Origin of the sequence: Polaribacter sp. IC073, assembly GCF_007997075.1 — a bacterium.
Classification (GTDB): Bacteria; Bacteroidota; Bacteroidia; order Flavobacteriales; family Flavobacteriaceae; genus Polaribacter.
The window spans coordinates 1-84,809 of the sequence record NZ_VORS01000011.1 but is presented as its reverse complement, the minus strand read 5'-3'; the positions used below and the strand labels follow the sequence as shown (position 1 = coordinate 84,809).

General features: G+C 32.4%; 51 protein-coding genes and 1 pseudogene. 17 read left to right on the top strand and 35 right to left on the bottom strand.

Going from position 1 to position 84,809, the window contains the following annotated elements; all coding sequences use genetic code 11:
- Nucleotides 1-179 precede the first annotated feature (179 nt).
- Both ES045_RS14985 and ES045_RS14980 read left to right on the top strand, forming a co-directional pair.
- A complete protein-coding gene (locus tag ES045_RS14985; RefSeq protein ID WP_147117092.1) occupies nucleotides 180-638 on the top strand; it encodes a helix-turn-helix domain-containing protein in 459 nt (152 codons plus the stop codon).
- A 142-nt stretch (nucleotides 639-780) separates the two neighbouring features.
- Nucleotides 781-1,431: pseudogene (locus ES045_RS14980) on the top strand (IS3 family transposase); the annotation flags it as partial.
- Nucleotides 1,432-1,689: 258 nt separating this feature from the next.
- Here the strand turns inward: ES045_RS14980 and truB are convergent.
- The 7 genes from truB to ES045_RS14945 form a co-directional block, all read right to left on the bottom strand.
- On the bottom strand, nucleotides 1,690-2,385 hold the full coding sequence (gene truB / locus ES045_RS14975; protein WP_147117090.1) for a tRNA pseudouridine(55) synthase TruB: 696 nt from the start codon (nucleotides 2,383-2,385) through the stop codon (nucleotides 1,690-1,692).
- A gap of 22 nt (nucleotides 2,386-2,407) precedes the next feature.
- Entirely contained in the window at nucleotides 2,408-3,202 is a 795-nt protein-coding gene (locus tag ES045_RS14970) for an undecaprenyl-diphosphate phosphatase (protein ID WP_147117089.1), read from the bottom strand.
- A 2-nt stretch (nucleotides 3,203-3,204) separates the two neighbouring features.
- A complete protein-coding gene (locus tag ES045_RS14965; RefSeq protein WP_147117088.1) occupies nucleotides 3,205-3,447 on the bottom strand; it encodes a DUF3098 domain-containing protein in 243 nt (80 codons plus the stop codon).
- Nucleotides 3,448-3,450: 3 nt separating this feature from the next.
- Nucleotides 3,451-4,329: a cell division protein FtsX gene (locus ES045_RS14960; RefSeq protein WP_147117087.1), complete on the bottom strand. Its 879-nt coding sequence runs from the start codon at nucleotides 4,327-4,329 to the stop codon at nucleotides 3,451-3,453.
- Between the two features lie 73 nt (nucleotides 4,330-4,402).
- Nucleotides 4,403-4,804: a methylmalonyl-CoA epimerase gene (mce, locus tag ES045_RS14955; protein WP_147117086.1), complete on the bottom strand. Its 402-nt coding sequence runs from the start codon at nucleotides 4,802-4,804 to the stop codon at nucleotides 4,403-4,405.
- Nucleotides 4,805-4,817: 13 nt separating this feature from the next.
- Entirely contained in the window at nucleotides 4,818-6,239 is a 1,422-nt protein-coding gene (locus ES045_RS14950; RefSeq protein ID WP_147117085.1) for a DUF5689 domain-containing protein, read from the bottom strand.
- Nucleotides 6,240-6,251: 12 nt separating this feature from the next.
- The gene (locus ES045_RS14945; protein WP_147117084.1) at nucleotides 6,252-9,002 is read right to left on the bottom strand and encodes a TonB-dependent receptor; all 2,751 of its coding nucleotides are present in this window, start codon (nucleotides 9,000-9,002) and stop codon (nucleotides 6,252-6,254) included.
- A gap of 131 nt (nucleotides 9,003-9,133) precedes the next feature.
- Between ES045_RS14945 and ES045_RS14940 the strand changes: the two genes are divergently transcribed.
- Nucleotides 9,134-10,195: an endonuclease/exonuclease/phosphatase family protein gene (locus ES045_RS14940; protein ID WP_147117083.1), complete on the top strand. Its 1,062-nt coding sequence runs from the start codon at nucleotides 9,134-9,136 to the stop codon at nucleotides 10,193-10,195.
- Nucleotides 10,196-10,465: 270 nt separating this feature from the next.
- On the opposite strand, the gene ES045_RS14935 is transcribed toward ES045_RS14940, so the two are convergent.
- Together ES045_RS14935 and ES045_RS14930 are read right to left on the bottom strand one after the other, a co-directional pair.
- Nucleotides 10,466-11,995 (bottom strand): Rne/Rng family ribonuclease, encoded by a 1,530-nt coding sequence (locus tag ES045_RS14935; RefSeq protein WP_147117082.1) that lies wholly within the window; start codon nucleotides 11,993-11,995, stop codon nucleotides 10,466-10,468.
- 329 nt (nucleotides 11,996-12,324) lie between these two features.
- On the bottom strand, nucleotides 12,325-12,615 hold the full coding sequence (locus ES045_RS14930) for an HU family DNA-binding protein (RefSeq protein ID WP_100946965.1): 291 nt from the start codon (nucleotides 12,613-12,615) through the stop codon (nucleotides 12,325-12,327).
- Nucleotides 12,616-12,756: 141 nt separating this feature from the next.
- Here ES045_RS14930 and mutY point away from each other — a divergent pair, with 141 nt between their 5' ends.
- The 4 genes from mutY to gldD are packed head-to-tail and all read left to right on the top strand — an operon-like array spanning nucleotide 12,757 to nucleotide 16,176.
- The gene (gene mutY / locus ES045_RS14925; RefSeq protein WP_147117081.1) at nucleotides 12,757-13,800 is read left to right on the top strand and encodes an A/G-specific adenine glycosylase; all 1,044 of its coding nucleotides are present in this window, start codon (nucleotides 12,757-12,759) and stop codon (nucleotides 13,798-13,800) included.
- Between the two features lie 42 nt (nucleotides 13,801-13,842).
- A complete protein-coding gene (locus ES045_RS14920; protein ID WP_147117080.1) occupies nucleotides 13,843-14,283 on the top strand; it encodes a single-stranded DNA-binding protein in 441 nt (146 codons plus the stop codon).
- 20 nt (nucleotides 14,284-14,303) lie between these two features.
- Entirely contained in the window at nucleotides 14,304-15,632 is a 1,329-nt protein-coding gene (locus ES045_RS14915) for a gliding motility-associated protein GldE (protein WP_147117079.1), read from the top strand.
- Nucleotides 15,625-16,176, top strand: coding sequence for a gliding motility lipoprotein GldD (gldD, locus tag ES045_RS14910; RefSeq protein ID WP_147117078.1), 552 nt, complete (start codon nucleotides 15,625-15,627; stop codon nucleotides 16,174-16,176). The genes ES045_RS14915 and gldD overlap by 8 nt, the downstream gene beginning before the upstream one ends.
- Nucleotides 16,177-16,269: 93 nt before the next feature.
- Here the strand turns inward: gldD and ES045_RS14905 are convergent, their stop codons facing one another.
- From ES045_RS14905 to rplU, 13 genes are all read right to left on the bottom strand, one after another.
- A complete protein-coding gene (locus tag ES045_RS14905) occupies nucleotides 16,270-18,039 on the bottom strand; it encodes a MutS-related protein (RefSeq protein ID WP_147117077.1) in 1,770 nt (589 codons plus the stop codon).
- On the bottom strand, nucleotides 18,040-19,131 hold the full coding sequence (locus ES045_RS14900; RefSeq protein WP_147117076.1) for a HesA/MoeB/ThiF family protein: 1,092 nt from the start codon (nucleotides 19,129-19,131) through the stop codon (nucleotides 18,040-18,042). It abuts the gene before it with no gap.
- A 64-nt stretch (nucleotides 19,132-19,195) separates the two neighbouring features.
- Nucleotides 19,196-20,329, bottom strand: a complete 1,134-nt coding sequence (locus ES045_RS14895; RefSeq protein ID WP_147117075.1) for an NTP transferase domain-containing protein — start codon at nucleotides 20,327-20,329, stop codon at nucleotides 19,196-19,198.
- Nucleotides 20,322-20,795, bottom strand: coding sequence for a cyclic pyranopterin monophosphate synthase MoaC (gene moaC / locus ES045_RS14890; protein ID WP_147117074.1), 474 nt, complete (start codon nucleotides 20,793-20,795; stop codon nucleotides 20,322-20,324). The genes ES045_RS14895 and moaC overlap by 8 nt, the downstream gene beginning before the upstream one ends.
- 25 nt (nucleotides 20,796-20,820) lie before the next feature.
- On the bottom strand, nucleotides 20,821-21,177 hold the full coding sequence (locus ES045_RS14885) for a four helix bundle protein (RefSeq protein WP_147117073.1): 357 nt from the start codon (nucleotides 21,175-21,177) through the stop codon (nucleotides 20,821-20,823).
- Between the two features lie 48 nt (nucleotides 21,178-21,225).
- On the bottom strand, nucleotides 21,226-22,464 hold the full coding sequence (locus ES045_RS14880; RefSeq protein ID WP_147117072.1) for a molybdopterin molybdotransferase MoeA: 1,239 nt from the start codon (nucleotides 22,462-22,464) through the stop codon (nucleotides 21,226-21,228).
- Entirely contained in the window at nucleotides 22,461-23,000 is a 540-nt protein-coding gene (locus tag ES045_RS14875) for a GRAM domain-containing protein (protein WP_223267272.1), read from the bottom strand. Before ES045_RS14875 ends, ES045_RS14880 begins: the two co-directional genes overlap by 4 nt.
- Before the next feature lie 74 nt (nucleotides 23,001-23,074).
- Nucleotides 23,075-24,067 carry a GTP 3',8-cyclase MoaA gene (gene moaA / locus ES045_RS14870; protein WP_147117071.1) on the bottom strand — a complete coding sequence of 331 codons (993 nt, stop codon included), beginning with the start codon at nucleotides 24,065-24,067 and terminating at the stop codon, nucleotides 23,075-23,077.
- A complete protein-coding gene (locus tag ES045_RS14865; protein ID WP_147117070.1) occupies nucleotides 24,068-24,481 on the bottom strand; it encodes a YeeE/YedE thiosulfate transporter family protein in 414 nt (137 codons plus the stop codon). It lies immediately after the preceding gene.
- Between the two features lie 68 nt (nucleotides 24,482-24,549).
- A complete protein-coding gene (locus ES045_RS14860; protein ID WP_147117069.1) occupies nucleotides 24,550-25,107 on the bottom strand; it encodes a YeeE/YedE family protein in 558 nt (185 codons plus the stop codon).
- Between the two features lie 65 nt (nucleotides 25,108-25,172).
- The gene (locus ES045_RS14855) at nucleotides 25,173-26,405 is read right to left on the bottom strand and encodes a 3-deoxy-D-manno-octulosonic acid transferase (RefSeq protein ID WP_147117068.1); all 1,233 of its coding nucleotides are present in this window, start codon (nucleotides 26,403-26,405) and stop codon (nucleotides 25,173-25,175) included.
- A gap of 96 nt (nucleotides 26,406-26,501) precedes the next feature.
- Complete coding sequence (gene rpmA, locus ES045_RS14850; protein ID WP_036782547.1) at nucleotides 26,502-26,762, bottom strand: 50S ribosomal protein L27; 261 nt, start codon at nucleotides 26,760-26,762, stop codon at nucleotides 26,502-26,504.
- A 29-nt stretch (nucleotides 26,763-26,791) separates the two neighbouring features.
- A complete protein-coding gene (gene rplU / locus ES045_RS14845; RefSeq protein WP_147117067.1) occupies nucleotides 26,792-27,274 on the bottom strand; it encodes a 50S ribosomal protein L21 in 483 nt (160 codons plus the stop codon).
- Nucleotides 27,275-27,543: 269 nt separating this feature from the next.
- Here rplU and ES045_RS14840 point away from each other — a divergent pair, with 269 nt between their 5' ends.
- Both ES045_RS14840 and ES045_RS14835 read left to right on the top strand, forming a co-directional pair.
- Complete coding sequence (locus tag ES045_RS14840) at nucleotides 27,544-28,851, top strand: M16 family metallopeptidase (RefSeq protein ID WP_147117066.1); 1,308 nt, start codon at nucleotides 27,544-27,546, stop codon at nucleotides 28,849-28,851.
- Between the two features lie 8 nt (nucleotides 28,852-28,859).
- Nucleotides 28,860-30,914: a M16 family metallopeptidase gene (locus ES045_RS14835; RefSeq protein WP_147117065.1), complete on the top strand. Its 2,055-nt coding sequence runs from the start codon at nucleotides 28,860-28,862 to the stop codon at nucleotides 30,912-30,914.
- Between the two features lie 299 nt (nucleotides 30,915-31,213).
- On the opposite strand, the gene ES045_RS14830 is transcribed toward ES045_RS14835, so the two are convergent.
- Entirely contained in the window at nucleotides 31,214-32,089 is an 876-nt protein-coding gene (locus ES045_RS14830; RefSeq protein WP_147117064.1) for a DMT family transporter, read from the bottom strand.
- Between the two features lie 90 nt (nucleotides 32,090-32,179).
- Here ES045_RS14830 and ES045_RS14825 point away from each other — a divergent pair, with 90 nt between their 5' ends.
- A complete protein-coding gene (locus tag ES045_RS14825) occupies nucleotides 32,180-32,650 on the top strand; it encodes a cation transporter (RefSeq protein ID WP_223267271.1) in 471 nt (156 codons plus the stop codon).
- A 73-nt stretch (nucleotides 32,651-32,723) separates the two neighbouring features.
- On the opposite strand, the gene ES045_RS14820 is transcribed toward ES045_RS14825, so the two are convergent.
- Nucleotides 32,724-34,736: a hypothetical protein gene (locus ES045_RS14820; RefSeq protein WP_147117063.1), complete on the bottom strand. Its 2,013-nt coding sequence runs from the start codon at nucleotides 34,734-34,736 to the stop codon at nucleotides 32,724-32,726.
- Between the two features lie 127 nt (nucleotides 34,737-34,863).
- Nucleotides 34,864-37,608, bottom strand: coding sequence for a TonB-dependent receptor (locus ES045_RS14815; RefSeq protein WP_147117062.1), 2,745 nt, complete (start codon nucleotides 37,606-37,608; stop codon nucleotides 34,864-34,866).
- A gap of 334 nt (nucleotides 37,609-37,942) precedes the next feature.
- On the opposite strand from ES045_RS14815, the gene ES045_RS14810 reads away from it, so the two are divergent.
- Complete coding sequence (locus ES045_RS14810; RefSeq protein ID WP_147117061.1) at nucleotides 37,943-39,151, top strand: porin; 1,209 nt, start codon at nucleotides 37,943-37,945, stop codon at nucleotides 39,149-39,151.
- An 80-nt stretch (nucleotides 39,152-39,231) separates the two neighbouring features.
- Nucleotides 39,232-41,484, top strand: a complete 2,253-nt coding sequence (locus ES045_RS14805) for an inorganic phosphate transporter (protein WP_147117060.1) — start codon at nucleotides 39,232-39,234, stop codon at nucleotides 41,482-41,484.
- A gap of 65 nt (nucleotides 41,485-41,549) precedes the next feature.
- Here ES045_RS14805 and ES045_RS14800 read toward each other — a convergent pair whose 3' ends face one another.
- A complete protein-coding gene (locus tag ES045_RS14800; RefSeq protein WP_147117059.1) occupies nucleotides 41,550-43,748 on the bottom strand; it encodes a patatin-like phospholipase family protein in 2,199 nt (732 codons plus the stop codon).
- A complete protein-coding gene (gene uvrC / locus ES045_RS14795; protein ID WP_147117058.1) occupies nucleotides 43,745-45,541 on the bottom strand; it encodes an excinuclease ABC subunit UvrC in 1,797 nt (598 codons plus the stop codon). Before uvrC ends, ES045_RS14800 begins: the two co-directional genes overlap by 4 nt.
- A 183-nt stretch (nucleotides 45,542-45,724) precedes the next feature.
- On the opposite strand from uvrC, the gene ES045_RS14790 reads away from it, so the two are divergent.
- The 5 genes from ES045_RS14790 (at nucleotide 45,725) to ES045_RS16470 (ending at nucleotide 52,106) form a co-directional block, all read left to right on the top strand.
- Nucleotides 45,725-46,126, top strand: a complete 402-nt coding sequence (locus tag ES045_RS14790) for a hypothetical protein (RefSeq protein ID WP_147117057.1) — start codon at nucleotides 45,725-45,727, stop codon at nucleotides 46,124-46,126.
- Nucleotides 46,127-47,572: 1,446 nt separating this feature from the next.
- Nucleotides 47,573-48,364 (top strand): sensor histidine kinase, encoded by a 792-nt coding sequence (locus ES045_RS14785; protein WP_147117056.1) that lies wholly within the window; start codon nucleotides 47,573-47,575, stop codon nucleotides 48,362-48,364.
- 13 nt (nucleotides 48,365-48,377) lie between these two features.
- Nucleotides 48,378-49,058 (top strand): response regulator transcription factor, encoded by a 681-nt coding sequence (locus tag ES045_RS14780; RefSeq protein WP_147117055.1) that lies wholly within the window; start codon nucleotides 48,378-48,380, stop codon nucleotides 49,056-49,058.
- Nucleotides 49,059-49,562: 504 nt separating this feature from the next.
- The gene (locus ES045_RS14775; protein ID WP_147117054.1) at nucleotides 49,563-51,902 is read left to right on the top strand and encodes a T9SS type A sorting domain-containing protein; all 2,340 of its coding nucleotides are present in this window, start codon (nucleotides 49,563-49,565) and stop codon (nucleotides 51,900-51,902) included.
- Between the two features lie 27 nt (nucleotides 51,903-51,929).
- Nucleotides 51,930-52,106, top strand: coding sequence for a hypothetical protein (locus tag ES045_RS16470; protein ID WP_189663119.1), 177 nt, complete (start codon nucleotides 51,930-51,932; stop codon nucleotides 52,104-52,106).
- A gap of 68 nt (nucleotides 52,107-52,174) precedes the next feature.
- Here ES045_RS16470 and ES045_RS14770 read toward each other — a convergent pair whose 3' ends face one another.
- From ES045_RS14770 to ES045_RS14735, 8 genes are all read right to left on the bottom strand, one after another.
- The gene (locus tag ES045_RS14770; protein WP_147117053.1) at nucleotides 52,175-52,786 is read right to left on the bottom strand and encodes a DUF4230 domain-containing protein; all 612 of its coding nucleotides are present in this window, start codon (nucleotides 52,784-52,786) and stop codon (nucleotides 52,175-52,177) included.
- Between the two features lie 156 nt (nucleotides 52,787-52,942).
- Nucleotides 52,943-53,560, bottom strand: a complete 618-nt coding sequence (locus ES045_RS14765; protein WP_147117052.1) for a lipoprotein signal peptidase — start codon at nucleotides 53,558-53,560, stop codon at nucleotides 52,943-52,945.
- A 43-nt stretch (nucleotides 53,561-53,603) separates the two neighbouring features.
- Nucleotides 53,604-54,251: a hypothetical protein gene (locus ES045_RS14760; protein WP_147117051.1), complete on the bottom strand. Its 648-nt coding sequence runs from the start codon at nucleotides 54,249-54,251 to the stop codon at nucleotides 53,604-53,606.
- A gap of 128 nt (nucleotides 54,252-54,379) precedes the next feature.
- A complete protein-coding gene (locus tag ES045_RS14755; RefSeq protein ID WP_147117050.1) occupies nucleotides 54,380-54,757 on the bottom strand; it encodes a TraR/DksA family transcriptional regulator in 378 nt (125 codons plus the stop codon).
- Between the two features lie 4 nt (nucleotides 54,758-54,761).
- Complete coding sequence (ileS, locus tag ES045_RS14750; protein WP_147117049.1) at nucleotides 54,762-58,169, bottom strand: isoleucine--tRNA ligase; 3,408 nt, start codon at nucleotides 58,167-58,169, stop codon at nucleotides 54,762-54,764.
- A 116-nt stretch (nucleotides 58,170-58,285) separates the two neighbouring features.
- Nucleotides 58,286-60,256 carry an OmpA family protein gene (locus ES045_RS14745; protein ID WP_223267270.1) on the bottom strand — a complete coding sequence of 657 codons (1,971 nt, stop codon included), beginning with the start codon at nucleotides 60,254-60,256 and terminating at the stop codon, nucleotides 58,286-58,288.
- Nucleotides 60,257-60,272: 16 nt separating this feature from the next.
- On the bottom strand, nucleotides 60,273-61,190 hold the full coding sequence (locus ES045_RS14740; protein WP_147117048.1) for a type IX secretion system membrane protein PorP/SprF: 918 nt from the start codon (nucleotides 61,188-61,190) through the stop codon (nucleotides 60,273-60,275).
- A gap of 17 nt (nucleotides 61,191-61,207) precedes the next feature.
- The coding region (locus tag ES045_RS14735; RefSeq protein WP_147117047.1) for a tandem-95 repeat protein at nucleotides 61,208-84,809 on the bottom strand (23,602 nt) is incomplete at its 5' end.

Genomic DNA, 84,809 nt, shown 5'->3' with positions numbered 1-84,809 from the left:
ACAATAGACCTCGAAAAGTAATAGGTTATAAAACACCAAAAGAAATGATGGATAATGAACTTAAATTTGTAGCTTAGTATCATCAAAAAATAAAAACGCTTTGTTGCGTTAGAACATTGAATCCAAGTACTTTCCTGAAATAGGTTGACTAAAAATTAAACACTTAATTATAGTCACTTATGAAAACACAAAAACAACCCTGGCGAAAAAAAACGTACGAAAAAGCAACTTTAGAACTCAAATTATTCGTCGTTGACCAAATTCAGAATGGTCAGATTTCTACAAACTTTGCTTCCAAAAAATATGATGTTCCTAGAACAACCATTTCTTATTGGATTAGAAAATATAGTACCTTAGTACAACAAAATACGGGTATGGGTAAAAACGATGAAATAAAAAAACTAAAGGAACGTATTGAAGAACTAGAGTTTGTAAAAGACTTTCAGCAAGATATCATTGCGGATATGGAAATCATTACTGGAGTCGATTTATCAAAAAAGTCGTTACCCAAAACATTAGCGAAAGAGATAGAACTAAAAAAGAAAAACCGTTTAAAAGAAAATGGTTTTATCAGTGTTTTGGGATTAGTAAACAAGCCTTCTACAAAAGATGTAAAACACAAGAAGTCAAACAAATAAATCACGAAAAACTTATAGTAATGGTACAAACTTACCGCAAACAAGTAAGCATGAGAACTGGCGGAATTAAGCTTTATGCTGAACTAAAACCAGATTTCATAAAACAGGACATTAAGATCGGTAGAGACAATTTTACGACTTTTTAAGGCTTCATAACTTGCTCGTTCCGAAGCTTAAAAACTACGTAACAACAACAAATTCTAAGCATCAATTTAGAAAATATAAAAACCTAATTAAAGACCAAGTTCCTACTCGACCAGAACAACTCTGGGTAAGCGATATCATCTACATTAAAACCGACAATGGGCACAATTATCTAGCAATCGTTACAGATGCCTATTCGAAGCAAATTATGGGCTATAAACTAGATAATAACATGAAGACATCACTTTGCACAGAAGCGCTGGAAATGGCTATTAAAAATAGAAAATACCCTGACAAAAAATTAATTCATCATTCAGACAGAGGTTTTCAATACTGTAATCCTAAATATACAGCGTTTGCAGAAGAAAATGGCATAATAATGAGTATGACAGAACAATATGATCCGTATGAAAATGCAATTGCAGAGCGAATTAATAGAACTTTAAAATATGAATACGGACTTAGAAACTGTATTAAAAATACTGCCATTGCTCAAGAAGTTACAAAACAAGCAGTATCTATTTACAACAATTTAAGAACCCATTTTAGTCTCAATTTAAGAAAACCAGCGGAGGTACGTTTAAATCCAAACATCAAATACAAATCATATCGAAGAAATAATGTAAATTTGACTGAACTAACAATTTAGAACAAAACTAGTTCAAATTATTTTTTGCCTTTTAAACGGCTAAAAAAAATCTTTTGAACGGTATAAATTATCCTAAAAAAAGGTCAACCTATATCAGTATAATACAGTCCTGGAGAAACAATAATAACACCACCTTTAATTGCATTTTTTGAGCGATGCTTCAAATAAATAATAACTTAAGTAACGATTCTAAAATTATAGATTTGTAAAATGGACTAAAAATTAAATACTTTTAGAAATTAAAATTTGACATATATTCTACTGGTCTTCTTTTAAACTCTCGACAAAACCTTCAACAGAAAGTGCATCATCCACAGAAAAATCGCCAATTTTAGTTCTTCTTAAAGCCGATAAATGTGCACCAGATTTTAACGCATTTCCATAATCAAAAGCAATAGAACGAATATACGTTCCTTTACTACAAATAATTTTAAATACTACTTCTGGTAAGTTTATCTTTGTTATTTCGAAAGTAGCAACAGTAACTGTTCTTGCTTTTATCTCTGTAGTTTCACCTTTTCTTGCCAATTCATATAAACGCTTTCCGTCTTTTTTAATTGCAGAAAAAATAGGTGGTTTTTGCTGAATTTCACCTGTAAACTGTTTGGTCGTTTCGTGCAATAATTCTTCTGTAATGTGTGCTGTTGGAAACGTTTTATCTACCTCAGTTTCTAAGTCGTAACTTGGTGTTGTAGCACCAACAGTAAAAGTACCTGTATATTCTTTAATCTGACCTTGATATGTATCTATTTGTTTTGTCTGTTTACCAGTACAAATAATTAACAAACCGGTTGCTAAAGGATCTAAAGTACCTGCGTGACCCACCTTAATTTTCTTAATATTAAAACGTTGTTTTATCTCCCAACGCAATTTATTTACTACTTGAAAAGAAGTCCAAGTTAGTGGTTTATCAATCAATAAAACTTGACCGTTTTTATAATCTTCTTCAGTCATTTGTACTGATTTTATTCTAAAATTAATTTAAAAGAGCATATCCAATTGCAATACTTCCTACAACTGCACAATATATAGAAAAGTAAGAAAGTTTGCTTTTCTTCACTAAAGAAATCATCCACTTACAGGCTAATAAACCCGCTAAAAATGCCGCAATAAAACCTGCAGCAATAGGAATCATTTCAGATGATTGAAAACTTAAATCTCCGCCTAAAACATCTTTCCCTATTTTTCCGAAAATTAATGGAACCACCATTAGAAAAGAGAATTTTGCTGCTCTTGTTCTATCAATTCCTAGTAAAACTGAAGTAGAAATTGTTGCCCCAGATCTAGAAATACCTGGCAACATTGCAATTGCTTGAGAAACACCAATTAAGACAGCGTTAGAAAAAGAAACTTCTTTGTTTGTACTTTTTGCTCTGTCTGCTAACAATAATAATACAGCCGTAAGTATTAACATACAACCCACTAATAATATTTTTCCTCCGAAAAAAGATTCTAATTCTTTTTCAAAAACCAGACCTACAACCACTGCAGGGATCATAGAAATAATGATTTTTAATGAGAACTTAAATTCATCATTCCATTTAAACTGAAACAATCCTTTAAAAATTTCTATAATTTCTTTTCTAAAAATAACAATTGTACTTAATGCAGTTGCAAAATGTAAAACTACTGTAAAAGTTAAACTTTCTTCTGGCACTGAAGTATCTCCTAAAATTGCTTTTGCTAATTCTAAATGACCACTAGAAGAAACCGGTAAAAACTCTGTTAATCCTTGAATTATTCCAAGAATTATCGCTTCTAAAATATCCATCTTTATTTTTTAGGATTTAATAAAATTGCATAAATTTCAATTGCTAGACCAATAATTACTAAAGTTGGCGCTAAACGAATTCTTTGCCAATTGTAAATTTCTTCATTAAAAACTTCTGGATCGTCGCTTCCACCACCAGACATAAAGATAAATCCTAAAGCTATCACAACAATTCCTATCACCATAAAAGTGTAGTTCTTCTTTCCAAAAATAAATGCTGGTTTTTGAATATTTTCGTCTTTCATATTTTAATAATAAAGTTCATCTGTTTGTAAGTTTAAGAAACGTTGTGTTGCAAAAAATGTACTTAACCAAGTAATTATAAAAGCAGCTGCTAAAACACCACCAACTAAATAACTTAAAGAAACATAATCTTTTAACAACCCTAAACTTGGTGCAAAATTATCTAAATAATAAATAACAACCCCCAAACCTATTAATGCCACAAGTGCACCAACAAGGCCTAATTTTATGCTTTGCCAAATAAAAGGTCTTCTTATAAAACTTTTTGTAGCACCTACCATTTGCATGGTTTTTATGTTAAATCTTTTAGAGTAAATAGACAATCTTATAGAACTATTAATTAAAATAATTGCTACTAAACCAAAAAAACCACTAAACACCAAAAGCCAAAAGCTTATTCTTTTAATGTTTTTTGATATCAAATCTATTAACAGTTTATCATAAGAAACATCTGCAACAAATGCATTCTTAAGAAAACGAGTTTCTAATTCTTGCATTTTTTCTGGAGTTACATATGCTGCTTTTAGAAAAATATCTATTGAATTTTTAAGAGGATTTTCTCCTAGAAACTTCATAAAATCTTCACCAATTTCTTTACTATATTGCTTTGCAGCTTGGTTCTTAGAAGTGTAAACAATTCTTTTGGTAAATGCCTCTTCTACAATAGAAGCCTTAAAACCATCTATTTGTTTTTTACTCACTTTGTCTTTTAAAAATAAAGTAATAGACACTTTTTCTTTTACTCTATTAGAAACCAAAGTAGATTTTAAAAGTACCAAACCTAAAATACCAACCATAAAGAGTACCAAAGCAATACTAATTACAACAGATATGTAAGAAGAGGCTAAGCGTCTTTTTTGATAAGATTCGAATTTTGAAGGCATTTATAATGGGTTTAAAACGGTGGCAAGATAATAATTAGTACGCAGTTGACAGTAACTGTTAGCAGTAATTTAACTATTCTATTTCTTGACACAGTTCTATTAAAACCCCATTTGTAGTTTTAGGATGTAAAAAAGCCACTAATTTATTATCTGCACCTTTTTTAGGTACTTCATTTAAAACCACAAAACCCTCTTTTTTAAGCCTTTCGATTTCTGCTTTAATATCTGAAACCGCAAAGGCAATATGATGAATTCCTTCTCCTTTTTTATCAATGAATCTTGCAATCGGACTTTCTGGATTTGTAGCTTGTAGTAATTCGATTTTATTTGGTCCACTTTTAAAGAAAGAGGTTTTTACACCTTCAGAAGCCACTTCTTCTTCTTTATAATGTTCTTGCCCAAATAAGGAAGCATACAATTTGTTAGAAACTTCAAGGTCTTTTACAGCAATACCAATGTGTTCTATTTTTTTCATAAAATACAGTTAATTATTTTGCAATAATAGCAATATTATCTAACTCATACGTTCCATCAAAATTAATATTACCGGTTCCTGTGTATTTAAAAGCAATAAAGGCGGTACCAGAATAATTTGATAAATTAACATACGTAGAATGTACCCAATTTTTAAAACCCTCTCCATCTGAAACTATTTTGGCCGGTAGAACAGCCCAGGTTGCTAAAGCTATGTTTGCTGCTGTTCCATCCCAATCTGTCGAAATTAATACTTCTAAATTACTTCCGTTTCCAAAACTGTTAGAAGTCTCAAATGATAAAAATTCTTCTAACGTTGTGTCTAAATCGATTCCCTTTGTAATTAACCAAGCAACTGTGTTTGCGTCTCCAGAATTTTTAGAGCCAATTCTTGCTGCTTTACTTTGCGAATAGGTATCTGTATAAGATCTCCATGATTTTGTACCTTCTTGTCTATAATTTAGCCAATCTGTAATTGCAATTTCTCCGGAGGATGTTTCAAAATTCTCGTCTAATAAAATCGTAGAAAAATCATCTTCAGAACGTGTAGTACATCGATCACCAGACATGGTAACATCTTCTGTTGTATTTAAAACCAACACTAGAGAATTACCGCCGTAATCTTTAGAAACCACTGCACTAATAGTTCCACCACCGGTGGGTAAAGCTTCATTCCCAAAACTTGCAAACGAGCTCGTTTCAATTAATAAATTTGCATAACCCAATGTTTGGCAGGTTTGTATTTTGCGTTGTGTATCAAAATCTTCTGTAGGATCTACATAGGATTTTCCAGATAAATTAGACGGAAAGATAACATCATTTACCGTTACAAAAGTTCCGATATCTAAAGCGTTTAAACCTGCTAAAGAAACAGATTTCGGTATAATTGTTTCGTTTTTTTCAGAGCGAAAAAAGTGATTGTCAATTTGCTTTAATGAGACACTTTGTATTTCTGTTACGTCTGTTGCATTTATTTTACCTCCAATTGTAATAACACCATCACTAGAATTAACTTCTCCAATATAGAGGCCTTTTAAGCGAATGTAAACTTCTCTTCCAAAGTTAAATTTATTGTAACTATTATTTAAATTAAGAGTAATTTTAATTCCTGCCGTGGGGTTTTCTGGAGCATCTTGCATGTAAAATTCTCTAAAATAATTCCCTTTTGCATCCGAAGAAATAACATATCCTTTTACAATAATATCAGACACTATTTTGGTAGGATCATTTCCAGAAATATATAAACTTTTGAGATCTTTTATCGATTTTAACTCCAATTGATTGTTCTGAATACTATCTAATATTGCTGCTAATTTTAGACTTTCTTCAACACCTAAGTTTTCTGGAACAGTAAAATCGTTATCTTCTATACAGGCCGTAAAAAACATACTTGTTATAAAAGCTAGTATTAAGATGTTTGTTTTGTTTCTTTTCATTTCAATTTATTTTTAAAAACTTATACTCAAATTCATAAAGTAGGTTGCTCCTCTACCGTACCAATATTTGTTTCCAAACACAGGTTTATTCAAAGATTTATCTGCTTTAAGTTCATTATAATTTGCATTTCTACCTTGCTCAAATCCGCCAGATTTATACTTTGTATTTAGCAAATTATTTATGGTAGCAAATGCACTAATATAATAACCATCTATTTTCCATGATTTGCCACCAACTAGATTTACAACTTTATAATTATCAAATTTTTCTTGCTGTACTAATTTTCTAGCAATTTCCACATCGTAATTCGAAAACGTTAGCCCATCTGAATCTGTATAAAAATTGCTCGATCTTGTTAAAGGAGCAATATCTACATACGTATTTCTAAAGAAATTAGTTGTTGCACCAACCCACCAATAATCCGGATCTCTATATTCGAAACCAACGGAATATGCTTGATGTGGTCCTGCGGATATTTTATAATTTTTTAAGTTTGATGTATAATTTCCTGAACGACCATTTTCATCAAAAATGCCTTCATTTGTAACATCTGAGGTTAGATACAAATCCGGATTATTAGCATACGTAAAACGACCAATAGCAGCTGCTCCTTTTAGTTTTATTGTTGATGTAACTTGTGCTTCCAGCCCTAATTCTAAACCCAATTGTTTCTTCTCTATTCCTGATAAAATTTCTTGTACAAAAGCGGTATTATCACCTCCAATTCCATCACCAAAATAGAAAGAAATCTCTGTTGCATCTTTTATAGAAGTATAATACGCGGTTGCTCTAGCAGTAATAATGGGGCTTCTTCGAATGTAACTTAGAGCTGCAGAAAACATTTTTTCACGCTGTAAATCATCAACAATATTATTATTTTCTCTTGAGTTAGAGAAAGAGTTTCTAAGGGTTGGCGCTTGCGTTAAATAACCAACATTTGCGTCTATTAAATTCCGGCCATTAATTTTATAGGTACCACCTGCTTTTACGCCGTAATTTGTAAAACTAATTTCTTCTGATGTACCGAAAGAGGTGTTTTCAAAACGACCATTTTTATACAATCCTTCTCTTTTATTTATGATTTGAGATACGTTTGCAGCCAGAAAAAAATCAACTTTATTGTATTTGAATTGCACTTGTGCAAAAGCCTTCATTAAGTCTGAACTCAAGTTGAAATTATACTTAAATCGATCGCCAACACCAACAATTCTATTCGGATTTAGTACATCGTTTTGCTTTTCTGCTTCGGTATCTGCAAAATTATTAATATCTAAATACCCGTTTCCTCCTAACAAATCGATCACTTGTGCAAAATTTTCAGACCGAAAACGTTTATACTCTAATTTTCCGTTTACAGCAATATGATTGTTTATTTCTGAATTGTAAATGGTATTTACAGTAATTTGTTTGTCGTCATTTCTATCTTCATACAAAATATACGCGTTATTTAAATCTGCATTTGCTGTTGTATTGTTTGCATCAAAAATCTGGTTCCAATCTATTTGTCCATTATTTACAAAGTTTTCTTGAGAAGTGTAAGCGCCAGATAAATCATTATTTCTTAAAAAATAACTTGGTAATTTTTGGTAGTAAGTAGGACTTGGGTTTGAGCCTCCGTTGAAATCTAACCGACTATTTCCTATTTTACCAAACTGATAAGAGATGTTCGTCTGTAACGTAGCATTTTCTGAAACAGCCCAATAATGATTCAACATTAAAATAGGTTCTGCCACTTCTTTTATTCGAGAATTTATTTTTTTATCATTTAATACTCCCCAATATTCATTGTATTCAATTCCTTTTAAATCAAAAACTTCTTGGGTATTTGGTGAAGATTTTCCTCTTCTATTTGGTGTAAAAATTCCTGTAAAATTAATACTATGGCTCTCATTAAATTTCTTTTCTATGGATGTAAACAGCGCATAAGAATTGTAAGAAGTTCCTTCATTAAAGCCCTCTTTCCCTACTCTTCTACTTCCAGAAAAAGTCATTGCCCATCCTTTTTTAGAAAGCCCCATGGTATGTGTTGCCATAGCTCTGTGCACATAACTTCGGTTAGAAGAAGAATAAGAAATTCTTGTACCTGGTCTTTGTTGTGAAGCTCTCGTGTTCATGTTCGTAGACCCTAAAATACCACCAAAAGTAAAATTAGAAGGTGCCAAACCATTGCTAAATTCCTGATTTCTTAACACATCATTTAAACCACCCCAATTACTCCATTGTGCCCTACCATCGTAGATTTTATTCATTTCAATTCCGTTCATAAGAACTTTACCATTTCCAGAGTCTAAACCTTTAATTCTAAAAAAGGAAGAACTAAACTCGAAAGCAGCAGATCTTAGAAAAATGTCTTTTGATGCTTGTAAGAGACCAGAAATATTATCTGCAGCACTTGCATCATTGCTTAATTCATCATCTGTAATTGTAATAACACTTAAATCTTGTTGCTCTGTGTAGTCTTTATAAAAAAGAATGATTCCTAGATCTATTGGTTGCCCATTTAATTCTATAGGAAAATTTTGAGTTTCATAACCACGAAATTTAACCTCTAAAATAAAGTTTCCGTCGGTAAGGTTTTTAATTTCGAAGACACCATTAAGAGTTGTTTTAGAGGTAATAATTGTATTTTTAATACGGACAGAAACATTCGGTAAAGCGTTCTCAGAATTACTATCTACTACAGTTCCTTTTATTAAATTTTGGGAGTAATTTATTGTATAACACAACAGAAACAGAACTATGAACACAACAGTTTTCTTCATAACTTTTTCATTTTCAATTTTATAGCGTAGTAAAGCTACTATTTTTTTATCAGAAAAACACTGTCTATTTTAACTTTTATTTTTAAGGCTGCTTTTTCTTATGTAAGTTTGTAATTAAAAAAAAATAAAAAATGAAGAAGAAAACCCACTTATTAATCCTCTTATTGTTTAGCGTCACTATTTCTTTTTCCCAGAAAGATGAAAAGAAATACACCATAAGAACCGTTGCTTTTTACAATTTAGAAAATTTGTTTGATACTATAAATGATACTTCTATAAACGATGAAGCAAGCCCAATGATGGAGTTAAAAGCGAACAGATCTAAGGTTTATTGGGATAAGATTGATAAACTAGCAAGTACAATTGCACAAATTGGTTTAGAGAAAGCTAAAACGAGTCCTGCAATTATTGGTGTTTCTGAAGTTGAAAATCTTAATGTTTTAGAAGACTTAGTAAAATCAAAACATTTAATAAAAAATAATTACGGAATTGTGCATTACGACTCTCCTGATAAACGAGGAATTGACGTTGCTTTGTTATATCAAAAAAGATATTTTAAACCAGTATATCACGAAGCTTTCAATCCGAATATTTATAGAAACAATAGAAAGGTATTTACTAGAGATCAATTATTAGTTTCTGGTTATTTAGATGATGAGTTAATTCATCTTATTGTAAATCATTGGCCTTCTAGAAGTGGCGGCGAAGCAAAAAGCAGGCCTTTACGCGAAAAAGCAGCATACCAAAATTTAAAAATAATTCAAAAGATTAGAGACAAAAATGAGCATGCTAAAATATTAACGATGGGAGATTTTAATGACGACCCGATAAATTCTAGCTTTAAGAAAATTTTAAAAACGAAGCGAAAAAAGAAAAATGTTGAAGAAAACGATATTTACAATCCGTATGAAGATTTACACAGAAGAGGGTTTAATACTTTAGCTTACAGAGATAATTTGAATCTTTTTGACATGATTTTAATCTCGTCTCCTCTTTTAGATAAAGGAAAAAAAGACTATTCTACCTATAAAATGTACAAAGCTATGATTTTTAACAAGCGTTTTTTAAGTGATAAGAAAGGCAAATTCAAAGGCTATCCATTTAGAAGTTTTTCTAACGGAGGTTATACTGGTGGTTACTCAGATCATTACCCTGTTTATATGTATTTAATTAAGGAGAAAAAAGAACGCTAGTAAAGTTATGAAAAACATCTCGATACAATTTTGCAAAAAAGCAGCATTGCTCGATGTGAGATTGCGTAAATACTAAAAAAGAGGCGGACAGATCGAGTAAAATTTCTTTTTTCAGAAATTTTCTATCAAAACTATAAAGATGATTTTTTTTTACTTTTTTAATTTAGCATTACAAGCAAAACATTAAAAATATATGAAATAGAAAAACCCGAAACTTTAATAGTTTCGGGTTTTTTGATAATAAATTATTGCCTTTTACAAGTATAAAAATTAATCTTTTGGAGATTTAAATCTATAATGTAAGTATGTGTAAGCATCTCTAGGTATAATAGTAATCCACTTTTTGTGTTTTAAATACCATTTAAAACGAATAGAATTTACGCCTTTTAATAAATAGGCAGCAATAAAAGGATGCAAGTGTAATTGTATCTTTTTATTCTTTGGATTAGAGATAAATTTCTCTAAATCTGCTTCAATTTTGTCTAATAAGACAATTGGCGCTTCTACATCTCCACTTTTATTTGGGTTGGCTTCGGTAGTTTTTATACTTAACTCTGGTCTAACCCTTTGTCTTGTAATTTGTACCAAACCAAACTTACTTGGAGGTAATATTTTGTGTTTTGTTCTGTCAAAAGCCATTTGCTCTTTCAGGTGTTGAAACAATTTATTTCTGTTTTCAACTTTGTGCATGTCAATAAAATCTACAACTATAATTCCTCCCATATCACGCAATTGTAATTGACGTGCTACTTCAGTCGCTGAAATTAGATTTACTTCTAATGCAGTATCTTCTTGTGAGCCTGCTTTGTTAGAACGGTTTCCGCTATTTACATCTATAACGTGCAAAGCTTCTGTGTGCTCTATAACTAGATACGCACCTTTGCTCATAGAAACTGTTTTACCAAATGATGTTTTAATTTGTCTTTCTATTCCGTATTTTTCAAAAATAGGAGTTTCAGATCTATGCAATTTTACTATTTTTTCCTTTTCAGGATAAATTTCTTGCAAGTACTCTTTAATTTCTTCTTGAAGAGTTTCATCATTGGTTACAATACTTGTAAACGATTCATTCATAACATCTCTTAAAATAGAAGATGCTCTGTTTAATTCACTCAAAATTTTTGTTGGGGTATTTGTATTCGCGATACTTTTACACATCTTTTTCCAACGCTCTAATGAGTTTTGCAAATCTTTATCTAGTTCTGCTACCTTTTTTCCTTCGGCAACAGTTCTTAGAATAACGCCAAAACCTTTTGGCTTTATGCTTTTTGCTAATCTTTTTAATCGTTCTTTTTCTTTTGGATCTTCAATTTTTTGAGAAACTGAAACTCTGTTAGAAAAAGGAACTAATACCAAAAATCTACCTGCTATAGATAACTCGGAACTTAACCTTGGTCCTTTTGTAGATATTGGTTCTTTTACAATTTGTACTAATAGGTTTTGCCCTGATTTTAGCACATCATTTACACTACCGTCTTTGTTAATGTCTTCCTCAAATCGGAAGTTTTTCAAAGTGAATTCTTTATAATTACCTGTGCTTACTTTCTTAATGAATGCATTTAATGAGTTTACCTGCGCACCTAAATCATGATAATGTAAAAACCCGTCTTTTGGGTATCCTACATTTACAAAGGCTGCATTTAAACCTGTTAACACCTTTCCTATTTTGGCTAAAAAAATATCGCCAACAGAAAATTTATTACCAGTTGTTTCATTATTTAATTCAATAAGTTTTCCATCTCTTAATAAGGCAAAATCAATATCAGATGAATTTGAACGAATTATTAATTCTGTTTTCATGCTGAATTTGGTTTTAACACTGCACTTTATTGTGCAAATGGATTAATACTGTCAGGTATTTTGTAATACCGTGAGAAGATTTACTGCCTTACACTACGAGTAAATCTTCCAATGTCAATGAACTTGTTTTGTTTGATTGATTCTTTTTCGCTAAATAATAAACGAAAAAGTAAGCGTAAGCTTACTTTTTCTTCTTGTGTCTATTTGCTCTTGCTCTTTTCTTTCTTTTGTGTGTAGAGATTTTTGCTCTCTTTCTTTTTTTACCGCTTGGCATAATGTTTCGATTTTTTTTTAAATCCGTTAAGATTTAGATTAGTATTGTATTAATGTTATTTTACAGCAACTTTACTTTTTACTCCTTCAGTAAAAGTTTTTGCTGGTTTAAAAGCTGGAATATTATGAGAAGGAATCTTAATAGTTGTATTTTTTGAAATATTTCTACCAGTTTTTTCTGCTCTTGTTTTGATAATAAAACTACCAAAACCTCTTAAATAAACGTTATCCCCATTTTCTAAGGCATCTTTAACTTCAGTCATAAATGCTTCCACTGTTGCTAAAACATCTGTTTTTTCAATCCCCGATTTATCTGAAATTTTAGATACGATATCTGCTTTCGTCATGTCTCTATTTTTACTATATTTTTATTAATTTACTTCCAAAAATGCGGATGCAAATATATGATAATTAATCAATTCCGAAAAGATAAAGACTTAATTTTATCTTAATTTTAAAATGTAATATTGCAATTCTATATTTTATTGATGAAATTTTCTAACACATTAGTTTACTGGTACTTACAAAATAACCGAGAACTCCCTTGGCGTAAAAGTAAGAACCCATATTTTATTTGGCTAAGCGAAATCATGTTGCAACAAACAAGAGTTGCCCAAGGTTTGTCTTATTATCTGAAATTTACAGCCACTTTTCCAACAGTTTTCGAGCTTGCAAAAGCAGATGAAAGTACTGTTTTAAAAATGTGGCAAGGGCTCGGTTATTATTCGCGCGCAAGAAACCTACATTTTTCTGCAAAACAGATCGCAGAAGAGTTAAATGGCGAGTTTCCATCCACTTATAAAGAAATTATAAAATTAAAAGGAATTGGAGATTACACCGCATCTGCAATTGCCTCCATTTGTTTTAACGAACCAACAGCTGTTGTAGATGGAAACGTTTACAGGGTACTTTCCCGGTACTTCGGCATTCATACGGCAATCAACTCGACATCCGGAATTAAGGAGTTTAAAGCATTAGCGCAATCTCTAATAGACGAAACACAACCCGGAAACTTTAATCAGGCAATTATGGATTTTGGTGCATTGCACTGCAAACCACAAAATCCGTTATGTGACACCTGTCCGTTTGCTGATAGCTGCGTCGCTTTAGAAAAAAACCTCACAAAAGAATTGCCCGTAAAAGAGAAGAAAATAAAAGTTAGAAAACGTTATTTTAATTTTTTGGTGATACAAACAGAAGACAACAAAACAATTCTATCAGAAAGAAAGGGAAAAGGCATTTGGCGAGGTTTGTACCAATTTCCATTAATTGAAAGCGAGAAGAGCATCAATCAAAAAGAAATTATTTCTTCGGATGCATTTATCGAACTATTTCCAGAAGAAACTACTATTTCACTTTTTAATGAAAAAGAAATTGTTCATAAGTTATCTCATCAACATATATATACACATTTTTGGGTTGTAGAAACAAAAAGACTTAAAAATGCTAATATTCTTTGGAAAGACATTCAAGATTTTCCTGTACCTGTTTTAATCGCAAATTTTTTAGAAGCTTTTCAATCGAAAAAGTAATTGATAATTTTGTACATTTGATTTGTTTAAAAAATTGAAATTATGGCAGCAGGAACAATAAACAAAGTAATACTTATTGGTAATTTAGGTGATGACGTAAAAATGCATTATTTTGATGATAAAAATAGTGTTGGGCGTTTTCCTATTGCAACTTCAGAAAGTTACACAAGCAAACAAACAGGAGAAAAAGTAACCAATACAGATTGGCATAATATTGTTGTGAGAAACAAATTGGCAGAAATTTGCGAGAAATATTTATCGAAAGGAGATAAAATATATGTAGAGGGAAAATTAAAAAACAGGCAATGGGAACAAGATGGCGTGAAACGCTATTCTACAGAAGTTATTGTTACAGAAATGACAATGCTAAGTACTGCTAAAAAGAACTCGGAAAACAGTGCTCCTGCTCCACAACAAAATACACCAATTACTAGTGAACCAAAAACGGTTGCACCAGAAAAAAACGACGATTTACCTTTTTAACAATTATAAACTATTAACCTTTGGACCCAGATCCCGAAAATTTATTTATTCTATTAGCTTCCTTCGATTTTATTACAGTTTTAAACGGAATTGTTTTAATTGCACTACTTGTTAGTTCTGCGTTAATTTCTGGTTCTGAAATTGCTTTCTTCTCTTTAAATCAAACAGATATAAACGAACTTTCTAACAATGGTAAAGAAGAGAATATTGTAGTAAACTTACTAGACAGACCCAGAAGACTGCTAGCCACCATTTTAATTACCAACAATTTTATAAACATTTTAATTGTACTTTTATTTGCTTCTTTAGCAGAAACTTTATTTGGCAATTTTAACCTTACTTTAGACCTACATTTCTTTGCACTTCCTGTTCGATTTGTCTTAGAAATAATTTTAGTAACCTTTTTAATTCTATTATTTGGCGAAGTTTTACCAAAAGTATATGCATCTAGAAATGCACTGCCATTTGCTAAGAAAATGTCTAAATTTATTCATGCTGTTAATATTTTATTAACGCCTTTTAGCATGCCGTTAATTTCGATTACGAAATGGATTGAGAAAAAATTCGGAAATAAAGCAAGGAATTTTTCCGTAGAAACCCTGTCTCAAGCCTTAGAATTAACATCTCAAGGTGCAACTAGTAAAGATGAGCAAAAGATTTTACAAGGAATTGTAAACTTCGGAAACACAGAAACGGTGCAAATAATGAAACCAAGAATAGATATTTTTGCAATTTCTGATGATGAATCTTATGAAGAAGTTTTAAATAAAATTTTAATAAAAGGCTATTCTAGAAATCCTGTTTATAAAGAAAATATAGATAATATTACAGGTGTTTTGTACGCAAAAGATTTGTTAGCACATCTAGACAAGAAATCTTTTAAATGGCAAACGCTGCTTAGAGAACCCTTTTTTGTACCAGAAAATAAAAAATTAGACGATTTATTGGTTGATTTTAGAGCAAAGAAAAATCATTTAGCTATCGTTGTAGACGAATACGGAGGAACTAGCGGATTAGTTACCTTAGAAGACGTTATAGAAGAGATTGTAGGAGACATAAACGACGAATTTGACGATGAAGATTTGTCTTATTCTAGAATAGACCACAACAATTATATTTTTGAAGGCAAGACTTCTATAAAAGATTTCTGTAGAGTTTTAGATGATGAAGATGAAGATATCTTTGAGGAAGAGAAAGGCGAAAGTGAAACCTTAGCTGGCTTTATTTTAGAGATTTCTGGGAAGTTCCCTAAAAGAGGCGAGAAAATAATCTTTAAGAATTATACGTTTACTATTGAAGCGCTAGATAAAAAGCGTATTAAACAAGTAAAAGCTACTAGAAATGCGTAACCTCTTTTTATTCCTTTTTTTATCCTTTTTTCTTTCTTGTAAGGAGGCTGTTTTTCCGAAACCCAAAGCATATTTAAGCTTAGAATATCCAGAAAAAACATACCAAAAATTAAAACTAAAAAGACCGTATACTTTTGACATTTCAAAAAATACAACCATTGTTGACGACAAGAACAATTGGCTCACAATTAAATATCCAAAATTAAAAGCATCTATAGATATTACCTACAGACCTGTAGAAAATAATATAAAAGAATTACTTACCGAAGCAGAAAAACTTGTTTTTAAACACACTGCAAAGGCAGAACAAATTATACCGAAAGACTTTGTAAATCCTAAAAAAAGAGTTTTTGGCAGTATCTATGAAATTACAGGAAATGCAGCTTCTCACATTCAGTTTCATGTTACAGACAGCACAAAAAACTTTATAAAGGGTTCTTTATATTTCTATGCAAAACCAAATTACGATTCCATTTTGCCTGCTGTAGATTATATAAAAGAAGATATTTTACGTTTGATAGAAACCTTAGAATGGAAAGAATAAATTATTTTTCATGCTTCGTTCTAAGCTTAAAAATCTTATTTTATGATACATCTCTACTAAATCACGCACCTCTCCTCTATTCTCTCTAAAACACTAAATAATTTCCATTTTATGCAACAAGAAAGACGCATTCATGTTTTTACAAATTCCGTTTTTTAGCGTGTAGTCGAAATGCAATTCATTTGCTATAATTTCAGCATCAAAATAGTAATTTTTAACTGTAGGAAACTCATTTTCTAATTCACACAAACTCACATCATGCGTTGCAATAATTCCTGTAGATTTCGATTTTGTTAGTTTTTCTACAAACTTTTTAGAACCAATTGCCTTGTCTTTACTATTGGTTCCTTTTAGAATTTCATCTAAAATTATAAAGTAATCTTCGTCTTTAATTTCATCAACAATAAATTTTAATCGTTTTAATTCTGAATAAAAATAAGACTCATCTTCCGTTAAAGAATCTGTAGTTCTCATACTTGTAATCAGTTTTATTGGCGAATATTTAAAAGACGTTGCACAAACGGGCAAACCACAATTTGCCATTACAATAGACAAGGAAATAGTTCTTAAGAATGTGCTTTTTCCTGCCATATTTGCTCCTGTAACAATAAAAAATTCTTCTTTTTTAATATTGAAATCATTGTCTATTCTTTTATCCGTTTTTAATAAAGGATGCCCTAAATTAGTTCCCTCAATCACTTCTTTTTCTGAAGTTATTTCTGGGAAAATAAATTTCGGATGATTAAAGTGAAAATTTGCTAACGAGTTTTCTGCATCAAAAAAAGCAACTACTTCAAACCATTTATCAACCGTGTGTTTATAACTAGAAATCCATTTTTCTACCTTGCAAGCACTTTTTATGTCCCAAAGCAAGAATGCATTTCCAAAAACAGCAATCACTAAATTATTTCTTTGATCGAAACCGTCTAAAACTTTAGAAAACTCTTTAAAAATTAAAGAAGCTTTTTTATTTTCTGACTTGATAATTTCTTGCTTTTTTGTTAATATTTCTGAAGTGAAAGATTCATTTTCTATCTCATCTAATAAAACATGATATTGTTTAAACGTTTCTCTAACCTTATCCGTTTCTGCATAAAGATTGTTCGTTTTTTTTAAAAACCTTCCCGTAATAAAAAGCCCGAAGAAAAACCAAATTATTAAGTATGAGAACGGAACGATACCAAAGGAAACCAAAACAATTAAAACCAAAGAAAGTACAGAAAAGCCTATTTGAATTTTCGCTAAATATTTAGGAAAAACTGAAGCATAATTAGAGACCCAATCTACAATGGACTTCGAAGTATTCTTCACAGAAACCAAACTTGCCAAAGCCCCAAAATGTTGTCTCCAAAGAACTTTCTTAGAAAGCTCTTTCAACGCATTTTGTTTCTCTAAAATAGTAGTTATTTTATTTTCTATTAACAAATTTGCTAAAACTTCTTTACCATCATTTGTTTTCGTTCTATTCATATATTGAAAGAAAGAACCTTTGCCAAATAAATCGATATCATTGCTATAAAAATGTGCAGGATTTATAAATTCTTCACCCGTTTCTAAATGATGAAAATCGCGATTTAAAACACCTATTTCTGTCTTATTAATTTGAACTTTCTCATTAACAATATTTCTTTTTCTTTTAAGATTGATGTGTTTTGAAACCAAAAACCCAAACAATAAAAGCCCTAAAGAAGCGATGATAAAAACCGTTGGATATTCGCCAAAAGTTGTATAAATTAAAAAACAAACGCCTAAGAAAACAGTAAATCTAAAGATACTTAAATTAACAGATGTGCGTTTTAAAATGGCTGCTTCTTTTTCTAAGTCAGCTTTTGTACTTGTATAAAAATTTATGGGGTTTTCCATTTATTTATGTGCTATTTTGTATTTAGAAATTCCGCCAACCAAACTAAAGACGTTTAATTCCGGGTATTTATTTTTCATCATTTTTGTTGCAATGTAGCTATTCATACCTCTTTGGCAAACCATAACATAAGTTTTATCAAAATCTACAATAATATTTTCTGCCTTAAAATTTTGAATAGGAATTACCTGATGCACTTCAAAAGGTAATTTTAAATTTGGTAAAACGGCAATTAACTCTAAATTTTTATCTTCAAGTTTACTTTTTAAGTCTGCAGCAGTAATTAAAAAATCGTTATTTTGAGTTGCACAAACAGCATCAAAATAGGTTTGAACCTTAAATATTTTTGCTATTTTCTCTTTTAAAACAGTCGGTTTTAACTTCATTTTTAACTGTGTATTTTGAAGTGAATTGTAAATTAATAATTGATTTATTAACGGTTTTCCTATTCCTGTAATCAATTTTAAAACTTCATTTACTTGTTGTGTGGCAATTATACCAACAATAGAATTTAACGTTCCCGCTTCCTCACAATTAGGAATATCTGTTGCCATTTCGGGGAAAGCATCTCTTAAATTTGCTGAATAACTGCCTTCTTTTTGCAAGACATTAAAAGTAGCAACATAGCCATCAAATTTATACAAAGAACCATAAACCATTGGTTTATTTTGAAGGACGCAAGCATCGTTTAAAAGATATTTTGTGGGTAGCGAATCTGTTCCATCAACCACAACATCAACGTCTTCTAACAACTCAAAAACATTTTCTTTTGTAATTGGTTTGTTCGAAAAGCTAACTTCTGTAAAAGGGGCTCTTTTTTTTATAAATGTTGATATCACTTCAGCCTTAAACTTACCAACATCCTCTAAAGAAAAGAAAACTTGTCTGTGTAAATTAGTGATATCAATCGTATCAAAATCTACCAAATGAATTTCCCCAATTCCGCTAGAAGCTAAATACACCGCAATCGGACTTCCTAAACCGCCACAACCAACTACCAAAACAGAAGCGTTTTGTAATTTTTGTTGTCCGACTTCTCCAATTTCCTGTAAAGTAATCTGACGTTTAAAAAATTGACTTTTTGTTGGTTTCATTTTTTTATCATTGCGAGGAACAAAGCAATCTCTTCATTCAATATTCGCTCTTTTAATTAACAGATTACTTCGTCATTTTTCCTCCCAAAAACGAATTCGAGAGTTCGTTTTTAGCTATTTCAAATTCTTCTGGCGTATTTATATTTCTAATAAAAGAATCGTCAATTTCTACAATTTCAACATCAGAATTAATTAACATTTTACGCGGACAAGAATATCCTTGTGCTAAATATTGTAATAAAACCGGATATGCTTTTGGTTCGTAAATAGTAATTAAAGGCTCTGGAAACTCCTTGCCTTTTCCTTTAATTGCTGTGGCAACTTTACTCGGATTTCTGTGTTGTAATAAAGTCTGAATTATTTCTTCATTTATAAAAGGAACATCTGTTGCTAGTACAAACCAAGCAGTATTTGGATCTTTTTGAAATGCAGAACAAATGCCACCAAAAGGACCTAGATTGATGAATTTATCTGAAATCTCATTTTCTTTATTTAATGAATTTTGAACCGAATAAAAGGTTTCTAAATTATTATTTTCTAATAATTCTTTAGCAACTTCTTTTTGAGGTTTTCCAAAATAATTTAAATCCGATTTATCTTGCCCCATTCTAGTGCTTTTTCCACCAACTAAAACCAACCCTTTTACCGGTACTATTTTTTCTTGAATCAGATTATTAATATGATTTGAAATTTTATCAACTTCATCGATTGTATAGCAAATGATGTTTTTTATATTCGGAAATTTCTCTTCAAGAAAAGAAAAATACGCTGTGTCTTTCGTTAACTTTATGACAAACTGAATGCGGTCTAGTTGTGCTAATCTTTTCAAAACAGAAGCTTCTTTTGCTTCATCTAAAACTAAAATTTGTTTTGCGCCTTGATAATGATTTCCGTTGATAAAAACACAATCGAATTGAGCAAAATCTAAGCGTTGCTGAAACTTGTTTACATTCCCAGAAGTGGTTATTTGTAGATTTCCTTCGTGGTGAAATACATATTCCGACAACTTGTTCTTTTCGACATCTTTTGCATGAGAAGCATCAAAATAAGCTAATTTATATTTAGATAATTTCTGTGATACTTTATGAACTAAATCTGAAATAGTATTACAATTTGTACCTAAAATTGAAATTTCATTTGGTGCAAAAGTCTCGTTATCTCGTCTTTCTAAATTTGTATGTTTTTGGTGTTTATCCATTTTTTATATCAGATTTTCCTCCAGTTTTTTCTACTAATTTTACTTCTTTAATCACCATTTTCTGACTGATACTTTTACACATATCATAAATAGTTAAGCACGTAATATTTGCGCCTGTTAAAGCTTCCATTTCTACTCCGGTTTTCCCTTCGATAGTTACTTCGCAAAAAATTTCTATGTTTTCTGAATCTATAATATTAATATCAATATCTACGCCATTAATTAATAACGGATGACACATTGGTATTAATTCTGATGTTTTTTTTACACCTTGAATTCCGGCAATAATTGCTGTTTGAAAAACAGGTCCTTTTTTGGTAATTAACTCATCATTTGTAAAATGAGCAATTACTTCTTTTCCTAAAAACATGGTTGCTTTTGCAATGGCTGTTCTTTTGGTAATTTTCTTATCAGAAACATTTACCATTTTAGGATTGTTTTTAGAATTTAAATGTGTAAAAGTCATTTAAATAGTTTTTAGTTTTAAATGTTTAGTTTTTAGTTAGATTGCTTTGAGAAGTTTTAACAATAGAAGTTAAAATTCTAATTAATTCATGAATATCTAAAATTAAAGAATCTACTTCTAAATTTGTTAACTCACTTTCTTTTAGTAAACGTAACCAATATTTAGTTTCTCTTGCTTCTTTTGAAGAAATAGACATTTTTGCAGTAAAATTTCTCTTACTTTGTCCTGCTAAAGCTTCCTCTATGTTTGCACCAATTGAAGTCCCACTTCTCAAAGTTTGATTTGAAATTACAAATTCTTTTTCTCGTTGTAATTTTTTATAAAGAGAAATGATTTTTAATGAAAATTTAAAACTCTTTTTCTGAACAATACTTTCTTTCATAGCTGTATTTTAAACTTAAAACTCAAACCTAAACATTTATAACTATAATTAGCGATAGCGAATTATAGTAAAAATCTCTCCACTTTTAAACTCTATTTTATCATTTGGTAATTGAATAAACGCATCTGCATTTACCAAACTTGCTAAATCTCCAGATCCATTTCCTGTAATTGGAGTTGCTATTAATTTTCCGTTTTTATTTTCTAATTTTACCTGTAAAAAATATTCTAAATTCGGTTTAAAAGATACATCTGCATTTAAAATTGCAGTTTCTTCTTCAGTTTCTAATCCAACTGATTTGTAATACCAAGGATAAAAATACACCAAACAATTTACAAAAGTAGAAATTGGGTTTCCTGGAAACCCGAACACAATTGTCTTTTTTTGAGGTTTATCAACTGTCTCTGAATTCGTATCGCCTGTACTTATAAAGGTTTTTTGCCCAAACCAAAAAGGTTTCCCTGGTCTTTGTGCAACTTTATGAAATAATTTTTCCACCCCTAATTCATCAAAAATTTCTGGTAAGAAATCGTATTTTCCTTTGCTAACTGCTCCACTAAAAAGCAATACATCGTACTCTTGTAGATACACTTTAATTTTAGCTTTTAATACTGATTTATCATCTGTAATATGAGCTGTTTCAGAAGGAATGTTTAATCTTTCTAATAACGAAACCAACGTAAAAACATTGCTTCTTCTTATCTGATGGTATAAAGGGATTTCATGAACCCCAACCAATTCATCACCAGTAGAAACAATCATTACTTTGGGTTGTTTTACTACTTTTACAAACGTTTTTCCTACAGTTGCCAAAACCCCTATTTCTGCTGCTGAAATTCGTGTGTTTTCTTCAATTAATAAATCACCACTTCTTCCGTCTTTTCCTTTAGAATGAATATTTTGGGCCTCGAAAATACCTTCAGTTATTATTTTTGCATAACCATTGTTCGTTTCTACATCTTCATAACGAATAACTGTATTCGCTTTGTTTGGCAAAACAGCTCCTGTCATTACTTCAATACAATTTTTAGGGTTTTTAAGCGTCAATTGCTCACTTCCTGCTGCCTGAATTCCTTCAATTTTAAAAGCTCTTTGTCCGCTTTCAAATAAAGTGTAGTCAATTGCAATCCCGTCCATAGAAACCCTATTAAATGGCGGGAAATCTCTATCTGCTCTAATTTCTTCTTTTAAAATTCTACCTACAGATTTCATAAACGGAATTTCTTCAATTCCAAAATTTTGAATTGAGTTTAAAACTATTTGCAAAGCTTCTTTTACTGAAATCATACAGTTAGTTTATCCTTTATTTTTTGAATTTGAACTTCTCTATTATTTACTACAAAACAATACTCTTCACCTTCTTTTGTCGTTATTTTTATTCCATTGTTAACAATCTTCATTGTTTTTCTTTTTTCAACGCTCTCTATTTCTGAATAGTTAATATTTGTTTGACCTTTCTTAATATTTAAAGAATGACTTTGAAAAATTATTTGATAATTTGTTAAAAACACCTTACCTCCAACAGCTTCTAAACCTCTAAATAAACTACCAGAAAACTCTTCTAAAATTTGCTCTCCTGACAGAATTTTAGGCACAATCGTATTTAGACGTTTACCTATTAACTTATTCATTGTCCAAGGAAATATTAAAATAAATAAAACTCCGTAAAGAGCACCTTGGATAATAATTATTTTCACACTTTGATTCGTTCCTGCGAGATATAAAACTGCTGAGTAGAAAAATGCCAAAACAAACATAGCAACAAGGCTTTGCTTACAAGTTAATTTAATTTTAAAGTTTTCTTTCATTTCTATCTTTTTCATTTTTAAATTCCTGCCCACGCAAGAATAACAAGACTGAACAACAATCTAGTTGAACTGTACAAGTATACACTCTTTTACCCTCCAATTGTACTCATACTTTCTGAAGCACCACCATCTTTTCGATTAGCTTCTGCTATAAAACCATTTTCTGGCTTGTCTTTTACCAAACCTAAAAAGAGTTCTTTTAAATCGTCATTAGATGCTCCTTCTCTTATAAAATCTCGTAAATTAAAAACACCATCATCAAACAAACAGTTTTTAAAAGTTCCTGTTGATGTAATTCTAATTCTATTACAATCGTTACAGATCGTTCTTGTAAAAGCAGGAATTATCCCAAAGGTTCCTAAATGATTGTCAATTGCATAGTTTCTAGAAGTTGATGATTTTTCAGATTGAATTTCTTTGACATCAAACTCAGTTTTCACTTCATTTAAAATCTTCTTAAACGTCCAGTTTTCTTCCATTTCACGCTGTCCTTTTCCGTTAAAAGGCATTTCTTCAATAAAACGAACCGCAACATTTTTATCTTTTGTCAACCTTACAAAATCGACAATCTCATCGGTATTAAAACCAGATTGTACTACAACATTCAATTTTAAATTTAAAGTACTTTTCTCTAACAATTCAAACGTTTCATAAACCTCCGGAAAAACGTCTCTTCTTGTAATTTTAGCAAATTTTTCTCGTTGTAAACTATCGATACTTAAATTGATATGTTTTACTTTTTCTAATTGTTCTATTCTAGAAATATGCTTAGAAATCATTGCACCGTTTGTGGTAATATTAATGGCTTCTAATAAATCATTATAAGATAACATTTCTAAAAAACCAACAAAATCTTTTCGCACAAAAGGTTCGCCACCAGTTAAACGAACTTTAGTAACGCCCAATTCTGTTAATACACGAATTAGACGGTACATTTCTTTAAAGGTGAGTAATTCTTGTCTCGGAACAATTTCTATTCCTTGAGCAGGCATACAATATTGGCAACGCAAGTTACAACGGTCGGTAACTGCCAATCGTACATATTCCATTTGTCGTCCAAAATTGTCTTTTAATTTGCTCATTTAATTTGGTAATTTTTTACTTAATAGTCCGTAAATAAATGCGCCTAAAAGTGCGCCAAACAATAAAATTAAAGCAGGAATTAATTTAAACCCAAGAATTACAAAAATGGGTGCCGCACAAGCGCCAGAAATTCCCCAACCTAAACCAAAAAAAGTACCTCCTAAAAGGGTACTTATAAAACCTTTTTTCTTTGGCGTTGGCGCAATTTTATTTCCATTGATATCTTTTATTTTCCCACTTTTAAACAATTGCATAAATACTGCAGAAATTACAACTGCACCTCCAATAATTCCGAACATATGAAAAGACTGAAACTTAAACATCTCATAAAAGCGATACCAAGAAATGGCTTGCGTTTTACTTAATACAATTGCGAAAAAAATTCCTAATATTAAAAATCTAATGTTTTTCATTTATATATTTTATTTACACTTCGACAAGCTTAGTGTGACATTTTTTTTATCAATTATTTATCGTTGACTTAAAACAGCATTGGAATTATAAACCAAGTAGCAATTATTCCTCCAATAAAAAAACCAATTACCGCCAATAAAGAAGGGAATTGTAAACTACTTAAACCTGTAATTGCGTGTCCGGAAGTACAACCACCGGCATAACGCGTTCCAAAACCTATTAAAATTCCTGATACTATTAAAATTAAAAATCCTTTGATTGAAGAAAATGCTTCTTCTCCAAAAATTTCGTCAGGGAAATATTGATTTCCAACATTTAAAAAGCCTAAATCTGTTAATTCTTTAACCGTTGTTGGATTCAAATCGATGGCCGGATTCGGAATTAAATACCACGCAGAAATAAAACCGCCAATAATTAACCCAACTACAAATAGCAAAGCAAAATCACGTTCTTTCCAATCTTTCTTAAAATAATCTGACACTTTTCCTGCGCCAGCCATTGTACACAACGTATCGAAGTTTGTAGATGCTCCAAAATTCTTTCCGAAGTAAAAATACAATAACAACGAAATTGCTATTAATGGGCCGCCAATGTACCACGGCCAAGGTTGTAATATAAAATCCATACTTTCTTTAATTTGTTCTCGATACAATTTTGAAGAAAATCAAAATCACACCAACTGACATTAATTTAAATTTTATCTTTTAAATAATTCATTATTAAATTTGTTGCTCCTAAATGATCTTCAATGTATTTTTTATTGATGATTCCGGTTAAGTTTCTAAAACTTACATCTTCTTTTAAACTAATAAAACTGTCGTTAAATTCCTCTTGGTTTCTTATTGAAATACAACCACCTATTTTAACGAGATCTACAGCTTCTTTAAATTTGTCGTATGTATGCCCAATAACTACCGGAATTCCGAAAGTTGCTGGTTCTAAAATATTATGCAAACCGGTTTTTAAACCTCCACCAACATAAGCAATATCTGCTACCGCGTAAATTTTAGTAAGAATACCAATGGTATCAATAATAAAAACTTGCTTTTCTGATAATTGTTTACCTTCTTTTTCTGAAAATAAAACTGTTTTTTTATTGATGGTTTTTTGCAACTCTAAAATCGCATCCTTTTTAATATTGTGCGGTGCAATAATAAATTTCTCATCTTCTGTTGCCTTATTATTGATATACTGAACTAATAATTCTTCATCTTCTTTCCAAGTACTTCCTGCAACAATAGTGTATCTATTATCTTTAAATTCATTAATAAAATCTAGCGAATTGTCTTGTTCTAAAATTTCTAAAACTCTATCGAATCTAGTATCTCCTGCAACTGTTACATTTTTAAAACTGATAGAATCTAACAACTCTTTAGAGGTATTATCTTGCACAAAAAAGTGATGAAAAGCCTCTAAAGACTTTCTCATAAAGCCGCCATAACTTTTAAAGAACAACTGCTCTTTTCTTAAAATTCCTGAAACTAAGATGGTTTTAATTTCGTTCTTTTTAAGCTCGTTTAGAAGATTTGGCCAAAATTCATATTTTACAAAAATAGCAAATTCTGGATTTACAATTTCCACAAACTTTCTTGCATTCGATTTAGAATCTAAAGGCAAATAGCAAACCACATCTGCTAAATTATAGTTCTTTCTAACTTCATAACCAGAAGGAGAAAAAAAAGTTACTAAAATTCTATGCTGTTTATACTTGCTTTTTAATTCCTCTATAATTGGTCTTGCTTGCTCAAATTCACCTAAAGAGGCAGCATGAAACCAAATTACCTTTTCGTTTTTTAAAGAGGATATTTTAGAGAAAGTTTCATTTCTTCCTGCAATAAAAAGTTTTATTTTTTTACTGAACAAAGCTACTATTGGCAATAACAAATCAGCTAAAAACACTACAAAATTGTACACTAATTTCATGGGAGTAAAAGTACAAAATGGAAAGTTCTAAAACGCGAAAAAGCACTAACAAATAAATGTTAGTGCTTTTTTATAGTGTTATTTGATACTTATTTACTAAGCTTCAAATGGAGTTATAGAAACATAAGACCTATTGTCTTTTTTCTTTCTAAATTCCACTACTCCATCAACCTTTGCATGTAAAGTATGATCTTTACCCATGTAAACGTTTTCTCCTGGATTGTGAGTTGTACCTCTTTGACGAACAATAATGTTTCCTGCAATTGCAGCTTGTCCTCCAAATATTTTTACTCCTAGACGTTTCGATTCTGATTCTCTACCATTCTTCGAACTACCTACTCCTTTTTTATGTGCCATGATGTTATGGTTTTAAAATTTGTAAATTCTTATTTAGTTAAAGCTTCTATTAATTCAGCTTTCTTTAAAGAAGTATATCCAGAGATATCTTGTTCTTTAGCTAAAGCTTTTAATTCAGCAACAGTCATAGAACTTAAATCGTTAGATGCTGTTTCTGCCTTTGGAGCTTCTGCTTTTTTAGAAGCAGTTTTATCAGCACCTGTAGCAGCGATAGATTCAATTTGAATCTCACTAAGAGCTTGTCTGTGTCCATTTTTCTTTTGGTAACCTTTTCTTCTTTTTTTCTTGAAAACGATTACTTTATCACCTTTTAAGTGACCTAAAATTGTTGCCGTTACTGCGGCTCCTTTTATAGCTGGGGCGCCAATAGATACACTTCCATTGTCATCAAGTAAAAGAACGTTATCAAAAGTTACTTTTGATCCTTCCTCTCCTTGTAAACGGTGAACGTATACTTTTTGGTCTTTTGCTACTTTAAACTGCTGCCCTGCTATCTCTACGATTGCGTACATACTATTTGTTTTGCGTATTAATACTGGTTAACGCACCTTCTCTCTTGAAAATACGGATGCAAATATACATCTTTTTTAGAAAGCTACAACATTGCTTCAAAAAAAAATAAAAGCATTAGAATCAAGTGAATAAATAATTTTTTAAGTTTCTTTTTTCAACAGATTCTTACTATTTTTGGTGAAACCTTATAAAAAATGCTAATTTATTGTAACAAAGAGAATTTCTCGGCGTCAAACAAAGCATCTATTATTAATTAAATAAAAAATCAATGAAAAAAAGTATTTTATCTCTTGCTTCAGCTATGTTGGTTGCGTTTTCTGTAAATGCACAAAAAGTTGAATTTGAAGAGTACAAGTTAGACAACGGAATGCAAGTAATTTTGCATCAAGACAATTCTGCGCCCGTAGTAATTACTTCTGTAATGTATGGTGTTGGTGGTAAAGATGGTAGTAGAGAAAGAACTGGTTTTGCACACTTCTTCGAACACTTATTATTTGAAGGAACCGAAAATATTGGAAGAGGTGAATGGATGAATATTGTGGCTTCTAATGGAGGTAGAGTAAATGCAAATACCTCTCAAGATAGAACTTATTATTATGAGATTTTTCCTTCGAACAAATTAGAGTTAGGTTTATGGCTTGAGTCTGAGCGTTTATTACACCCAATTATTAAACAAGAAGGTGTAGACACACAAAATGATGTTGTAAAAGAAGAAAAAAGAGAGCGTACAAGAGCGTATTCTAATTTATTACCTGAAATATCTAAGAACCTATTTAAAGTGCACCCATACAAAGACCCAAATGTAGGGTACATGAAACATTTAGATGCAGCTACCTTAGAAGAGTTCTTAGCGTTCAACAAAAAATATTATGTACCAAATAATGCAACGTTAGTTGTTGCTGGTGATATTGATTTTGCGTCTGCTAAAAAAATGATAAAAGCTTATTTTGGGCCGATACCTAGAGGAGCAGATGTTGTAAGAAACTTCCCGAAAGAAGCTCCTATTACTGAAGAATATAGAGCAACGGCTTATGATGACAATATTCAAATACCAGCTATTGTAGCTGCTTACAGAACGCCCTCTTTTAAAACTAGAGATTCTAAAATTTTAGATATGATTTCTACTTATTTAAGTGGTGGAAAGAGCTCTGTTTTGTATAAAAAAATGGTAGATGAGAAGAAAATGGCACTAGCTGTTCAGGCTGCAAACGTTTCACAACAAGATTATGGTGTGTATGCATTATTTGCGATTCCACTTGGGGAAGTTGCCTTAGATGACTTGATAAAGGAAATGGATGAAGAAATTGTAAAAATTCAAACAGACTTAATTTCTGAAAGAGCGTTTCAAAAAATTCAAAATCAGTTTGAAAACAATTATGTAAACGCCAACGCTAGTGTTGTTGGAATTGCAAATTCTTTGGCTAGATATAATGTAATGTATGGAGATACTAATTTAATTAATTCGGAGATTGACATCTACAGATCTGTTACTCGTGAAGAAATTAGAGCAGTTGCGAATAAATACTTAAATAAAAACCAGAGATTAATCTTAGAATATTTACCTAAGAAAAAATAAGAAATAAGATGAAGACAAAAATTTTATCAACGATAGCAATTATAACATTGTCTTTTGCCACAAACGCGCAAATAGACAGAAGTAAAATGCCTACTCCAGGACCAGATCCTGTTGTAAAATTAGGAACCGCAGAGAAATTTTCTTTAGACAACGGTATGACCGTAATTATGGTAGAAAACCATAAATTGCCAAGAGTTGCTGCTACTTTAAGAATAGACAATCAACCTTATTTTGAGGGTGAAATAGCTGGTGTTTCTAGCATGATGGGTAGTTTATTAGGTAGAGGAACTACAAAAATTAGTAAAGACAACTTTAACGAAAAGGTAGATTTCTTAGGAGCAAATGTTAGCTTTAATAGTACTAGTGCTTCTGCAAGATCTTTAAAAAAATACTTCCCAGAAGTATTAAGTTTAATGGCAGATGGTGTAAAAAACTCTCAATTTACGCAAGAAGAATTTGATAAAGAAAAAGAGGTTACTTTAGAGAATTTAAAGTCTTTAGAAAAAAACATCCCTGTAATTGCTAGTAGAGTAGAAAGTATTTTGGTGTACGGTAAAAATCATCCCTACGGAGAATTTACAAGTAAAACTTCTGTAAACAAGATTACTTTAGCAGATGTAAAAAACAACTTTAACACGTACTACAGACCTAACAATGCCTATTTAATTATTGTAGGAGATATCAACCCAAAAGAGACTAAAAAATTAGTAACGAAGTTATTTGCTGATTGGAAAAAAGGACAAATAGCTGCTGCTGCCTTTTCTGCACCAGAAAATCTTTCTACTACACAAATTAGTTTTGTTAATATGCCAAATGCAAATCAGTCTGAAATTGCGGTTGTAAACACCATTGACCTAACTTTAGGAGACAAAGATTATTATGCAGCTTTATTGGCAAATAAAATTCTTGGTGGCGGTGGTGGTGCTAGACTTTTTAAAAACTTAAGAGAAGATAAAGCATATACATATGGTTCTTATTCTAGAGTTGGTCAAAGCAGACAAACAAATACAGCTACTTTTAGAGCTACTGCAAGTGTAAGAAATATGGTAACAGATAGTTCTGTTGTAGAAATACAAAAAGAAATAAATAAAATTCGTTACCAACAAGTAACAGAGAAAGAATTAAAAGATGCCAAAGAAGAATATATTGGTGGTTTTGTAATGGACGTTCAGAAACCTGCAACTGCTGCAAACTACGCACTTAATATTGCACTTTACAACTTGCCAGAAGATTTTTATGCGAACTATATTAAAAACATTAATTCTGTAACTGTAGCTGATGTACAAAATGCAGCAATTAAATATTTTAGAGGAGATAAAGCTAGAATAATGGTTACTGGTAAAGGAATTGAGGTTCTTAAAAACTTAGAGAAAACAGATTATGTAATCAGTTATTTTGATACTGAAGGAAACCCAACAGAAAAGCCAGCTATGACAATGCCAATTCCTGCAGGAATGACGGCTAAAACTGTTGTTAACAAATACTTTGAAGCAATTGGAGGTAAAGATAAAGTGATGGCTGTTAAAACAACAATGATGGTTGCCAATGCTACAATACAAGGAACTCCTTTAGTCATGACAATGAAAGCATCTGCGCCAAATAAAACTTCACAGGTTGTTTCTGTAATGGGAAATGTTGCCTCTAAAACAGTTTTTGATGGAACGACAGGATATTCTGAGTCTAGAGGTCAGAGAATGGACATGAAAGCAGAGCAAATTGCGGAAGCAAAAAGCGGAAATGCTCTTTTTAATGATGTAAGTTATATGTCTGGTGAATTGGTTAGAATAGAGCCAATTGAAGGTAAAAATGCAATCGTCTTAAAATCTAACGATACAGAGGTTTATTACGACATGACTTCTGGTTTAAAAATAAAAGAAGTAAAAACTGTAAAAACGCCAGATGGTAAAGAAGTAAAAACGCCAACAGTATTTTCTGACTATAAAGAAGTAAACGGAATTAAATTTCCACATACCATCGGTCAAAAAATGGGACCAATGGATTTAGAATTCAAAATAAAAGAAGTAAAAATAAACGAAGGTGTTTCTGATGCAGATTTTAAGTAATCAATTTTAGAAATATTTTTAAAAATAGAGAGTCAAGACTTAGGTTTTGGCTCTTTTTTTATTGCTATTTTTTAAACACGAATTTTACAAATTTTCACAAAGGGAAGCTTAAAAGGGCACTTCGTTACTCTCGAAACTTTAAGGCTGTCTAACATTAGTTACTTAAACCATCTTTTAAAACTGAAGATTAACCGCAAATAATACGCAGAGATCGCTAAGATCTTTTTTTAAATTCAAAGAGCAAAAAGCACTTCGACAAGCTCAGTGAGACATTCGTTAATTTAATTGTTTCTAAAAAACTATTTTTTCTTATTCACCAAATAAACTCCTATTAGAATAACAACTCCTCCGAAAACCTGAAGCGTACTTAATTTTTCACCATCTAACACTCCCCAAAAGATTGCCACTAATGGAATTAAATAAGTTACAGAAGATGAAAAAACAGGATCTGAAATATGAACCAACTTATTGTAAATAGTTTTTGCAATTCCAGTTCCTACAATTGATAAAATTGCTAAATACCCTAAGGACTGCATTAAAACTTTATTCTCAACATCAAACGTAGCAAAGAAATCTGTGAAGCCTAAAACCACAATTGCTGGAATAAGTAATAATAAAAAATTACCTGTTACAATAGAAAGTGCGTTCAAATCACTTAAATACTTCTTCACCATATTTGCATTAAATGCGTACCCAACAGAAGCGATAATTATTAAAAAAGCATACCAATAATTCTGATCAGGGTTTAAAGCAGCTCCTTTTAAAATTAGAATTAAGGTTCCTAACAAGCCAATTAAAATTCCGTATAATTGCCTTCTTTTAAAAGCGAAACCAAAAACCATTGCACCAAATATTAACGTATAAAAAGGTGTTAATGAATTTAGAATAGACACAATAGAACTGTCTATTGTTGTAATTGCAAAAGCAAACAGAAACCCAGGAACAAAAGTTCCCGCGATAGAAGTGTAAACAATATATTTATAATGTTTCTTTTTTATTTTTTTTAATGATGGAGCAGCAACCGTTAAAAGAAAAATAGCTGTAAAAATCATTCTTAAGGCACCTAGCTGAATAGGTGTTACACCCAACAATGCCTTTTTCATTAAAATAAATGAACTTCCCCAAACCAGAGAAAGTAACGCAAGGTAAAGCCATTTTTGTTGTTGATTATTCATGCTTCAAAAGTTAAAGCCGTAAAAGTCTTACAATTATTGAAATATGAGCCTGATTATTGATAAATTTGTAGCATAATCTAATAATTAAATATGATGACTACTAAAAAAATATTTTATTCAATTGCTGTTGCTTGTTTTGTTTTTATAGGGTGTAATAAAGAAATTAAAAAAGAAAAAATTTCTCTTGCTATTTCTGGTATGACTTGTGAAATTGGTTGTGCAAAAATAATTCAATCTAAGTTGTCTAAAAAAGAAGGTGTAATAGATGCTAAAGTTGTTTTTACAGACAGTATTGCAACGATAGAGTTTGATGCAAATACGACTTCTACAAAAGACTTAATTGCTTACGTAGATGGAATTGCTGGTGGAGACTTGTACAAAGCTTCAGAAAACACAACTTTGATAGCTTCTAAAAAACCACATATTTGTTCTAATACTTGTAAAGAAAAATGCGAACTAAATACAAATAAAAAAGGTTGTTGTTCTGGTGAAACTGTAAACGGCAAAATGATTTGCACAGATGATTGTAAAATGGCTTGTTGTGCAAAAGAAACTGAGTAAAATATTCTTATTTTGTAAAATAAAAAAAGCAGGCTTAAAGCCTGCTTTTTTTTATTCTATGAATATTATTAGACTACAAACCTGCACTTTTCCAAGTCCAAGTAGAAACATCTACTTTAGTCCCTGTTTTATACTCTGCTGTTGTTGTTGCTGCAGAACCATCTATAATAACATTTGCCAATGAACCACCATCTTTCATATCGATATTTTTCGCATATCCTTCTAACCAAACATTAGTAATAGTGGCTCCAGAAGTCTTTTTAAACTGTAAAGCTGTACCAGCTACTGTAGAAATAGCTGTTAAGTTTACAAAATTAGGATTTCCATTAGCTTTATCACCTTCAAAAGCAGTAGAAAAACCAGCAACAGTATGAGAAATATAAGTATTTGTAACTGTACCGTTCCATCCTTCTGTCCAATCTACAGAGTCATCTTCATTATTTACCAAATATAGATTTTTAGCAGAGACTGTTCCTCCAAAAAACTCTACACCATCATCTGCACCATCTATTACAGAAATATTTTCAAGTGTAGTTCCAGATCCAACAGCATATAAAGAAACTCCGTTGTATTGAGATTCTGAATTAATTTGAGCCCCAGTTCCTTTTATTACTAAGTATTTTATAGACCCAGAATTGTCTGTATCATTTATTCCTCCGTAAATAAAACCACCAACCTCTGCTTCTGCATTAATACCGGCAGATGTAGTTGCGTTTCCACAGATTGTTAAACCTCCCCAATCTCCTGGAGTTGCAGAAACAGATGAAATTACAACAGGATTAGTTGCTGTACCTTGAATATCTATTTTACCACCTTGTAATACTGCAATATAAACTCCTGTTCCGCCATCTCTAGCTGTTATTTTTGTTCCAGCAGGAATGGTTAATGTTGCACCAGATTGCACAATGTAAGAGGAATTTAAAGTATAACTTACAGCAGCATCTAAAGTAACGTTTGTACTTACTGCACCTTGTAAGGTAGCATTATCAAATGTTAAATCTGTAGGTACCCAATCAAATTCTAAAGCATTAACGGTTGGTACTACACTTGTGTTTAATGTATAAAAGTAATCTGTTGAAGTTGTCATTTCTGCTTCTGTAGCAAGTGCAACGGGAGAATAACCTTCTAAAAATACAACATTCGCCGTATTACCACCATCTTTCATATCTAAATCTACATCATATCCACTTAAAGACAAACCAGAAATTGTGCCTCCAGATTGTAATTTAAATTGTAATGCTTTACCTCCTACAGTAGAAATAGCCGTTATATTATTAAATTTAGGATTTCCATTGCCTTTGTCTCCTTCAAAAACCGTAGAAAACCCTGCCTTAGTATGAGAAATATATGCAGTAGAAACAGTACCATTCCAACCTTCGGTCCAATCGATAGCATCGTCTTCATTATTTTCTAAATATAAGTTTGAAACAGATACTGTACCTCCAAAAAACTCCACACCATCATCCGAACCATTAATTACAGCAACATTACTAACAGTAGTACCAGAACCAACAGCGTAAAAAGAAACACCATTGTATTGAGATGTTAAGCTAATTTGAGCTCCTGTCCCTTTTATAACCAAATAGTTTATAGAACCTGAGCTATCGGTATCATCTGTACCCCCATAAATAAAACCGCCAACCTCTGCTTCTGCTGCTACACCTGCACTCGTTGTAGCTTCTCCACAAATTGTTAAACCTCCCCAATCTCCAGGATTTCCTGATGCTGAAGACATAATTACCGGATTAGATTCTGTCCCTTGAATATCTATTTTTCCTCCTTGTAAAACTGCAATAAAAACGCTAGTACCTCCATTTAAAGCTTGAATTTTTGTCCCTGCAGGTACTGTTAATTTTGCTCCTGAATCAACTGTAAAAGAAGCGTTTAAACTATACGTTACCCCAGGTTCTAATGTATAATCTTCTTTAAGCTTACCATCCATTACACCTGTTTTTAAATTTTCTATTACTTCAGATTCGCCACCTGGTAAAATGATTTCTGGCTCTTCGCTATCACAACTTGTTAACGATAATGTAACTATAGAAAAAGCTACAACATTAAGAATTTTAAAAATTGATTTTTTCATTTTAAATTTGTTTGATTTTATTTTTATACAAAGAAATCACCTTCCTCTTTATTTGTCTTTACCTAAAGATTAATAGTATGTTAGGCTTTTTATGAATTTGACTGATTTGTTAAGGAATGGTTATTAACTAGAACGTATATTTAAAACTTAAAGTTACCCGACTTCCATTTTTGTAAGAAGATATTGTTTCATTACTTTCAATCTTAGAGATTAAACTTCTTACTTTTTGTGTTTGTTTTATTTCTGGATTTAATACGTTTTTACCAACTAATTTTACGGTGATTTTTTTTGTTAACTCTTTACTTATCACAAAATCTAAGGTCACAAAACCTTTCTCTATAATTTCGTCATTGTACAACTCGGCACTATTTGCAAAATCTTCTGGAGATCCTAAAACAAAAATTTTGTCTGACGAATAATTACCTGTTAACGTTGCAACAAATTCATTTTCTTTTTTATTACTAAAACTTAAAGATCCATTCGCAATAAAGTCAGACGCTCCTTGCAAGCTAGATGTTATCTTATTTTTATATTGAAACTCCTTTAATAAGTCTTGCTTTAGCCACATTTTTGTAATGTTACCGGTAAAGTTTAAGACTCCTTCTTCAGCATCATTTTTAATTAAATCTGTTTTAGCCTCTAACTCAAAACCGTAAACATTTGCCTCTTTTCCTGTATTTGAATACACAAAATAACCAGATGAACCTCTAGATTGCGCTAAAGTGATTGGATTCTTAATGTGTTTATAAAATACTGTTCCAGAGAACAGTTGTCCGCTATTAGGAAAAACTTCATATTTTAAATCGAAATTATAAATGTCAGATTTTTCTAAATCTGGATTTCCTTTTACAACTCTACCTGTTGGAGAAACATATTCAAAAGGCGCTAATTCTTTAAACTCTGGTAAAGTTTGCGTTATGCTAGAAGCAAAACGTACATATTGATTTTCTTTTAACTCATATTTTAAATTTATACTTGGGTATACACTTTCATAGACTTTATTTAAAGTACCTAACCTGCCAACATAATTGGTAACATCCCAAGTTACATCTAACTCATCTCTTTCAAAACGTACCCCTAAATTACCAGACAATTTATTATCAAAACTAAAATCGAAATTTACAAAACCTGCCAGAATCTCTAAATCTGCATGATATCTATCTGTCTCACCTACTCTTAATCTCAACCCGTTATTAAAATTTGTTGTTGTAAATGTTTCTGATAAATCATCTATAGACGGTGCCTTAAATCCTTTTGATCTTACACCAACAAATAAAGATTTGAAAGCTCTTTGTTTATGTCTGTAATTCAATCCGTAGTTTAAAGAGTACGGTTTATTGTCATCTTTAGAACCCAAAGCCCATTTATTTTCTAAAAAAGCAGTATATTCTGTATCTTGTATTTTTTGGCTAGATTTTCTTTGTTGATAATCGCCAACATGAGCATATTGTATTTCTGGAGAAGTAGTAATGTCTAAAATATTTATTTCGTTTCTAATTCTATTTGGCTCTTCTGCTAAAACAAAATTGTAGCCTCCAGCCCAATTTAAAGTATTGTTTTCACTCCAATTATGTTCTCCTAATAACTGATTTACCAACATTGTAGTTTGTTTAAAATTTTGATCTCTAATAAAAGCGCCTTCTTCTTGCGGATCTTGATCAAAAACATATCCTAAACCATTTCTACCTTGCTCATACAAATTATCTGTACCTGTATTTACAAAAAGAGTATTGTATTTCAACTTGTTATTATCGTTTAGCTTCAATCTAAAATTCACATAACCCGTAGTATTTGCTAAAGCACCATACTCTTCTGCATCTGTAAATTCGCTATTTAAAACATTAGATCTGTACGTTTTAAAAATTCCTTTTTGGTGTGTAAAAGATTTAGAGTGTGAACCCGTTAAAAAAACAGCTACTTCTTTTCCTAAAACTTCAAATTTCTGTCCTGCAGAAAAAGAGCCACTAAAATTAATTGGGGAAGAAATTGTTCTTGTATCCCAACCTTGCAGCGTAATTAAGTTTTGTAATGCATAGGTTTTTTTATGAAAACCTACCGCAACATCTTCATTAATAATTGTTGTTCTAAAATCATCTGAGAGATTTAAAACAGTTGTATTTACACCTCCAGAGAATGAAACAGTATATGCATTAGAAATAAATTCTTTTGAATTAACATTTACATTACCAGAGCCTTGGTCTGCGTAACTAGCCGTTGTATATGTTTTACTAATACCTACATTCTTTATAACGTCTGTAGAAAACAGACTTAAATTAATGTTCTTGTTAGAAACATCATCCGAAGGTATTGGTAAACCATTCATTGTAGTTGATAAATACCGATCGCCTAAACCTCTAATATAAATACTCCCAGAACCTTCACTTTTTGCAACTCCAGAAATTTTAGTCGTCGCATTTGCAGCGTCAGAAACTCCAATTTTTGCTAAGGTTTGTGCCCCAATACTTTCTTTTATTATTGTTGCCTTCTTTTGTGCTAATAAAAGTGCATTAGCAGACTCTTTACTTGTATATGATTTAATAACAACCTCACCTAAGCCTACCCCCTCTTCTGCAGACATTGTTTGGTTTAGGGCAAGGGTTTCCCCTCCTTTTATTGTAAAGTTTTTTTCTATGGTCTTATATCCTAAAAAACTGAAAGATACTTTATGCGTTCCTGTAGGGATTTTAAAAGAGTAATTCCCATCAAAATCTGTAGTTGTACCAATTGTAGTTCCCTTAATAAAAACGTTCGCAAAAGGTAAAGGCGCATTATTAGTTTCTTTGTCGGTTAACAAACCTTTTAAGGTTCCTTTGTTTTGCGCTGTTAATAGTTGGCTAAATGCTATAAAAGCAATAAATAGTATTTTCTTCATTATTGTTCGTTATTTACATTGGCAAAAGTCCGTTTGGTTTGTAAAGTATATGTTAGTTTTAAATTATACTTCTATTATAGAAACATTACCTATATGTTAAATTCGAATAATAATTAACGGTTTATTAATTTGTAGAAAACATTAGTTATAGACATTCTTCTTAAATTTGTATACATCTTTCTAGATAGAACGTCATCATAAATTAACTAGTTTTTGTCAACTATTTTATATGACTTACTGCCTTTGGCCAAGGCAGTTTTTTGTTTTTTTAATATTATTTTAACATTAACTTAACATTGTTGATGGTTCTTTGTTGCGACAAAAACTATTAATTATGAGATTATTAATACTACGCAACGTAGTAATATTAACCTACTTGTGTGCCTTTTTAAGTACAAGTGCACAAGAAACCAATGCACCTAAATTTGGAAAAGGATTATTTAACTTAATAGGAAAAGACAGCACGTGGTCTATGAAGGTTGGTTTAAGATTTCAAAATCTTACCACTACTAGTTGGGATGCTAATAACGGACTCTCTAACCCTACAACTTCTTTTTTAATTAGAAGATCTCGTTTAAAGTTTGATGGTTTTGCTTATTCACCGAAATTAAAATATAAGGTTGAATTGGGGTTATCTAATAGAGACCAATCTGGTGCTTCAGCATATACAAGTAATGCACCAAGGTATATTTTAGATGCTGTCTTAAAATGGAATTTCTCTGGAAACTTTGTATTATGGTTCGGCCAAGCAAAACTACCAGGTAATAGAGAGCGAGTTATTTCTTCTGCAAACTTGCAGCAAGTAGACAGGTCTTTGTTAAATAGTAGGTTTACTATCGACAGAGATTTCGGAATTCAATTAAGACATCATTTTAACCTAACAGATACTTTTTTAGTAAAAGAAATCTTTTCTATTGCCCAAGGTGAAGGAAGAAATGTTACTACAGGAAACATTGGTGGCCATCAATACACAACTCGTTTAGAATTGTTTCCTTTTGGAGATTTTAAAAGCAATGGAGATTATAAAGGAAGTGATTTAACCTTTGAACCAAACCCTAAATTAGCTCTTGGTTTTGCATATGACTTTAATAATAACGCTTCTAAAACAAGAAGTAACCAAGGTTCTTATATGTTAAATGACACTGGTTTTTATGCAACAAATATTTCTACACTTTTTATTGATGCAATGTATAAACACAAAGGATTTTCTTTTATGGCAGAATATGCAAATAGGAATGCAGCAGATGCTTTTGCAAAAAATTCTGATGGAACCTTAACAGGAGATATTGTACAAGTTGGTACTGGTTTAAATTTACAATCTGGTTATTTAGTATCTAAAACAGTAGAAGTTTCTGCACGGTATACAAACATAACTTTAGACAGAAATAGTACAGGTAAAGGTGCAGAAAATCAATATACTTTAGGTTTATCTAAATACATTTCAGGTCATAAATTAAAAGTTCAAACAGACGTAAGCTATACAGACATTGGTTTTAAAACAAATCAATTGCTTTATAGATTGCAAGTAGACATTCATTTTTAATAAGAGTTAACATAACATAAACATAACATTCACAACTTTTTGTGTTTGTAAATTTGCACAACTTAATTTAATCAAACAAAATGGGAGATCCATATATTTTAATGTTAGTCGCTTTAGCTGTTTTAGCTATTGTAGATTTAGTAGTAGGAGTTAGTAATGATGCTGTTAACTTTTTAAATTCAGCAATTGGCTCGAAAGCAATATCAGTAAGAAATATTATGATTATTGCTAGTTTGGGTGTTTTCATGGGAGCAATTACTTCTAGTGGTATGATGGAAGTTGCACGTAAGGGGATTTTTAACCCTAGTATGTTTATGTTTCAAGACATCATGTTTATCTTTATGGCGGTAATGATTACAGACATTCTTTTACTAGATATCTTTAATTCTTTAGGAATGCCAACCTCTACAACCGTTTCTATCGTTTTTGAATTATTAGGAGCAGCCGTTTGTATTTCTTTAATAAAAATTTCTGCAAATGATGCACAATCTTTTAATGATATTTGGAGCTATATAAACCACGAAACTGCAACTAAAATTATTCTCGGAATTTTACTTTCTGTTATTGTTGCCTTTTCAATTGGTGCAATCGTTCAATTTGTTTCTAGATTAATTTATTCTTTCAATTTTGATAAAAGACCAACCTATATAAGTGCTTTGTTTGGTGGTTTTGCCATTACAGCAATTACGTATTTCATCATTATAAAAGGAATGAAAGGAACCCCTTTTTATAAAGATGTAAAATTTTTAATTGAAGGAAATACACTCGCAATTATTGCAGGAAGTTTTGTTGTTTGGTCTCTTATTTCTCAAATATTAATACAAGCCTTTAAAGTAAATATCTTAAAATTAATTATTGGTGTTGGTACCTTTTCTTTAGCCATGGCTTTTTCTGGTAATGATTTGGTAAACTTTGTTGGGGTGCCAATTGCTGCTTGGAACTCTTATGAAGCTTGGACTGTTTCTGGGGTTGCTGCAGATTCTTTTTCTATGGGTATTTTAGCAGAGAAAGTACCTTCTAACGTTTGGTTATTACTGTTCGCTGGTGGAATAATGGTGGTTACTTTATGGACTTCTAGTAAAGCACAAAACGTAATTAAAACAGGTATCGATTTATCTAGACAAGGTGAAGGTCATGAAAAATTTCAACCAAACCCATTGTCTCGAATTACCGTAAGAGTTGCGATGGTAATGAATATAGGAATTAGATATATTTTGCCAAAACCTACTTTAGCATATATCGATTCTAAATTTGCAAAACCTGTAATAGCGTTGCCAAAAGATAAAACATACGAGTTGCCTGCTTTCGATTTAGTAAGAGCTTCTGTAAATTTAATTGTTGCGGGTATTTTAATATCTATTGCAACTTCTATGAAACTACCATTGTCTACAACTTATGTAACTTTTATGGTCGCAATGGGTACTTCTTTAGCAGACAGAGCTTGGGGAAGAGAAAGTGCAGTCTATAGAGTAGCCGGTGTTTTAAATGTAATTGGTGGTTGGTTTTTAACTGCTATTACAGCATTTTTAGCCGCAGCCTTGGTTGCTTATTTAATTAGCTGGGACATGATTATGATTCCTATTTTATTAGCAGTTGTTGCTTTTTTAATTGGAAGAAACACCTTAATCCATAGAAGAAATACAAAAGAAGAGAAAAAACAAGTATACATCGAACGTGCAGAATTAATTACAATAAATGGTGTAATTGAAGAAAGTGCAGATCATATTTCTGGCGTTGCTAACAGAGTAAATAAATTATACACAAACGTTGTTAACGACTTAGCAAATCACGATTTAAATAAATTACGTAAGACAGACAAACACGTTGGTAAATTAAATGATGAAATAGACGGCTTAAAAGACGGTGTTTTCTATTTTATAAAATCTTTAGATGAAACTTCTGTACAAGCAAGTAGATTCTATATTATGGTCTTGGGATATTTACAAGATGTTGCACAATCTATTAGTTATATTTCTAGAGCGAGTTACAAACACGTAAATAACAATCATAAAAACTTAAAGAAAGGACAATTAAAAGACTTAAAGCATATAGATCACGAATTATCTGCTTTACTTTTAAAAGTTGCAGATGTTTTTGAAAAAAGAGCTTTCGATAATTTAGGTGATATTTTAATTGAAAAACAAGAGTTGTTTAAGAATGTTTCTGCGTCTATAGAAAAGCAAGTTGCAAGAATTAGAACAGATGAGACAAGTCCTAAAAACACAACACTCTATTTTAGTTTACTATTAGAAACTAAAGATTTAATTTCTGCTTTAATGAATATTTTAAATACGTATGAAGAATTTTATCTAAGTACAAAACAGAATAATTAGAATCTAAGAATTAAATACGCACAAAAAAACCATGATGAATTTCATGGTTTTTTTATGCGTATTTATTAAAACCAAAATCCTAAATTAAATAACCAATAACCATCTGTATGATCTGGCGTCCAACTATATTTTAGCTCTATAGGGCCTACAAAAGAGTCATAACTATAACCAACTGCATAACCAGATTTAATGTTATCAAACAGCTCAAGATCCCTAAAAACATTGTCTTCTAACCTTGCATAGTTTGCTATCAAAGAAAAATAATGTAAATCGCCAACTCTATATCTTAGATCTAATTGAGTTTTTATGAAAGAATTGTCAGACAAATCTGAAAATTCATAACCATACAAAGAAACAAAGGTGTTTATATAATTCTGATTATAGCCACCAAGATAAAAATCGAATAGATTAGAAGTTTGGTTACCAAGGGTAAAGCCTGCTTCACTTGTTGTTTGTAATGTAAGTCGGTCTGCAAAAGTAGTTGCAAAACCTAACGTACCCTTTGCTTGAGAAAACATTTCGAAATCATTATTATAGTCCGATGATGCTGCATACCATTTAAAATTTAAGTCTGCAAAATACCCTTGGGTTGCAAAGTATTTTTTATTGTAAGAATCTAGTTTCAAATACCCAAAAGCATTTAAATAATTACTTTTATCTATAATGGTTTCTGGTCTTGTAGAAGAAGCTAAAGTTTCTGTAGAAGCCTTTAACCATTTATGCTCTAAACCCAAACCTATTGCAAATTTTCTATTAAAAGTTGTTTGAAAAAATACTTGATTGGTTATGTCTGAGTAACTCAAATTAATACTACTTACGTTTGGTAAATTTGAAACTTGATTAAATTTAGAGTTGCTTCTAAAATGATTGTATCTAGATCTAAAACCATAACTTATATAAAAACCGTTATCTACAAAGTAGTTAAGGTTATACCTTATATTATCTCCTAGAATCATATCTAAAGAAAATAAATCGTTACTGGTTAGTAAATGCTTCTGGTTATAGTTTGCCAAAACACTCGATTTATACAACAAATCATAATGAACACCAATTTTTAAATTTGCATTTTCATTAGATTCACTTAGTATAAAGTTTAACAAATAACTTTTACCTACCTTTTTAATTAAATTATATTCTATTCTATTATAATTTCTAGTTGCAGAGAGTAAGTGTATTTTTTTTGTAATATCACCTCTAGACAAACTATCTCCTTCTTTAACATTTAGTTTCCCTAAAACATACGCTCTTGTGTAATAAGATGCTCCTTTTATAACAATGTCTGATATTAATAATTTTTCGTCGCTAAATTCTATCGTTTCTCTTTTCTTTTTAACAATTTGTTTCGCGGCAATTTCTTCAAAAATTTCTACAAATTTTTCAGCTTCAATAGCTCCTTTTTCTAAGATTTCTTCCTTCTTATCAAAATCTACAACACTATAATTATATATTTCTGGATGAATGTAAACGTCTAGCTTTTTTATTTCTTCATCTGATTTGCGATACATCTGGTAACTCATAATCTGATTTAATAAAGCAACTACAGAATTAATTTTATCTTTCTGAAATAACTTCCCTTCTACATCAACACCAATTATAATATCCATCCCTTTGTCTTTCATTATACTTACAGGAAAATTATTTGCAATACCACCATCTACCAAAAGTTTATCTTCAAATGCTACGGGGTTTAAAAGTGACGGAAAGGAACCACTTGCTCTTAAAGCAATTGGCAAAGAACCACTTTCTAATATTACAGGCGTTCCGTCTTCTACATCTGTTGCAATGCAGAAAAAAGGAATAGATAATTTAGAAAAATCTTGATTACCATCTACAGAATCAAACAATTCTAACAAAAGGTTTAATACATTTTGCCCTTTAGATATTGCTCTTGGCAGCCCTATTTTTCCTTTATTTACAGGAAGTGTAATTACTGTTTTTTCGCCAAATTCTTTCTCAAAAAAAGTTTCAGAATTTCTTGGCAAACGATCTCTAATTAACGTTAAAAAATCTGTTTTTAAGATTATTTCTTCTATTTGGTTTGCAGAATAACCTGCAGCATACAAACCGCCAACAATAGCACCCATACTTGTACCACCTACATAATCTATTTGAACGCCCGCTTTGTCTATTGCTTTTAAAACACCTATATGTGCAAAACCTTTTGCACCACCTCCACTTAAAACCAAACCAACTTTTGGTTGTTTATTCTGACTAATAATTACCGTTGTAAAAATTAAAAACAAGTAAATTAATTTCTTTTTCATTCTTTTTTTGGATGATAATATTCGTACACTTTCATTGCCCTAGAATGGCCTATTTCTATTTTTAAATCTTCTAAGGAAGCTTCTTTAACTCGTTTTGCCGACTTAAATTTACGTAATAAAGTTGTAATTGTCTGTGCCCCAACATCCGGAATTTGTTCTAACTCAGATTTTATGGCACTTTTGCTACGTTTATTTCGGTGAAACGTAATGCCGAATCTATGTGCTTCATTTCTTAAATACTGCGTGATCTTTAGTGTTTCAGACTTTTTATCTAGATACAAAGGTATCGGATCATCTGGGTAATAGATTTCCTCTAATCTTTTTGCAATACCAATAATAGCTATTTTACCTCGCAAACCTAAAAGATCTAAACTTTTTAAAGCAGAAGACAATTGTCCTTTTCCACCATCTACAATAATTAACTGTGGCAAAGACTGTTCTTCTTCTAGCAAACGTTTATATCTTCTAAAAACAACCTCTTCCATAGAACCAAAATCATCTGGCCCAACAACCGTTTTTATATTGTAATGTCTGTACTCTTTTTTACTTGGTTTACCATCTCTAAAAACTACACAAGCAGCAACCGGATGCGTTCCTTGAATATTAGAATTATCGAAACATTCTATATGACGCGGTTCTACAGAAAGACGTAAATCTTTTTTCATCTGCGCCATTATTCTTTTTACATGTCTTTCTGGATCTACAATTTGCACCTGCTTAAATTGCTCCATTCTGTAATATTTTGCATTTCTTTCAGACAATTCTACAATGCGTTTTTTATCTCCTAATTTAGGAATGGTCACTTTTACACTTTCACCTATATTCACTTTAAAAGGTGTATAAATTTCTGACGATTGAGAATTGAAACGCTGTCTTATTTCAACAATAAAAAGTTCTAATAATTCTTTATCGGTTTCGTCTAATTTCTTCTTAATTTCTGTGGTATGAGATTGAATAATAGATCCGTTAGAAATCTTTAAGAAGTTTGCGTACCCATGGGTTTCATCAGAAATAATAGAAAAAACATCTACGTTATTTATAGACGGATTTATAATGGTACTTTTGGATTGATAATTGCCTAATAAATTAAGTTTCTCTTTAATTTTCTGCGCTTCCTCAAACTCCATATTTTCAGCAAAACCCATCATCATTTCTTGAAATTTATCTAAACTATCTTTGAAATTCCCTTTCACAATATTTCTAATTTCTTTGATAGCAGCATCATAATGACTTTCTGTTTCTAAGCCTTCACAAGGTCCTTTACAATTTTTTAAATGAAATTCTAAGCAGACTTTATATTTGCCTTCGTTTATATTCTGATGACTTAAATCGTAATTACAAGTTCTTAACGGGTAGAGTTCTTTAATTAAGTCTAATAAAATTCGAACTGTTTTTATAGAGGTATAAGGCCCAAAATATTCCGAACCATCTTTTATAACTCTACGGGTCATAAAAATTCTAGGAAAACGTTCTTTCTTAATACACAACCAAGGGTACGTTTTATCGTCTTTTAATAAAATATTATAGCGTGGTTTGTATTTTTTAATGAGGTTATTCTCTAAAAGTAAGGCGTCTGTTTCTGTGTCTACAACAATGTGTTTTATGCTTACAATCTTTTTTACTAAAACTCTCGTTTTACCATTTTCATGCTGTTTGTTAAAATAAGAAGAAACTCTTTTCTTTAAGTTTTTAGCTTTACCAACATAAATAATCACCTCATTTTTATCAAAATACTGATAAACACCTGGTTCATTTGGCAACGTTTTTACTTGAAGTTCTAAAGATGTAGACATGGTACGAAATTACACAAATTTTAAATATATAATAAAGTAAAATATTTAAAAATAGTGGTCTAAAAACTAGGTGAAAACACGTGTTTCAATTTAAAATACAGGTACTTATACGTTGTTTTTATTTATTTTTATTTAGTTTTATCGTCTAATCAAACTTTTTTATAAATTTTAAAACTATTTAACATGGAAAAACAACCAGACGACATACCAAAACCGAACCCTAGAAACACTATTAGTTTAAAAACTGCTAAAGAATGGACTAAAAGATGGCGTACAATGGAGTCTTCTTATAACGCACACCAAGACTGCAAAGCTTTTAACATTCCTTTAAAAGATTTAAAAGAAGCTATTTTAGAAGGTGCTGCAAGTGTTAGAGCTTATATTGGTGTAGAAAAATTAAAAGTTGAAGGTGAAAATGTATATGTAGAAAAACTAATGATTGTTGGTGTAGATAAAAATGGTAAAGACATGATTTCTTCTTTAGACGGAATTAGTTTAGATAATGAAGGTGGGAAAATTTACGATTTTTCAGAGCCTTGTCCATCTAGTTGTGATCCAGATAGCCCTTTAAATGGTTCTAATTAATGACTTTTAAATATGTATTAATCTATTTAGGCTATTTTATTTTAGCTCTTAATACAATTCTTTATTTTAAAAGCTATCGACAAAAATCGATCGCTTTTAAAATCATATGTTATTATCTTTTGTTTTGTCTTATTCTACAAATGCGTGTTTCCTATTTAAGTCGTCAACAAATATCTAATCTTTTTTTATCTCATTATTATTTTGTGGGGCAATTTTTATTTTTGAGTTTTTTTTATAAATCTATCTTAAAATCTAAAATTAAAAAAAAATTAATTAACCTATTCTTATTTATCATCCCTTTTTTAATTATTATAATTTATTATATAAATCCTCTAGATTATTTTAGATTTAATTTAACAGAAGTTATCATAACCTCCTTACCTTTAATTTTCTATTCTGTCTTATTCTTTTCAGAAAACTTAAATGCTACAAAAAAATTTATTTATCTAAATTCTGGTATTTTTATCTATTTAATTTCTAGTACTTTTTTGTTCTCTGTTGGTAATCTTATTAACGGTTCAACCTCAGAACATTCTTTCAAAAATTATATTTGGCTCTTAAATGCCTTTATTTATTTAGTTTATCAAATCTTAATTTTTACAGAATGGTATAAAAACTTTAGAAAATCAACTTTATTAAAAAAAATAGAAAGTGATACAAGTACCTCTATAAATAACTATAATTAAACGACTCTCAGTAACTTTACCTAAAATTATGGTTACTTTTTTTAATTATAAATACCCTAGTATTTATAATTAGTTACAATGAAAAAGACAAAGCTTTAAAATACTTTGTCTTTTCGTTCAACTTTACTCAAGTGTTTTACATGACTTAAGAGTAGACAATCTCTTTTTAAGTCATTATTTTTTTATTGGTCAGCTTCTTTTTTTAAGTCTATTCTTTTCAACCTTATATGAAATAAAAAAATTTAGACCCATAAATAGATTTTTTACTTTTACAATAGTAGTCTCGTTTATTTTATTTCTAAAAAATTCTCCAAAAGCATTCCAACAATGGAATGTTTATGAAATTGTGATCACATCGGTACCTCTAATAATTTATAGCTTTTTATTTTTTGTAAAAAAGATAGATGATAATACAGATAAAAAATACATTTACTTTAACTCTGGTTTCTTTGTATATACACTTTGTAGCACCTTAATTTTCATCTTAGGAAACATAGGCTCCAGAGAGTTAAAACTATATGTTTGGCAATTTAACATCATTTTAGACCTTGTTTTCCAAATTTTTATTTTTGTGGAATGGTATAATAACTTCAGAAAACCCTTAAATATAAGTAGCTAGTAAACAGTTAATTACGCTAAAATGGTAAAATCAAGTATAAACACCCGATTTTTATAAAGTATTATAAATACAGCATATAATCTACTATATTTACAATAACTTATTTTTCCGTAATTTTGTTTTGTCTTACAAAAACACCTAATGGAAGAACTCTTAACTCAAGAAAACCAAGTGATTGCTATCGTTTTAACAGGTGTTTTATTGCTCCTTCTAATGGGGGTTACTCTTTTACTATTTTTCTTTTTCTCAAGAAAAAAGATAGTAGAAAAAGAGTTGGAGAAAAAAAACCTAGAAATTAATCATCAAAAAGAAATTATACAATCTATTATTGTTACCCAAGAAGATGAGCGCAAACGTATTGCACAAGATTTGCATGATGAAATTAGTTCTAAACTAAATGTAATTAATTTAAACGCCAATCTTTTAAAAGATGGCGAATTAAGTCCCGAAGAATATTTAATTATAAATGATAGTATTTTAAAGACAACAGACAAAACATTAGAAAGTGCTAGAAAAATTGCTCATAATTTGCTGCCTCCTATTTTAAGTCAATTTGGGCTTAAAGACGCCATAGAAGAACTTGCAGACTCATTTAGCAATAGTAGAAAAGTTACCATAGAATACAATTTAAAATACCCTAAGGCGTATCTAGAACCAGAAAAAGAATTGCACTTATTTAGAATTGTACAAGAATTAATTAATAATTCGATAAGACATGGCAGTGCTAAAGAATGTAGTCTACATATTACTATAGATAATAATAATCTTCTTTTTAATTATACTGATGATGGTATTGGTTTCAACTCAAAAGATGTAAACCATAAAAAAGGATTAGGAATGAAAAATATTGAAAGTAGAGTGGCACTTTTGCAAGGAAGTTTCACAATTAAAACCGCAGAAAATAAAGGTTTTAAAATTTCAATAATAATATAACTCAACGTACAAAATGAACACAATTAATATAGTTATTGTAGATGACGAACAACTTTTTAGAAGTGGAGTTCAATTTTTACTAAATAGAGAACAGAACTTCAACGTTATTTTTGAAGCTGAAAATGGCCATGAATTAGTAGATTTCATAAGCAATACAGAAGAATTTCCTGATGTTATTTTGATGGATTTAAAAATGCCAGAGATGAATGGTATAGAAGCTACTAAAGCCATTCATAAAACACACCCAAATATTAAAATAATTGCATTAACTAGTTATGATGGTAAGTCTTTTATTACCAACATGATAGATGTTGGCGCGTCTTCTTACCTTTTAAAAAATACAAGTCCGAAAATGGTTATTCACACCATAAATGAAGTCTATGAAAAAGGATTTTATTATGATGAAAAAGTATTAAAAATTATTCATGAAAACATCATATCATCTAGCGGAAAACGTATAAAAAGCGATTTAGATAAAAACTTATTGTCTAAAAGAGAGCTTGAAGTTTTAGAACTTATTTGTGAGCAAAAGACAACTACAGAAATTGCAGATAAACTTTTCATAAGTCCTAGAACTGTAGAAGGTCATAGAAACAATTTACTTCTAAAAACACAATCTAAAAATGTTGCTGGTTTGGTTATATATGGTATTCAGAAAAAATTAATAGAGGTTACTCCAGATTTTGATATTTAGTGACCTCCATTTTTATACAAGATATAAATACTAAAAAAATAGGTATTTACACCCTTTTTATTTTTCAGGAAGTAGTACCCTAAGATTAATTCAAATATAAATACTACCTTTAAGTTCAGTTTAAACAATTAAAAAAAATAGTATAATGGAAGCATGTGTAAGTTTACCTTCTCATACCCATAAAGCTTTTATCAAAGTACAAGAAGCTAATATATTTTTAATAATTCTTCAAACAACCTAACTTTTACTCTCCCCCTTTAAATCGGTGATTTAATAGTTAATTTATTTTTTTCGATACTTTCTGGTTTCTCTGAGAGAAGCCTAATTTAAAAAAAGTATTCATAAAATGAGATTATATTATTAAGTAATAAAGATTTAGAAGTAATTTCTTAAGGAGAGTTTGAGATCATAGAAATATTTTACTGTTAAAAACAGGTGTAAACATCCGTTTTATTTGTGCTTCATAATTATTAATTTAATAAGTTCAAAAAAAAACTATTTACTATGAAAAAAATCAGCCTAATTATTACAACAGCATCTCTGTTTCTACTTCAATCAGCTATGGGACAGACATATGGTATGAGAAATACTGCAAAGACATCTAATTTTGATACTATTATTTTAACTACTGCTTCCTGCGTAGCACCAGAGACTCCCTCTATAGCTCCTGCACCTGGTATAATTTGTGATGGAAACAGCGCTTTAATTTCAATTTCTGGCGCATTAAATGATGCTACAGAATGGAAAATTTACACTGGTTCTTGTGGTGGCACACTTATAGGCGCTACAAATACTTCTTATTTTATTGTAGAACCACCACCTGGTACAACCACCTATTACGTTAGAGGGGAGGGTGGTTGTGTTACTCTTGGTACATGCGGAACAGTTACCTTTACAACTACAACAAGAGAAGACCCTTCATTTAGTTACGATGCTTCAGTATATTGTGTAGATGATAGCAACCCTACACCAACTATTACGGGTGTTTCCGGTGGTACATTTACCGCTGATAGTGGTTTAGTAATAAACTCATCAACTGGAGAAATTGATGTATCTGCCTCTACACCTGCATCACATACAGTAACCTATAATACGCCCGGGTTATGTAATAGTATGGAAAATTTTTTGATAACAATTAATGAGATGGACAATGCTTCTTTTTCCTATACCTCTGCATCTTACAATAACAATGATACAGACCCTACACCTACAATTTCTGGTTTAGTTGGCGGTACGTTTACTTCTACTGCGGGTTTGAGTATACATCCAAACACAGGTAAGATAGACTTATCTACCGCTACCGCTTCTAGTTATATTATTTCTTATACAACTGCAGGACTTTGTCCTAGTACAGCTACAGCCAACATTACAATACAAACAAGTACTTTTACTTGGACAGGAGCCTCTGATAATACATGGGAGCTGGCATCAAACTGGAGCACGAATACACTACCTGCAACCAATGCAGATGTTATCATTCCGAATGGTTTAACCAATTATCCAACAGCAAATTCTGCTGTAACTTTGAACTCATTAACCATTAACTCTGGAGCAACTTTTATACCAGAAAGCACAGTAACAGGAGCTGTAACCTATAAAAGAAACATTCCTAATACAAATTGGCACTTAGTTTCTTTTCCCGTTGCCGGTGAGACTTTGCAAGATATTATAAGCAGTCATCCTTTTGCTACAGGAACTGGTACTAATATTGGTATTGGATTCTACTCAAATAGTATTGGTTCTAGTTGGTTGTATGAGCAGTTAGCAACATCTGGCGCGCTAACTTCTGGGCTTGGTACAGCTATAAAATTAGCATCTGCTGGTGATTTATCTATCACAGGAACTGCAAATACTTCTAATATTAATAGTTATATAACTACTGGTTCAATAAATAATTTCAATTTAATAGGAAATCCATTTACTGCCTATGTTAACTCAGGATCCCTTACCAATACTAACACAGGAGTGCTTACTGAAGAAACTGTTTGGTTATGGGATGGAATTGGATATACAACTTATAATGCTGTAAACCCTATCGATATTGCACCAGGACAAGGGTTCTTTGTAGAAGCAGCTTCTAATGGAAACGTAACTTTTGCAACTTCAAACCAAAGTCATCACGCTTCTGAAGCTTTTAGGAGGCAAGCTCCTAAACCGTCTTTTGAATTGTTTGTAGAGATTAATGATGATAAAAAATCAACAAAAGTTTTTTATGTAGACAACAAATCTACGGGCTACGATAATGGTTATGATTCTAAAATGTTTGACGGTGTAGCTGCTGATTTTTCAGTTTTTACAGAGTTACTTACTAATAATAAAGGTAAAAAATTAGCAATACAAACCTTACCAAATTCTAATCTTGAAAACATGGTGATTCCTGTTGGTATAAAAGCTGCAGCTGCCAAAGAAATTATATTCTCTTTAAATGCTACTAACTTTTCTACAGACATGAAGTTCTTTTTAGAAGATAAAGCAACAAATACTTTTACACGATTAGATAAAACCAACAGTACTTACAAAGTTATTTTAAATGAAGCACTGAGTGGAACTGGTAGATTTTACATACATGCTACTGCTCAAAAATCTTTAAGTGTAGATCAAAATATTGCTTTAAAAAATGTAAGTATTTATAAATTAAATAATGCTACTGTAAGAATAGCTGGTTTACCACAAGGAACTTCTAGTATTACTCTTTATTGTATGCTTGGTAAACAAGTAATGAAATCTTCTTTTACCTCTAACGGTGTTAAAGATATTTCTTTACCTCAATTGTCTAAAGGTATTTATTTAGTGAAACTTCAAACAGAACAAGGTAAGTTGAACAAAAAAATAATCTTAGAATAATAACGGGAACTTTAAAGACAAAACATCATGAAAAACAGAAAAGACACTCAAGATAAAGTACAAGAAATCACTCGTAAAGAAGCAATTAAAAAATTAGGAAACTATGGTAAATATGCTGCTTTAACTGCTTTAGGAACCTATCTAATATTAAGTCCGCAGAAAGCACAAGCACAAAGTCCTGAAAATCCTGGAGCTGGGTTTTAGAATTAAATATTAATATTAGGGGATACTTATGAATAAGGCTGCCATATTACTATGGCAACCTTTTCTATTTAAAATTGATTTTTAATACTTTCAGGTATCTTCAAAAAACCAGATTTTGTATGATCTACAACTTGCCAATTGTAAATTACAGAAAGCTGATATATTTTAGATAATTCTTCAAATAATCTAATTTTAGCTTTTTCTTTTAAATTAGTAACTTCGATGGTTTCTTTAATCTTCTCAATACTTTTTTGATTGATTTTATTTAAGTCTTCTTTCGAGAAGGTATTAAACTGACTTTGTTGTAAATCAAAATATTTTACATCAGGCGAAATCGTAATTTCTTCATCAGGTATTTTATTGATGTAAATTTTCCTCTGTAAAGAATCTATTTGAATCTCTAATTTCGATAAATCATATCCAACCTCAACAAGAGCATTTACGGTAATTATTACTTTCTTATCAAAAGATAAGTAATCGTAAAAGTATTTTTTAGAGTCGGAATAATTGTAAACTTCAGAGAAAGTTCCGCGAGAAACTACAAGTTTACTTAAATTTTTAATAGAGTTAATAACAATCTGTATTTCTTCTTTTTCGTAATTTTTTGTCTTTTCTTGATACCAATATTTAGCAATAAAAAAACCGAACAAAAAAACTGCAAGATATTTTAGGAAACGCATATTGTTAATAGTTTTAGATTCTTAAGAAAAAATTCTCACTACAAATTTGATAGCAAATCAGATTCACTCTAAGAAAACTCTACTTATTTAAATAGAGAATGTACTTCTTCAAGCTTACAGAAAAACACCACTTTACAATTTTAAAATCACAAAAAACTAAGCATTAATTTCCTCCTCTTCTTTAGGAAAAGCTTGTTTGCTGAAAACAAATAACAAAGCAACACCAACAGAAATAAAAGCATCTGCAGGATTAAATATATATTGAAAAAAAGTAAAGAAATCTCCACCAACAAAAGGAATCCATTCGGGTAAAGTTCCTTGCCAAATTGGAAAATAAAACATGTCTACAACCTTACCAAAAAACAATTTTCCGTCGGTGCTTTCTGGAAAAAGAGTCGCAATTTTATGACTTGGATGATCAAAAATAACTCCGTAAAAAACAGAATCTATAATATTACCGACTGCGCCAGAAAAAATTAATGATATCGCAACAACTACTGCATTATGTACTTGACGTTTTATATTGCCCACCAACCAATAAACAATCGCAGATACGGCAACCAACCTAAATAAGGTTAAAAATAGTTTTCCTGCTTTACCACCAAACTCAATACCCATTGCCATTCCGTTATTCTCTGTAAAATGGAGTCTAAACCAATCGAAAACAAGAACTTCTTCGCCTAAAACAAAGTGCGTTTTTACATAGATTTTTATAATTTGATCTAATAAAATAGCGATAATTATAGTAAGAATTGCCAGCTTCTTCTTTGACATATTTTTTGGTTTTATGGATACAAAAATAACATTATTATTACGTTTATTCGTGTGTTAAGAAAATATTCCCTTTTATTGTAGTAATTGAGACTTCTTTAGTTGCTAAAATATCATTTTCCTGATGTTTTTTTTGATACAAAACACCATCAACCATAATTTTACCAAGGTTAGAAACTACCTTTAGATTTGTGTTTTTTAAGGTTCCGAAGATATTTCCAGAAAACACTTTTAACGCTAAATTTTGCTGAATAGTATCTAGCCTTACAATACCATTTTCGATAAAAACCCTTAAATCTCCCTCATAACTTTTAGCAGTAACGTTTATGTTTTCCCCAAAAATAAAAACCTCCCTATTTTTTGGAAGCTTAATGGTTGCCGTTGCTCTTTTTAATCTTTTTGTAATGTACTTTCTAAAGATTTCATCTTCATTTTTAAAAACAGGAATCTTAAATTTTATTTCTGTTTGTCCATTTTTTTCTTCAACAAGAATATGCTGTTTGTTGGGATTTTCTGCGTACAAGAAAATTTCTACAAACTTAGAATCTGAATTTTCTAATACAAAATCATCTAAACCTTCTGTAGAAATAGAAATGGTTTTAGCAGTAGTTGTAAACTTTTTTGTTGCTTTCTTTTGAGAGAAAACCAAAAAAGAAACGAATAAAAAACAAATAAGAAAGCGCTGGTTTTTCATTAAAAATATAAGTTCTCTCCCGAAATTTCGGGAACAATTTTTCTTCAAACTTAAGAAAAACACTCAAAATAATAGTTCATAAAAAAAGCTTCCAATTCCAAAGACTTAGAAGGAAGCTTTTTAAATGTTTATTGCTTGCGTTTTGCTTCAATACTTAAAGTGGCATGAGGCACTAGTTTTAAGCGTTCTTTTTGAATTAATTTACGTGTAACTCTGCAAATACCGTATGTTTTATTTTCGATACGCATTAAGGCATTTTTAAGATCTCTAATAAACTTTTCTTGTCGTATTGCTAATTGTACATTAGATTCTTTGCTCATTACCTCAGAGCCTTCATCAAATGACTTAAATGATGGCGATGTATCATCTGTACCATTCCCAGCATTATTTTTATACGAACTTTCTAATGATTCTAAATCTATTTCGGCTCTAGTAATTTTTTGATCTATAATTGCTTTAAATTCTTGTAAATCTTCATCTGAATATCTTAATTTAACGTCTGACATGTTCCTACAATTTTTCTATTAATATTCTACTTTTAATGGTGTCAAATTCAATTTCTGTTCCATTGTTTAACGCGTCTACAAAAACCAATTCTTTGGTTAATGTTTCACTCATAATGTATTCTTTATTATCTGTGATAGATTTTTGTAGGTTTTCGAAATTTAACACCGTTAATTTAATTTTATCTGTTACTTCTAAACCCGTGTCTTTACGCGCATTCTGAATTCTGTTTACCAATTCTCTGGCAACACCTTCCTTATGCAATTCCTCACTTATAGTAACGTCTAAAGCAACTGTTAACGACCCTTCATTTGCGACTAACCAACCTTCTATGTCTTTAGATGATATTTCTACATCTGAAAGTTCTAATGTAATATTTTTTCCATTAATGTCTAGAAGAATGTTTTTATCTTTCTCTATTTTGTTGATATCTTCTTGATTAAACTTCTGAATTTCAGCAGCGATAAAACGCATATCTTTTCCAAACTTTGGCCCTAATGTTTTAAAATTAGGCTTAATTTGTTTGATTAAAATTTCTGAAGCATCTTCTAAAATCTGAATTTCTTTAATATTTACTTCGTTCTTAATTAAACTTGCAACAGCTAAAATTTCTTCCTTTTGTTGTGCATTGTCAACAGGAATCATGATTTTTTGTAATGGCTGTCGCACTTTTATCTTCTCTTTTGCTCTTAATGATAAAACTAAAGATGATATGGTTTGTGCATTTTCCATTTTACGCTCTAAGCTTTTGTTTACAAAACTTGCATCGTATTTAGGAAAATCTGCTAAATGAATACTTTCTGATGTTTCTTTTTGAGTAACAGAATTTAAATCTTGATACAATCGATCCATAAAGAACGGAGCAATTGGCGCACCTAATTTTGCAATCGTATTCATACATGTGTACAAAGTTTGATACGCAGAAATCTTATCTGTTTGGTAATCTCCTTTCCAGAAACGTCTTCTACTCAAACGTACATACCAATTACTTAAATAATCTTGTGTGAAATCTGAGATTGCTCTTGCAGCTCTGGTAGGTTCATATTCTGAATAGAATGTATCCACTTTATTGATTAACGTATGTAATTCTGATAAAATCCATCGGTCTAATTCTGGTCTTTTTTCTAAAGGAATATCTGCCTCTTCATAAGAAAAACCATCAATGTTTGTATATAAAGTAAAGAACGAGTAGGTGTTGTATAAAGTTCCGAAAAACTTACGCTTAACCTCTTCAATTCCGTCTAAATCGAATTTTAAATTGTCCCAAGGATTTGCGTTAGAAATCATGTACCAACGCGTTGCATCTGCACCATAGGTTGATAAGGTTGTAAACGGATCTGTTGCATTTCCTAGACGTTTAGACATTTTATGCCCTTTTTTATCTAAAACCAACCCATTAGAAACCACGTTTTTATACGCTACTGAATCGAAAACCATGGTTGCAATGGCGTGCATGGTATAAAACCAACCTCTTGTTTGATCTACACCTTCTGCAATAAAATCTGCTGGAAAAGCTTTTCCTTCATCAATATTTTCTTTATTTTCAAAAGGATAATGCCATTGTGCATACGGCATAGAACCAGAATCGAACCAAACATCAATTAAATCATTTTCACGCTTCATTGGTTGTCCGCTTGCAGAAACCAACACAATTTTATCTACAATATTTTTATGTAAATCTATTTTTGCGTAGTTTTCTTCAGACATATTTCCGACTTCAAAATCTTCAAAAATATCTTTTGCTAAAACGCCAGCTTCCACAGCTTTTGCCATTTCTTCTTTTAATTCTTTCACAGAACCCACACAAATTTCTTCTTTACCATCTTCAGATCTCCAGATTGGTAACGGAATTCCCCAATAACGAGAACGCGATAAATTCCAATCGTTTGCATTTGCCAACCAGTTTCCAAAACGCCCAGTTCCTGTAGATTCAGGTTTCCAGTTAATGGTTTTATTTAACTCGTGCATTCTATCTTTAACGTCCGTTACTTTTATAAACCAAGAATCTAACGGATAATATAAGATAGGTTTATCTGTTCGCCAACAATTAGGATAACTGTGTTTGTACTTTTCTACCTTAAAGGCTTTGTTCTCTGTTTTTAATTTAATAGCCAACTCAACATCAATAGATCTTTCTGGCGCTTCACCATCATTATAATATTCGTTCTTTACATATTTACCTGCAAATTCACCCATTTCTGGTCTAAATTTTCCTTGTAAATTTACCAAAGGAACTAAATTATCATTTTCATCTTTTACCAACATTGGCGGAATTGGTGGCACTGCTTGTTTACAAACAATCGCATCATCTGCCCCAAAAGTGGGTGCTGTGTGTACAATTCCTGTACCATCTTCTGTAGTTACAAAATCTCCTACAATAACTCTAAAAGCATCTTCTGGATTGTCATTTGGAAGACAATAATCTAAGATTTGTTCGTATTTTATCCCGACTAAATCTTTACCAATAAATTCTTTTATTACATAATAAGGAATTTTTTTATCGCCAGATTTGTATTCGTTTAATGCTGCTGCATCTTCAACTTGAAAATTATTTTTCCCTGCAAATTGTTTTCCAACTAATTTCTTTGCTAAAATTACTTTTGTAGGTTCAAATGTATATTGATTAAAAGTGTTCACTAAAACATATTCAATTTTAGGTCCAACCGTTAATGCTGTATTACTTGGCAGTGTCCATGGAGTGGTTGTCCAAGCGATAAAAGAAACCGTTCCTTCGTTTTGTAAAAAAGCTGGAAGTGTGTTTTCTATTGCTTTAAATTGTGCAACAACAGTTGTATCTGTGACATCTTGGTAGGTACCTGGTTGATTTAATTCGTGCGAACTTAAACCCGTACCTGCTTTTGGTGAATATGGCTGAATGGTATAGCCTTTGTAAATTAATTTTTTATTATAAATCTCTTTTAGCAACCACCAAACAGATTCCATATATTTTGGTTCGTAGGTAATATACGGATCTTCCATATCTACCCAATAGCCCATTTTCTGGGTTAAATCATTCCAAATATCGGTATAACGCATTACTGCTTTTCTACAAGCTGCGTTGTAATCTTCTACAGAAATCTTTTGACCAATATCTTCTTTGGTAATGCCAAGTTCTTTTTCTACACCTAATTCTATTGGTAAACCATGCGTGTCCCAACCAGCTTTACGCTTCACTTGAAAACCTTTCATGGTTTTATAACGTGGAAAAATATCTTTAATCGCTCTCGCCAAAACATGGTGAACTCCTGGAAGTCCATTAGCAGAAGGAGGTCCTTCGAAGAAAACATACGGTTCTGCACCTTCTCTTGTTGTTACACTCTTTTCAAATATGTTGTTTTCTTCCCAATAGTTTAGAATTTCTTCTGCTACTTTTGGTAAGTCAAGACCTTTATACTCAGGAAATTTCGCGCTCATTATCTATCTTTTCTTATAAGAATGCGAAATTAATCAATTTCTTGTAATTCTTAGATTTATGGCACAAAAAAAGAGCTTTTAAAAAAAAGCTCTTCCTAATTGGGTAAAATATAGATTTACATTTTTACAATAACAAACTCTGTTCTTCTGTTTGCTTGATGTTCTTCTTTAGTACATTTTCCTCGATTTGTGTGTCTATCATTGTCTACACAACCGTTTACTAATCTTGTTTCACCAAATCCTTTTCCAGAAATTCTATTCGAATTAATTCCTTTGTCAACAATATAAGCTACAGAATATTTTGCCCTTCTGTCTGATAAAGCTTCATTATAGCGTTCTTTACCTCTTGCATCTGTATGTGAACTAGATCTTATTACTAATCTTGGATACTTTTTCATGATGCGAACAATATGATTCAATTCTATTGCTGCATCCTCTCTAATATTAGATTTATTGTAATCAAAATAAATAGGGTGAATTTTAATAATTAATTCACCTCTTTCATTATAAGCAAAATCTGATATAATCTGTAAATCAAAATCTAAGTTAAGATCTATTTTTTGTTCTTCAGTTGTTACAAAAGAAGCCGTATCTGGTTGGTAATATTCTTTTATAGCGTCTAAAGTATATTGCTGATTGCATGGTAATGTAAAAGTAAATGTAGCATTTGCATCTGCATAGGTTTCTTTAATAACAAGACCATTTACATCTTTTAAAACTAGCTTTGCTCCAGGTAACGGATTTTGAAATTTTTTATCTTTTACCGTTACAGAAACTACTTGCATACACGGTGATTTTACAATCTCTAATTCTACAACTGCATAAATGTCATCATCACCAACACCACCCTCTCTATTTGAAGATAAATATCCTTTTTTAGTTACTGGGTTTATAGAAAATGCAAAATCATCTAATTTAGTATTTATAGGTGCTTTTAAATTCACTGGTGTTTTATAAGTTCCTGCTATTTTTTTAGTTGCAAAAACATCTAAAGCTCCAATACCAAAATGACCGTCTGAAGAAAAATACAAGACATCTTCATCTGAAATAAAAGGAAACATCTCTCTGCCTTCTGTATTTACTTTAGCGCCTAAATTTTGAACAGTACCATAAGAACCATCTGTGTTAATAGTAACCACGTAGATATCTGTTGCACCAATGCCTCCTGGCATATCTGAAGCAAAATAAAGCTTTGTACCATCTTTACTAACAGACGGATGACCTACAGAATACTCACTACTATTAAAAGGGAGTTCTACGATATTTATCCATTCGTTATAAACCCACTCTGCCTTTAATATTTTTAAATTATTAACCCCTTCTTTATCAACTTTATATTTACCAGCTACATAATTATTTCTTGTAAAATACATCGTTTTTCTATCCGGAGAAAAAGAGATAGAAGATTCATGGTACTTAGAATTCACTTCTTCTGTAAACATTGGTTTAACGTCAGAATCATCTCCTTCTGTTATTGTAATATTTTCTTTGATAACTTTATATATATCTAAAAAATTTTTATTATTTCTAGTATGGTTTCTTTTTATATAAACATTTCTTTTTCTTGGTGATGAAAAAAGAATTGTATTCCCATAATCTGTAACCCCAAAATCTGAGTTTTTTGTATTGATACTTCTTTGATTTGTTACTTCGTACCCTGGTTTACCATTTATTAAATCCTCTAAAACAGCTTCTTCATCTGTAAAGTTTATACCCCTAGAGTCTCCTTTTTTTGCTTGATGAAATTCTTTCATCCATATTTTAGAATCTTCAAATTCACCGATACTTGTTAACGTTTGTGCGTATCTAAAAATATGTTCTGGTACTTGGTTTGGAAACTTACTAAATAGTTTACTATATGCTTCTGATGCTTCTTGCATCTTCACATTAAAATAATAACTATCTCCTAATCTTTTTAAAACATGTTCTGTGGTATTTTCTTCCGCTAGCACTTTATATGCTTCTGCAGCTGACGCATAAGATAGATTTTCAAAATAAGTATCTGCTTTTTTAGTTTCTTTAGTTTGCCCAAATATGGCTAAAGAACTAAATAAAAGTACGATTGTAATTTGTATTGTTTTTTTCATAATTGTATTGTTAAAACTAGAAGAATCTTGGTGATTTAATTTTGTTTCTTTCAAAATCGAAATTAAATAGTACAAAAATCTCATGTGAACCCGAATTAAAATTACCTAGACTTGTTAACGTATGGTCATAAGCATATCCTATTCTTAAACTTCTAGAGGCTCTAACATTTATTAATGCAGAAACAGATTCATCTAACCTGTATGAAAGACCAAACTCTAACTTATCATATAATAAAACGTTTCCAGAAAAATCTATAGATAACGGTGCGCCTTCTGCTGCCTTTACCATTGCAGATGGTTTTAACTTCACATCATTAGATACATTAAAAACATAACCAGAAGTAAGGAAAAAATGCTTTCTTTCTGATGCTCTTGTTACTTGCCCTCCTTCTTTTTCAAAATGAAATGTTTGTAATAAATTAGGAATAGATAAACCTACGTAAAACTTATCTGTATAGTAAAATGCACCTGCTCCAATATTTGGCATCACCTTATTTGCATTTTCATTTATAAAAGCTTGGTCATTTTCATTCACCGTATTTAAACACGGTAAACAAACGTTAAAAAAAGTAAAACCTGCTTTTACACCTAATGCTAAGTTTGCGTTTTGACCAACTTTTAGTGTATAAGAGAAATCACCATAAATATTTTGCTCTTCTACAGGTCCTAGTGCATCTATTATAACAGATAATCCTAGCCCTACATTTTTACCAACGGGAGAGTTAATACCCATTGTTAACGTTCTTGGTGCTCCATCTATACCAACCCATTGAGACCTTCCTAAAAAATTTAGACTCAAAGCATCATAAGACCCAGCATACGCTGGGTTTATGATATTCATATTGTACATATACTGAGTGTACTGTGGGTCTTGTTGTCCTTTTGCAGAAATAGTAAACAATACAACTGCAATTATTAGTATCAATTTTTTCATTTTTGTTGCCTTTGTTTTTATCTGTTTAAATATATCCAACCTGTAATTGGTTTTCTTGTTCCATCATTAAAGTAAATAATATAATAGTAAGTTCCAACAGGCACTGGTTTGCTTTTATTCAACGTTAATCTTCCTGTTGAATAACCATCCCACCAATCTGGACTTGTTTTACCTTTATTACTATAATCATAAACTTGATTACCCCATCTGTTAAATATCTCTAACTTAAAGTTTGGATATTTAGAGAGTGCTGGTATAACAAATGTATCATTCGTACCATCTCCATTTGGAGAGAACCCGTCTGGAATTAAATCACAATTAGTTACATCTAAATGATCTGGAATTTGATCATCATCGCAATCTAACATCCATTCGTCTGCTGTTGCGATTCCGTCTCCATCATCATCGGTATCTTGGAAATCTCTTTTACCATCATTATCTGTATCTCTAATACCGTAGTTTATAACACCACTATCATCAAATGTTTCTAATCCATCAAATAAACCATTGCTTCCAGAACCTGTTTGAGACCCATCTACAACACCGTCTTCATCTGCATCATCTGCATTAGAACCAGATTCTTCTAAATCTGTGATACCATCGCCATCTGAATCTAGATCTAAATGATCTGGAGTTCCATCGCCGTCTGTATCTAATGAATTGTCTCCTCCATTTTCTATTAAATCTGGAATACCATCATTATCATCATCTAAATCTACACTATCGGGAACACCATCGCCATCTGTATCATCTGCATCTAAATAATCTGGAATACCGTCATTATCATCATCGTCATTATTAATATCTCCGTCATTATTAGTGTCTTCATCTATGGTGTTTATACCATCTCCGTCATCATCGATATCTAAATAATTTGGTACACCATCATTGTCTGTATCGTCATCTCTAGGATCTCCATTTTCATCTACATCTTCATCTTTGGTATCTACTCCATCACCGTCATCATCGGTATCTAAATAGTTTGGAATGCCATCATTATCTGTATCATCATCTCTAGGATCTCCATTTACATTTACAACATCTTCACCTATAGTAGGCACTCCATCTCCGTCGTCATCGGTATCTTGGAAATCTGGTGTACCATCATTGTCTGTATCTATTGGTGTATAGTTTATAAAGCCACTTCCTGGTGTAACTTCTACTCCATCAAATAAACCATTTGAACCAGAACCTGTTCCCGAACCATCGATTACACCATCATTATCTGCATCTAAAGCGCCATTTCCTGACTCAAAAACATCATTTACGCCATCTCCATCAGAATCTAAGTCTAAGTGATCTGGAATACCATCATTATCTGTATCTCTTAAAGGATCTCCATTTTGTTCTACTGTATCTGGAATACCATCATTATCATCATCTAAATCTAGATTATCTGAAATACCGTCTCCGTCACTATCTCCATTTACAGTAATAACTACCGTTGCTGTTTTACATACTGATGGATTCACCGCTGTATTACAAACCGTGTAATCTACCGTTACTATAGTTCCTTCCTCTCCTGCTGCTGGGGTATATGTCATCTCCCCGGTTAATGGATCGAAACTTATAACTCCTTGCGCAGTTCCTGTACCTGCATCTATAATGGTAGTGTTTACTCCTGGTAAATAATCATCATTTGATAATACATTTACTACAGCACTTCCACCTTTAGTGACTATTAATACATCATTTGAAACGACTACTACTAACGGATTAGGATCTGTTATATCTAGATTCCCATCATTATCATCATCTGCATCCGTTACATCTGGTAAACCATCTTTGTCATTGTCTTTCTGAACCGTAATGGTTACCGTTGCTATTTTACAAACTGATGGATTCACTGCAGTATTACAAACCGTGTAATCTACCGTTACAGTAGTTCCTTCCTCCCCCGCTGCAGGGGCATACGTCATCTCACCTGTTAATGGATTAAAGCTTACAACTCCTTGTGCAGTTCCTGTTCCTGCGTCTGTGATCGTAGTATTTACTCCTGGTAAATAATCATCATTTGATAATACATTTACTACAGCATTCAATCCTTCAACTACTGTTAATATATCATTTGCAACTGTTGGTGTGAATGGATTAGGATCCGTTGTATCTGGATTCCCATCATTGTCATCATCTACATCTGTTACATCTGGTAAACCATCTTTATCATTGTCTTTCTGAACTGTAATGGTTACCGTTGCTATTTCACAAACAGATGGATTTACCTCAGTATTACAAACTGTGTAATCTACCGTTACAGTAGTTCCTTCCTCTCCTGCTGCCGGAGTATACGTCATCTCTCCGGTTAATGGATCGAAGCTTACAACTCCTTGTGCAGTTCCTGTACCTGCATCTGTAATGGTTGTATTTGTTCCTGGTAAATAATCATCATTTGATAATACATTTACTATAGCACTTCCGCCCTCAACTGCTATCAATACATCGTCTGCAACTGTTGGTGTGAATGGATTTGGATCTGTTGTATCTGGATTCCCATCATTATCATCATCTAAATCTGTTACATCTGGAAGACCATCATTATCATTGTCTTTCTGAACTGTAATAGTTACCGTTGCTGTTTTACAAACAGATGGATTCACTGCAGTATTACAAACCGTGTAATCTACGGTTACTGTAGTTCCTTCTTCTCCTGCTGCAGGCGTGTATGTCATCTCTCCGGTTAATGAATTAAAACTTACAACTCCTTGTGCAGTTCCTGCACCTGCATCTGTAATCGTAGTATTTACTCCTGGTAAATAATCATCATTTGATAATACATTTACTACAGCATTTAACCCTTCAACTACTATTAATAGATCGTCTGCAACTGTTGGCGTGAATGGATTAAGATCCGTTGTATCTGGATTACCATCATTGTCATCATCTGCATCTGATACATCTGGAAGACCATCTTTATCATTGTCTTTCTGAACCGTGATTGTTACCGTTGCCATTTTACAAACTGGTGGATTTACCCCTATATTACAAACGTTGTAATCTATGGTTACTGTCGTTCCTTCTTCTCCTGCTGCTGGCGTATATGTCATCTCTCCGGTTAATGAGTCGAAGCTTACAACTCCCTGTGCAGTTCCTGTACCAACATCTGTAATTGTAGTATTTGCTCCTGGTAAATAATCATCATTTGATAATACATTTACTACAGCATTTAATCCCTCAACTACCGTTAATACATCGTCTGAAACTGTTGGTGTGAATGGATTAGGATCTGTTGTATCTGGATTCCCATCATTATCATCATCTAAGTCTGTTACATCTGGAAGACCATCTTTATCATTGTCTTTCTGAACCGTAATGGCTACTGTTGCCGTTTCACAAACTGATGGATTCACACCTGTATTACAAACCGTGTAATCTACCGTTACTGTTGTTCCTTCTTCTCCTGCTGCTGGGGTATACGTCATCTCTCCAGTTAATGGATCGAAACTTACAACTCCTTGCGCAGTTCCTGTACCTGCATCTGTAATGGTCGTGTTTGCTCCTGGTAAATAATCATCATTTGATAATACATTTACTACAGCATTTCCACTTTCTACAACTGTTAATACATCATCTGCAATTACTACTACAAATGGATTTGGATCTGTTGTATCTGGATTCCCATCATTATCATCATCTACATCTGTTACATCTGGTATACCATCTTTGTCATTGTCTTTCTGAACTGTAATGGTTACCGTTGCTGTTTTACAAACAGATGGATTCACCTCTATGTTACAAACCATGTAATCTACCGTTACTATAAGTCCCTCTTCTCCTACTGCAGGCGTATACGTCATCTCTCCTGTTAATGGATTGAAGCTTACAACTCCTTGTGCAGTTCCTGTACCAATATCTGCGATTGTAGTGTTTGCCCTTGGTAAATAATCATCATTTGATAATACATTTACTACAGCATTTAATCCTTCAACTACTGTTAATACATCATTTGCAACTGTTGGTGTGAACGGATTAGGGTCTGTTGTATCTGCATTTCCATCATTATCATCATCTGGATCTGTTACATCTGGAAGACCATCTTTATCATTGTCTTTCTGAACCGTAATGGTTACTGTTGCTGTTTTACATACTGATGGATTCACACCTGTATTACAAACCGTGTAATCTACCGTTACAGTAGTTCCTTCCTCTGCTGCGGCTGGCGTATACGTCATCTCTCCAGTTAATGGATCGAAACTTACAACTCCTTGGGCAGTTCCTGTACCAACATCTGTAATTGTAGTATTTGCTCCTGGTAAATAGTCATCATTTGATAATACATTTACTACAGCATTTAATCCTTCAACTACTGTTAATACATCATTTGCAACTGTTGGTGTGAATGGATTAGGATCTGTTGTATCTGGATTCCCATCATTGTCATCATCTACATCTGTTACATCTGGTAAACCATCTTTATCATTGTCATTCTGAACCGTAATGGTTACCGCTGCTATTTTACAAACTGGTGGATTTACTCCGGTATTACAAACGGTATAATCTACTGTTACTGTTGTTCCTTCTTCACCTGCGGCTGGAGTATACGTCATCTCTCCGGTTAATGGATCGAAGCTTACAATTCCTTGCGCAGTTCCTGTACCAACATCTGTAATGGTCGTGTTTGCGCCTGGTAAATAATCATCATTTGATAATACATTTACTACAGCATTGCCACCTTCAACAACTGTTAATACATCTGCACCAACTGATGGTACTAATGGATTCGGATCTGTTGTATCTGGATTCCCATCATTATCATCATCTAAATCTACACTATCTGGAAGTCCGTCATTATCTGTATCTGTATTATCTAAATAATCTGGAATACCATCATTATTGTCATCATCATCATTAAAGTCTCCGTTATTATTATTGTCTTCATCTGCAGTTAGAATTCCATCATTATCATCATCGTCATCTAAATAATTAGGTATACCGTCATTATCTGAATCATCATTTGTTGGATCTCCGTCGATAGTTACAACATCTTCATTCTTGGTAGGAATTCCATCACCATCATCGTCTGTATCTTGGAAATTAGGTATTCCATCCATATCAGTGTCCTGAGGCTTAGATTTTGTTATTCCACTTTCTGGTATTGTTTCTACACCATCGAATAAACCATTTGCACCAGAACCTGTTTCTGAGCCATCAATTACACCATCATTATTTAAATCTACTGCTCCTGAACCTGATTCTATGACATCACTTACGCCATCTCCGTCTGAATCTAAATCTAAATGATCTGGTGTACCGTCATTATCTGTGTCTCTTAAAGGATTTCCTTTTTGTTCTACAGTATCTAAAATACCGTCATTATCATCATCTAAATCGAACCTATCTGCAACTCCATCTCCATCATTATCTTTAATTTCTCTATAATCTACTTCTGGCGTAGCAGTATTGTCTAAATCTGGTAAATCTATTGCTCCATTATCTTGATCGTCGTTTACGTCAAATAGCGTTCCTAAGGTTTGCACATCATCGAAAGCATCTAATAAACCATCTGCATCTAAATCGTTGTTAGATGTTGCTGGTGCAAAACCTGCTTCTTTGGTGTCATTTAATCCATCATTATCTGAATCTGAATCTAAATAATCTGGTAAGAAATCGCCATCTGTATCTACAGGTAATAAACCACTAATTACAGCATTATTGTCATAAGCATCTATTAATCCATCATTATCCACATCTGCAGTTGCACCAATTGGTTTGATATAACCTGCAGTTGTTTGTGCTTCTACATTATCTGGAATACCATCATTATCTGAATCGATGTCTTTGTCATCTGACCTACCATCTCCATCACTATCAACACCATCATGAACTGTAAATACTGGAAATGTTCCAGGACCTGAATTCTGAGATGCTCCGTTTGTTTGTGAAGGAGCATTTGAGGTATTATTACCTTCAAACAATCCGTTAATTGCACATCCCGAGAATAAAACAGAACCTAAATTGGTATTTGAAGTTGCTGATAATAATTCTGCAGAGAAACGAATATTGAAAGAAGATGTATTATAATAACCAAAGAATGTTGCCAATTTTGGTGATAAATCTACTCCTGCATACGTATCATCTGAACCTTGGAAGGTTACTAAACCATTAGCAGGATTGTCTGAAACTGTTAATAGTGTTTCATTATCTACTGCATATAAACCTGGTCTAGCAAGTATTACAGATTCTCTTGCGTTTGCACCATCTATATCATAAATAACACCACTAAATCTACTAATATTATATAGTGTATTTGTATTGTCATTTACCAAAATAACTTTAAAGGCCATTTCTGCTTTATTACCCGTTGGCGTTGGCACCGTATATTCTGGTTGCCAAGCATCTGGGGTGCCCGTTGTTGAGTTATCAATAGTAATTAAAGTTGCTCCTCCTTGAATATCTGTAATTTCTACAATCGCATCTAAAACACCTCCGGCTCCAAAACCAGTTACATCAATTACATTCTCGAAACGATATTTTGCCCCTATTGATCCTGAACCTGAAGTTCCTGTACCAGCAACATAAATTGGATTTTTAAAACTAACCTTTGGTAGTATACATGTTGGGTCATTTGCCGTTGCTGAAGGAATAAATCCTAAAGATTCCACAACATCTATAATTCCGTCATTATCATCATCTATGTCTATATTATCTGTAATACCATCACCATCTGTATCTATTAATACCCCAAAAGTAACTTTATCTCTAAAATCTACCTCTGCTGTACCTGGATCTTGATCGTTAGGGAACATTGTTACATCTTGGTTATTATTAGATGCTGCGTTAGGATCTGCTGGCCCATTTGGATTAAAATCGAATGCATCATCTAAACCATCATTATCACTATCATTCCCTGAAGCAACTATTTCTGCTACATTATCTCCATCTGTATCATAAGCTTCAACTGTATCTAAAACGCCATCTCCATCTGAATCTAAATCTAAATAATCTGGTGGATCTATACCGTCTGTATTAAGAGGTAAAGATTTTGGAGTTCCAGAACCTGGACTTGTTTCGTAATTATCTGCTAAACCATTTCCATCTGAATCTGCTCCTGGTGCTAAATAACCAGAAGTTGTTTGCCATTCGATATTATCTATAATTCCGTCGTTATCAGAATCTAAATCTAAGTAATTAGGAATCGCATCTGAATCTGAATTCAATGGATTATTAAGTGGAACTCCTGTTACAGAACCACAAGGTGTACAATCTGCATCATACGCATCATCTATACCATCTTTATCGGTATCTGTTCCTGTTGAAATTATATAATTCGTTGGGTCCTGAGCTTCAATATTATCTATAATTCCGTCATTATCAGAATCTATATCTAAATGATTTGCAACACCATCGCCATCGGTATCTAAGGTTGGTAAAGGAGTTGTTGCTGTTGCATCATCTAAACCATCATTGTTTGCATCTGTGAAACCATCTATAATTCCATCTCCGTTTGCGTCTGCTCCGCCAGCTTCTGTAACATCTGAAATTCCGTCTCCATCTGTATCTAAATCAAATTGATCTATAATTCCATCACGATCTAAATCAAATTTATCGTCAATTCCGTCATTATTTACGTCGGTAGTAATGTTATCTAAATCCTTATAGTCTAGAATTCCATCATTATCTGAATCAGCTAAAGGATCTATTCCTCCATTTTCTGCACTATCTGGCACACCATCATTATCGTCATCTAAATCTACAGAATCTATAACTCCATCGCCATCATTATCTGGTTGTACGGTTACAGAAACTGTTCCTTGGTTAGAAATTGTTCCTATATCATCTTTTACAGTATATGTTACATTTGTAACTCCTGTAAATTCTGGAGTCGGCGCAAAGGTTACATTTCCTGAAGTATCTACAGTATATATTCCAACGTTTGCAATTACTAACGGCGTTGTTGAATTCCCTGTATTTGCAGGATTCTTAGGATCTATCAATAGAATTGTTGCTGCATCTACTGTACCGTCTGCATCTGTATCATTAGCCGTAATAGTTGCTACAGTTGTTGGTGTATTTTGAACCGTTGTTGCTGTATCATTTACTGCAACTGGAGCATCATTTTCACCTATAACTGTAATATCTAGGGTTGCTGTTGAATTGTCTTTTCCGTCTGAAACTGTATAAATAACTTGAGGTACTACACCCGTATAATCTTGTGCAGGAGTATACGTATAACTACCGTTTGCTCTAATTATTAAAGATCCTTCTGTTAGAACAGCTGTTGTTCCTGCAGGATAATCTGTTCCGTTTACAGTAAACTCTAAGACTGTTAATAAAGTACCTTCTACATCTGAATCATTCTTTAAGATTCCGTTTGCTGCCGAAACTGTTAAAGGTGTATCTTCTTGTGTAGCATTTATATCTGCTACGGCTATTGGTGCATCATTTACTGGTGATACTGAAATACCAACTGTTGCTACATTAGATGTTACACCCTCATTGTCTTTTACTGTGTAATTTACGTTTGCAGATCCGTTAAAATTCGCTTCTGGTGTAAATACTACATTTCCTGATGCGTCTACAGTGTACGTTCCAACATTTGGTATCACCAATGGTGTTGTTAAGTTACCTGTGTTTGCTACATTGTTTGGATCGATCAACGTAATTGTTGCTGCATCTACCGAACCATCATCTGTATCATTCGCAGTAATTGTTGCTACCGTAACTACTGTATCTTCAAGTGTTGTATTTCCTGAATCACTTACAGCTAATGGCGCATCATTTACTCCGGTAACCGTAATATCTAATGTACTTGTCGCCAAGTTTGTTCCATCTGACACTGTATAGGTTACTTGAGAAACTGTTCCTAAATAATCTTGTGCAGGATTAAATATATAACTACCATCTGCTTTTATTATTAAACTTCCTTCTGTTAAAACAACAGTGGTACCTGCAGCGTAGTTTGTTCCATTAATTGTAAACTGAGTTACTGTTAATGGGCTTCCTTCTACATCTGAATCATTCTTTAAGATTCCGTTAGCAACTGAAACTGTCAACTTCGTGTCTTCTTGTGTTGAATTTACATCTGCTATTGCTACTGGAGCATCATTTACTGGTATTACTGAAATACCTACTGTAGCTACATTTGAAGTTACGCCATCATTATCTTTAACAGTATACTCTACATCTGCAGCACCATTAAAGTTTGCTTCTGGTGTAAATACTACATTTCCTGATGCGTCTAGCGTGTACGTTCCAACGCTTGGTATTACCAATGGTGTTGTTGAGTTCCCTGTATTTGCTGCATCATTCGGGTCGATCAGCGTAATTGTTGCTGCATCCACCGAACCATCATCTGTATCATTTGTAGTAATTGTTGCTACTGTAACTACCGTATCTTCAAGTGTTGTATTTCCTGAATCATTGATCGCTATCGGCGCATCATTTACTCCGATTACTGTAATATCTAGTGTGCTTGTTGCTATTGCTGATCCATCAGAAATTGCATAGGTTATTTGAGGAACTGTTCCTTCATAATCTTGTGCAGGATTAAAGAGATAACTACCATCTGCTTTTATTATTAAACTTCCTGCCGTTAAAGCAACTGTGGTTCCTGCAGCATAATTTGTTCCATTAATTGTAAACTGAGTTACTGTTAATGGACTTCCTTCTACATCTGAATCATTTTTAATTAATCCATTTGCTGCTGAAACTGTTAAAGGAGTATCTTCTTGTGTTGAATTTACATCTGCTATTGCTACTGGAGCGTCATTTACTGGTGTTACTGAAATACCTACTGTTGCTACATTAGATGTTACCCCTTCATTGTCTTTTACTGTGTAATTTACATCTGCAGCACCATTAAAGTTTGCCTCTGGTGTAAATACTATATTTCCTGATGCATCTACAGTATACGTTCCAACATTTGGTATTACTAACGGTGTTGTTGAATTACCTGTATTTGTTGGATTATTTGGATCGATCAACGTAATTGTTGCCACATCCACCGAACCATCATCTGTATCATTAGCCGTAATTGTTGTTACTGTAACTGCTGTATCTTCAGGTGTTGTATTTCCTGAATCATTGATAGCCATCGGCGCATCATTTACTCCGATTACTGTAATATCTAGTGTGCTTGTTGCTGTTGCTGATCCATCAGAAACTATGTACGTCACTTGAGGGACCGCTCCTACATAATCTTGTGCAGGATTAAAGGTATAACTACCATCTGCTTTTATTATTAAACTTCCTGCTGTTAAAGCAACTGAGGTTCCTACTGCATAATTCGTCCCGTTAATTGTAAATTGAGTTACTGTTAATGGACTTCCTTCTACATCTGAATCATTTTTAATTAATCCATTTGCTGCTAAAACTGTTAAAGGAGTATCTTCTTGTGTTGAGTTTGCATCTGCAATAGCTACTGGAGCATCATTTACTGGTGTTACTGAAATACCTACTGTAGCAATATTTGAAGCTACACCATCATTATCTTTTACAGTATACTCTACATCTGCAGCACCATTAAAGTTTGCCTCTGGTGTAAATATTACATTTCCTAATGCATCTACAGTGTACGTTCCAACACTTGGTATAACCAATGGTGTTGTTGAGTTACCTGTATTTGCTGGGTTGTTTGGATCGATCAATGTAATTGTTCCCACATCAACTGAACCATCATCTGTATCATTCGAAGCAATTGTTGCTACTGTAACTGCTGTATCTTCTAATGTTGTATTTCCTGAATCATTTACAGCTATTGGCGCATCATTTACTCCGGTTACCGTAATATCTAATGTACTTGTTGCTGTTGCTGATCCATCAGAAATTGTATATGTTACTTGCGGAACTGTTCCTTCATAATCTTTTGCAGGATTGAAAATATAACTACCATCTGCCTTAATTATTAAACTTCCTGCTGTTAAAGCAACTGTGGTTCCTGCAGTATAGTTTGTTCCATTAATTGTAAACTGAGTTATGGTTAATGGAGTTCCTTCTACATCCTCATCATTTTTAATTAATCCATTTGCTGAAGAAACATTTAATTGAGTATCCTCTGCTATTGAATTTGTATCTGGATTTGCAACGGGTACATCATTTACACTATCTACTGTTATTTTTAAGGTACTACTAGCATTTGCTGTAGGTGTTCCATCAGAAATCGTGTAATCTACAACTGGTACTGAACCATTAAAATTTGGTGCAGGAATAAAGTTATAACTACCATCTGAATTAATTGTCAACATTCCTTCAGTTAGGCTTGCCGTAACACCAACATTGTAAGTCGTTCCATCAATTTCGAAACTAACAACTGTTAATGTTTCTCCTGGATTAGAATCTGTATCGTTTACTAACAATCCGTTTGTTGCAGAAACTGTTAATGTTACATCTTCTAAGGTTGATTTCACATCAGGATTAGCCACTGGTGGTAAAAATGATTTTGGCACTGTTACAGAAACCGACGCTGTATCACAGCCACCATTTCCATCACAAACTTCATACTCGAATGTATCTGATCCTGTATTAAATCCTGGGTTTGGAGTATAGGTTACTGTACCATCACCATTTATTACAACTGCTCCATTTGCTGGTTGAATTGTTATATTGGTAATTGTTAAATTATCTCCATCTACATTAGAATCATTTGGTAAAACATTAATGATTACTGAAACTCCTGGATCTGTTGATGAAACATCATCATTTGCAACTGGTGCATCATTTACGGGAGTAACAGTTAAGTCTAATGTTGTATTTGCTGTATTGGTCCCATCGCTTATTGTATATGCTACTTGAGATACTGCTCCATTGTAATTTGCCGTTGGTGCGAATGTATAACTACCGTCTGAATTAATTTTTAACGTTCCTTCTGGTAAGGTGACTGTGCTTCCTGACGGATACGTTGTTCCACCCACTGTAAATTGTGTTACCGATAAAGCATTATTTTCTGTATCTGTATCATTTTTCAATAAGCCATCTGCTGCACTTACAGTTAACGGCGTGTCTTCTAATAATGTGTTTGTATCGGCTACTGCAACTGGTGCATCATTAACCGGAGTTACAGTAATATCTAACGTACTTGTTACTGTTGCTGCTCCGTCGCTTACTGTATACGTAACTTGTGGTACAACTCCGTTAAAGTTTACTGCTGGTGTAAATACATAACTACCATTAGATGCTATTTGTAATGTTCCTTCTGTTAATGTAATTGGATCTCCAACTGTTGCTGGACTTCCATTTACCATTAATGCTATTACTGTTAAAACATCATTCTCTGTATCTGAATCATTCTTTAAAATACCATTTGCTGCGGATACGTTTAATGGCGTGTCCTCACTTGTCGTATTGGTATCTGCTACTGCAACTGGTGCATCATTTACTGCGGTTACACTTAGTTCTAATGTAGCGTTTGCTGTGTTTGTGCCATCACTTACTGTGTATGCTATCTGTGGAACTGCTCCATTGTAATTTGCTGTTGGTGTGAATGTATAGCTACCATCTGAATTAATCTGTAAGGTTCCTTCTGGTAAAGTTACCGTACTTCCCGAAGGATATGATGTTCCTCCTACTGTAAATTGCGTTACCGTTAATGGATCATTCTCTGTATCTGTGTCATTCTTCAATAAGCCATTTGCTGCACTTACAATTAAAGGAGAATCCTCTAGTAATGTATTGGTATCTGCTACTGCAACTGGTGCATCATTTATTGGTGTTACTGTAATATCTAACGTACTTGTTGCTGTTGCTGCTCCGTCACTTACCGTATATGTAATTTGAGGAATAGCTCCGTTAAAGTTAGCTGCTGGTGTAAATACATAACTACCGTTAGATTCTATTTGCAACGTTCCTTCTGTGAATATTATTGGAGATCCAACTGTAGCTGTACTTCCATTGACCATTAATGCTGTTACTGTTAAAATATCATTCTCTTTATCTGAATCATTATTTAAAATACCATTTGCTACTGATACAGTTAATTTTGTATCCTCACTTGTTGTATTCGTGTCTGCTACTGCTACTGGTGCATCATTAACAGCGGTTACACTTAAGTCTAATGTTGAATTTGCTGTATTTGTACCATCACTTACTGTATACGCTACTTGCGGTACGGGACCGTTATAGTCTGCGGTTGGTGTAAATGTATAACTACCATCTGAATTAATCTGTAAGGTACCTTCTGTTAGATTTACTGTGTTTCCAGATGGATACGTTGTTCCTCCTACTGTAAACTGTGTTACCGTTAAAGCGTTATTTTCTGTATCTGTATCATTTGCTAACAAGCCATTTACTGCATTTACAGTTAATGGAATGTCTTCAGATAATGTATTCGTGTCCACTGATGCTACTGGTGCATCATTTACTGGAGTTACTGTAATATCTAACGTACTTTGAGCTATTAATGTTCCATCACTTACTGTATAAGTAACTTGCGGCACCACTCCATTAAAATCAGCTGCTGGTGTAAATACATAACTACCATCAGACTCTAATTGCAACGTTCCCTCTGTTAATACTATTGGGTCTCCAACTGTTGCTGGATTTCCATTTACCATTAATGCGGTTACTGCTAAAGCATCATTTTCAATATCTGAGTCATTCTTTAAAACACCATCTACTGCTGACACGTTTAATGGTGAATCCTCACTTGTAGTATTAGTATCTGCTACTGCAACCGGTGCATCATTTACTGCGGTTACACTTAAATCTAATGTAGCATTTGCTGTGTTTGTTCCATCACTTATTGTATACGCCACTTGTGGCACCGGACCATTGTAATTTGCAGTTGGTGTGAACGTATAACTACCATCTGAATTAATAAGTAACTTTCCTTCTGGTAAGGTTACAGTATTTCCTGATGTATATGTAGTTCCACCTACTGTAAACTGTGTTACTGTTAGGGCGTTATTCTCTGTATCTGTATCATTATCTAATAAACCATTTGCTGCGTTTACAGTTATTGGGGTATCTTCTAATAATGTATTGCTATCTGATACCGCTACTGGTGCATCATTTACTGGTGTTACCGTAATATCTAACGTATTTTGAGCTGTTAAGTTCCCGTCTGATATAGTATAGGTAACTTGTGGTATATCTCCATTAAAGTTTGCTGCCGGCGTAAATGTATAACTACCATTAGATTCAATTTGTAAGATTCCTTCTGTTAAAGCAATTGGGGTTCCAACTGTTGCTGGATTTCCATTTACCATTAAAGCTGTTACTGTTAAGGGATCATTCTCTGTATCTGAATCATTATTTAAAATACCATCTACCTCTGCAACTATTAACGGAGTATCTTCACTTGTAATATTCGTATCGGCTACCGCAACTGGTGCATCATCTACTGCAGTTACACTTAAGTCTAATGTTGAATTCGCAGTTTTAGTTCCATCACTTATTGTATATCCTATCTGTGGTACTACTCCGTTATAATCTGCAGCAGGTGTGAATGTGTAACTACCATCTGAATTAATTTGTAAATCTCCTTCTAATAAGGTTACAATATTTCCTGATGGATATGCTGTTCCATCTACGGTAAATTGTGTTACCGTTAAAGGATCATTCTCTGTATCTGTATCATTATCTAATAAACCATTTGCTGCGTTTACAGTTAATGGAGTGTCTTCTAACAATGTATTCGTATCAGCTACTGCTAATGGTGCATCATTTACTGGGGTTACTGTAATATCTAACGTACTTTGAGCTGTTAGATTCCCATCTGATACTGTATATGTAACTTGAGCTACATTTCCGTTAAAGTTTGCTGCTGGTGTAAATACATAACTACCATCAGATGCTATTTGTAGCGTTCCTTCTGTTAAAGCAATTGGAGCTCCAACTGTTGCAGGATTTCCATTTACTATTAAAGCTATTACTGTTAGAGCATCATTTTCTATATCTGAATCATTCTTTAAAATACCATCTGCTGCTAATACTGTTAATGGAGTATCCTCAATTGTTGTATTGGTATCTGCAACTGCTACTGGTACATCATTAACTGCAGTTACATTTAAATCTAATGTAGCATTTGCTGTTTTTGCTCCATCACTTACTGTGTAGATTACCTGTGGTACTGCTCCGTTATAGTTTGCAGCTGGTGTAAATGTGTAACTACCATCTGAATTAATTTGTAACGTTCCTTCTGTTAAGTTTACTGTATTTCCTGATGGATACGTTGCTCCGCCTACTTTAAATTGTGTTACTGTTAAAGCGTTGTTCTCTGTATCTGAATCATTATCTAACAAACCGTCTGCTGCACTTACCGTTAAAGGAATGTCTTCTAATAATGCATTAGTATCTGCAACTGCTATTGGTGCATCATTTACTGCTGTTACTGTAATTCCAATAGTTCCTTGGTTGGCAGAAACCAAACCATCATTATCTTCAATTGTATATTTAATACTTGCTGGTCCATTATAATCTGATGCTGGTGTAAATGTTACATTACCCCCTGCATCTACTGCATATATACCAACTCCTGTAATTTCTAATGGAGTTGTTGAGTCTCCTGTATTTGCAGCGTTAGAAGGGTCTATTAATACAATTGTTGATGCAACTACATTGCCATCATCTGTATCATTTCCTCCAATTGTATTTACTGTAATAGGTGTGTCTTCTAGTGTGTTATTACCTAAATCATTAACCGCTACTGGTGCATCGTTAATTGAATTAACTGTAATATCTAAAGTTCCAGAAACTGTTGTTGTATCATCTGTAACATTGTAAGTTATTTGTCTTACAGCACCATTAAAATTCGCTGCTGGTATAAAAATATAACTTCCATCAGAATTCAACTTTAATGATCCTTCTGCAATCGTGATTGTGTTTCCTGCGGCATAAGAAGTCCCATCAATTTCAATCGTTGAAATTGACAATTGATCTCCGTCTTCATCAGAATCATTATTTAATAATCCGTTTGCAGCTGTTACCGTTAATGTAGTATCTTCATCTGTATCATTAATTTCTGAAATTACTACAGGAGCATCATTTACTGCCGTTACCGTAATACCTATTGTACCTTGGTTAGCAGAAACCACACCATCATTATCTTTAATTGTATACTTGATATTTGCTATTCCATTAAAATTATCTTCTGGGGTAAATGTTACATTACCTGCTGCATCTACTGCGTAAACTCCAACTCCTGTAATTTCTAATGGCGTTGTTGAATTACCTATATTTGCAGGGTTTGAAGGATCTATCAATACAATTGTTGAAGCAACTACATTCCCATCATCTGTATCATTTCCTCCAATTGCATTTACAGTTATTGCTGTATCTTCTAATGTCGTATTTCCTATATCGTTTACTACAACTGGTGCGTCATTTACAGAGATTACTTCAATATCTAAAGTACTTGTTACTGTGTCTACAGTACCATCTGTTATTGTATAGGTTACTTGCGGAATGTTTCCGTTAAAATCTGTCGCTGGTACAAACGTGTAACTACCATCAGAATTAATAGTTAATGAACCTTCTGTTAAATTAACTGTGGTTCCTGCTGTGTAAGTTACTGTTGCTAATTCAAATTCTTTTACTGATAATGCATCACCATCAATATCTGAATCATTATTTAATAAACCGTTTGCAACATTTACAGAAAGTGTAGTATCTTCTAATGTTGTTTCTGCATCTGGATTAGCAACTGGTGCATCATTTATAGGATTTACAGTAATCGTTAAAGTACTACTTGCATTTGGTGTTCCAGATCCGTCTGTAATTGTATAATTTACTTGAGGCACTGTACCTGTAAAATCTACTACTGGTATAAATGTATAACCACCACCTGTATTAACTGTTAATTTAGATCCGTCTGCAAAAGTAGCTTCTACACCTGCATTGTATGTTGTTCCTTCTACTACAAAAGTAGTCACAGTTACAGCATCTAAATTTGCATCGGTGTCATTGTTTATTAAACTTTTCGCTGCGCCATCTGCAACAATTAAAGTTACTTCTTCATCCGTAGTGTTTGTATCTGGATTTGCTACTGGGGAGAACGCTGATTGTGGCACTGCAATTGTAACAACTGCTGTATCCTTTCCTCCGTTTCCGTCAGATATTTCATACGTAAATGTATCTGTTCCGTTATTGAAACCTGCTTGAGGCGTATAGGTAACAACGTCATCTGATGTATCTCCTGGAGTACCATTATCAAAAATTACAGCGGTACCTTTTGTTGGTGCAACCGTAATCGCAATAATACTTAAAGTATCACCATCTAAATCCGTATCATTAGTTAATACCGGAATATTTACTGAAACAGTTGGGTCTGTTGCGGAAGTATCATCTTTTGCAACCGGATTGTCATTTACAGCTGTTACCGTAATTTTTAATGTACTGTTTGCTGTATTTACTCCGTCTGTTGCCGTGTATGTAATTGTTGGTACTGTACCGTTGAAATTAGCTACAGGCGTAAAGTCATAGCTTCCATCTGCGTTCATTTTAATTGTTCCAACGTTTGGTATTACTCTTGTTCCGCCTGTTGTTGCGTTTACGGTTACTGAAGTTCCACCAACAGTAAACTTAGAAACTGTGATAGTGTTTCCTTCTATATCTGAATCATTACTTAATACTCCGTTTGCAGTATTTACATTTAAAGCTGCGTCTTCTGCAACTGTATTTGTATCTGCAACTAAAGTTGGGGTATCGTTAATTGGATTCACTGTAAGATCTAAAGTACTTGTTGCTATATCTGTACCATCTGTAGCTGTATATGTAACTTGAGGATATATACCATTAAAATTAAGTGCTGGTGTAAATACATAACCACCATCTGTATTTATTTTTAAAGTTCCTTGAGTGATACTTGCTGTTGTATTTACAGAATAATCTGTAGTTCCAATAGTAAATTTAGTGATTGTTAATGCATCATTTTCTAAATCAGAATCGTTCTTTAAAACGCCATTTGCTCCCGAAACTGTTAAAGTAATATCTTCATCTGTTGCGTTTGTATCTGCCACCAATGTTGGTGCATCATTTACTGGATTAACTGTAATTTTTAAGTTGCTAATAGCTGTGTTTGTTCCGTCTGTAATCGTATAATTTACTAGTGGTACTGCTCCATTAAAATTTGCTACAGGTGTAAAATCATAACTACCATCTGAGTATACTTTAAGCGTTCCTTCGGTTAATGTTGCTGTAGTTCCTGCTGTATGAACGACACCGTTAATAGTAAATTGAGTTACAGATAATGTGTTGTTCTCAGGATCAGAATCATTACTTAATAATCCATTTGCTGCAACAACATTTAAAGGTAAATCTTCATCAATTGAACCTATGTCTGCTACTGCTACTGGTGAATCATTAATAGGATTAACGGTAATGTCTAATTTAGCTGTTGTTGTTAAGATACCATCTGTAATTGTGTATGTTGCTTGAGGTACTGCTCCGTTAAAGTTTTCAGTTGGCGTAAATACGTAACCTCCGTTAGAATTTATTTGTAAAGTTCCTGCTGTAAATGTGGCAGTTTCTCCTGCTAAATAAGAACTTCCTGCAATAGCAAAACCAGATACATTTATAGCATCTCCATCTACGTCAGAATCATTCTCCAATACTCCATTTATTTCTGAAACAATAAGTACGGTATCTTCATTTAATGAATTTGTATCATCTACCGCTACTGGTGCATCATTAATCGTATTAACAGATAGTGTTAAGGTACTTTGCGCTGTTAAATTACCATCTGTAATTGTATAATTGACAACAGGCACTGCTCCGTGATAATTTAATGCTGGTGTAAAAGTATAACTACCATCCGCATTAATTTTAATTGTTCCTTCTGCAATAGATGCTGTTTCTGCTGCTAAATACGTAACTGTACCAATTTTAAATTTGGTTACAGATAAAGCATTGTTTTCAGTATCAGTATCATTTTTGATTAATCCATTTACTGCTAATACATTTAATACAGTATCTTCATTAGTTGCGTTTGAATCTGGGTTTGCAACTGGTGCATCATTAATAGGGTTAATAGTTATGTCTAGTGTTGATGCAGATATGTCTGTACCATCGGTAACTGTGTACGTTACTTGAGGTACTGATCCGTTAAAATTAGCTGCTGGTGTAAAAACATAACTACCATCTGCATTTAATTTTAATTTCCCTGCAGTAATAGTTGCGGTAGTTCCTGCAGTATAATTAGTACCGCTAACTGTAAATTTAGTAACTGTTAAAGCACTGTTTTCAGTATCTGAATCGTTCTTTAAAACGCCGTCTGCAACCAATACATTTAATACGGTATCTTCATTTGTTACTCCGGTGTCTGCTACTAAAGTTGGTGCATCATTTACTGGAGTTACAGAAATGTCTAATGTTGTATTAGAACTGTTTGTACCGTCTGAAGTGGTGTACGTTATTTGAGGAACTGAACCATTAAAGTTACTTGCTGGTGTATATGTATAACTCCCATCAGCATTAATTTTGATTGTTCCTGCTGCAGTCGTAGCTGTTTCTCCTGCGTTATAGTTTGTTCCACTTATTGTGAAAATGGTAACGGTTAAAGCGTTTCCATCAATATCTGAATCATTCTTTAAAACACCCTCTGCTGCTAATACATTTAATACGGTATCTTCTGTAGCCGTATTTGTATCTGCAACAACTGTTGGTGCGTCATTCGTTGGTGTAACCGTAATATCTAAAGTAGATTGAGCTGTTAAATTACCATCGGATACGGTATAGGTAACTTGTGGTACTGCACCATTAAAGTTAGCTGCGGGTGTAAATGTATAACTACCATCTGAATTCAGTTTTAAAGTACCTTCTGTTAAAACAATATTTGCTCCTACAGTTTTTGGAACCCCGCCAACTGTAATTGCAGTTACTGTTAAGGCATCACCATCAATATCTGAATCATTTTTTAAAACGCCATTTGCCGCAGAAATGTTTAATACTGTGTCTTCATTAATTGTCTTCTTGTCTAAAACTGCAATTGGTCTATCGTTTACAGCATTAACCGTGATATCTAATGTACTGGTAACTGTTGCTGTTCCGTCTGAAACAGTATATGTTATTTCTGGTATTGGTCCATTAAAGTTTGTAGTTGGTGTAAATGTATAACTACCGTCAGAATTTACAACTAAAGTTCCTGCTGTTAAATTAGCTGTTACGCCTGCATTATAAGTAGCTCCATTAACAAGAATTTTTGTTATCGTTAAAGGATTTCCATCCTCATCTGAATCATTAACTAACAATCCGTCTGCTACCAAAACATTTAATACACTGTCTTCATCTGTTGCACCTGTATCTGCAACTGCAACTGGTGGATCATTTACAGGAACGACTGTAATATCTAAAGTACTTGTGTCTGTTAATGCGCCGTCTGAAACAGTATATGTTACTTGTGGTACTACTCCATTAAAATTAGCTACCGGTGTAAATACATAACTTCCATTAGCATTTAATTTAAGAGTTCCTTTTCCGTCAATTATTACTGTACTTCCCGCTGTATTTATACCTGCTATTTGATCAACAATAAAAGAAGTTACTGTTAATGTTGTACTAGCATCTAAATCTGTATCGTTATTTAAAACGCCATTTACTGCTGTTATATTTAAAACAGTGTCTTCATTTGTTGATTTAGAATCTGGATTTGCAACAGGAGCATCGTTTATAGGATTTACTTTTAAATCTAATGTGCTAGTTACAGATGTTGTTCCGTCAAAAACCGTGTATGTAATTTGAGGTACATTTCCGTTAAAATTTCCTGCAGGTGAAAAAGTATAACTACCATCAGAATTTACTACTAAAGTTCCTTCTGTTAAGTTTACTGTTACTCCTACATTATAGGTGTCACCTCCAACTGTAATTTGTGTTACAGTTAATGAGTTTCCATCTACATCTGAATCGTTACTTAAAAGTCCGTTTGCATCTGTTACGTTTAATACTGTATCTTCATCTACTTCATTTGCATCTGCAACTGCAACTGGTGCATCATTTACTGCGTTAACAGTAATGCCAATAGTTGCTTGATTTTCTGAAAATACTCCATCATTATCTTTGATAGTATACTTTATATCTGCATTTCCATTAAAATCTAAAACGGGTGTAAACACAACTGTTCCTGCAGCATTTACAGTATAAGTACCTACCCCTGCAATTACTAATGGTGTTGATGAATTACCAATGTTTGATGCATTGTTAGGATCAATTAATCTTACAGTTGTTGCGTCAATTGTACCATCATCTGTATCATTTGCTCCTACCTTGGTTATTGTAACCGGTGTATCTTCATTTGTTGTGTTTCCTAAATTATCTACTGCAACTGGTGCATCATTCACTGAATTTACCGTTATATCTAACGTACTTGTAACAGTTGTTTTACCGTCTGAAACTGTATACGTTACTTGTGGTACAACACCATTAAAGTTTGGTGTTGGTGTAAATGTATAACTACCATCAGAATTTACAACTAATGTACCTCCTGTTATAGCTGCTGATTCTCCTGCATTATATGAAATTCCACCAACATTAATTTTTGTAATAGATAGTGGGTTTCCATCAATATCTGAATCATTAGCTAACAAGCCATTTACTTCTAAAACATTTAATACAGTATCTTCATTTGTTACTCCTGAATCTGCAACTGCAACTGGTGGGTCATTTACTGGAACCACTGTAATATCTAAAGTACTTGTATCTGTTAATGCTCCGTCTGAAACAGTATATGTTACCTGTGGTACTGCTCCATTAAAATTAGCTAATGGTGTAAATACATAACTACCGTTGGCATTTAATTTAAGGGTTCCCTTGTTTGGAATTGTTACGGTACTTCCTGCAGTTCTTGTTCCTCCAACTTGGTCTATAATGAATGTAGTTACTGTTAATGTAGTAGCTGCATCTAAATCTGTATCGTTACTAAGAACTCCGTTTGCTGCTGTAACTGTTAAGGTTACATCTTCATTTGTTGATTTAACATCTGGATTTGCAACTGGTGCATCATTTATAGGATTTACTGATAAATTTAATGTACTTGTTAAATCTACAGTTCCATCAGTCATTGTATACGTAACCTGTGGTACTATTCCGTTAAAGTTTAGTGCTGGTGTAAACACATAGCTACCATCAGAATTTATCTGTATAGCTCCTGCTGTTATATTCGCTGTAGTTCCTGCATTGTATTGCGTTCCACTAACAGTAAACGTTTTTACTGTTTTAGCATCTCCATCTATATCTGTATCATTTGCTAAAACTCCATCTCCAGCTAAAACTGTTAATGTTGTATCTTCATCAGTTGAGTTTGAATCAGCATTAACAACTGGCGCATCATTTATTGGGTTTATAAAAATATTTAAAGTACTGGTATCATCTGTTGTTAAACCTGTACTATCTGTAACTGTATATGTAATTTCTGGCACTGGTCCATTAAAATTAGCAGCAGGAATAAACTGATAACTACCATTTGTATTTACTTTTATAGAACCTACATTAGGAATCATGAAAGCTGTTCCTGGATCTTTTGCTCCAACAAAGCCATTTACATAAAAATCAACAACTGAAAGATCATCTAAGTTTCCATCAGTATCATTAGCTAGTACTCCATTTACAGCATTTACAGTAAGAGTTACATCTTCATTTCCAGATTTAGTATCTGGATTACCTACTGGAGGGAAAGGTGAAATAGGAACTGTTACCGTTACTGTTGCGGTATCTGTTCCTCCTTTTCCATCAGATATTTCATAAGTAAAAGTATCTGTTCCGTTGTTAAGACCTGGATTTGGTGTATATCTTATAGTACCATTTGTATTAATTGTAGCTGTTCCATTAGGAGGATTTACAGTAATACTACTTACAGTAATTGTATCTTCATCTAAATCTGAATCGTTATTTAATACAGGAATATCTATTGCAATCCCTGGATCTGTACCTGCAACATCGTTTTCTGCTACTGGATTATCATTTATAGGTAAAATAGTTACATTTAAGGTACTATTTGCTGTATTTGTTCCGTCTGAAATTGTGTATGTTACTTGTGGTAAAGCTCCATTAACATTTGCTTCTGGTGTAAATGTATAGCTACCATCACTAAAAATTGTTCCAGAACCTGCTCCAGGAATTGTAGCTGTACCACCCGTTGTTGGATCTACAATATAACTTACACCGCCAAATACAAACTGAGTAACGGTTAAGGTTTCACCTTCTAAATCTGTATCATTTGATAACAAACCTGATCCTGCAGCAACGTTTAAGGTTGTATCCTCATCAAAACTAGTACTATCAGGGTTTGCAAATGGTGTATCATTTACAGCGGTAATCGTTATAATTTGATTCGCTGTTGCTGTCTCGCCATTTCCATCACTTATTACATAAGCAAATGTTGAACTTCCATTGTAATTCGCGGTCGGTACAAAACTAATTGCCCCACCTGAAGTTACTGTTACAACGCCGTTAGAAACGGTAATTGTTTGTAATGTTCCTGGTGTTAATGCGGTTCCGTTGATACTTGTGATTGTTAAAGTATCTCCATCAACATCACTATCTCCTGTTAAAGGTGTTAAAGTTACTGACGTATCTTCATTTGTTGTATAATTGTCATTTACCGCTACTGGTGCATCATTAATAGGATTTATGGTAATGTCTAAGGTCGAATTTGCCGTATTTGTTCCGTCACTAACCGTATACGTTACTTGTGGTACGGTTCCGTTGAAATTTAATATTGGTGCAAATGTGTAACTACCGTCTGTATTTATGGTCAAC

Bases quoted from the DNA above. Each gene is read 5' to 3' on its own strand.
- ES045_RS14985 (WP_147117092.1), top strand. From the start codon at position 180: ATGAAAACACAAAAACAACCCTGGCGAAAAAAAACGTACGAAAAAGCA.
- truB (WP_147117090.1), bottom strand. From the start codon at position 2,385: ATGACTGAAGAAGATTATAAAAACGGTCAAGTTTTATTGATTGATAAA.
- ES045_RS14970 (WP_147117089.1), bottom strand. From the start codon at position 3,202: ATGGATATTTTAGAAGCGATAATTCTTGGAATAATTCAAGGATTAACA.
- ES045_RS14965 (WP_147117088.1), bottom strand. From the start codon at position 3,447: ATGAAAGACGAAAATATTCAAAAACCAGCATTTATTTTTGGAAAGAAG.
- ES045_RS14960 (WP_147117087.1), bottom strand. From the start codon at position 4,329: ATGCCTTCAAAATTCGAATCTTATCAAAAAAGACGCTTAGCCTCTTCT.
- mce (WP_147117086.1), bottom strand. From the start codon at position 4,804: ATGAAAAAAATAGAACACATTGGTATTGCTGTAAAAGACCTTGAAGTT.
- ES045_RS14950 (WP_147117085.1), bottom strand. From the start codon at position 6,239: ATGAAAAGAAACAAAACAAACATCTTAATACTAGCTTTTATAACAAGT.
- ES045_RS14945 (WP_147117084.1), bottom strand. From the start codon at position 9,002: ATGAAGAAAACTGTTGTGTTCATAGTTCTGTTTCTGTTGTGTTATACA.
- ES045_RS14940 (WP_147117083.1), top strand. From the start codon at position 9,134: ATGAAGAAGAAAACCCACTTATTAATCCTCTTATTGTTTAGCGTCACT.
- ES045_RS14935 (WP_147117082.1), bottom strand. From the start codon at position 11,995: ATGAAAACAGAATTAATAATTCGTTCAAATTCATCTGATATTGATTTT.
- ES045_RS14930 (WP_100946965.1), bottom strand. From the start codon at position 12,615: ATGACGAAAGCAGATATCGTATCTAAAATTTCAGATAAATCGGGGATT.
- mutY (WP_147117081.1), top strand. From the start codon at position 12,757: ATGAAATTTTCTAACACATTAGTTTACTGGTACTTACAAAATAACCGA.
- ES045_RS14920 (WP_147117080.1), top strand. From the start codon at position 13,843: ATGGCAGCAGGAACAATAAACAAAGTAATACTTATTGGTAATTTAGGT.
- gldD (WP_147117078.1), top strand. From the start codon at position 15,625: ATGCGTAACCTCTTTTTATTCCTTTTTTTATCCTTTTTTCTTTCTTGT.
- ES045_RS14905 (WP_147117077.1), bottom strand. From the start codon at position 18,039: ATGGAAAACCCCATAAATTTTTATACAAGTACAAAAGCTGACTTAGAA.
- ES045_RS14900 (WP_147117076.1), bottom strand. From the start codon at position 19,131: ATGAAACCAACAAAAAGTCAATTTTTTAAACGTCAGATTACTTTACAG.
- ES045_RS14895 (WP_147117075.1), bottom strand. From the start codon at position 20,329: ATGGATAAACACCAAAAACATACAAATTTAGAAAGACGAGATAACGAG.
- moaC (WP_147117074.1), bottom strand. From the start codon at position 20,795: ATGACTTTTACACATTTAAATTCTAAAAACAATCCTAAAATGGTAAAT.
- ES045_RS14885 (WP_147117073.1), bottom strand. From the start codon at position 21,177: ATGAAAGAAAGTATTGTTCAGAAAAAGAGTTTTAAATTTTCATTAAAA.
- ES045_RS14880 (WP_147117072.1), bottom strand. From the start codon at position 22,464: ATGATTTCAGTAAAAGAAGCTTTGCAAATAGTTTTAAACTCAATTCAA.
- ES045_RS14875 (WP_223267272.1), bottom strand. From the start codon at position 23,000: ATGAAAAAGATAGAAATGAAAGAAAACTTTAAAATTAAATTAACTTGT.
- moaA (WP_147117071.1), bottom strand. From the start codon at position 24,067: ATGAGCAAATTAAAAGACAATTTTGGACGACAAATGGAATATGTACGA.
- ES045_RS14865 (WP_147117070.1), bottom strand. From the start codon at position 24,481: ATGAAAAACATTAGATTTTTAATATTAGGAATTTTTTTCGCAATTGTA.
- ES045_RS14860 (WP_147117069.1), bottom strand. From the start codon at position 25,107: ATGGATTTTATATTACAACCTTGGCCGTGGTACATTGGCGGCCCATTA.
- ES045_RS14855 (WP_147117068.1), bottom strand. From the start codon at position 26,405: ATGAAATTAGTGTACAATTTTGTAGTGTTTTTAGCTGATTTGTTATTG.
- rpmA (WP_036782547.1), bottom strand. From the start codon at position 26,762: ATGGCACATAAAAAAGGAGTAGGTAGTTCGAAGAATGGTAGAGAATCA.
- rplU (WP_147117067.1), bottom strand. From the start codon at position 27,274: ATGTACGCAATCGTAGAGATAGCAGGGCAGCAGTTTAAAGTAGCAAAA.
- ES045_RS14840 (WP_147117066.1), top strand. From the start codon at position 27,544: ATGAAAAAAAGTATTTTATCTCTTGCTTCAGCTATGTTGGTTGCGTTT.
- ES045_RS14835 (WP_147117065.1), top strand. From the start codon at position 28,860: ATGAAGACAAAAATTTTATCAACGATAGCAATTATAACATTGTCTTTT.
- ES045_RS14830 (WP_147117064.1), bottom strand. From the start codon at position 32,089: ATGAATAATCAACAACAAAAATGGCTTTACCTTGCGTTACTTTCTCTG.
- ES045_RS14825 (WP_223267271.1), top strand. From the start codon at position 32,180: ATGATGACTACTAAAAAAATATTTTATTCAATTGCTGTTGCTTGTTTT.
- ES045_RS14820 (WP_147117063.1), bottom strand. From the start codon at position 34,736: ATGAAAAAATCAATTTTTAAAATTCTTAATGTTGTAGCTTTTTCTATA.
- ES045_RS14815 (WP_147117062.1), bottom strand. From the start codon at position 37,608: ATGAAGAAAATACTATTTATTGCTTTTATAGCATTTAGCCAACTATTA.
- ES045_RS14810 (WP_147117061.1), top strand. From the start codon at position 37,943: ATGAGATTATTAATACTACGCAACGTAGTAATATTAACCTACTTGTGT.
- ES045_RS14805 (WP_147117060.1), top strand. From the start codon at position 39,232: ATGGGAGATCCATATATTTTAATGTTAGTCGCTTTAGCTGTTTTAGCT.
- ES045_RS14800 (WP_147117059.1), bottom strand. From the start codon at position 43,748: ATGAAAAAGAAATTAATTTACTTGTTTTTAATTTTTACAACGGTAATT.
- uvrC (WP_147117058.1), bottom strand. From the start codon at position 45,541: ATGTCTACATCTTTAGAACTTCAAGTAAAAACGTTGCCAAATGAACCA.
- ES045_RS14790 (WP_147117057.1), top strand. From the start codon at position 45,725: ATGGAAAAACAACCAGACGACATACCAAAACCGAACCCTAGAAACACT.
- ES045_RS14785 (WP_147117056.1), top strand. From the start codon at position 47,573: ATGGAAGAACTCTTAACTCAAGAAAACCAAGTGATTGCTATCGTTTTA.
- ES045_RS14780 (WP_147117055.1), top strand. From the start codon at position 48,378: ATGAACACAATTAATATAGTTATTGTAGATGACGAACAACTTTTTAGA.
- ES045_RS14775 (WP_147117054.1), top strand. From the start codon at position 49,563: ATGAAAAAAATCAGCCTAATTATTACAACAGCATCTCTGTTTCTACTT.
- ES045_RS16470 (WP_189663119.1), top strand. From the start codon at position 51,930: ATGAAAAACAGAAAAGACACTCAAGATAAAGTACAAGAAATCACTCGT.
- ES045_RS14770 (WP_147117053.1), bottom strand. From the start codon at position 52,786: ATGCGTTTCCTAAAATATCTTGCAGTTTTTTTGTTCGGTTTTTTTATT.
- ES045_RS14765 (WP_147117052.1), bottom strand. From the start codon at position 53,560: ATGTCAAAGAAGAAGCTGGCAATTCTTACTATAATTATCGCTATTTTA.
- ES045_RS14760 (WP_147117051.1), bottom strand. From the start codon at position 54,251: ATGAAAAACCAGCGCTTTCTTATTTGTTTTTTATTCGTTTCTTTTTTG.
- ES045_RS14755 (WP_147117050.1), bottom strand. From the start codon at position 54,757: ATGTCAGACGTTAAATTAAGATATTCAGATGAAGATTTACAAGAATTT.
- ileS (WP_147117049.1), bottom strand. From the start codon at position 58,169: ATGAGCGCGAAATTTCCTGAGTATAAAGGTCTTGACTTACCAAAAGTA.
- ES045_RS14745 (WP_223267270.1), bottom strand. From the start codon at position 60,256: ATGAAAAAAACAATACAAATTACAATCGTACTTTTATTTAGTTCTTTA.
- ES045_RS14740 (WP_147117048.1), bottom strand. From the start codon at position 61,190: ATGAAAAAATTGATACTAATAATTGCAGTTGTATTGTTTACTATTTCT.